Below are 103,045 nucleotides of genomic sequence, written 5' to 3'. Positions count from 1 at the left end.
GCAAATTGCGAGGACTTTGTCAGCAGTCTGGGGCGTCCCGTTTATCGGTGACGCCCTTTTTTTTGTGGTCTTTTTCGTAATCTTGGGAACTATTTAGCAAAATCTTCTTTGTTATAGCCCTGATAATAAAGCAGGGCGAGGTGGTCGGTGTGCTTGACCTGATATTCTGCTGTGTCCTGTACGATAGGTTTTGCGTGATAGCCAACGCCCATACCGACGGCTGAGAGCATGGCGAGGTCATTGGCGCCATCACCGACGGCACAAACGTCGTTCAATTTAATGTTCAGCTTCTGGATCAGATCTTCTGTCGCTTCCAGTTTGGCTTCTCTTCCTAAAATGGGTTCTGTTACTGTGCCGGTCAGTTTTCCGTTTCCAATGTTAAGGGTATTTGCCCGGTCTTCGTTGAACTGACAAAGATCCCGGATCTGGGCTGTGAAGAATGTGAAGCCACCTGAAACCAATGCCGTATAGGCACCGTGTTTACGCATGGTTTTGACCAGTATGTCTGCGCCCGGGTTTAATTTCATCAGACCGGATATTTCGGTGAGTTCGCTTTCGGGGATACCTTTCAAGAGCGCTACTCTTTCCCGGAGGGACTCTTCGAAGTTCAGTTCTCCGTGCATGGAACGTTCGGTGATTTTCGCTATCTGATCGCCGACACCATGGCGGAGAGCAAGCTCATCAATCATTTCCTGACCAATAATGGTCGATTCCATATCAGCGACAAGGAGCTTCTTGCGTCGATTAGCAGTTTCCTGAACAGCAAAATCAAAAGAACTGCCCAACAATTCCTGTGATATTAGTTCCTTGGCTTCTTTAACTGTGAGGCCCGAGAAAAAAATATCGCAAGCTTCCCCGTCTGAGAGCCAATCCTGTTCTTCCAAGGATGCGCCGTGTTCCGTCAGGCATGTCGAAATGGATTGAATAGTCGCATGATCAAGCAGAGAGCTATTCGGGCGGGCTACTAGGGTGGCAACAAAACGCATTGGGACGTGACCTCGGGTCTGAGTTGTGGGTTCTGATTTGTTTTTGTGGCTCTTCAGATCAGGTTATAGTAGGAACCTGATAGACCTTGTTAAAGCAGAGAAGTCAGACGTGATCAACGATAAGCCTAAAGTAATTGTCATAACGGGACCAACCGCCAGTGGGAAATCGGCGCTGGGTGTTGATGCTGCGCTCACGCTGGATGGCGAGATCATCAATGCGGACTCTATGCAAATATATAAAGAGCTGGATGTGATCACGGCGCGTCCGGATCAGGCGTCGTTAGAAAAAGTTCCCCACCATTTATACGGCACGATTTCTGGTTCACGCAGATGCTCTGTCGAACAGTGGCGAACCCTGGCTATACAGGAAATTAATCAAGTCCATGAACGCGGCAAGATGCCAATTCTTGTCGGTGGAACGGGGATGTATATTCGGGCATTGGAAAAAGGAATCGCAGAGGTCCCGGATATTCCCGATGCTATTCGCGAAAAAGGCCGAACCCGTTTGGCACAGATCGGCGGAGAGGCTTTTCGGGCAGAGTTGTCTCTTCTTGATCCTGAAATGGGGGAGAAACTCAATCCCGGTGACAGCCAGAGACTGGCTCGTGCCTGGGAAGTTGTCACTCATACCGGGAAATCGCTTTTGCATTGGCAAAGAGAAGCCGAGGGGCAAGTCCCGGATTATGATTTTATTCGCTTTGCTTTGGTGCCACCGCGCGAAGATCTCTACGATAACTGTAATAAACGATTTGAAATCATGGTGGATCAGGGGGGCTTGAAAGAGGTGGAAGACCTTCTTGCTTTATCTCTTGATCCCGCTCTGCCCATTATGAAGGCGTTGGGTGTGCCGGAACTTGCTGAATATATCCGGGGAGAAGCGAGTCTGGAGAGCGCAATTTCGCGTGCGCAGCAAAATACCCGTCGTTATGCAAAAAGGCAGATGACATGGATCAGAACACAATATAATGACGCTAAAATCGTAAATGAGAAATATTCGGAAAGATTACAGGGTAATTTTTTTAATTTTATTCGCCAAAGCGGCTTGACCCCTTCCTGCTAAGAGGCTAGTTTTCGCGCTCGCAACCAAAAAGAAAGGCTAGAGAATCTTGGCCTTTTGCTCCTTTTCTTGTTACAGGCATTGGAGTTAGGATTGCACATCATTGAAAAGCCAGTTGTTTGAGAGGAATGAAACCAATGGCGACCGAACAGTTTACCGGCGCGGAAATAGTGATCAAAGCCCTGAAAGATCAGGGTGTGGACACCGTGTTTGGCTATCCTGGCGGTGCAGTGCTACCGATTTATGATGCGATCTTCAAACAGAACGACATTAAACATGTTCTGGTTCGTCAAGAAGGTGGTGCGGTGCACGCAGCGGAAGGATATGCGCGATCTACTGGTAAAGTCGGCGTCGTCCTTGTCACATCTGGTCCTGGTGCTACGAATGCTGTCACTGGTCTGACCGATGCTCTTTTGGATTCAATTCCCTTGATCTGTCTGACAGGTCAGGTTCCAACGCATCTGATTGGTAACGATGCGTTCCAGGAAGCTGATACAACGGGTATTACGCGCCCTTGTACAAAACATAATTATCTGGTGCGCGATATCGAAACCTTGTCTCGCACGATGCACGAAGCTTTTTATGTGGCGCAAAATGGGCGTCCTGGTCCTGTTGTTATTGATCTGCCAAAAGATGTTCAGCAAGGTAAAATCGATAGCTATCTTGCGCCGGAAGATGTGAAACACAGAAGTTACCGCCCACAGATTAATGGTGAAGTTGATCATATTAACGAAGCCATGGAACTTATCGCAAATGCAAAGCGACCAATTTTTTATGTTGGCGGCGGTGTCATTAATTCCGGATCTTCTGCTTCAACAGTTTTGACCGAATTGGTTCGCTTGACGGGCGCGCCCTGTACAACCACGTTGATGGGGCTTGGGGCTTATCCAGGGACAGATAAGCAGTTTGTTGGCATGCTCGGTATGCATGGTACCTACGAAGCCAATCTCGCTATGTACAACTGTGATGTCATGATCAATGTTGGGGCGCGGTTTGATGACCGTATTACCGGTGTCATCGATGAATTCTCTCCGGATTCAAAGAAAATCCATATTGATATTGATGCCAGCTCTATAAACAAGAATGTCATGGTTGATATTCCGATTGTTGGGGATGCGGGACGTGTCGTTGAAGAGATGCTTCGAATCTGGAAAGAAAAGAAATATTCTCTGGACAAAAAATCCTTGAAAGCCTGGTGGGGCCGTATTGATGAGTGGAGAGCAAAGGACTGCCTGGGTTACACACAGGACGGCCCAATTATTAAGCCTCAACACGCCATTAAACGTCTTTATGAGCTAACGAAAGATCGTAAGCCTTACATCACGACTGAAGTTGGTCAGCACCAGATGTGGGCGGCGCAGTACTTCCATTTTGACGAGCCCAAGAAATGGATGACTTCTGGTGGTCTTGGAACTATGGGGTATGGCCTTCCTGCGGCGGTCGGGGCTCAGCTTGCGCATCGTGAAGATTTGGTCATTGATATTTCCGGCGAAGCTTCTTTCATGATGAATATGCAGGAATTGGGAACAATTGCTCAGTATCGCTTGCCTGTGAAAATCTTTGTCGTGAATAACCAGTGGATGGGTATGGTGCGCCAGTGGCAGCAACTGCTACATGGTAACCGTCACTCTGAAAGCTATTCAGATGCTTTACCTGATTTGGTGAAATTGGCCGAATCTTTCGGGCTGAAGGGGATGCGCTGTGAAAAGGCGGAAGATCTGGATCGAATGATTCAGGAAATGATTGATTGCCCCGAACCGGTTATCTTTGACTGTCAGGTCGCAAAAGAAGAAAACTGCTATCCGATGATTCCATCAGGCGCCGCACATTACGAAATGTTGCTTGGCCCTGAAGATACAGCGGCGAAGCCAATTTCCGAAGAGGGAATGGTTCTCGTCTGATATCGGATTGATTTGTTGTTCGCGTTGCTTTGCTGAAAGGGGCGTGAAATGAATTGTGACAAAAACTATTAGTAGGATATGCGTCCCATGGCGCCGATGGATACAAATATTGAAAGCCGTACGATAGCGGTTCTTGTTGATAACGAACCTGGTGTTCTTGCCAGGGTTATTGGTCTGTTTTCAGGCCGTGGATACAACATTGAAAGCTTGACCGTGACCGAAGTTGATGTGGCACACGGTCTTTCCAGAATAACAGTCGTGACATCTGGTACGGCCCAGATTTTGGAGCAAATAAAGGCCCAGTTAGGGCGTCTTGTTCCAGTTCATCGCGTCCGTGATTTGACAAAGGAAGGGACTTCTGTTGAAAGAGAACTTGCTTTGATTAAAGTCGCTGGCGCAGGTGAAAAACGTGTTGAGGCTTTACGGATAGCGGATATTTTCCGTGCCCGTGTTGTTGATTCCAGTCATGATCACTTTGTTTTTGAAATGACAGGCAAAAGTGACAAGCTGGATGTCTTTGTTGATCTAATGCAACCCTTAGGGCTGATTGACGTCAGTCGGACAGGTGTTGTAGCCATCTCCCGCGGGGCAAAGGCGCTCTAGGCGATACAACCCACGAGATTTTCTGTTTGATATAGCTATGAATAGCTACAGTAAGGAAGGAATAAGCTATGCGTGTCTATTATGACCGTGATGCGGATGTAAATCTGATTAAAGGTAAAAAGGTTGTAATCGTTGGTTACGGTAGCCAGGGTCATGCCCATGCTAACAACCTGAAAGACAGCGGCGTTAAGGATGTGCGTGTAGCACTTCGTCCTAACTCAGGCTCCGTTGCAAAGGCAGAAGCTGCTGGTTTCGAGGTTATGGCACCAGCTGATGCAGCTGCTTGGGCAGATGTTGTTATGATCCTGACCCCTGATGAAAATCAGGCAGCTCTTTACAACGCTGATCTTGCTGCAAACCTCAAAGAAGGTGCAGCTATCGTTTTTGCGCACGGTCTGAACGTTCACTTCAAACTGATCGAACCACGTGCTGATCTTGACGTGTTCATGATTGCACCAAAAGGCCCTGGTCACACTGTACGTAGTGAATATCTAAAAGGTGGCGGTGTTCCATGTTTGATTGCGGTTCATCAGAACGCTTCTGGTAACGCACAGGAAATTGCCCTGTCTTATGCTTCTGCTATTGGTGGTGGTCGTTCCGGTGTTATTGAAACAACCTTCCGTGAAGAGTGTGAAACTGACCTCTTTGGTGAGCAGGTTGTTCTGTGTGGTGGTCTATGTGATCTGATTAAAGCTGGTTTCGAGACCTTGACCGAAGCTGGTTATGCACCAGAAATGGCTTACTTCGAGTGCTTGCACGAAGTGAAGCTGATTGTTGATCTGATGTACGAAGGTGGTATGGCAAACATGCGTTACTCCATCTCTAACACAGCAGAATTTGGTGATTATGTAACTGGTCCTCGCATTATTACTGATGAGACAAAAGCTGAAATGAAGCGTGTTCTTGCTGACATTCAGTCTGGTCGTTTTGTACAGAAATTTGTTCTGGACTATCAAGCTGGCCAGCCAGAGCTTAAAGCAACTCGTGGTCTGAATGCAGAGCACCCAATCGAAGAAGTTGGCGAGCGTCTCCGCGCTATGATGCCATGGATTGGCGCGAATAAGCTTGTTGACAAAGAAAAGAACTAATTTTCTTTGATCTCTTAAAAAGGCGGGTTTATCCCGCCTTTTTTGTGTTTTTTTGGGGGTTGTTAACCATCTTTAAATCTCTTTCTTTGCACGATATATCAGTGGGGGAATAGATATAAATACAGGGTGATAACTAGGAAAACGCGAAAGAGTAAACAAACTGCGATTTTCGACCTTTCACAAAGCGTGAAAAGTGTTATTGTACCCGACCATCGGGACATTCTGTTTCGGGGGGAATTTTGTGACTTTCTCCAAACATTACGGGGTTGTGTCTTGCAAGATCTGTTTTGCAAGAGTATCCCTCGCATTATTGTGTATGACGTTTGAAATTTAGGGATAACTAATTCATGGTCTCTTTGTTTGGCATGTTTTCTACCGATATGGCCATTGACCTCGGTACCGCCAACACCTTGGTATATGTGAAGGGTCGGGGCATTGTCCTCAATGAACCTTCGGTGGTTGCAATCGGTGAAAAGAAAGGCAAGAAGCAAGTTCTTGCTGTTGGTGATGAAGCCAAGTTAATGCTTGGTCGTACACCGGGTAACATCCAGGCTATCAGACCATTGCGTGATGGTGTTATTGCTGACTTTGATGTCGCAGAGGAAATGATCAAGCACTTTATTCACAAGGTACACGGTCGCCGTTCATTTGCGCGCCCAAGAATTGTGGTTTGTGTTCCCTTTGGCTCTACGGCTGTTGAGCGTCGTGCTATTCAGGAATCAGCTGAATCAGCAGGGGCACGCGAAGTTCACCTTGTCGAAGAGCCAATGGCTGCTGCGATCGGCGCCGGGCTTCCTGTGACAGAGCCAACCGGTTCTATGGTTGTTGATATTGGTGGCGGTACAACAGAAGTTGCTGTTCTGTCACTTGGTGGTATTGTCTATTCCAGATCTGTTCGCGTTGGTGGTGACAAGATGGATGAAGCAATTATTGCTTATATCCGTCGGAATCATAATCTTCTTGTTGGTGAAGCATCTGCTGAACGTATCAAAAAGGAAATTGGATCAGCCTGTCCGCCAGAAGATGGCGAAGGCATGACAATGGAAATCAAAGGCCGCGACCTTATGAACGGTGTTCCTAAGGAATTGATTATCTCAGAGCGTCAGATTGCCGAAGCTCTAGCAGAGCCTGTAGGCGGTATTGTCGAAGCTGTAAAAGTTGCTCTTGAGCATACTGCGCCAGAACTTGCAGCTGATATCGTTGATAAGGGCATTGTCCTGACGGGTGGCGGCGGATTGCTGCGTAATCTCGATTATGTTTTACGTGCATCAACTGGTTTGCCTGTGTCAATCGCCGATGACCCTCTTAGCTGTGTTGCTATGGGGACAGGGCGTTGTCTGGAAGATTGGAAAACACTTCAGCACGTTCTCATTCAGATGTATTAACCTCAAATTTGAAGTTATTTTTTATCTTCATCAATTTAAAAGTTATTTTTTAACTTTTTGGTGTATAGTATATAGAATATTTTCAAAGGTTTGTGGCAATTATCTCATGTTAAATGTAACAGGAGCAGAGCTTGAATAAGAGAATTGGAGCCATCAGTCATGTGACAACGCCTGTTCAGGCGTGGCTTCACGGTTCTGCTTATGCGGTTTTGATCGTTGTTGCTATCGCATTGATTGTTCTGGCAAAAACAGGAAATGTTGGTGTTGAGCGCGTGCGTACAGCCGTTGTTGACGGCGTATCGCCGTTGATGGAGATCGCCAATCGTCCGGTTGTAATGATCAGTGATACGATTGAAACAGCTCAAAATTACGTTGCCCTGAAATCGGAAAATGAAGAGTTACGGCGTCAGAATGAAAATCTGCGTCGTTGGCAAATTACGGCTGCCAAGCTGCAAGGTGAAAATGCTTCCCTGCGTGGAATGTTAAATCTTGCACCGACACGTGCACCGAATATCACAACAGCAATGGTCGTTGCGGACCAGGGCGGATCTTTTGTGCGTTCTGTTGTTGTCAATGCGGGTAGCTTGGACGGAATAACCAAAGGTCAAGCCGCGATGACCGGTTTGGGACTGGCAGGCCGCGTGGCTGAAGTTGGCCGTCATTCTTCTCGTGTCATTCTTCTTACTGATTTGAGTAGTCGTATTCCTGTTTTTATTGGCTCGTCTCGGTCCAGAGCAATCTTGGCCGGAGATAATTCTCCTTCTCCTTCTTTACTTTATCTGGATGAAGGCGCCGATGTTAAAGTAGGGGATGCGATCTATACCTCGGGGCAGGGTGGCGGTTTTGTTGCCGGGTTACCCATCGGGGTCGTGCACTCTTTAACGGATGTTGCTATCAAAGTCCGCCCCTATGCGGATTGGGGAAATCTGGAGTTCTTACGTTTGGAAGACTACGGTTTGAAGCAAAATCTGGATATCCTTTATTCGGATAGTGGGGCCGAGAGACAAAAGTGAACCCGACTTTTTGGCAACGTATTGATGGATTAGCTCGTTCTGCCTGTCCCTTTACGATTACGCTTCTGCTAACGATACTATTTCTTGTTCCTCTACGTATTCCAAATCTAGCTGAGGTTATTCCCTCAATACTATTGATTTCTGTTTTTTATTGGACACTGTATCGCCCAGACTTGATGCCAATATGGGCCGTGTTTGGTTTGGCGTTTATTCATGATCTTTTATCCGGTATTTTGTTGGGTGTTGGTCCTTTAATTCTTCTACTGTTTTGCCTAGCCTTAAATAGTCAGCGCAAGTTTCTGGTTGGTGCATCCTTTCCGGCGCTTTGGATTAATTTTTTTATTCTTTCCAGTTTGGCTTTTTTGTTTAAATGGGTCTTAATATACGTGTTGGAACCGGGTATTCCTGATTATAGGCCAGTGATTTTTCAAAACCTGACAACTGTTGCTGTATACCCTGCTTTTTCATGGATTTTTGCCTTGATTCAGCGAACGTTACTCAAGGATTAGGATTTATTTTATGCCGATGGTTCACGAAGACCAGGACCGTCATAAAGGTTTTACACGCAGAATACTGATGCTTTCTTGTGGAAAGGCTGCATTGTTATCTGCGCTTGTTGGCCGCATGTATTATCTACAGGTTATTGAGGCCGAGAAGTATAAAACCCTGGCTGAGGACAACCGTGTTAATTTGCGGTTACTTCCCCCCAGACGCGGCAACATTCTGGATCGTTTTGGCGTAGAAGTCGCAAATAATCAGCAGAATTTCCGTGTCGTTGTGGTGAAAGAACAAACACCGGATCTTATGGCAACGCTTGATGCGTTGGCTAAGCTGATTAAGCTTTCCGAACATGACTACAAACGTATTTTACGGGATGTGAAGCGTAAACGAGGTTTTGTCCCCGTTACTGTAAAAGATAATTTAAGCTGGGATCAGGTTAGCAGTATCGAAGTGAATGCAGCTGATTTGCCTGGGGCGAGCATCGAAGTTGGTGAAACCCGTTTCTATCCGTACGGGGCTAATATGTCCCACATCCTGGGTTATGTAGCGGCTGTTTCAGAGAAAGAGTTGACGGGGGATCCGTTGCTTGAGCTTCCCGGTTTTAGGATCGGCAAAAGTGGTATCGAGAAATATCATGATAACGATATGCGCGGGCAGGCTGGAACCAGTGAATTTGAAGTCAACGCATATGGTCGTGTTATCAGAGAGCTCTCTAGGAATGAAGGTGGAAGCGGTCGGGAAATGATCCTGACGGTTGATGCCGGCCTGCAAACATTTGTGCAGCAAAGGCTGATGAGTGAGCTATCTGCTGCCAGTGTCGTCATAGATATCCAAAACGGGGATGTTCTCGCGATGGGGTCTGTTCCTGGGTATGATCCAAGTGCCTTTAATCTGGGGCTTAGTAGCAAGCAGTGGAATGGATTGATTAATAATCCCTATACGCCGCTTACGAATAAGGCAATTGCCGGGACTTATGCGCCGGGATCAACCTTTAAGATGGTTGTTGCTTTGGCCGCAATGAAAGAAGGTATTGGTGCGCTGAGTCACACGGCCTATTGTCCGGGGTTTATGAAGCTTGGTAATGCACGTTTTCATTGCTGGAAACGCGGGGGACACGGTACCGTTAATTTAATCGAAGGGCTACAGCATTCTTGCGATATCTATTTCTATGATGTCGCTCGGCGCATCGGGGTTGATAAAATTGCTGAAATGGCAAACAAGTTTGGCCTTGGCGAGAAGGTTGGTATTGATTTACCCGGTGAACGTTCTGGTGTTATTCCTACAAAAGCATGGAAAGAAGCTAATATCGGGGAACCTTGGCAAGGGGGAGAGACACTTGTCACGTCCATTGGACAGGGGTTTGTTCTCGCTACGCCACTTCAGTTGGGTGTTATGACGGCCAGAATAGCTTCTGGGGGAAAAAAGGTAATACCGCGCCTTGCTCGCGGATATAGGGAGGGTGCGAAAACTGTTGCCTACCCTGTCCCAGAGTTTGAGGATTTGGGAATTCCCTCAGAACACATGAAGATGATTTATCAGGGGATGGATGCTGTTTCGAACAATCCCCGTGGTACGGCATATAAATACCGTATCAAGGAAGAAGGTTGGGAGTTGGCTGGTAAGACTGGAACAGCACAGGTCCGCAGAATTACACTTGCGGAAAGACAAGCTGGAATTTTCAAGAATGAAGATTTGCCATGGCGCCGCAGGGATCATGGTTTGTTTGTGGCCTATGCCCCTGTCGATAATCCTCGTTATGCCTGTGCTGTTATTGTCGAGCATGGTGGCGGGTCTAAAAGTGCGGCCCCGATAGCGCGCGATATATTACTGGAAACGCAAAGAAGAGATCCTGCACGAACGCCTGCGCTACCACTGGAGCAGAGTGCAGAAATAACCAATTTGGCTGGAGAGTCGTAATTATGGGTCAACAGCCTCATTATCTTGGACGACACAATCCTGAAATTACCCTGGGGCAGAAGCTCTGGCAGCTTAACTGGGGCATGATTGTTCTTATTTGCATGATCGCATCAATCGGTTTGGGGATGCTTTATTCGGCTGCGAATGCAAACCTTGATCCTTGGGCCTCAAGACAGGCAATTCGTTTTGCTGTTGGCTTTGTGATGATGATTGTTGTCGCTCTTATTGACATCAGATTTTGGTTCCGTGTCAGCTATCTTTTCTATTTTGGTGCTTTAATACTTTTGGTCGGTGTTGAAGTTATGGGAAGTGTTGGTATGGGGGCGCAAAGATGGATTGACCTGAAATTTATTCAGCTCCAACCATCAGAGTTGATGAAGATTGCGATTGTCTTTGCGCTGGCTCGTTATTTTCATGGAGTTTCCCAAGAGGATATTGGGCGCATTACCTTCTTGATCATCCCTTTGATCATGGTTTTTGCCCCTTCGGTTCTTGTTTTGAGGCAACCAGACTTGGGTACCACTGGTATGCTTGTAATGGCGTCCGGGGCAGTGTTCTTTTGTGCGGGTGTTCGTCTTTGGAAGTTTGCAGTGGTCTTGGTCTCGGGTCTTGCCGCAATCCCCATAGGGTGGCAGTTTTTACACACCTATCAAAAAAATCGGGTTCTGATCTTTTTAAATCCCGAACAAGATCCTTTAGGCACGGGATACCATATTCATCAATCCAAGATCGCCTTTGGGTCCGGCGGTGTATTTGGTAAGGGATTTTTGCAGGGGTCACAGAGCCATTTGAACTTTTTACCAGAAAAGCAAACCGACTTTATTTTTACCATGCTTGCTGAAGAGTTTGGTATGGTTGGTGGGCTTGTTCTGTTGGGACTGTATATTCTATTGATGGTATATGGTCTGGCTATTTCTTTGCGTTCGAGAAATCAGTTTGGCCGATTATTGGCCATTGGGCTTACCTTTAATTTGTTTCTCTATGTTTTTATCAATATCGCGATGATTATGGGGCTGGTACCTGTCGTCGGCGTTCCTTTACCGTTAATATCATATGGGGGGACGGTGATGTTGACGGTGATGGTCGGTCTTGGGCTTGTCATGTCAGTGTGGCTTCATAGAGACATCAAGATTTCTCGTCATGGTGTGCATGATGAATAGCTCAATGCCTCTAGATCTAGCCCTCTTTGGGACTGGTGCCTAATTTATCTTTTCTATAGGCACCAGTATCCGTAACCATTATCGAAGCTGCGATCACGCCACATTCCCTTCATGTCGGCAATTAAACCATCTGGTTTGATTATTTGCTGAATGTTGGTGTTTGTTAGCTCTTTATAACCACTATGGGGAACAGCGCCAATCACGCAGTCATAAGGTTTATCGGTTTCAAGAGATGGTAGAAGGTCAATGTCGAAAAATTCTTTTGCTTCCAAAGGGTCTGCCATTGAATCGTGTACATCAATATGGTGACCTAATTCTTTCAAATCATCGATAATATCGGTGATTTTGGTATTTCTCAGGTCCGGTACATCTTCTTTAAATGTTAGTCCGAGAACAAGGGTGCGAGGGGCGTGATTGTTTGGATTTCTGGCGAGTATTGTGTTGTGAATGGCATTACTCACAGCTTTACTCATCGCTTCATTTGTTGAACGCCCTGATAAAATGACTTTGGGGTCGTGCCCTGATGCTGTCGCACAATGTGCAAGGTAGTAAGGATCAACACCAATACAATGTCCCCCGACAAGGCCGGGTTGAAAGTTTAGAAAATTCCATTTTGTTCCAGCCGCTTCTAAAACATCATAAACCGAGATGCCTAACTTTTGGAAAATAACGGCGATTTCATTGACGAACGCAATGTTAATGTCTCTTTGCGCGTTCTCAATTACTTTCGCTGCCTCGGCTGTTTTAATATTTTTTGCTAAAAATATTTTATCGCCATTCATTGTACCATATATGTTTTTAAGTATCTGGGCGACTTCGGGTGTCTGGCCTGCAACAATTTTTGTGATGTTATCAACGGTATGTTCTTTATCACCAGGATTTATGCGTTCGGGAGAGTAACCAAGAAAGAAATCTTGCCCACATTTCAGGCCTGCACCTTGTGCGAGTATCGGGCCGCAAATATCTTCGGTCACGCCGGGATATACGGTACTTTCATAAACAACAATATCCCCCTTTTTTAAGAAAGTACTTACGGTTTCGGATGCTTTTCTGACCGGGGTAAGATCAGGCTCATTATTGTTATCAACAGGCGTTGGAACAGTGACGATGTGGACATTATGACCACCGAGTTCAGCGGTGTCACTTGTCAGGCGAAGTGTTGAGTTTCGTAAGTCGGATGTTTCTATTTCGCCAGTTCGGTCAAAACCTTGGGCGAGTTCGTCTATACGGTTTTGGTTTATATCAAAGCCAGTAACTTTATAATGTTTGGCCAGATGAATTGCGAGGGGCAGGCCAACATAACCAAGGCCAATAATACTGATCGTTGGATTTTCTGTCATAGTACCAGCTGAATTAAGTCAAATATAATTTGTGTCTGTTGTAAGTGATTGCGGATATCTAGGCAATATCAATTCATTCAGTCGGACTTTCGCTGGGGCAAACTTAAGTCAAACAGGCCTCAAAGTGAATGTTTGACCATTTGTTTACCATTTCGATGTTACACAGAAAGGGTGCGAAATTGTCATGAAATCAAAAGGTTGTCTTAATGGCAGAATATAAAGGTATCGAACGGCGCCTCGTTTTCCGTCTGCTTGATTATTGGGAAAAGAAGAAAAACGGTCGGAAGATGCCGGCTTTGGATGATATTAAAGCATCTGAGTTGGGTGACGACTGGGATTGGTGCTTTTTGATTTTGCTGGGTGATGAGGGTGAAAACGCAACCTTTCATCATGTGGGCTCTTTAATTTGGCCTACAGATCGTTCGCCCTTGGTCGGGAAGGAAGTTAGTTCTTGCGCCGAAGAAAGCTTAATCAAGCAGGCAACCCGCTTCATGCCGAGAGTCCTGGAGCTTGGGGTTCCTGTCAGTATTGGTGGCGAGTGCCTGGATGGCGGAGATAAGCTTTTGTATCGAAGCACGTTAATGCCCTTATCCTCCGACGATGAATTTGTCGATGCACTCTTTGGCGGTGCAAATTGCCGAAAAGTGACGAATAAATAAGGATTAACGCCACGATGTCTCAGGCTGTTTCTTTCGAAGTCGATACATATCAGAATAATCGTTGGGTTTTAGAGTGTGTCCTGGATGACAAGGATATGGCTCTATCCACAGCGAAAAGGCTGTATGATTCCAAGCGCTTTTCAGCTGTGAGGGTAGTTCAGGAAACCTATGATGAAAATAGTAACTCTAGTCGTGAGCGGGTGATTTATGAAACCACTGTTGCCGATAGAGATAATCGGGCAGCCAAAGCGCGACAACCTGCTACAAAAGTCAATCGGTCAGAGCGTCAGCCACTAAAAAAACGTCCCCGCCAAAAAACAGAACCAAAGAACGCTAAGAAAAGTGGTCCAAGTTTATGGGTCTTACTTCTTCTCCTTACCATAATTTTGGCTGGTGGGGCTGGTCTTCTGGTCTTTATTAAAAGTTTATAATTCAAAGAGTAAAAGCAGAAAAAATGTTGGTATTGCCTTCGTTTTTTTTCTTTTTGTGTAAGCCCTCTCTTGTTAACTCGAGAGGGCTTTTTGTTGGATGTCTGATTGGTTAAAACATTAAAACTGTTTATTTCCAGTAGATAGTGAAGTCTTCAGGATCTGGCCGCTTGCGTTCTTTTACGTCCCTTTCAACACTGCCTACATAGAGAAACCCGATAATATCCATGTTCTCTTCAAGGCCTAAGCCAGATTTGACATTGGGGTCATAAGCAGCATTTCCAGTTAGCCAGATAGCACCGTAATTTCGTTCGTGTGCGGCGAGCATGATATTTTGAGCCGCTGCCCCGGCCGAGAGAACGCGTTCATTTTTGGGAACACCGGGTTTCTCGTCAGTCATAACAGAGCAGACAACAATAACCAGAGGCGCCAGTTTGGGGCGGCTTCCTTCTTTTTCCAGCTGTTCTGCTGTTGCTTCGGGATTTCTTTTTTTGAGGGATTCTACAAAAAGATCTGACAGTTTATTTCTTGCATCTCCTTCAATAACGATAAAGCGCCATGGTCGTAACCATCCATGATCAGGCGCAGTGACAGCGGCACGTAGCATATAGTTGATGTCTTCTTTGCTTGGGGCTGGGTCAACCATCCATTGGGTGACGATGGATTTTCGGGATAAAAGAAATGACAAGGTATTCTCCTAATAAGCTATATTGCTCTCATAAATGATAATCTTTGTATTTACACCCTATTTTTAATTTTCTTTACCAGAGGGTGTCAGGGGAAATTTATGTAAATTACGATATTAATCTATTTGCAATCAATTCTCATTTACACTATGTATGAGTCGTGGATGAAAATCATTCTCAACGGCGAGAGAAAAAATGTACGTTTGCATATGTAATGGATTTACAGAAAAAGATGTAAAAAACGTGGTCGGTATGGGCGCGTCGTCTGTTGCGGGCGTATATAAAGCGATGGACTGTGCTCCACAGTGCGGCAAGTGTGGATGCGATATCAAAGACATGCTTGATGAAGAAAAATCCCTTAGTGCACAGTTTGCAAAGATGAAACATCTCGCAGCTGAATAGGCCGTTTATATTATCCCCGTTTGTGTTTGACATATAAGCATCATTCATCGCGAGAGAAAATAGCCCAGGATTAATCGCCGTCTCAATCTCATGGGTAATCAAACATCTATATTTTTCTGAAGATCCATGATGAGCTCAGGCTCATTATTAAATGATTCCAATTACCAGATATGCTATTTAACAATTTGGAACAGCCTTTTTAACGTTGCTGTTTCCTCTTGTGCCTAATCATGTTAGGGACAAGAGGAATGTTCTATAAATAATAGTTGTTTTGTGGTGAGGAATTATGAAAAACGCACAGGTGAAAGCTACGCAATTAAGGGATTATGTCGCGCCAGCTTTCTTGGTAGATCATGTTGATTTGACGTTTTTCCTAAAGTCCGAAGCAACGAAAGTTCACTCAAAATTAAAAATCAGACAAAACTCAAATGACAAACAGCCCCTTGTTCTCGATGGGGATGAATTACGTTTGGACTCTGTTGCCGTTGATGGCAGGGAACTGAGTTCGGATGAATATCAGCTTGGGGAATTCTCTCTGATAATACCTGATTTCCCGGCAGAGGGGGAGTTGGAAGTCGTCACCTATATTGACCCGGTTAAGAATACAAAACTCGAAGGGCTTTATTTGTCCGGTGGAAATTTTTGTACGCAGTGCGAAGCCGAGGGATTTCGTCGGATCACCTATTATCCAGACCGACCCGATGTCATGGCAACATACACTGTTACGGTGCACGCAGATCAAACAAGTTATCCTATCCTGCTATCGAATGGTAATCTGATTGACCAAGGTGTGTCGAACGATGGAAGCCATTGGGCCCGTTGGGATGACCCTTTCCCAAAGCCGAGTTATCTATTTGCTTTGGTGGCCGGAGATCTGGCCTGTTACGAAGATGGTTTTAAAACACGTTCTGGCCAGGATGTTACGCTTAAGATTTTTGTTGAGCATGGGAATGAAGATAAGTGTGCCTATGCTATGGATTCTCTTATTCGCTCGATGAAATGGGATGAAGAGCGCTTCGGCTTGGAATATGACCTCGATATATTCAATATTGTGGCAGTGAGTGATTTTAACATGGGGGCGATGGAGAATAAGAGCCTCAATATCTTTAACTCCAAATGTATTCTCGCCAGTCCTGACACGGCAACGGATATGGAATTTGAGCGTATTGAAGCGATTGTCGCACATGAGTATTTTCATAACTGGACAGGGAACCGGGTTACCTGTCGTGACTGGTTTCAGTTGAGCTTGAAAGAAGGCTTAACGGTTTATCGAGATCAGGAGTTTACCGCGGATATGCGGTCTGCACCTGTTAAACGTATTCAGGATGTTCGAACATTACGTGCCCGACAATTCCCGGAGGATGCTGGCCCGCTTTCGCATCCGATCCGACCTGAATCCTATATCGAGATAAATAATTTCTATACCTCTACCGTTTACGAGAAAGGTGGTGAAGTTATCCGTATGATGGCTGAGCTGCTAGGAAGAGATGGCTTCCGAAAAGGGTTGGATCTTTATTTTAACCGCCATGATAATCAGGCTGTAACCTGTGATGATTTTGTTGCCGCAATGGAAGATGCCAATGGCGCTGATCTTAACCATTTTCGTCTATGGTATAGTCAGGCCGGAACCCCTGAAGTCGAGGCCAATTGGTCATATGATGAAAAAGAACAAAGCCTTACATTGACATTGGATCAGATCACTGCGCCAACACCTGGACAGAAATTAAAGCAACCTTTGCTGATACCATTTACCGTCGGGCTGCTGGGACAGAATGGCGAAGAGTTACCCTTGAAACTTCAGGGGGAGAATGTGGAGAATGCGTCAACACAGCGAACACTTCGTTTTGATCGGGAACATCAAACATTCAAGTTTGTCGACCTGAATCAACACCCTGTACCTTCTTTAAATAGAAATTTTTCGGCGCCAATAAAATTGTCAACGAAATATTCTACAGAAGATCTTCGCTTCTTGATGGGGCATGATAAAGATGCCTTCAGTCGATGGGATGCCGCGCAAACCTATGCTTCCAGATTGATGCTTAAGATGGTGAAATCGGTTCAAGACGGTGATGTTGTTGAATTTGATCATCAATATGCAGATGCTTTGGCATTAAATATCGCCGATAAGTCGCTTGACCCGGCGTTTCTGGCGCAGATTCTCGCATTGCCATCTATTGATTATGTTACTGAACAAATGGAAGTTGCTGACTTTGCTGCTGTTGAAAAGGTGCGGTCGGTTTTCAAGGTCGGTATTGCGAAGGCCTTGTTCGAACAATTCAAAGAACTGTATTTGGCGGGTAAAGAGACCGTCGCCTATAGTCCGGATTCTGCGTCTGCTGGGCGTCGGGCGCTTTGCAATGCTGCGCTTGGATATTTGTCAGTTATTGAAAATGATCCCGAGTGTTTGAGGCTGGTTGTCGAGCAGTTTGAGACAGCAGATAATATGACTGATCGTATGGCCGCATTATCATTGCTGGCTGACATTCCGGGTGAGGAAAGAGAAAAGGCACTTGTTGCGTTTGAAAAACGCTATGCTGATAACGCTTTGGTTATGGACAAATGGTTTGCCGTGCAGGCAACATCGTCAATCCCTAACGCCTTGGACGAAGTGAAAAAACTACTGTCTCACTCGGCCTTTTCTTATAAAAATCCAAATAAAGTCAGGGCTCTTATCGGGGCATTTTCTGGTGCAAATCCGGCACGATTCCATGCGGAAGATGGTGAGGGTTACCGTTTCCTGGCGGATAGTATTATTCATCTGAACGGTATAAATCCGCAGGTTGCTTCAAAGATTTTGGCTCCTTTGGGCAGCTGGCGTCGGATGAATGTAACACATCAAAAAATGATGAAGGCTGAATTACAGCGCATTCTGGATACTGAAAATCTCTCTAATGATGTTTACGAGATTGCGTCTAAATCCCTTTCGTAAATTAGGCAAATCTCTTTCATAGATTAGATAATGTTGTGAAGCGTAAAAAATGCCTGTTTTAGCGGGCATTTTTTATTTAATCAGCAGCTTGCGGCAGTCGCCCAAACGTTCTTGCCAGCCGAGTGTTACCAGTTCAGGTGTATCTTTTTCTTCGGTCGGATAGCCAATACAACAATAGGCTACAAGCGCCCATTCATCGGGTACTTCCAGCGTTTGTTTTACGGCATCAGGATCAATGATTGAAACCCACCCCAGACCGATGCCTTTTGCGCGGGCCGCAAGCCAAAGTGTATGAACGGACAATACGGCAGAGTATCGTAACATTTCGGGCATGGATTGATGGCCGAGCCCATGACCCTGTTCGGTTTCTTCGTGTGCAAAAACGGCTAGTTGAACCGGGGCGCGATCCATGCCTGACAACTTAAGTTTGGCGTATAACTTCGCTTTTTCACCGTCATAGCCTTCAAGTGCTTTTGCGTTGGTACGCTCAAAGTTTTCTTTGATCTCTTTTTTGTTTGCTTCACTTTCAACCAATACATAGCGCCATGGTTGGCTGTTACCCACTGAGGGGGCCAAACAGGCAAGATCCAGTAGTTCGTCCAATGTACCGTTGGGGAGGGGATCCGTTTTAAACTGGCGAACATCCCGTCGCCATTCCAAAAGCTCGGTCAATTTATCGCAGAAATTATCGTTGAAATCGGGTTTTTTCATTATACTTGAGGCCAATCATCACTTGGTTGTCTATTCTTGAATTTGCATGGAATAAAACGAACTGTCGATGATTTTATTCATGCTGGCTCTTTTTGATATTTGCCTTGCAACAATGGTATGTCCAAGAGAAAAGGTTACGAGAGTGTTTCAAGAAAATGTGTGTGGTATCTGTTAAGATGAAGAGTTCAGAGTGATGTCAGAAAAAAATACTGCGTTGGCTCATTCGTTAATTTTGGGCGGCGCGCGCTCAGGAAAAAGCAGCTATGCCGAACAGCTAACCGAACGGCAGGGTGGAGAGTGCTTTTATATTGCGACAGCCAGAGTTTGGGATGATGAGATGGCTGATCGGATTGATGAACATAAAGAACGTCGTGGGGAGCGATGGACGACCTTTGAAGAACCGTTGGATTTAGTGCAATGCCTGCAACGAATTCAACGACCTGATGCAAGCATTCTTGTGGATTGTTTGACCCTTTGGGTGACAAATCTGATGATGGAAGGACGCGATCCTGACGTAGAAGGTGCACAACTGGTCGCGTCTTTGACCGAGCTGTCATGTCCTGTTGTGTTAGTGTCTAACGAAGTAGGTTTAGGAATTGTTCCCATGGACAAGATGTCCAGAGATTTCAGGGATTATGCAGGGCGTTTACATCAACGTCTTGCAGCAGTCGTTCCTTCCGTAACATTTATGGTGTCAGGATTGCCAATGCAGGTTAAACCATCTGCAACAGGACTGACTAAATTTTAAAAGCAGGATTTTAACGTATGTCTCAAGCAGCAAAAATTCCAGCCACTGTGATTACAGGTTTTCTCGGCGCTGGAAAAACTTCGACAATTCAGCATCTTTTGAAGACGGCTGGCGGTAAAAGAATTGCGCTTATTATTAATGAATTTGGTGATCTCGGTGTTGATAGCGACATTGTCAAAGGTTGTGGCATCGAGGGATGCAATGACGATGATGTTCTGGAACTCGCCAATGGCTGTATTTGTTGTACCGTTGCCGATGATTTTATTCCGACAATCGAAAAGCTGTTAAATCGGGAAACACCCCCGGATCATATTATTATTGAAACATCTGGCCTGGCCCTGCCTAAGCCACTGGTAAAAGCTTTTAACTGGCCGGAAATCCGTACCCGCGTAACCGTTGACGGTGTTATTACTCTGGTTGATGGCAGAGCGGTGGCCGATGGTTTGTTTGCGACGAACCCGGAAGCGATTGCACAGCAACGTGAAGCAGATGAAAATCTTGATCACGAAAGTCCGTTGGAGGAGCTTTTTGAAGAACAGCTCGCTTGTGCAGACATGGTTGTTGTGAACAAGCTTGATCTACTTAACGAAGGGGATATGGATACCGTTCTGGCCGCAATTCGCAAGGAAATCCGTCCGGAAGTAAAGATCGTGAAGATTTCTCATGGCGAAATTAATGCGGCAGTTCTGCTTGGGCTGGAAGCTGCTGCCGAGGATGATCTGGAGTCCCGTCCTTCGCATCATGATGACGGGCATGAACACGATCACGATGATTTCGAAAGCTTTGCTGTGGAGTTGGGCGAGATCGCAAATCCGGAAGCCTTTATTGATAAATTGCTACCGATTGTGGCCGAGCACGATATTCTTAGAGTCAAAGGTTTTGCTGCGGTTGCTGATAAAGATATGCGCCTTGTGATCCAGGGTGTCGGTAGTCGTTTCCAACACTATTTTGATCAGGAATGGTCAGAAGGTATAGAGCGTCGTTCCCGTCTTGTGATTATTGGTGATCACGATATGGATGAAGCAGCCATTCGTGCTGCAATTGCAGCCTAAAACCATATAACACCGGGGGAGGACATAATATGTCAGGCCCCGGTGTTGTACCTCGAGCCAGATAAGTATAAGTCCGGAACTTAGAGATAAGTCGGGATAACAAGAACGCAAACCAAGAGAAATACTCTATGCACCTGTTACAAGCCCAACCCGGGGCAATCGCTGATGGATCCGAAGCAATCGACCTGGGGCAAACACCGGGGGATATTGTTATTGTATCTGCGGCAGATACAGAACTGGCAAGCTTGGTTCAGGCCAGACAGGTAATTGGAGATACATACCCGTCTCTGCGGTTGGCAAACTTGATGCAGTTATCCCACAATATGTCAGTCGATCTCTATGTTGATGACATTATTGCCAATGCCAAGGTGGTTGTCGCGCGGATACTTGGGGGAGCAGGTTACTGGCCTTATGGGGTAGAGCAACTTCGGGCTATTTGTAAGCAAAAGAAAATTCCATTGGTTTTGCTTCCCGGTGATGATCAGCCGGATGCTGAACTTGCGGCCCATTCCACGGTTGCGCAGGATGTATATCATCGTGTTTGGCAATATCTTATTCACGGCGGCCCGGACAATTCCCGAAATCTGCTGTGTTATCTTGCAGGTATTATTGGCCATGACTTTGAATGGGTTGAGCCCAAGCCTTTATTACGATCCGGCATCTATTGGCCCGGACGTGACAATCCTGAACTGGATGATTTGCGTCATGACTGGATAGCGGGTGCGCCGGTAGCTGCGATTGTTTTTTATCGCGCGCTATTGCAGGCTGCCAATCTGGCGCCGGTTGATGCGCTGATCAAATCGCTGCAGGACAAGGGTATTAATCCTTTACCTCTTTATTGTGCGTCGCTGAAAGAACCAATTTCTGCCGGTATCGTGAGTACGCTGTTAAAAGATGCAGATACCGGAATTATTCTGAATGCAACGGGCTTTGCAATTTCAACGCCCGGTGCGGACAGAAAAGAAACACCTTTTGATGTTGTTGATGCACCCATTTTGCAGGTTATTTTTTCTGGTGGGAATGAGGCTGGATGGCGAGAGGGGCTTAGTGGACTTTCTGCGCGCGATATCGCAATGAATGTTGCCTTGCCAGAGGTTGATGGGCGCATCCTTTCTCGTGCTGTCTCATTTAAGTCAGAAGCTCGTTATGACGAAGCAACTCAAAGCTCTGTTGTCAGTTATCAGGAAGTACCCGACCGCGTTGATTTTGTTTCTGATTTGGCAGCAGGATGGTTGCGGCTCAGAAACAAAGACGCAGCGGAGCGCAAGGTTGCGGTGGTTATGGCGAACTACCCCAATAGGGACGGGCGCATGGGGAATGGGGTCGGACTCGATACACCTGCGGGTACAATACAGCTCTTACGGGCAATGGTAGATGCTGGCTATAGCGTCTCCGATATTCCTGTGGACGGGAATGCTTTGGTTGAGCGCATGGCCGAGGGGCCAACCAATGCTGCCGTTGACGGACGCGTTATCAGGTCCAGAATTTCTTTGGATGCCTATCGACAGTTCTGGGGTGCGTTGCCTGCTGGTGTGAAAGCAGCTGTAGAGGAGAGATGGGGCGCTTTTGAAAACGATCCTTTCTATATGGCAGATTCTGATGCCTTTGCAGTTTCTGCGTTTCATTGTGGCAAAATCATTATCGGCCTTCAGCCCGCACGTGGATATAATATCAATCCCGTAGAAACCTACCACGATCCTGATTTGGTGCCGCCGCATGGATATCTGGCCTTTTATGCATGGTTGCGACAGGTAGAGAAGGTCGATGCGATCATTCATATGGGTAAACACGGGAATATGGAATGGCTGCCCGGTAAGTCGCTGGCACTTTCAGAAGAATGCTTTCCTGAAGCTGTTTTTGGACCAACACCGCATCTCTATCCCTTTATTGTGAATGACCCCGGTGAAGGCACGCAAGCCAAACGTCGTGCCCAGGCGGTGATTATTGACCATCTAACACCGCCGCTAACACGCGCTGAATCCTACGGACCCTTGGCAGATCTGGAGCAACTTTGTGATGAATACTACGAAGCTGCCGGGGTTGACCCTCGGCGGTTGAAAGTTTTGAGAGACGAAATTCTCAAGATCACGCAACGAATTGGTCTGGACAAGGACTGTGGTATTGAGCAAACGGATGATGAAGACGCTGCCCTTTCAAAACTGGATAACTATCTTTGTGAATTGAAAGAAATGCAGATCCGCGATGGCTTGCATATCTTTGGTCTGGCCCCGGAAGGACGTCTTTTGGATGATCTTCTTATTGCTCTGACGCGCTTGCCGCGTGGGGAAGGGAAGGGGGGCGATGCCTCTTTAATTCGGTCACTGGCGAAAGATTTGAACTTCCCAATCGAATTTGATCCACTGGATTGCCGTTTTGGGGATACGTGGTCTGGGCCAAAACCAGAGATTCTAATCGCAGAAGGCAGTTGGCGCACCAATGGGGATACTGTTGAGCGCTTGGAAATATTGGCCCAAAAGCTGGTATCCGGCGAGGTGCAGGCACCAGATGAATGGGAAAATACACGCCCGGTTCTTGCCGAGATAAATACTAGAATGGGACCGATTGTAACCTCTTGTGGTGCCGAAGAGATTAAAGGAACCCTCAGGGGATTAAACGGGCAGTTCGTTGAACCCGGCCCTTCTGGCGCACCGACGAGGGGGCGCCCTGATGTTCTGCCTACAGGGCGTAATTTCTATTCTGTTGATTCCCGTGTTGTCCCGACGCCTGCGGCCTGGCACTTGGGGTGGAAATCGGCAAACCTGATGATTGAACGTTATCGTCAGGAAAATGGATCCTGGCCCAAGCGCATGGCGCTTTCGGCTTGGGGAACATCAAATATGCGCACGGGCGGGGATGATATCGCACAAGGTCTGGCACTTATGGGGGTTCAACCTAAGTGGGAGCCGACTTCAAGGCGTGTCGTGGGTTTCGAGATTCTGCCTTTGTCTGTTCTTGACCGTCCGCGTGTCGATGTGACGTTACGTGTATCGGGGTTTTTCCGTGATGCTTTCCCTGCGCAAATTGATTTGTTCGATTCAGCCTGTCGCGCGGTGGCGGCCTTGGATGACGAACCAGAAAAAATGAATCCTTTGGCTGCGAGAGTCTTGGTAGAATCTGCTGATCTCATCGCAAAAGGGTTGGATGAAAAGACGGCGATCAAACGTGCTGGGTATCGTGTTTTTGGCTCCAAACCGGGGGCTTATGGTGCTGGCTTACAAGCCTTGATTGATGAGCGTGGCTGGGAAACCGAAGCAGATCTCGCCAAAGCTTATATAGGTTGGGGCGGTTATGCCTATGGCAGCGGCGGTGTCGGCGAAGCTGAACACGGCCTGTTCGAGAGCCGCTTGAGAGATGTGGAAGCGGTTGTTCATAACCAGGACAACAGAGAGCATGATTTGCTGGATTCTGATGATTATTACCAGTTTGAAGGTGGCATAACCGCGGCTATTCGTCATCTTTCCGGCGCGCAGCCAACCGTTTATCACAATGATCATTCTCGCCCGGAAAGTCCGCAGATCAGAACGCTTCAGGAAGAAATCGGACGTGTAGTCAGGGCGCGTGTTGTTAACCCAAAGTGGATTGATGGGGTCAGGCGTCATGGATACAAGGGCGCTTTTGAAATGGCGGCAACAGTGGATTATCTTTTTGCCTTTGCAGCGACCGCGAAAGTAGTTGAAGATCATCACTTTGATGCTGTTTTTGATGCCTATCTGGATGATGCCGAGGTTCGTGAATTTCTGGAACAGAATAACCCGGCTGCTTTGCGGGAAATGGCAGAACGGATGATCGAAGCCCAGGACAGGAATCTTTGGAAGGCACGTTCTAATTCTGCGCGGGCGCTTTTGGACGAAATCGTAGCCAGTTGACTAAACTGAGCTAAATAAATTAGCTGCTTGTATAATGAGAGAAGATATTGGGGAGAAGATTAAATGAGTGATACAGAGAACCAACAAAGCGCAGAAGATTTTGAACGCGCGAATGAAAAATCAAAAAAACGCAAAGCTGCCCGCGATAAGATGCTGTCGAACAAGGTCAATGAAAAAGGCTTGATTATTGTTCATACGGGGAAGGGCAAAGGAAAATCCACGGCTGCTTTTGGCTTGGCGACACGTGCTGTTGGTAACGGTATGAAAATTGGCGTTGTCCAGTTTGTAAAAGGGAAGTGGGAAACAGGCGAAAAGTACGTTCTGGAAAAATTCCCAGATCAGGTTGAGATGTATGCGCTTGGCGAGGGTTTTACCTGGGATACGCAAGACAGAGAGCGTGATATTGCTGCGGCTGAAAAAGCATGGGCAAAATCCAAAGAGATGATTGATGCCTGTCGCGGTGACAATCCGAAGTACGATATGGTTGTTTTGGACGAGTTGAATATTACTCTTCGTTATGATCACCTGAAACTGGAAGAGGTTATTGATTTCCTTGAAAACAAACCGGAAGACCTGCACGTTGTCATTACAGGGCGAAATGCCAAGGAAGAGATGATCGAAATTGCCGATCTGGTCACTGAAATGACCTTGGTTAAACATCCCTTTAGAGATCAAAATATCAAAGCTCAGCGCGGGATTGAGTTCTAATAAACTAAATCGAAACCTGTGTATCGTGAGAAAGAGGCCCTCGTTTGTGGCCTCTTTTTATATGGGTGCTTGTCCTGTGATGATTGTATAGGCCGAAACGATAATCCAGATGACAACCGTGATCATTAACTGGGGGTCGGAAAGAAGCGCTTCAGTAGGAGATTCCCCGGCATTTGTCATTTCCACAATGTACCAGTATCTGTATATCCCGAACAAGACGATGGGGATTGTAATGGCCAGTTCAGGGCGCGTTGTGACAACAAAAAGGCTATAGAAAACCAAAGCACCAGTTGCGGCCATTTCAGCAAAGCGGTTGACCAGCGATATTGAATAAGCACCCAGGACTTCCCGACCTGATATGCCACGGTCTTGTAACTCTTGTCGTCTTTTTACCGCAGCGAGGAAGAGAGCCAGGCAAAGTGTGGTAACAAACATCCATGCCGAAACTGGCACATGCAAAACTGTTGCACCTGCAAAAACACGAAGCACAAAACCAATTGCAATGGTGAAAATATCCAGAACAGGTTGGTGTTTGAGGTAAAAGCTATATCCAATGTTCAGAATGATATAGCCGAAGAGAACAAGCGTTGCCGCTGGCAAGAAGAAATAGCCAGCGATTAAAATGATATAGAGACAGACAAGTAAAATTAAAGCCTGTGGTATGGAGATCGCGCCAGATGCCAAGGGGCGCGTTTGCGATTTCTTAGGATGTTTTCGATCATTATCTATATCTTTAATATCATTAAGGACATAGACAGCAGATGATGCGATACAGAATAAAAAGGTTATGGTGAGCGTCTTGGTTATGGCATCAGGATCAGAAAATAATCCCGTAAATAATAGTGGTGCCAAGACAAAGCCATTTTTAATCCAGTGCTTTGGACGCATTAACTTAGCAATGCTTAATCCGATAAAGGGGTGACTTTTGCTTTGTTCTTGGGTCTTATTATTCATATCTATTTTTAACCGAAGTCCTTCATGAACCTTTTAGTGAGTTACAGTCTCTTTGCTATTGTTGCGACGATCGCGAATATAGCTTCTCAAGATTTATTTTTGAGAGCTTATTCCGGCCCTTTTGCTCTTGTCTTGTCTATAGGTGTTGGGACAGCTGTTGGTCTTGTTACTAAGTATTTGCTAGATAAAAGGTATATATTTCGTTACCGAACCAGTGGTATGGGGCACGAAAGCAAAGTTTTTATGCTTTATACGATGATGGGGGTTTTAACGACGGCTGTGTTTTGGGCGTTTGAATTTGGATTTCATTTTATCTTTGACGATAAAATGATGCGCTATCTCGGCGGTATAATTGGCCTTGGTATTGGATACTGGATTAAATACCAACTGGATAAGAAGTATGTATTCATCTCGAAGGAAGTAAAATGCTGATCAGTGGATGGGGTCAATACCCACGCGTTGAGGCAGACGTTTTAAGCCCTTCTACAGGGGACGGGATACAGCGCAGTCTAAGAGAGAATGACGCGAAACCCTGTATTGCTCGTGGGTTTGGACGAAGTTATGGCGACAGTTCTCTTTCTTCGACTATTGTTTCAACAAGATATCTAAATCATTTTCATTCTTTTGACGACGCGACGGGCGTCCTTAGTTGTGATGCGGGCGTTAGCCTGGATGAAATTCTTGGTGTTTTTGTACCCAAGGGGTGGTTTCCCATAGTCACACCCGGAACAAGGTTTGTGACTGTTGGTGGTGCAATTGCCAGTGATGTACATGGCAAGAACCATCATAATGTTGGTACTTTTTGCGATCATGTTTTGTCGTTTCGGATTTTGATTGCCAATGGCGATATTCTTAATTGTTCGCCGTCCGAAAACCGAGACTTGTTCTTGGCTAGTTGTGGGGGAATGGGTTTAACAGGTTTTATTCTCGACGCGACGTTCAAGTTACAAAAGATAGAGAGTAGCTTTATCGAAGAGACCACTTATAAAGCTGATAATCTAGAAGAATGTCTGGCGCTTTTCGATGAACACAACGCCGCGACATATTCAGTCGCCTGGATCGATTGTTTAAAACGCGGAAAAGAACTGGGACGATCTTTATTAATGCTGGGCAAACACAGTTCAGCAGGTGGGTATGTCGATTTGAAAAAAACAACGCCTTCCATTCCTTTTAATATGCCGATCTTTTGTCTGAACAGGTTCTCTGTGGGGGCTTTTAACCGTCTTTATTACGGGCGGGTGCGTGAAAAAATACAGAAACGTCGGGTTCACTATGGACCCTACTTTTATCCGTTGGATGGTATAGAAAACTGGACACGACTTTATGGTGCAAAGGGCTTTGTTCAATACCAGTTCGTGATCCCAAAGGACGCTGGCCTGGAGGGGATGACCAGTGTTCTGGATAAGATAGCTCAATCCGGGGCCGGGTCCTTTCTTTCTGTTCTGAAAGTCTTTGGCAAAGGGAATGATAGCTTTCTGTCCTTTCCTTTTGAAGGCTATACGCTGGCATTGGATTTTAAAGTCAGCAAACGGACATTTGAATTGTTGGATCAACTGGATGCAATCGTTCATGACTATGGGGGGAGAATCTATCTGACCAAAGATGCCCGTATGAGTGATCAGGTTTTCAAAAGGGGATATCCTGAGTGGGAAGAGTTTCAAGCTGTTAGAGAAAAGTATGGCGCAATTGGAACTTTTGCTTCTTTTCAGTCCAAGCGTTTGGGGCTGGATGTTTAAATACCAGTATATTGAGCATTAGGATATTGAGGCGTATATGAAAAAAGTAATGATAATTGGTGCGACATCAGCAATTGCCGAGGCAACAGCCAGGATTTTTGCCAAACGAGGTGATGCGCTTTTTTTATTCGCCCGGGATCAGGAAAGGCTTGCTGTTATCGCTAATGATCTCAAGATTCGTGGGGCGCGGGATGTTTACACGGGTCTATATGATGCACTAGAGCAGCAAGACATGGCGAATTTTGAAGGCGCGCTCAAGCAACTTGATGGAATAGATATTCTTTTGGTTGCCCATGGTGTTCTTCCAGATCAAAAGGTCTGTGAAGCTTCTGTTGACGATACGCTAAGGGCTTTTGATATCAACGGGACCAGTGTTCTTGCTATCCTGACATATTTTGCCAATATTTTTGAGGCGCAAAAAAAGGGTTCAATTGCTGTCATTTCTTCTGTCGCCGGGGATCGAGGGCGGCAATCCAATTATGTTTATGGTGCTGCAAAAGGGGCTGTTTCCATCTTTCTTCAGGGATTGCGGCACCGTCTTGTCAAATCTGGTGTGCAGGTTCTAACTGTTAAACCCGGGTTTGTTGATACACCTATGACAGCGGCTTTTGACAAAGGGGCGTTATGGGCGCAACCGGAACAGATTGCCAAGCTTGTGGTTAAGGCTTTGGATCAAAAGAAATCTGTTGTTTATACACCCGGGTTTTGGGGTGTCATTATGTTGATCATACGCTCTATTCCGGACTGGATATTTCATAAAACCCGCCTGTAGATTTTCTTAGGGTTTCGATTTATAGGCTTTAGGTTTTTACAGGAACGTCCTAAGCTCCGTTACTTTCTTTGTTGCAACTTTTAATTGTTGCTATTCATTCGGAGACATCGATGTTTTTTGTTCCCGGCAAACATAAAGATCATGGTTTGCCTTATAATCCTTTTAAGGCTTGTGTCCTGCCACGCCCGATCGCATGGCTTTCAACGCAGTCAATTTCGGGCGTCTGTAATCTCGCGCCTTTCAGCTTCTTCAATGCTTTTGCAGATGAGCCGCCAATTATTGGTGTGGGCATAGCCCCGGATAGCCGGGAAGAAGGTATAAAGGATACGCTTCGGAATATTGTCGAAACGAAAGAATTTGTTTTCAACCTTGTTTCGTGGGAACAGCGTACCGCAATGAATGAAAGCTCTAAACCTGCTTCTGCTGATGTTGATGAGTTTGAAGAGGCGGGACTTGAAAAACTTCCTTCACAGATAGTCAAACCACCCCGCGTAAAGGGTGCCCCGGTTCACTTTGAATGCAAGCTTTTCAAAACTGTCGACTTGCCGAAAGATGAGAGTGGAAAACACTATACGCTGGTTCTCGGCGAAGTGGTCGGAATGCACATCGACGAAGCCTATCTTACGGACGGTATGGTGGACGCGACAAAGATGAAGCCCTTGGCGCGTCTTGGGTATCAGGATTATTCAGTTGTAAACGAGGTCGTTCAATTGGTGCGGCCTTCTGCCTAAATCGGCGCCTGAAAATGAGGGTGATGCAAATGCGCGGCATAAAAAGTGTGCCCGCTTCATAACGAGAAAACAGGATCGGGGTGATGGCGTTTTTATTAGAGCAAGTTCAGCTAGATGCTTTTGATCTGTTGTACGTTTTGTTCTGTGGATCAATTGCCGGGCTTTGCCGTGGTTTTGCCGGATTTGGCCTTTCTGCGCTTGTGGTAACATCATTAACCCTGGTGCTTTTACCTGTTGAGGTCGTGCCGATTGCCCTGTTGCTTGAGATGATTTCCAGCTTGGTCATGGCCCGAATGACATGGACAGCGATACATTGGGGATTGTTGCGATGGCTTTGTGTTGGTGCAGCTATTGGTGTGCCGGCAGGTGTTTTTTTGTTGAAAGTAATGCCCGCAGATCCCCTGCGTATTGCTATTTCGTTGGGCGTCTTGATTGCGAGTATTCTGTTGTTTCTCGGGGCGCGATTTAGAGTTAAAGAAAGCAGCTCTAAAAACCTTTCCGTCGGTCTTGTTTCAGGTATAGCGAATGGTGCTGCGTCTTTGGGCGGATTGCCCGTTGCGATCTATATGATGGCTGCTGCGCTACCCGCCGAGGCGGTTCGGGCAACGCTGAATTTGTATTTTTTAATTCTGGATGCCTACGGCACAGGTACTTTGTTTTTCGCAGGGCTTCTGGATCAGGTCACAATTGCAAGGGCACTTCTACTTGTCGTTCCTGTCACTTTGGGAATTTATCTCGGCAATTATATTTTCCAGCGTAGCTCAGCAAATCATTATCGCTATGTGGTTCTGATCCTCCTGATGGTGTTATCCATCTCGGGCTTAGTCAAATCTTTCATCTGACTTGTTTAGAAAAAAGGAATTGAAAGAACCTAAAACTGGAAGAGCATTATTCCCAAGCAGGCAACCAAAGGACAGATCATCCAAAAGCCTGCCCCGAGATAGAGTTTCAGAGCAAGCTTTATGTCTTTCGCAGAAAGGTCACTAAGGCCACCGTCACCCATCCAGGGGTCATCGACAACATACCCCGGGTATTTTCGGGGGCCAGCAAGGGCGAAACCAAGCGCACCTGCAACAGCTGCTTCTTGCCAGCCAGCATTGGGAGAACGATGTTGACCTGCGTCCCGGAGCATTACCTTGAAGGCTCTGACCGCTGATGCTTTCGGAACCAAGAGGCCCGCAAGCACATATAACAATCCGGCCAGACGTGCGGGAACCAGATTAACAAGATCATCCAGACGCGCAGCGAATTTGCCAAAGGCTTCGTAGCGTTCGTTCTTGTGCCCGATCATACTGTCCAAAGTATTGATTGCCTTATAAGCACAAAGTCCGGGCAACCCAAAAAGAGCAAACCAGAAAACAGGGGCGACAACACCGTCAGAAAAATTTTCTGCCATGCTTTCGATTGCCGCCCGACAGATACCTGCTTCATCAAGACTTTCCGGATCTCGTCCAACCAGATGGCCGATGGCCTTTCTGCCTTCCCCTAAGCTTTGTGCAAGTGCGGTTGATACATTGTGAACCGCTGTCCCTAAACCCCGATAAGCAATAAGGCTGGAAGCGAGGATGGATTCGATGATCCAGCCATGAGATACTTGCCCCAGCGTTCGGGAGAGTATAAGACCGACAGCAACGGCCAGAACAATGATTCCGATAGAGAGTAAGGCCCCGAGAAGAATTCCGGTCATCCGGCTGTTCTTGGGATTATTCATTCGGTGTTCACTGATTTCTATGGCCTTCCCGATAATGACAACGGGGTGAGGAACATAGCGATATAGCCACGCAGGGTCACCGATTATGATATCTATGAAAATAGCAATAATCAGGATCAGGATTGGCAAAAAAAGTGGTTCTTGGACCAAATACGACATCAACATGACGCGAGAATGTTAGCAGTCTTGTTACAGGTCAAGTAGTCGTAGGCCATAATTTGATAAAAGTGTATCGCAGCAACGCCCCCCTGTTGCTAAAAAATGATGGATGAGGTGAGTATAATGATCGAAAACGGTCCTAAGATTGGTGTAATGGTTTGTGGACATGGCAGCCGTGATGAAGGCGCCGTCCGTGAATTTGAATCCGTTGCCCGGGGTATTCGTGAACGCTTGCCTCAGTACGAAGTTGATAGCGGTTTTCTGGAATTCGCAACGCCAATTATTCGTACGGGTCTGGATAACTTGCGTGAGTCTGGGCACGATCTGGTCTTGGCAATTCCCGGAATGCTTTTTGCTGCCGGTCATGCAAAAAATGATATTCCATCCGTGTTGCGTACATACGAAGCACAAAACCCGGGGATGAAAATTGAATACGGGCGCGAGCTTGGTATTGATACCAAGTTGATCAAGGCGGCGGCTGACCGGATTCAGGAAGCTGTTGATAGCGCCAATAAAGAAAACGGTGACGTGCCGATTAATGAAACCATGTTGATGGTTGTTGGCCGTGGAGCTTCTGATCCTGATGCGAATTCTAATGTCAGCAAGGTGATGCGCCTTCTGTGGGAAGGTTTTGGCTTTGGCTGGGGGGAAGTGTGCTATTCCGGCGTAACATTCCCGCTTGTTGAACCTGGCCTCGAGCATGCTGCTAAGCTCGGTTATAAGCGGGTTATTGTCTTCCCTTATTTCCTCTTCACCGGGATTCTTGTAAAGCGTATCTACAGCTACACTGATCTTGTTGCTGAGCGCCACCCAGAGATTGATTTCGTCAAGGCCCCCTATCTTTCTGACCATCCTCAGGTTCTGGATGCTTTTGCTGACCGTGTTCAGGAAATTCTGGACGGAACAAATGTGATGAACTGTAAGCTCTGTAAATACAGAGAACAGGTTCTGGGCTTTGAGGCCGAAATTGGCCTGCCGCAGGAAAGCCATCACCATCATGTAGAAGGGATCGGTACAGGTCCTGCAGAAGATCACGATCATGGCCATTCTCATGATCACTCACACGGGCATTCGCACGGTCACAGCCATGATCACAGTCACGGGCATAGCCATGGCCATTCGCATGGTCACGGACATGATCACGATCATCATCACCATCCATACCCGCATGCTGACCACCCGCTGGGGCCAGTGACCATGAAAAAAGAAGATGGTATTGCATAACATCCGGGGATAGGGCCAAGGTGATGACAGTCGAATATGATTACATTCGGGATCCGCAAGAGATCTATCGCGAGTCTTTTGCGCAGATCGAAGCTGCTGCCGACTTAAGTGCTCTTCCGGCTGATGTCGCGGATGTCGCTATACGAGTGATTCATGCTTGCGGCATGCCCGAGGTGGTCGAAGATCTCGCCTGGACTGATGATGTTGCTTTTAAAGGGCGGGCTGCACTAATCGCCGGGGCACCCATCATCGTTGACTGTCGAATGGCACGTGATGGTATTATTAAAAACCGTTTGCCAGCGAACAATGAAATCCTCTGCCCCTTGATTGACGAGCGTGTACCTGGCATTGCCAAGGAAATTGGTAATACCCGCTCCGCTGCGGCCGTAGAACTTTGGCGAGATCATCTCGAAGGCTCTGTTGTGGTGATAGGGAATGCACCAACGGCACTATTCCGTCTGCTTGAGATCCTACACGAAGGAGCCCCAAAACCAGCAGCCATCCTTGGGTTCCCAGTTGGTTTTGTTGGTGCAGCGGAATCAAAGGAAGCCTTGATTGCTGCTAAGATCGGCGTACCCTATATGACACTGAGAGGGCGGCGCGGGGGCAGTGCGATTGCTTCGGCGGCTCTAAACGCGGTGGCAAAGGATAATCGATGAGCGAGCAGGGCGCATGGCTGACCATTCTGGGCATTGGTGAAGAAGGGCTGGATAGTCTGACTCCCGTTGCCCGACGTTTGTTGGATCAGGCAAAGGTACTTGTGGGCGGAGAGCGTCATCTGGCAATGCTGGGAAACGACCAACGCGAGCAGATGGCCTGGACGTCACCTTTTTCATCGATGGTCGAAAAGGTCCTTGATCGCAGAGGTGAGGATATTTGTATTCTGGCGTCGGGTGACCCGATGTGCTTCGGTGTTGGGGCCACATTTTCCAAGCGTATTCCTGTTTCAGAAATGCTTGTTGTTCCCGGTATCTCATCCTATTCACTGGCCTGTTCCAGACTTGGCTGGGTGATGATGGATGTGGACATGTTAACGTTGCACGGGCGCCCTTTGAGCCTGTTACATCCCCATGTTCAGCCTGGGGCAAAGTTGCTTATGCTCAGTGAAAACGGAACAACGCCGGCCGAAGTCGCTTCGTTGCTGACAGATCGCGGTTTTGGCGATAGCAAGATTACTGTTTTGGAACATATGGGCGGAGAGAAAGAGCAAGTACTGGATGGCGTTGCCCACTGTTGGTCTTATCCAGCCTGTGCAGATCTTAACACGATTGCTGTTGAGTGTATTGCAACACACCGTGCCGAAATCTTGCCGACAGTTCCCGGGTTACCCGACGATGCCTTCGTGCATGACGGGCAGCTGACCAAAAAGATTGTGCGTTCAGCAACCCTGTCGGCTTTGATGCCGATGGCGGGGCAGGTTCTTTGGGATCTCGGCGCTGGTTGTGGTTCTATCTCTATTGAGTGGATGCGTGCGGCCCGGGGAACAAAGGCGGTTGCTGTCGAGCGCGATCAAGAACGTCTGTCAAGCATAGCTGCGAATGCTCAAGCTTTGGGAACGCCCTTTTTATCCATCAAAGAAGGCGAACTGCTTTCTGTCCTTGGCGAGTTGATGAAACAAGAGCAGCGCCCCGACGCCATTTTTGTGGGTGGAGGGGCCACGTCCGACGGGTTGTTTGATCTCTGTTGGCAAGCTTTAAAGCCTGGAGGTCGCTTTGTTGCAAACGTTGTGACGCTGGAAGGCGAAATGAAGCTCTTCGAATGGCATAAAAAAGTAGGGGGAGAGCTCAATCGTATTGCGGTTAGTCAGGCATCCCCCATTGGACCTTATCATGGCTGGCGGGCGGCGATGCCTGTAACCCAGTATGCAGTGACGAAAAAATATGACGGGTAAACTATATGGCGTCGGCATTGGCCCCGGCGATCCTGAACTTTTAACTTTGAAAGCCCTTCGCCTGATCCAGAAGACCAAGGTATTGGCTTATCCTGCACCGGATGTCGGGGATAGTCTGGCGCGGACAATCGTGGCGGAACATTTACCGGGCGGGCAAACGGAATACCCGATCCGCATACCAATGGTGACGGAACGTTTCCCGGCACAGGATGTCTATGATCAGGCTGCCAAAGATATTACCGAGTTTCTGGAAGCCGGGCAGGATGTTGTTGTGCTTTGCGAAGGTGATCCCTTTTTCTATGGCTCCTTTATGTATCTCTTTGGGCGCATGATGGAACGTTTCGAGGTCGAGGTCGTACCGGGTGTTTCGTCCCTTATGGCCTGTTCAGCAATGGTTGGCGCTCCTTTGGCTGCGCGGAATGACGTGATGACAATCATCCCCGGCCCGGTTGATGCCGATATTATGAAACAACGCCTGCGCAATGTGCAGGCAGCGGCGATCATCAAGGTTGGTCGCCATTTTGAAAAAATTCGCAGCATTCTTGAAGAACTGGATTTGGTTGATTGTGCCCGCTATGTGGAACGCGCAACAATGGAAAACCAGAAAGTAATGCCTTTAAGCGAAGTGGGGGATGCCAAGGCACCTTACTTCTCAATGATTTTGGTCCACAAACGTGGTGAGGCCTGGACACTGTAATGACGCAAAAATTTGATCACTCCCCTGCCTTTGTTGCCCTGACAGCAGAAGGCGCCAAACTTGCCGCTCAACTTCGTGATGCCTTTGGCGCTGGTGAAGTTCATGGCCGTACAGGCCGGGTTGAAGATGCAGATGTTGCCTTTGATGAAACTATTTCGCATCTTCAATCGCTTTTCCGCGAAGGGCGCGCCATTGTCGGTATCTGTGCCGCCGGTGTTTTGATTCGTGGTCTATCACCTCTCTTGGCTGATAAGCGCGCTGAACCACCTGTGATTGCTGTTGCTGAAAATGGCTCTGCGGTGGTTCCCTTACTTGGCGGTCATCACGGGGCAAACGATCTTGCCAAGGATCTTTCTGCCAAGTTGGATGTTTCTGCTTCTATTACCACAGCTTCTGATAATCGTTTCGGCATTGCCCTGGATAATCCGCCAATTGGCTGGAAACTTGGTAATCCGGGTGATTACAAAGCCTTTATCGCAGCTGTTCTTGCCGGGGCGAGTGTAAAGCTCAATGGGGACGCTGAATGGGTAAAAGCGGGGAGCCTTCCAATCTCTGACGACGGTGAGCTTGTTATCACGGTAACCGAGAAGGACCTCGCGGGTTCTGAGAAAGAGCTTATCCTGCACCCGGCAACACTCTCGCTTGGTGTTGGCTGTGAACGCAATGCAGAATCAGAAGAGCTTTCAAAACTTATCCATGAAACACTTAAGGCAGACGGGCTTTCCCCTAAAGCTGTTGCTGGTGTTTTTTCCATTGATGTGAAAGCTGATGAAACTGCTGTTCAGGCGCTAGCCGCTGAACTGGATGTTCCCGCACGCTTCTTCCCGGCTGAAGAACTAGAGAAGCAGACGCCGCGACTGGAAACACCATCCGACATTGTCTTTGCCGAGGTTGGCTGCCATGGGGTGTCCGAAGGATCTGCGCTGGCTGCTGTTGGCGATGAAGGCAAGCTTCTCGTTGCCAAGAACAAGTCCAAGCGCGCGACTTGCGCCATTGGGCAGGCAAAAGGAATTATTGATACCTCAACTCTTGGTCAGGCACGCGGCAAACTCTTTGTTGTTGGTTTGGGACCGGGGGATCAAAGCTGGCGTGCACCGGAAGTGGATCGTGTGGTGCGCGGTGTTACGGACTTGGTCGGGTATCATCTCTATCTTGATTTGCTGGGCCCCTTGGCCGAAGGCAAGGACCGTCACGGGTATGAGCTTGGCGAGGAAGAAATGCGGGTGCGCATTGCCCTGAATCTTGCTGCCGAAGGCCGTTCTGTCGCGTTGGTATGTTCTGGTGATCCCGGTATCTACGCGATGGCTGCCTTGACTTTTGAGCTGCTGGATCGTGGGGATCGTGCGGACTGGAACCGAGTTGATATTCAGGTGACGCCGGGTATTTCTGCATTGCAGGGGGCTTCTGCGCGTATCGGTGCGCCATTGGGACACGACTTCTGCACAATCTCTCTTTCTGATCTTTTGACCCCTTGGGAAGCCATTGAAAAACGCCTGAATGCCGCGGCACAGGGCGATTTTGTCATTGCCTTCTACAATCCTGTATCCAGACGTCGTACCAAACAGCTTGCGACAGCGGTTGAAATTCTTCTCAAGCATCGCCCGGCAGACACGCCTGTGATGCTGGGCCGCAATCTTGGTCGGGAAGGCGAGAGCATGACTGTTCTCCGCCTTGATGAACTGACACCGGATCAGGTGGATATGTTGACAGTTGTCCTTGTCGGGTCATCTACCTCGCGCAAGATTGAAAAATCTGATGGCTCATGCTGGGTATACACACCACGTGGCTATGAGAAGAAAGCCCATCTCTATGAAAACTTTGACGAGACGGGTGAAGTCAAAACGATCACAGAAGGATCAGCAGCATGACGGTTTATTTCATTGGCGCTGGTCCGGGTGCGCCGGATCTTATTACCATTCGGGGCCGTGATCTCATTGCCAAATGTCCTGTGTGTCTCTATGCCGGGTCGCTGGTTCCCGAAGGGGTGATCGCCTTTGCGCCAGAAGGCGCGTTGATCAAAGACACGGCCCCGATGAACCTTGATGAGATCATTGAGGATATCAACACAGCCCATAAAGACGGCAAGGATGTTGCCCGGGTGCATTCCGGTGATCCCTGCCTTTATGGCTCTGTTGCCGAGCAAATGCGCCGCCTTGATCAGTTGGGTATTGATTACGAAGTTGTGCCGGGCGTTTCAGCCTATGCGGCGGCTTCTGCGGTAATCCAGAAAGAGCTGACCCTACCGGAAGTCAGTCAGTCGATTATCCTGACCCGAACAGCGATGAAATCTTCGGCCATGCCCAATAACGAAGATCTGGATACCTTTGGCAAGTCCGGTGCGACCCTTGCGATCCATCTGTCCGTACGTAACCTGAAACACGTTCAGGAAACCCTGATCCCGCACTACGGCGAAGATTGCCCCGTGGTGATTGCCTATCGCGTGACCTGGCCGGATGAGTTGATTATTCGCTGTACCCTCAAAGACGTGCGCGAAAAAGCCCGTGAAGCCAAGATCACCCGCACAGCCCTGATCCTTGTCGGACACGTGCTGGCGGATGATAAAGACTTCATAGACAGCAAACTCTACGACCCGGACTTTGTGCACGTCCTGCGCCTTGGCAAGGACAAGAAAAAAGCAGCAGTTGTTGAACGCGAAGCCAATGTGCCGGGTGGGCTGGACTGACGAATTTTCAATTTCATTCGTCTGATAAATTAAAAGAGAGACTTTCGAGGCTCTCTTTTTTTGTCTTTCATTTTAGGAGGTTAGATTTTTTTTGAACTCTATTCAGGGTAGGAACGGCCTATTTCTCAACCGCAGTAGATCATTGCTGCTAAACAAACGTTGAGGCGATAGAGATGAAAAAATTTGTTCTAACAACAAGCCTTCTGGCTCTTACAGCAACGGCTCTGGATTCAACCGGGTTTGCAAACTCTCCACGAAGTAACTCGGATTATGTGAAAGATGTAACGTTGTCTATGGACGGCATTAATTTGAACATGATCGAACTTAAAAATATGTCCGGCTCAAAGCTGCTGAGCAAGGTCAATGTTCAACCTGTTAACTCGGTAATGAACATTCCCCTGAAGGGCTTTGTTCAGTGTAGCAAAAGCAAGAAGATCGATTTTGATAAGGGCAGAATGTATTTTGGTACAGCACAGCGACAGGGAAATAAAATTGTTCCAGTGAATGCGCTTTATGAAGATAGCTATCATCCGACTTTCAAAGTGTGGACGGGTGTTTTTGGTGGCTGGATAGCAGAGGCAGGAAATGCTGAGGCCTTTAAAGTACCGCTTGCCAATATCAAGAACGGTCATCCATCTGTGCGTGTCGATCCGGTTGAAGAGTTTAATAAAAAACTGGAAGAGCACGTAAATGGTGGTGGGGATGAACTTGATTTCCTCAAACAAGATCAGTTTTTTAGTGTCATGCGTCCGGTTTCACTTGCGGGATATTGTAATAAAGATGCCGATAGCAGGGGTGGTTATGTGACGGCATCAGTGCCAATTGGTATCAAGTTCAAAGGCGATCCGACTTTGGTGAAGTCTTCGCCTGCACAGGTGTCAAAAAATGATCTTGCTGCCCCCTTTGCTCTAACAGAAGCGAAGGTTGCTCCCCATGTAAAAAATTATCATGGTCAATGTCCTGCTGACCTTGGGTTTCGATTGACCTTTAAAGCACAAGGTAAAGGTACTGTTAAGTACCGTTTGGTGAGTGAGCTCGGGGCGAAAGGTCCGGTTAATAGTGTTCATTTTAATAATGATGGTCATAAAATCATAGACTTTACGCGCCATATCGGGGAGCCATCTGGCGGAAAAGTTAACAAACTTGCGATTAACAACTCCAAGCAGGATGGTGACTTGAATGGTTTTAAAAACGCACCCGGTGGCAAAAACTATGGTTCCTGGAAAGTTGAGGTTGTTGAGCCAGTAAGCAGTACATCAAAAGAGAGTTTTTACAGCTGGAAATGTAAGCCGCAATCGAAATTCAATTCGCCAACGACTTTGAAACAGGCGCCGCCCAAAGTTAAAATTGACAAAATCAAAGCGATCCCGGTCGAACCGGAACCAGATCCCAAACCGGTTATGAAGTTAAAGGTCAATACACCGCCTAACTAATGGCATAAGTTGACTGATATATTGCAGAGAGAGGCTTTTGCTTCTCTCTGTTTTTTTGTATGAAATACAAAGCCAGAAAAGGCTTCTTTCAGCTGCATCATCCCGCTTTCGTGCATTCCCAGATCGTTCGGTAACCTTGTGGTGAGTTCTGGGCAACAAATTCGGCAGAGGCCTTGCAGCTTTCGTAGGTTGCGTAGGTTTCTGATCCCCCAATAGTCATTTCCTGTTGCCCGTTTATCAACGATACGAGGAAAAATGTAATTTTAAACATGGGAACTATCCTTCCTATGTTTAATTACATTCAATCTTTATGCCAAAGTGATGGCAACTTTGGGGGCGTATTTTGATAATAAAGGTAGTTAATTGATCTCAACGGAGAGTTCATACCGTGATTTAATTGCAATCCATTCAGGGTCAGCGGCCATTTGCAGTATTGTTTCATTCAAAAATTGATGGACGTCAGGCAGATAGCCGTTAATGAGCAGATGTCGTTGAAATCGACTGTGCTTATGAGGACTGAAATATATATCTTGCTCAAGTTTTTCAGCCCTAACAAGATAACGGGCTGAACTTTCTTCCATAATTGCTATATCAATTCGTTTTCCAATAAGCATTTTTATAAGGTTGCGTTCGCGCGGTGCGTTTGTTCGTGTTAAGCGGCCTTTCTCAATTTCTCGATCTATATCTGAATATTGATGACCTAATACACCACCTAAAATTAGTGTTTCCAAATCTTTCATCTTTTTAATATCGATAGAATCACTTTTGCGCGAAAAATAGATATTGGCATCTGATAATAAGGAGGGGGTCCAGAGATAACGTGACCTGGATCCCATGCCAAACCATTCGGGAGAGACCCACGGAACAATCATATCCCTATTTGCCTTTAACAGGATGTCTAGGCGCTTCCTTGGAAGAACGCTTAACTTAAATTGAAACCTGTTATCGCCATATTTGTTTAGATAGCGCACGAGGTCATAGCTAAGTCCTTCTCCGTCCCTAATGATAAAGGGCGGAGTATTGTGATAACTATAAATATTGTACTCGGCAGCGGCAGTCGTTTTAAAAGGTAAAATAAAACTGAGCACATAAAAAATTAAGAAAACATACCGACAAAGAGCCGCGCGCGATACCCCATCAAGGGTTTGATGCATAGCAATCACCTGTGTATGTGATCAAATATTATATAACTATATCACATAGTTTTGGCGTGGCATAATTTTTCTATCTTAGGGTGTGCTGAGGGCGTCTTTAGAACTGCTTTCCGGGAACGTGATACATTGGATAGAGTGATAAACTAAAAGCTATGTTTGCTTTCTGTCAGATGATTGTGGAGCTCTTGCCAGATCGCTTTGACGCTGGGTAGTTCTGACGACATGATTTCTTTAACCTTATCAAGGCTTTCTTCAGAGAAATCTGCATTTCTGAGTTTATCAATATGAACCTTGATAAATTCACCGTTCTGGGCACAGGAAAACAATTCTGGACTTACGGCAATATGTCCGTCTTCGGCCATCAGTATCAAAGGGCCATTGACCTGTATTTCGTCTCCGTTTTGAAGAACAGCTTTAATTGTCATTTTGGTACTCAGGATTGACGAGTATTCGAGATAGGCGGGAATTCTATAAACTGGGTTATGAATATTTTATAAACATTTACTCATATTCAGCTTGAAAGAATAAAAACCATAAAGTGTAAATACTAAAAAGCAAGGCTTTGACTTTAGTGGATTGATTGTTTGCATAATTGTTGATGGAACCAGGTCCTAAATATCTTCCCAAAGCTTTGTTTGACCGGCTAGATAGATTGCATCGATTATTCGTTGGTTTTTGTATGAGTTTTCTAGGGAAAATATTTTTTTTATATCAGAGGGATCACCACTTAAAGCGGCCTGTGAGAAGGCTTCGATCTGCAACTTGTATTGATTTACACCGGGAAAACGGAATTTTTCGTTATGGGTGTGATTTGCGTTGTATAGCGTCACTGTATCTGCGTCATAAAGACCAGCGTTGAAGGGGGCAGATACTTGAATCCATCCCTTGTCCCCATGAAATGTGATTTCCTGCCTGTGGGCAAGCTGTGTTGCCACATACATCGTCATTTCAAAAGTGCCAAAGTCTGCGCAGCAGGAAGCATAAATGTCTGTAGCAAAATCCTTGTCGTACTTGACTCTTGAAGAAAGGGTGACAGGTTCCATTCCTGTTGCAAACCTTGTTGCAACGATTGGATAAACGCCAATATCGGGCAATGCGCCACCCCCGAGTTCGGGGATGTTTCGCATGTTACTGTCATCCTTGTTAAAGTAGGTAAAGGTCGCCTGTATATGTGAAAGAGAGCCGATTGAACCATCTTGGATTAGATCACGAACTTTATGCCATTGAGGATGGTAAATGATCATAAAAGCTTCTGAAACCAGAACACCGTTTTTATCGCGGGCCTGAATGATGTCTTCTATTTGAGATGCCTTTAATGAAATTGGCTTTTCACAGAGAACATGTTTCCCGGCATTCGCTGCTTTGATCGACCATTCTACATGATGTGAAGTCGGAAGGGGGATGTAGATCGCGTCTACAAGATCGCTTGCCAAGAGTTCTTCATATGATCCAAACGCATGGGGAATAGCAAAGCGTTCCGCAAGGGTACCTGCCTTTGATTTATCTCGGCTGGCGATGGCGGTGATCACAGTATTGTCAGCATTTAAAATTGCCGGAATAACGTGTTCTACAGCAATTTTGGCAGTTGAAAGAATTCCCCAGCGAAGCATAGTAAGTCTCTGATTTAGTTGTGATCTACCATAAGGATGACGTTTTCTGGAAAACAAGCAAGTATAAATGAAATAGGGTTAATTGAGCTTTTGGTCAAACCAATCTTGTTTTGCTAGATATAAGGGGGTAAAAGCTCAAAAAACAACTCTTAAAAAAAACTCCCAATATAGCTTTTTCTAAAGGGATCACTTCAATATGCGCTGGTGGAATAACCCTCACTCAGTTCGAGCCCCGCTTATCCTGACGATCGGTTTCGTATTGATGGTAGGTTTTTTGATTACAAATTTCCTCAGCTATCAAATTTCAAGAAACAGCTTACGTGAAGCTCTGATTAATAATGAACTCCCTCTGACGAGTAACAATATATATTCAGAAATCCAGCAGGATTTGTTACAGCCTGTCTTTGTGGCCTCTCTTATGGCGAATGATATCTTTGTTAAAGATTGGTTGATTGAGGGAGAGAAAGACGTTGATAAAATTGCCCGATATCTGGATGAAATCAGAACGAAATACGATCTTTTTACAAGTTTCTTGGTTTCTGAGAAAACTCGTAATTATTATCATTTCAAGGGGTTAACGCAGTCAGTCTCTGAAGATGATCAGAATGATACTTGGTTTTTTCGAATAAAAGATGGGGTGTCAGAATACGAACTAAATGTTGATTTGAACGAAGCTCAGAATAATACGACAACCATTTTTATTAATCATAAAATTTTTGATTATGATAATAATTTTCTTGCAGCCGTTGGCGTAGGGCTCAAGCTGGATACTGTGGCTGAAGTCGTGGGGTATTACGAAAAAGTTTATGGCCGGCATGTATATTTTGTCGATGATGCGGGGAAGATCCTGGTCAGATCTGAAGGGGCAACAATCGAAGAAGATAATATATATTTTGCTGATGGGATATCTGTCGTTGCCAAGGATATCATGGCGGCTGATAGCGGGTTCTTTGAGTATGAAAACGCTGGAGAAGCTATGTTGTTAAATACGCGCTTCATTCCACAGTTGGGATGGCATGTTATTGTGGAACAGGAAGAGGCTCTGGCTTTAAGCGCTATAAAGGATGGCCTTTTGACCAATTCACTGATTGGTGTAGCGGTTATTACGCTGACTCTGATTATTGTTTTCTATGCAACTAATGCTTTCCACTCTCGTCTGGAAATGATGCTGATTGAGGCCAAGATGGCCAGACGGCAACAAGAAGTGCAATCAAGTGAACTCGCAACGTTGGCTGAACAAGAAGCTGTTTTGAATGAGCAGCTTAAATATGAGGTCGGAATTAAAAATAAGTTCTTTTCCATTATTGCTCACGATTTAAGAAGTCCTTTTACGTCGCTTTTGGGTATGACCCAGATGATGTCTCAGATGGCGGATAAGGTGAGTAAAGAGAAGCTGGTTGACTATGCGCGTGATGTCAATGAGACGGGTAATCGGGTCTTTGATCTTCTGCAAAATCTGTTGGACTGGTCCCGCCTTCAAATGATGGAAAACACTCTGGAAAAGCAAGCCGTAGATCTTAGACAAGTTACACAGGAAAGTCTGGAAGTTCTCAATCCTATTGCAGAGGAAAAAGGGATCGCCCTTATAAATGAAGTAGAGAACATCGAGGTTTTTTGTGATCGCAATATGGTTTTGACTGTGTTGCGGAACTTGCTCGCCAATGCTCTGAAGTTCTCAGTGAAAGGGGATAGTATTTCTGTTTCTGCACAAAAAGTTGCCGATATGATTGAGGTTAAGGTCTCTGATCGTGGTGTTGGTATGTCTGAAGAGCAAGTGATGAGGATCTTTGCTTTGGATGAAAAGACATCGACAATTGGTACCGGCGGAGAACACGGGACTGGATTAGGTTTGCCTTTATGTAAGGACCTGCTCAATCGTAACAAAGGACAGATATGGGTAGAGAGTAGCTTGGGCAATGGATCAGATTTTTATTTCTCTTTACCGGCAGTACGTGGTCGAGATTAATAGAAAACGGAATTTGTATTGAGTGATCTTAACTCAAGTTATTCTTCCGGCTCGTAAAACTCTGTATCCAAATCATCAAGTTTTTCGGAAAAATATTTTCGCGCATCTGCGATGCCTTGATTGTATTGTGATGGACCAATTTTCTGTAACAGGAAATCGACGATCTCTGCAGCGCGAAATTCACTGATATCTTCGTCAAATTCCGAGTAGTGGAAGTTGATCAGGGCCTGGATAATGTCGGCTCTTCGTTCTTTTTCAAGTTTGATGCGCATGATCTCAATACTTTCTTTTTTTTGAACGGATTTAAAGCTGAGTTCAAGAGAGAGTGCCGAGCCATTCCAGGCAATCTTCTATTGTCGTTTTTACCTGTACAGGGGGTAAGGAGGGCCGCGCGATCATCAAGACAGGAATGTTGAGCTTTCGGGCCGCGATAATCTTTGCACTGGTTGCGGAACCACCAGAGTTTTTGCTGACAATCAAATCAATTTTGTTTTCTTTTATAAGCTGGGTTTCGTCGTGAATTGAAAAGGGGCCACGTTGCAAAATGATTTTCAGGTTAAATGCTTTTGTCTCTGTCGCAGGCGGTTCGATCATTCTTGCCACGAAGGTATGCTTTTTTAGTACGGTAAAACCGTTGAGCTCTTTTTGACCTGTTGTTAAAAATACAGTCAAAGAATTCTCCAGAGATCGCAAATAATCCTGTGCGGACTGCATATCAGGAACATCAATCCATCTGTCGCTCTCTTCTTTTTCCCAGGCCGGGCGTTGCAAAATAAGGTGAGGGATTTTAACTTTTTGACATGCTGCCCAGGCATGCTCGGTGATGGTCGCGGCAAAGGGGTGGGTCGCATCTATAACGATGTCGATGGTGTTTGTCTTTAGGTATTCTATAAGACCTTCTATGCCGCCGAAACCACCAAGCCTTTCGTTGCCGGATACTTTCTGACGGTCTGTGGTGACGCCAGCGCGTGATGTCGTCACATGATAGGCGGGATTTAGAGCGAGGCGATCTGCAAGTTGGTTGGCTTCGGTCGTGCCGCCCAGAATTAAAATGTGTCTCTGAGCCTTGTTATGGCTTGGTTGCTTTGTCGTTTTTCGGGTGAGTGTTGAGGTCATGTCGCAAATCCGGTTTTGGCCACAATGGTTCCGGGGCGATCAATGATAATGATCTCTACTTCTGTTTGATTCCTGGTACTATTTTTTTCAGAGCTTCCGCGCAGAATCTTCAGGGCTTCGGTTTGGGCAAGTTGAGCAATTTTTTCCGCCAGCGGAATTCCTTCGCCAAGGCAGCGAACAAGGATTTGGTTGGCGGTATTGGCGGTTTGTGCTTCTTGAATGATATCTTCGGGGGCGCCTATTTCACGTAATCTATCGGCGAGCCACGACATATCGACCTGACTGCGTCCGGAATGAAGATCCATATGTCCCATGGCAAGTTTCGTCAGCTTGCCAAAACCACCGCCAATGGTCAGTTTGGGGACAGGGTGATCGCGCAGGTACTTGAGCATCCCGCCGGCAAAATCGCCCATATCAAGCATATCTGTATCTTCAAGACCGTAGAGGTCCATAACAGCTTTTTCCGATGTTGAACCTGTACAGCCGGCAACGTGGGGGCGATTGGTGGCTATGGCAACGTCAATGCCGCGGTGTATGGAATGAATCCAGGATGAGCAGGAAAAGGGAATAACCACGCCAGTGGTCCCCAGAATGGACAGGCCGCCAAGAATGCCCAATCGCGGATTCCATGTTTTTTGAGCCAACTCCTGGCCGTCGGGAATAGATATTTCAATTTCCACATCACCGGGCAGATTATGTTTTTGGGCAATTTCTGTGATGACTTCGATCATCATTTTTCTGGGAACCGGATTGATCGCAGGTTCTCCCGCCGGAATGGGCAGGCCCGGCTTGGTCACCATGCCAACCCCTTCGCCAGCGTGAAAGACTATGCCGCTTCCAGGCACGCCATGTCGAACCCGAGAGATTATCGTGGCACGATGGGTGACATCCGGGTCGTCGCCCGCATCCTTTATAATTGCTGCCATGGCAGAGCAATCGTCTTTTTCTTCTCTGCTAAGGGCAAAAGCAGGTTGCTCTCCTTTGGGGAGAGTTATAGTAACAGGATCAGGAAATTGATTCGTCAAAAGAGCTGTATAGGCCGCTTTGGTTGCCGCAGTGGCACAGGCACCGGTGGTCCAGCCTCTTTTCAATTTTCCTTCGGGTTTTCGTGCCATGACAGTATAATACTAAATCGTTATTCTATAGATCGTTCGGCTTTGCTTCTGAAAGAGAAACAGAAAGTAACATCAGTTAACAAAGTATCTTAATAGTTTGGGTTATCTTCCCAAAGAGAGATATCTTCTAACTGAAGCTACACGAGAAGGACAGTGTGATAAATGGATAAACTGCCTCTAGACCTTCCAAATTTTGAACCCGGCTGGGTTTGGCTTGTTGGTGGCGGACCGGGTGATGCTGGCCTTTTGACACTTTATGGTTTGCATGCGCTGCGATCAGCTGATGTTCTGGTCTATGATGCGCTGGTTGGCGAAGATGTCCTGAAAATGGCCCGTGAAGACTGTGTTCTTGAATACGCAGGTAAGCGGGGTGGAAAGCCCTCTTCAAAACAGGCTGATATTTCTCAACGCCTTATTCAGTTGGCAAAAGAGGGAAAAAGAGTTCTTCGCCTGAAAGGCGGTGACCCTTTTGTATTCGGTAGAGGCGGCGAGGAAGCTTTGGCACTGGTGGAAGCCAATGTGCCTTTCCGAGTGGTTCCGGGTATTTCCAGTGGTATTGGTGGTCTGGCGTATGCCGGGATTCCTGTCACCCACCGGGATTGCAATTCGGCGGTGACCTTTCTGACCGGGCATAATGCCAGTGGTATTGTGCCGGATAACATTAACTGGGAAGGGCTTGCACAGGGTTCGCCCGTTATTGTGATCTATATGGCGATTAAACATCTGGGGGATATTGCGCAAAAATTAATGACCCATGGCCGTTCTGCGGATGAGCCTGTTGGCATTGTTAGCCGTGCATCAACACCCTCGCAGGAAGTACTGGAAACAAGTCTGGGATGCTGTGTGGATGATGTTGCCAAAAGTGGTATTGAGCCGCCTGCGCTTGTGGTGATTGGCGAGGTTGTGCGCTTGCGTTCCGGGCTTGACTGGATGGGGGCGATGAACGGTCGCGTTCTGACATCTGACCCGCTTAATTTATCAAAAAATGTTGATAAGGTTGCGAACGCTTGATTTCCCAAGATTGTGCCCAAAGTATCAAACAGCAGGACGCTTCTGTAAAAGCAGAGCCCCCTAAAGGACTGATTATTGCGGCACCTTCTTCGGGCAGTGGCAAGACCACGCTGACTTTGGCGCTGTTGCGTTATTTCAAAAACAACAACCTTCGTGTTAGCCCGGCCAAGGTTGGCCCGGATTATATTGACCCGGCCTATCACGCTGCCGCTGCCGGGCGTCCTTGTTTTAACCTAGACCCTTGGGCGATGAGAGATGAAAGTCTGTCCTCGATCATTACCCATAGCGGACAAGATGTTGATGTGATCCTGACCGAAGGCGTGATGGGGCTTTTTGATGGCGCGGCCGGTGGTGCCGGGTCAACCGCTGAACTGGCAAAAAAAACCGGGTGGCCGGTTATCCTCGTTATTGACGTTAAGGGGATGTCAGCTTCGGCGGCGGCTATTTTACATGGCTTTGCCTCTTTTGATCCAAAAGTGACCATTGGCGGTGTTATCTTCAACAGGGTTGGATCTCCGCGACATGCAGAGTTACTCAAAGAAGCCTGTACTCCCCTTGGGATCCCGGTTCTCGGATACCTGAAAAGGCAGGATGATCTGGTTTTGCCCAACAGGCATCTTGGTTTGGTGCAGGCAATTGAACATAGCGAACTTGATGTTTATCTCGACAAGGTGGCAGAGCAGGTTGGACGTGATGTTCATTGTGAAGATCTTTTGAAACAGGCGCGATTGTCTGTTCTTTCGCACAATGACATGCACAGTTTTGTGCCGCCGATAGGGCAAAGAATTGCGATTGCCCAAGATGTTGCATTTTCTTTTGTATATCCCGCGCTCTTAGAAGGCTGGAAGAACGCTGGGGCAGAGCTGAGTTTTTTTTCTCCCCTTGCAGATGAAAAACCCTGTGCCCAGGCTGATGCGATTTATTTGCCCGGCGGATACCCCGAACTGCACGTGGGGAAGTTGGGGCGTAATCTGGCCTTTTTAGGTGGCCTGCGTCAGGCTGCGCAGAATAACAAAACGATTTATGGAGAGTGTGGCGGATACATGGTTTTGGGAAAGGGTCTCGTTGATACCCGTGGGAACCATCATGAGCTTTCTGGATTACTACCCGTTGAGACGTCTTTTGCTGTTCGACAACGATCTTTGGGATACCGCGATGTTACAACACTCAATCACAGTTTCCTCGGTCGAAAAGGGTCAACTTTTAAAGCGCATGAATTCCACTACTCAACCGTTGTCGGGGATGAGAGTGACAACCCATTGTTTGATGTCAGGGATGCCGCGGGCCAGGAAAAAGGACAGGTGGGGTGTGTACGTGGATCTGTGATGGGATCTTATATCCATCTTATTGATCAATACTAAGTGAGAGCGCTTTAAGTTCTGATTAGAAAATAAAAACTGTGTTATTATGTTTCTGTTATTATATTTCTGGGGGGTGTGCTTAATCAAGGCCACAGGCTAGAGAGGAATGTTCTAAGTGCAAGTAAACAGAGAACGTATCCATAGTTCTGCTCAGTGTTTGCCTCCACCCCAAACCTACCCAATGATCAGAGGAACAGTTGGTCGATACCTTGCTCGTCCTTGGTTCGATGCTTTGGCTCTTCGGTTAATCGTTAAATATTTATTCCCTTTGACCCGCGTTTTACAGACGGCGATTACAAGTGAAGGGGATGCCAGCAGACTGATCAGTGATCTTGGCCTGAAACGGGTATCGCCCGATAGTTGTGACAAGGCCTTGACCGAAGTTTGTATCCGTCATCACGTTGCAATGTCAGCTTTTGAGAGATGGAAAATCGTCATGTTTGGCGATGGTCTGAGTATTGCCGGGCGTGTTTTTGCTGAAAGGCGTCGACAGGAAACACAACAAAGGTTGTTGGAAGCTTCTCTACTTTTTAAGGAAATTCGCAAAGAAGTTTCACCTGTTCGATGGCAACTGCCAACCCCAAAGGAGTTCTTTGGAATTTTTGGCGATTATCTGGATGATGTAGAAAGTTTCTATCATCCCCCCAAAAAGCTGCCAGCAGTTCGCTCGTCACACTCAATTCACGGTGTATATGGCCGTGAATATTGGTTGCATTATGATTCTGAATTTGGTGCTGAAAACTGGGTACGGTGTTATGAACCACTTACAGGGTTGAATCCGTCAGCTCCGACAATAATTTTCCTTCAAGGTCTGGGAGTTGAACAGGACTGTTTTCAGGATAGGGAAGATCCCGTTTGTGCGCTGACTGAATCTGGTTTTCGCGTTTTGCGTATACAACAACCCGGTCATGGTTTTCGAAAGACACCGGGTTTTTATGCCGGGGAACAGGTCTTCAGCGAAGGCCCCATGGGGCTGATCAGGCTCTACAGGCAGTGGATCTCAGATATTTCCGTGTTGATGAACTGGGTGCGCCAACAACGGGGTGGTCCTGTTGTTTTAGGTGGGGTGAGTTTAGGGGCATTAACAGCTCAACTTTATGCGTCTGTTGCCTGGAATTGGCGTAATGATTTGAAACCGGACTCGCTTCTTTTAATTGGTACGAGTGGAAATGTATTGGACGTATTGCTAAAAGGATGTTTGACCCAAGCTCTTGGGATCCCTCAAAAACTTTATGAATTGGGTTGGCGCGAGGCTGATTATCTTAAGTGTCTGCCCTTTGTACAGCCAACGGGGCATTCTGTTGTTCCACCGGAAAAGGTTATTTTTATGCTAGGGCAGGCAGACAAGCTAACGCCCTATAAAGGCGGGCTTGATCTTGCAAACCGTTGGCGGGTTCCCCCGGAAAATAGGTTTCTCAGAAGTGGCAAGGGACATTTTTCACTGTTAATTGATCTTGTTCGCGATCCGATTGTTTTAAGACGATTGTGTGAGGTGACGTCGTAGCTAACGGATTAATCAACTCAATGATTGTTGTTATAACGCATGCAATTATGGCACAGGTGATCTGTGAGGCCGGGCATTAACAAGATCATCGTTATCTGTTATGTTGCCCGAAATTTTTAGAAAAGTTGAATGTTTGAAGTACTGTCGAAATCCTGCTTAAGGTGAGAACAGTCGATAGGTACTGATCAATTCAGACTTGATTACCCTTGGGGATGGCCTTACATAGCCATCAGACAGGCTTTGGCGGTTGGCGTCATCGCAAGTTATACGAGATAAGCGAACTCATGAATTCTCTTGGTATAGATAAAGAACCTAAAGATACACGCGTTGTTGTTGCCATGTCCGGTGGTGTCGATAGCTCTGTTGTCGCGTGTATGCTGAAAGAAGAAGGTTATGACGTTATTGGCGTTACCCTTCAACTCTATGACCATGGAATTGCTTTGGAGAAAAGCGGTGCTTGCTGTGCCGGGCAGGATATTTATGATGCCCGTACAGTGGCGGATCGTTATGGGTTCCCGCACTATATTCTGGATTATGAATCACGCTTTAAACAGGACGTGATGGAAGATTTCGCTGATAGCTATATGCGCGGTGAAACCCCGATTCCCTGTGTGCGTTGTAACCAGAAAGTCAAATTCAAAGACATGCTGGCGATGGCCAAGGACCTTGGCGCAGATGTGATGGCAACAGGCCATTATGTACAGCGCATTGATGGTCCAAATGGTCCGGAACTGCACCGGGCTTTTGACGATACAAAAGACCAGACCTATTTCCTGTTCACAACAACCGAAGATCAACTTGATTTCCTCCGGTTCCCCCTCGGCGGTTTGCCAAAAACGGAAACCCGCAAGATTGCTGAACGAATGGGGCTATCCGTTGCCGATAAGCCGGATAGTCAGGATATCTGCTTTGTGCCGGACGGGTCCTATGCTCGTGTGGTCGAACGTCTGCGTCCTGGTGCCTTGGACAAGGGTGATATTGTGCACCTTGATGGCACAGTTCTGGGTCAGCATGACGGTATTATTAACTATACGGTTGGGCAGCGTCGTGGCATCGGCGTTGGTGGAACCAGTGATCCTATCTATGTTATTCGCCTCGATGCAGAGAAAAAGCAGGTTATTGTCGGCCCGAAAGAAGCGCTTTCCCGTGATGTTGTTCTTGTGAATGAGCTAAACTGGTTGGCAGAGCCTTTGAATGATCGTGGTCGCGAAGTCACTGTTAAGCTTCGGTCTGCATCGAAACCAACCCCGGCCACAGTGTACCCCGAAGGGCAGGGATTGGGCATGGGTGGTGCCCGTGTCGTCTTGCATGATCCGCTGTATGGTATTTCACCGGGGCAGGCCGCTGTTTTTTATGATGGCGACCGTGTGTTGGGCGGCGGCTGGATTGTCTCTACGGAAAAGCAAGCCTTGAATGAAGAAGCACAGGGTGCCGCTTAGATTGTTGAGCCAATAGGCTCATTTCTTTCTGGAAATCCAATTTTGTTCCTGTTACGTTCTGTGGAGTGTTTCTTTCTTCATTTCACAGAAATAGCAGCGCATGGTCTCTCAGATAAGCAATTCCCAAGCCCGAAGACTGTTTATGGAGCGACAGGGTTTATGCGATAACCCTGCTTCGAAACAGAGTAAATCCGCATTGCTGGACTTGATAGAACGCATGGGTTTTGTGCAGATCGACAGTATCAATACTGTCGAGCGCGCGCATCACATGATCCTCTTTTCCCGAAACCAGACCTATCAGAAAAAGCATTTTGACCAGCTTTTGGAAAAAGACCGTTCGCTGTTTGAAAACTGGACGCATGATGCATCGGTTATCCCGACGCTCTTTTACCCCTATTGGAAATACCGTTTTGGACGCACAGAAGCTTATTTGCTGGAACGGTGGCGCAAGTGGCGTCGGGAAGGCTTTGAAGAAAGTTTTCGGGCCGTTCTGGACCATATTCGTGTGAATGGCCCCACCCGTTCCCGGGATATGACAAAACCTGATAAAGGGCCAAATACGGGGGATACAAAAAAGAAAAATCAGGGCTGGTGGGATTGGCATCCTTCCAAGACTGCGTTGGAATTTTTGTGGCGTACCGGGGCTTTGTCTGTTGATCGGCGCGACGGCTTTCAGAAGGTTTATGACGTAACGGACAGAATTATTCCATCAGAAGTCCTTTCCCAAGATATCGACCATGAGAGCTTTATCGACTGGTCGTGCCGGTCCGCGATGGAGAAACTCGGTTTTGCGACGCCGGGGGAACTCGCTGCTTTTTGGGATGGCATTAAACCTGCCGAAGCCAAGATCTGGTGCGAAGACAGACTAGACAAGGAGCTTGCCGAGGTTGAAGTGTTATCTGCTGATGGCAGCAAGCCCCGTAAAGTCTATGCTTTTGAGGGCATTACAAGTCAGTTGGATAGCTTGCCGACTGCCCCGAAGCGTGTCCGGGTGCTTAGCCCTTTTGATCCCTTGATCCGGGATAGAAAGCGGACCGAACGTCTCTTTGATTTTTACTACCGTATTGAGGTCTTTGTCCCAGAAGCAAAGCGACAGTATGGATACTATGTCTTCCCTTTGCTTGAAGGGGAAAATCTTATTGGCCGGATTGATATGAAACGACAGGGAACAGAGCTGTTTGTCAAAGGTTTGTGGTTTGAGCCCAAAGTGCGGGCCAGCAAAGGACGCTTGAGTGCCCTAACATCCGAACTGGATCGGATCAGGCGTTTTGTTGGCTGTGAAAGTCTGACCTTTGCAGATGATTATCTGAAGTCAGGTTAACTCTATCATCTTACTTCTAGCTTAGAGGAAAAAGGCCTTAATAAATCCACTCGGCAAGCTTCGGGTTTATTTCAATGGCGTCGTTAAAAAGCCAGACCATACGGTCACAAAACCACATCTTTCCGATGATCATGGCAAAACCAAAAAACATGGTTGGCCAGAACAGGTTCAGGTAGGCCGTGATAATGCCGCCAAAAAATCCAAACCCGGCCAGGATGCCCAAGGCGCGTGTTTGGGATCTGTGCATATCAAGAAGTTCATCCAGCCCGTCGAAGGGAATTTCCTTGAGCCAGATGCGTTCACCAAAGGTGACCTGCGAAGCCCAGAAGTCAGTGTGACGGGGTTTGGGGAAAATGCGAGGGTTGAGATACATCCAGAAGGCAAAGAGGCATAAAAGAAAACCCGCGACAGTCCAGCCCCATGCTGCGTGAGACCATATTGCCGGAAATATGAGCCATCCTGTGGTTACACGGGTCCAGCCAGACCAAGGATTGGAATGGTGTTCCCAGGTATTTTGCGACATTTTGAAGATGTTTCGCATGATATCACTTTGCTACGATTTTTCTTTCGCCCAAGAAGGTGTGTGGAAGAGGTTAGTAATCTGGAAAGACTGATACAAGCTAATATTACAGCTCTTTACATTCGTTGTCTGTGGGACTTTGTATAGATTGTAGGTTAGGGCAGAGGGGTGAATTTTCAAAAAAAATAAAAAGCGCATCACTCCGCTATTGACAGTTTTGTGTCATGGCATTATCACCCCTCTTACAGCGCGGATGGTTGACGAATCAGTTAATCAAAACGGCACTGTCAAAGCCTTATGGCGGAGTAGCTCAGCTGGTTAGAGCAGCGGAATCATAATCCGCGTGTCGGGGGTTCAAGTCCCTCCTCCGCTACCAATTCAAAAAAGCCCTGGTAAACACCAGGGCTTTTTTGTTTTTACTCAAATTTTAAAAACTTAAAACTGGTTAAACCAGTTTTTGTGACGCATTATCTGTCTTCTTTCAAAATGTACCTTTGGTTTCAGATTGCATCGGAATCATAATCCGCGTGTCGGGGGCAAGTCCCTCCTCCGATACCGTTGATTCCTTGAAATCATCCCCTAAAAAAACCTCTGGTACTTGGATTGTGGCATTGTCCATTAGGTGTGACATCCAGTAGATGTGGGCAGAGGCGGCATCTTCTTTCTTGTTCAGCGTTTACGCGGTTTCCACAAACTGCTGGATTTCGGGGTTCTCATGTTGAGCAAGCCAATCTTGTAAAACGCTGCGGTGAAGAGCTTCCAATGTGGGACTTACACGGGCTGTCTCTTTAACAAGATGGGGTAAACCACACATCGAATGGATCCGGCCAATATGGCCAATGAACCATCGACGCAGGCCCCTTTCAGTTACTTCCCCGTGAAACTGCATCGCCAGATGCGGACCATACGAGAAAGCCTGAACCTTGTAAGAGGGGGTTGATGCCAATAGCGTTGCTCCTTCAGGAAGCTTGAAAGTATCGCCATGACAATGAAAAACTTCGCGGTTTTGGGTCGCATAGTGATTGATAGGTGAATGTCGACCAGCTTGTGTCAGTGTCAGTGGGGACCAACCGAATTCAAACGAATCTCCTACATAGACCGTTGACCCAAGAGCCTGAGCTAGCAACTGCGCACCAAAGCAGATTCCAAGCACAGGTTTGCCAGCCTCTACGCGCTCTGCGACGGCTTTCAGCTCTTCTTGTATGAAGGGGAAGTTTTCTGTTTCATAAACACCGCAAGGGGCACCGAGTACCACTAAAATATCTGGTTCCAGTGCATCTATTGGATCTTTGTCATACCAAGCATCATGGTAAGCGACTTTATAACCTGCATTGCGGAACTCTATATCGAAGCCATCAAGGTCCTCATAAGATACATGTCTAATTACGAGTACAGATTTCATACCATTATCTCCTTTTATGGTATGATATAATACCTTTTATTGGAAGTGGCAACCTTTAGTATTTTATCGGGGGAGGAGACCGCCGAGGAATGAGGTGGTACCAGAGACATGTAGTCCCATAGCCTGTCGTGCGCCAACGGCGTCGCCCTTTGCAATTCTTGCGACAATATCGGCATGTTGCTGGTTGGAATTCAAAAGCGCTTCCTTGCTGGGGGGGAGGAGATTCAGGAGTTCATCTAGTTCTGATTGTGTGTCGATGCACATTTGAACAAGTTCGGAATTTCCGGTTAATTCCCCCAAAAGAATGTGGAACTGGATGTCACTGGCGCGAAAAGCGGTGAAGTCACCAACGAGTTCGGTCATCTCTCCTACCTTTTCACGAAGAGCACGAATGCCAGTGTCATCAATGCGTGTGCAAACGAGCTCGCAGACGCCTGTTTCTATAATAAAACGCTTATCCAGAAAGTGTTTAACCTGTACTTCATCCCACTCTGGCGAATCCAGAGAAGTTTCTAATGACCACTGGGGTGGTTTTTCTGCAACGAATGTTCCCCCGCCGCGTCCGCGTTTCACTGTTAGAAAACCGCCCTCTACAAGTACCTGAATAGCGGATCTGACCGTGGTACGGCTTATGCCCATCATTTCTGAAAGCTCTCGTTCAGGAGGGAGTTGTTCACCAGGGGACACCAGACCGAGTTTTATCGACTTTCCAAGTCGCCCTACAGTTTCTTCAAAGAGATTTGCTGCCCCGGGCGTTCGTTTGACGAGTATGGTCTGTGCGAAAGATTCCTTTCGGCTGGCTTCCTCAGGTTTGTGTTTATTCATCTATGAACTCCTGACGCACATTTCAGCTTGACGGGTTATTTAAGGTATGTTTTTATACCTTTTAGTAGACCATATAACATTCGTAAACCTTATAATATTTCGCGAGGAGGGCAAATGCAACTCGAGGAACTGGAAGGTCTGGTTAAGGCCAATGAAATAGAAACTGTGATCGTTGCAACACCTGATATGCAAGGCCGCCTTGTCGCGAAACGTATGACCGCTCGGCATTTTATCGAGGCAGGGAAGAACGGTGTCGGAACTTGTTCAGTTGTTCTGACCTGGGGGCACGACCATTCGCTGGATGAAGGGTATGAACTCTCTAGTTGGGAGAACGGATATCCGAATATGCTGGTGCGCCCGGATATGTCGACCCTTACACTTTACCCGTGGTTTGAAAAAACAGCATTTGTCATGGGGGATGTTATTGATGCAGATGGTACAGAGGTCAATGTTGGACCACGAACATTGCTCAAGAGTATGAATGAACGTCTTCATGGATTGGGCCTAAAGGCAAATTTCGTTTCTGAACTGGAGTTTTACATTCTGAAAGAAACGCCGGACAGCGTCTTTGAAAAAGGGTTCGTAAACCTTAAGGGAAAACATCAGACATTACATCCAGAGACATTAATGCGTACGTCGGAAGACGAGCATTACCTTGGCCCCTTGAGGACTCACCTTGAAGCCGCGGGTGTTGCTGTCGAGATGTTCAAGGCAGAATATTCAGCCAGTCAGGTTGAAGTCATATTAAAATACGCAGAGGCTATCAAGGCAGCAGATGACCATATGCTTCTTAAATATGCTGCAAAAGAAATCGCACTGCAACAGGGGCTTGTTGCGTCGTTTATGGCCAAACTTGATCACACGCTTGGGGGCAGTTCCTGTCATATACATATGTCACTGGAAGATGAGGCCGGGAAATCGGCATTTTCATCGGGTTCGGACGGTAGTGAATCGTCTGATATCATGCGACATTTTTTAGCTGGGATGACACATTTTGTACGTGATGTGTTCCTGTTTTTTGCGCCGAACACAAATTCATACAAAAGGTTGCGTCCAGGAACCTTTGCACCAGATACCGTCACTTGGGGGGAAGATAATCGAACGGTCGCTTTTCGTTTGGTTGGCAGCGGCAATGCCAGACGGATCGAAAACCGTATCCCGGGTGCCGATGTTAATCCCTACCTCGCTTATTCAGCAATGCTCGCGGCGGGCATCAAGGGGATTGAAGACAGGCTGGAGCCACTTGGGGATCCTGTTGTTGGTAATGCTTACGAAGGGGCGGATGCTCCCCGCTTACCACAAACACTGGACGAGGCGGTGGAAGCATTCACGAACTCGTCTTTTGTCAGGAAAATGTTTGGAGAAACATTTCAGCAACACTATGCCAATTATGGGCGCCAGACTGTTCTGGCGGCACGTACAGCTGTGACAGATTACGAACGGCGTATGCTGTTACTTGATATCTAGCCAATAACAACAAGGAGAAATATCGTGTCAAATGTGACAGAACAATCCCATTTGCCCAAAGACCCCAAACAGTGGGTTAAAGATTTGGAAGCCATATGGAAAGCACATGATGGGGACGCGGCTTCAAAGGGATATACAGATGATGCTGTACTTCATTGGGGGGCGAATCAGGTGCAGTCTGGTGACGCTTTACGGGAAAGACCAGGGAAGTGGTTTTCGTTCGCGACTGATTTACAGATAGACAAAAAGTACATTGCTCATACGAACGATTGCATTGTTACAACCTGGGACAGCAAATACACCGACCCCGATACCGGGAAAACTGTTTTCGAACGTGGGATAGAGTATTTCTATTTTCGCGAAGGTCTGGTCTGTGAACAACACGCCTGGCAATCCAGCTGGAATGCAGGTGATGACGTCGATGAAACGCAGTTTAGCACTGCTTGAACAACGGAATTTATAAGATGACGAATGACACAAGTTTCCTTCCGTCGAATATTGAGCTGCGTGATCTGGCCGAGGAGGTTGGTGGCATCCTGCAAAGCTTGTTTCATGCAGTTCGCCCGATGCCCGGCGGGGTGGATCTACTCCCTCTTGTGCCATCCGTTGGAGAAGGTGCCGGGGCTTTGCCAAAGCTTTGGCACCTTATTCTTGAAAATGCCACAAGGCTGGATTCTCCACTGATGTCAGGGCACATGGATACGGCGCCTCATCCTTATGCAGTTTTGACACAAACGATTGTTTCGGCTCTTAATCAGAACATGTTGTTCCGAGAGCTTTCGCCCTTCGCAAGTAATATTGAAGAAAGCCTGATCGAATTGTTCCTTGATCGACTTAATCTGGGGAGCGATTGGGGGGGGACATGGGCAAGTGGCGGATCTATCGCCAATCTAACAGCTCTCTTTTGCGCTGTTGGAGGTTATGATGGGGGTGTTGAACGAACCAATGTACATATGCTGTTACCTGAGTCCGGACATGCCTCGCTAAAGAAAGCGGCTGCAATTTTAGGAATTCCAAAAAGCCAGATATCTTTGATCAAATGCAATGATGCCGGGGCAATTGATATTGATGCCCTTGATCAATCGCTAAGTGGTAAAGCCGGTTCTGCACACTGTGTTGTTACGAGTGTGTTGGGGACAACTATCCACGGGTCTGTGGATGATATTTCTGGGATTTCCAGCCTTTGTCAGAAGTACGGTGCATGGCATCATGTTGATGCCATTTATGGTGGGGCGCTGATGTTTTCTAAATCACATCGGAAACTTTTGGCTGGTCTTAGCGGGGCCAATTCGGTTGTTGTCGGTCCACAAAAATGGATGTATGTCCCACGGGTTTCTGCCGCCGTACTTATTTCCGGAAAAGATGATTTCGACAGGAAGCTGGGTGTGAGCATGCCCTATTCGATTTCAGGTGAGACCCACAGAGGTTTCTGGGGGCTTCAAGGTAGCAGGCCGGCTGATGCCGTGGTTTTGTGGACTTTGTTACAAGCGCTGGGAACAGATGTCATTGGCCAACAGATTGATGCATCCATCGCTCTGACGCAGAATTTTTACAAGTGCTTGCTGGATTGTAAGACAGTAGCTCCGGCGCATGTTCCTGACCTTAATCTTCAGGTCATTCGTCCGGGTGGCAAGCTGGATGCAATTGAGATTCAGAAAAACCTGACGCGAGAGGGTGGTCTTTGGACAAGCGTTTCGCAATGGCGTGACCAGATGTATCTTCGAACTGTACTTTTATCCCCCAAATTGAATGAGAAACATGTTTCAGATTTTGCAGTCTCTCTTGAAGAGGCGGCATCATGAATACTGATTTTAAGCTTATTTCTCCTGTCGATGGTTCTGAGTTCAAGTGCATTGCATATTTGACCGATGAAGATGCGGCAGAAACGATAATAAAAGCGCAATCGGTACAAGGGGCATGGCAGGCAACACCGTTACGGGACAGGGTAATCATCTGTGAACGGTTTATTGATGAACTGCTTCGTAAGTCGGATGAAATTGCATCAGAACTTACTTGGCAAATGGGGCGGCCGGTTTCTTTCTCAGGAAAAGAATTGCTGGGGCTAGAGGAACGCGCTCGTTATATGGTGTCTAAGGCGCAAAAGGGATTGCATCCTCTTGAGATCGAGAGTGAGAATTCAACCCGTTATATTGATCGGGTTCCACACGGCGTGTGTCTGGTTATAGCTCCCTGGAACTATCCATTCCTTACCGCGATAAATACAATTGTACCGGCACTTTTGGCGGGGAATACTGTAATTTTAAAACCTGCGGGTCAAACCGCGCTTTGTGGTGAGCGCATTCACCAGGCCTTGCGGGCGGCCGGATTGCCAGAAGGCGTTTTTCAGTCGGTTTTGGCTACTCATCATCAAGTGGCTCAATGGATCACGCAAATGTCGGTCAATTTTATTGCGTTCACTGGGTCAGTAAGGGGGGGCAAGGCTATTGAAACGACAGCGGCAGGAAAATTTTTGCCAGTCACACTGGAGCTGGGGGGGAAAGATCCGGCGTATGTAAGAGCAGATGCCGATCTGGACCATACCGTTGCTTCTTTGGTTGATGGTGCATTCTTTAATAGTGGCCAAAGTTGTTGTTCAATTGAACGGATCTATGTTGCGCGAAGTCTGTTTGATAAATTTGTCACCAGATTTAAGGATGAGACACGCAAAACACAAATTCTGGGGAACCCGTTCAAGAGTGAAACTACACTGGGACCTGTTGTTTCAGCGTCGGCAGCAGATGGTATTCGCAAGCAAATTGCAGAAGCGATTTCTGCAGGCGCAGAAATTGTTACAGGGATAAATGAACCAGATAACTCTTCGCTCTACCTACCAGCAACGACATTGATAACTGTGAATCACCATATGCCGGTGATGACAGAGGAAACTTTTGGCCCTGTTGTCGGCATTATGCCAGTGGATAGCGACGAAGAAGCCGTGCGTGCTATGAATGACAGCCAGTTTGGCCTGTCTGCTTCAATTTGGTCAACGGACAAAACGGTATCAGCTGAGCTGGCTCGGGCTGTGCAAGCCGGAACGGTGTTTGTTAACCGTTGTGATTATCTGGATCCTGCATTGGCCTGGGTTGGTGTAAAGAATTCTGGTCGGGGCTGTTCTTTGTCCGAGCTGGGGTTTCATCAAGTGACACGCCCAAAATCCTACTCAATTAATTAGGGCCGGTCCTTTGTCCCCCCCCCTTGAGGACCCCCTCAGGGATGGGAAACCTTGGGGAGGGCGTATTTGCGCCATCCCCTTTTTTTTTGCCTCCTTGAAAGAACCATTTTGTGAAAGCAATAAAACTGCAGTTTTTCCTGTCACGAATAATTTAACAAACTTAAAACTGGTCAAACCAATTTTTGTAACGCATTATCTGTCTTCTTTCAAAATGGACTCTTGGGGGGCGAATTAACTCTTTGGGTTCGAAAATACAGGCGGGATAGAGAAATGGCGTTGGGGATTGGTTTTATTGGTTTGGGCATTATGGGGAACCGTATGCTGACTAATATGTCTGTGCATGGTGAATTTAATTTGGCTGCTGCCTGGGACCCCAGTGATGTTGCGCGGTCCGATGCTCGGATAAACTATCCGGCTTTGGAAGTCGTTGGAACTGTCGAAGAAGTCATCAAGCACCCGCATGTTGATGTGGTATATATTGCCAGCCCTCCAGCGTCCCACCGTGAGTATGCCTTGGCTGCTGCGGCGGCAGAAAAAGCAGTCTTTTGTGAGAAACCATTGGGAATCGACGTTGAGCAATCACAGGAAATGGTTGCGGCCTTTAAGGAAAAAGCTGTTTTAAATGCCGTTAATTATCCGCTTGCCAATTCTCAGGCCGCTGACCTGATGAAAGTTGAGATTGATGCTGGTAAGCTGGGCAAGATCAACTCTGTCGATATTCGTCTTCATTTTGCCCCTTGGCCTCGGGACTGGCAACAGGATGCGACCTGGTTGTCACAGCGCGCAGAAGGCGGTTTTGTGCGCGAAGTGGGATCACATTTCATTTACCTGACCGAACGTCTTTTGGGTACTGCCGAGCTTTTGAATACCTGCGCGATTTATCCGGAAGATGATGTTTCCTGCGAGACAAATGTACAGGCCCAGCTTGCTTGCGATAATATCCCTGTTTCTTTTCACGCTAGCGCGGGCGGTGTTGGTCCCGATGTTGTTGAGTTTACGGTTTGGGGAGAGAAAAAGTCCTATCGCCTGACCATGTGGGATCAGCTCTATTCAACGACAGGTGACACCTGGGTGCGGGAACTGTCCGAGATCGAAGATGCGCGGCAACATGGTTACATGCGCGGGCTGGATAATCTTATCGCTTGGTACGAGGGCAAAGACTGTTCAATTGCAAGTTTTGCCGATGCCTTGTCTGTGCAGGAAAAGGTTGAAGCAATTCTGTCCGGTGACTTCTAAGCAAGAAAAGTCACTTGGCTTAACGCTTTCTAATACCTTGTTTGATCGTTCGTCGTGTAAGTTTTGACACTTCTCTCTTCACGCCTTGGGTAAAAATTAACCTAAGTTTCAGACAGAGCGAAGCTGGCAAATGTTTTCGTTAAGGCGTGACGAGGGGTATGGATGAAATCAGACGTTGGTCTGTCTTCGATAATGCGTCCCTGATCAATCAATATGAGCTTATCCGCCAATCGCCAGAGTGTTCGAAGATCATGGGAAATGATCATCAAGCCGAAATTATAAAGCTGCTGCAGGTTGCTCAATAGCGATATAATGTTTTTTTGTGTCACAAGATCCAGTGCGGAAAAAGGTTCATCCAAAATCAGAAATTCGGGTTGGGCAGCGATAGCCCGTGCCAGGGCGATGCGTTGACATTGACCGCCGGACAAGGCGTGAGGCCGCTTTTGCATAAGAGAAGGGGTGAGACCAACCTTATGTAGCAGGTCTTGCGCTTTTTCATACCGTAGTGTTTTTGTCGTTCCTTTTTGTGTTTCCATGGCTTCTTCGACAGAGCGAACAGCGGATAAAAACGGACTAAGCGCCATATGGGGATCTTGCCACATATATTGGATCTTGTGCCCGGTTTTACCGAACCTGGGCTGAAATATCGTGCCATCTATTTTCAGGCAGGGCTGGTTAACTTGATGGATGCCAACCATTGCCTTGGCCAGGGTGGATTTTCCGCAACCGGATCGGCCCAATAATCCTGTTACCTGACCACGTTCCAGTGTGAACGAGATATCGTGCAAGATTTTATCGCTGCCAAGTGACAGGGACAGATTATCGACCTGAAAACTCATTTAGGCGACCCCCATGGCATCAATAATTTCCCGGGTGGTTTCAGCGCGGTCGCGATAGGTGAGCTCGTCCCTTGTACAACGATCAACGATCTTGCCATTTTGCATGACCAAAAGATCAGGACAGACACGTTTGACAATTCTGATGTCATGACTGATGAACAGGCAGGCGGATTGGGTTTCTTCCAGCATGATTTCCATTGCATCAAGAACGTCCCGTTCCGTTAAAACATCCAACCCCGTTGTGGGTTCGTCAGCGATCAAAAATCGTGGTTTCAATAAAAGAGCCATCGCCATTAAAACACGCTGTTTCATGCCACCACTGAGGTGGTGCGGATACTGTTCCAGACATCGTATCGGCAATTGCATACGGTCAAAGGCGTATTCAATAACATCTGACGTCGCGGCTTGATCCTGATCGATAACCGTTGATATCTCCATCATCTGTTGCTTGATGGTCAGGGCAGGATGAAGTGCGCTTCCCGGGCTTTGAAAAATACAGAAAATGCCTTGGCCCCGGACGCGACGTTTTTCTGTCCCGGAAAGAGTATAGATATCCTGTCCTTGTAGAATAGCTCGCCCTTGTTTCCTGAAAAGTGGTGGACGCAGTATGTCCATGATAGCGTGACTTGTAACTGACTTTCCACAGCCAGACCGTCCGATAAGACCAAGGTGTTGTCCTTGTGCCAGAGAAAAACTGACATCATCAATAATCGGCTTGCGATCTGTTCCCTGTTGACAGATTGTTAAATGCTCCAGCTTGAAAAGAGGTGTCTTTACCATCGGAAAGGGCTCCTGTTATCAAGCTTGTGCCTTATTCCTTCACCGAGCAGGTTAAATCCCATCACGGCGAGACTTATTAACAGGCCGGGGGCAAGCAGCAGACCCGGACGCTCAGTGAAAAAGGGGCGTGCTTCGTTTAACATCGCCCCCCATTCAGCTTCGGGCGGTTGTGCTCCAATTCCCAAAAAACTGAGAGATGAAAGCACGAGCAGGATCGATGCCATTTCCAAACTCATCACAACAAACAAAGGAGGTAATATTTGAGGGAGAATATGTCTTGTGACCAGCTTAACCGGACCTATGCCACATTGACGCGATGCCAGTACAAAATCTTTCGATAGAGCATCTGTTGTCAGGGTGTGAACCAGACGGGCAAGGCTGGGCCACCAGGCCAGCGCGACGCCGATGATGGCTGAGTTAAGCGATGCCCCCAAAAATCCGATAATGACCAATGAAAAAATGATCATGGGAAAGGCGAGGAAAATATCGGTTATTCTCATGAGCAGGTGGTTCACCCAGCCGCCGAACATCGCGGATATAAGCCCGATTGGTAAAGCGATAAGAAGGATACTTACGGCGGTCATTACTGCGGCCCCAAGGGAAAGCAGTGTCCCGGACATCAAACGCGAGAGCACGTCGCGACCGAGATGATCAGTGCCTAAGGGATAGGTCCAGCTCATCCCCTCGAGCCGACGGACAAGATCCATTTTGTTGGGATCATGCGGGGCCAGATTTTCCCCGAAGAAGGCGACCAGTAGCAAACATCCAATCAGGATAATACCCGTATTTAAGCCAAGAGGGGTGGCACGCAATGACAAGAGTTTCATTCGATAGCCCCCTGAGGACTGCTCTGTTCCCTGAAATGTGGGGTCAGCCAATAGTTCAGGAGATCGGCAATGAAATTACTGGTAAAAAAAATCAAGCCCATGAAAAGCAAATAAGCCTGTAAAACAGCAAAATCGCGTTCGAAGACAGCCTGTAGAGCCATTTGCCCAAGCCCGGGCAAGTTGAAAATATTTTCAACAATAACGGATCCGCCCAGCAATGCGCCAAAGGTTACAGCCCAGTTGGTCACCAAAGGTGGCAGGATAGATTTCATAATGTGACGGTGCAGGATAAGGGCAGGATTAAGACCCTTGGCGATTGCCAAACGGATATAATCTTCGCTCATAACAGCTAAAATTCTATCTCTCATCAAGCGTCCCATTGTTGCTGCACTGCCGAGAGAAAGTGTTAAAATAGGCAAGATCAAGTCATACCATGCCCCTGATCCCAAAAGGGAAATCCATTCAAGGCTCAGGGCGAAAATAAATAACAGGAGGAGAGCGAGCCAAAAGGAGGGAATGGAAACCATAAATATGGAAAAGAGCTGAACGAAACTTCCCAGAACTTTTGACCGGGTTAACGCGGCAGTAATCCCGAACAAGGCCGAGAGTAAAATCGACAGCGCGAGGGATAAAGCTGCCAGTGTGAGGGTCAGGGGAAGGTGTGTTTTAAACTCTTCGATTACGGAGCGCCCGGAAGCAATAGACTGTCCCATATCCAGATGAAGAAGCCGTATTAACCAGTCGAGATAACGTTTGAAAATCGGCTGATCCAAGCCGTATTCCTGACGCAGGGCAGCCACTTGATCCGGCGTGAAAATAACGCCAAGACGTCGCAATTCCATCTCGACAGGATCGCCGGGGGTCAAGGCGACCATGAAGAAACCCAACATGGACATACCAAGCAGAGTTGGAATTGCCGTGGCCATACGTTTTAGAATGAAGCTTCTCAAGTGGCGTACTCCTCTCGCTCAAGATTTTTGCGTAATCTCAAGCTGTGATCCGCAGGCCAACACATCAGCCTGCGGAACTCACAAGCCAAACTATTTGACTGTTACGCGACCATAATCAATCCAGTCAGCGTGCTCAAACATGGGAATTTCCATGCCGGGACGTGACAGGTTGAAATTAGGCACCATGAGAATTGGAATAGCGGCCAGCTCATCTTGGACAATCGATCTGTGTGCTTGGCGAACATAGTCGATGATTTCTTCACGACTTTGCGCCGCCCGGGCTTTTTCCAACAAAGCATCTACTGTTTTTCCTGGGGCGGTATATTGATACCCCCAAGGTGTTTTTGAATGGAACAGGTTGTAGAGCAGATAGGTTGGGTCTGTATTGTTGTTGGACGCAAATTCCATATAGAGGTCAGCTTCACCAGTTGCGAGATAGGTATCGTCATACACGCCGGAATCATCCACCTGTACCAGATCAATATCGATGCCGATGGAACGGAACATCTGTTCCAGCAATTCTGGCATCGGGCGAACGGAAGAGACATTTGGATAGGCCGCAACCAGTCTGAGTTTAAGTGGGCGGCCATCTTTTGCGCGCATACCATTTTCACCCAAGACCCAGCCAGCTTCATCCAGAAGAGCACCTGCTTTGTCGGGATCGTACGCAAAGCCGTCAACGTGATCATCTCCCAGATCAAACATCCAGTTTGGCAATATGCCCTTGGCAACTTCACCGCGACCATCGAACAGGATCTCTGCCAATTGCGGACGGTTAATCGCATAGGCAATTGCTTCTCTGACCCGCTTGTCCTGCATCGTGTCAAAAGGGGCTTTGCCGTGCATGTTTGCGAGCAGGGCAACGTAACGGATAGGTCGAGATTGATGAACAACAATTGAACCGTCTTTAGGCAGGGCCAACATCATCTGCGGGGTAACTTCGGCAATGACATCGACCTCATTGTTTTTTAGGGCGAGAAGACGCACCTGATCATCAGCGATAAAGCGATAGGAAATTTTCTCAATTGCTGGCTTTTCACCCCAGTAATCATCATTTCGTTTTAACGTGATGGATTGCTTCGGTTGGTAATCTTCCAACAGGTATGGGCCTGTGCCAATGGGATTTTTACTGCGATCCCCGGTAGTTGAGAAGAGCGAGGCGCCGCGGTGGGTCATATTTTCGATGACCAGTGCGGAACCGATTTCAGATTTGAATGTAAAGCTATAGGGGCCTGTCTGCTCAAAGCTTGTCTGGTCAATCTGAAGGAAATCGGATTTTCCCTGATCATAGAGCTTTAACGCCGCAATTGCGGCTTCGGCATTAAAGTCTGATCCATCGTGGAACTTGATGCCTTCACGGACATTGATTGAATAAACCCCGTTTTTGTAATCCCAGTCTTTAAAAAGAACACCCTGAGGTTTGAAGTTTGCGTCCGGCTTGACCGCAGTCTCTACAATTTGTGCAGAGGGGCGGCGGGTTGTGAAAGAGAACTTTTTGGCATCAACGCTGTAACGGTCTTTTTTGACGGCGATACGAAGATGTGTTGATTCTTCTGCGATTGCTGAAGGTGAGAGTGGCAATAAGCAACAGGCAATTGCGATACTCCCTGCACGTAACGTGTGGGTAAATGCTGACATGATCTTGTCCTTGAATTTTGAGAAATAGTGCGGTGTTAACTCAAAATAGAAGGAGGATCCCGGGGGCGGTAGGATGTCAGAAGAGGAGAACAACGATGACAAATATCATCTTGAGGCAACAGACGTACCTTAAGTTCCTGTGATGGAACGGGTAAATCCGTCGTGTGGTATGCTGTTGCTTTTATTGCACTAATTGCAAAGCTACAGACTGAATTTTGCTGTTGTTTTGGGTCCGGTTTGATTGGTTGACCGTTTTCATCAACCACAATGGTTTTCATGCCTTGTGCGGTACAGATGACAATTTCAATACCATCTGAACCGTTGGCGGTCATGAGACCAGGCGGCACAAAAAGCTGCAGCAGCGCGAAGTATAGCGCAAACAACCCTCTTTTTGCCGAAATCAATCTCACAACTTTAAACCCTTGATCCTGTAATTGTCGCTAAGCTATGCCAGCAGTTTTAAGAATGCAACGTGCTATATTGTCCAAGTGTATTTCTTCGGCATTCATGAGCTGCATAATATAATTTATCTCCAAGCCTGGTATTGGCAATGAGATAGATCAGGTCAAAGTTAGGTTGAAGACCGATAATCCTGTTGCCTGCTTTAGAGTGAATGGGTATTGAGTGTTGAAACTCGGGTTTTGCTGTCATAGATCAGCTCGGGGTTACTGCAGAATTGCTGTCTTTTGAGTTCAGGGAAGACGGATTGGCAACTTATTGGGATTAGATGAATGTCTGATTATACTTTTTACGTTGGTCATTTAAGATTTATTGCCAATCGGACCGGACGGGTGAATGAAGAGGTCTCCAGAATGATGGATATTCTGGAGGATATCGCGAACCAAATTGAGACAAAGTCGGCTTTTAAACTAAAGGCACAGGATCTGCGGTTGGGCTCTCGCGCTTTGGCCGGTGTTGCCGGGTTTCTTCAAAAGCAAATCTTGCCGGAAGTTGTCGCCGCACAAAATGAGGCCGGTGAAAAGCAGGTGCGATGGGTCATTGATACCTCGATGGCTTTTACATCAAAGATTCTGATGCATGCTGAAATCACCAGTGACAAAGACGACCTTGAACTGGATCTTCCAAAAGCTCCTTGATAAATTTGGCGCACAAATTCACTCAACTAGAGTTTTTTTAAGGGGATTATCCTGTTGGTGATTTTGCCGTGTGTTTTCTTTGTGAAGCAGACGCTATTGGGCATTCATAGGCTTGTCTTATTCATTGCATTTTGTGTTAATCTGCCTGATACGAGCTAAGAAAGTGATAGGCGAACAGATTTATGAGTCGAATTGTTTCAGGCAAGTTAAAGAGTATTTTGTCTGGTATATTCCTTTGTGTTTTTTTGTTCCCTTCTTTTGCTAATACGCAAGATCTGATTATTGATCATTGGGTTTGGGCTGGCCAAACACTGGATGATAAAAATCACCAAGAACAAAAGTTCCTAGAGAACTGTCAAATATTCAAGATAACTTGTCGTGCGGGGGAAGTCAGAGTTCTTGTGCGATCCTGGGGGCATCAAACAAGCCATAAGTCGATCCCCCATCAAAGCCCTCGATATTTTCAGGATACCGAGAAACTGATTTTGACATATCGTATGGAAAATCGAATTAATGTCAGAGAAATATCAGCTTTTATCAACCGCGATATTAATATTTGGAAGCGGGCAGGCCGGCACATTATTGGGATAGAAATAGATTATGACAGCCCCAGTTCCAAACTCGACGTTTACCGAGCTTGGTTAATTGACCTAAAAAAGAAAATTCCCGCGGATATATCAGTTCGAATAACAGGGTTACCAACCTGGTTTGAAGATAACCGAAGCGATGCCAAGAAGTTGGCGGCGGTTGTGTCGGAAGTTTCCTTGATGTTTTATCGACAAAAACAGACGCCGATTACAGATCATCTTCTTGATGCCATAAAAAAAGTAAATAACATCAGATATGGATTTCTCTGTAACGATGATAGATGGCATCGTCTTTTAAAGGAGCAAAAAAAGTATGGGACGTTTCGCATGGCAATATTCATTACTGCTGAGTGTCATGTTAATCGCGAGCCTGCTCCCTCGTGATCTTGAAGCGGGGGGCGGTCCCCCTTGCCAGCAGCCCATAGCATCGCGGTATTGTTCATCAACCCAGCTTGATATGCTTGTTCCCCAGGAAGGTCGTGCAAAGGTCTTTTTGGAACAGTTAATTCGTGCTTATCAACCCGAACTACTTGATTACTTTGATCCATTTGAAGTGGCCCCTGTGATAATTGATCAGGTGAAAGATTTCCATCAAACTTATGAGATCGGTGATTTAGTAGAACAAGAGCTAGGCACTTTTGTTCGAAATGAGCACGAGGAAATTTTTCGAAAGGGAGAGTACCTTACCCAGACTCATTGTTATGGCAGCGGGGATTTTTCAAATCTTAATAGCTATTATGATGGTTTGAAAATGAGCAACCTTGAACCAGATAAAGTTCGCTATCTGGCCATGCTACGTCTTGCTCTTGTACAAAACTGCCTTTTTAATCTAGATGACTATATGAAATCATCCGTGATGGTTAAGGAACTCATGGATAAAGAACAAAGTGCCTACAAGAACTGGTTCCAGTATATCGAAGCTGCAGCTTTGTATCACGATGGTTTTTTTCCTGAGGCTGCCGATCGTTTTTCTGTGATTGCATTGGCCGAAGAAACACAGGGCAGGAAGAAGGGCTGGTTGATTGAAACTGCGCGTTATATGGAAATATTAGCGTTGTTTCACAATGGTAGAGAAGGACAGGAAGAGGTTTTCTTGCCAGCTATTTTCAATAGTTTTACCGAAGCCTTCTTGATGGATTATCCCCAATCAGAATATCGACGTCACGTGATGGATATGGAGACTGGAATTTGGCTGCATTACGGAGATCGTGATCGTTATTACACTGAGCTTTTAAGAAGCGTTTCGTTAGACGAGTTGGTGACAAGCGATATTGATTCTGTGGATCAGCTTGATCGTTTAGCGATAAATGCCTTGCTGGCCAATATTGGTGATATTGCCACCCGCCCCCTTAAACATCGTGACGGGATTACTCTGTTGGCGGCTATTTTGTCTAAGCCCGAAGACGTGGAAAGCCTCTGTTTGCAAACGACAGATGTTGTTTCGGCAAAGTATGAAGAAGTTTCTCGATATAGTGTAATGGTTTGTGAATATTTGCTCGAGGGAGAGAAACCTGCGGGGGATAAATATAAAGGCACGCCGTTGTATAGCCACGCTTTGGCGTTTGAAGCTATGGTTAATCTGGAGCAAGGAGAGTTTAACAAGACGTCTATGCTCGTTAGCAGTCTTCTTGCTGAGAACGTCACCTCGCTTGAGGATATTTTTGCTTTGCGAACCAAACAGCTTGAAGCGCGGCTAAAGAATAATGCGGCGCTCGCTTTTATTTTAGAAGATAGCATCACTGATGCTTCTACTGAAAACGGGCATTTTTCTGAACTCAGAATTTTAGATACTGTTCTTTATGAACAGGTATCTCGATATTTTTTAAGTACTAATGATTTTATTTCTGCTTTTTCGGGAACAGATAGTCCCTTGTTAAAGTTTGCGCTGATCCGTCCACATCTGGATGAAGCAATGATTCAGGAAGACTGGCGCGGGGCAGTATTGCTGTCCCAAGAACTGAACTGGCAAAAGGTTTTACAGGCAAGTGCATTGCAGAAATCAAGCAAATTACGTGAAGAGATAGAGCTCTATGTCGAACTTCAAAACAGCTTAACATCACTTGCTTCTGGGAAAGCCACAGAAGAGATCCGCGCCAAGGCACTGTCAGATGTCGCGTATTTTCTTTATGAAAATCATATCGCGCCGCGTTGTAGTTATGCCCGTACCAGATTGGTAGAGAGTTATCTGGATGGTTGTAAACGGCATTATATACATTTAACCGCAGAAGATGTCTGGGCTGAAAATACAGCGGAAGATCAACCACGAGCGCCAATTGAGATGTTTGAAGAGGCTCTGGAGCTTTATGGAAATAATGAGGGAACAACCGCTGCACGAGCCCGGCTGCTGCGGATTATGCTGTTCTGTGCCAAGGGCGCAAATAACGTCAGTTATTGTTTGCGTTGGAAAGATATCCCCAAGAAGCAATTTCATAGCTGGTTTGAGACACTGGCTCTGAAGTATCCAAAATCAGAGCAAGTTAAATACTGGTATTACGATTTGCCGTTTTACACAGGTGTTTATATCAACAGAGACGGACAGGAACTGGATCAGGAATATTGGTACGAAGAAGATGCCTATCTTGGGTATCTGGATGGTGGCCCTTACGGCTTGAGCATCCATTGACCTAGGCTATTAATTCAGATCATTAATCCTGAATAGGCATCTTCTTTGTAACGATTGTTACTAACGATGGTTACCCCTAAAGCAGAGGTTTCTGTTTCATGCTATCGGGAATTTCAACGTCAAGTCGCGAGAGGACAGTCGGGGCTATTGCAAGTTGATCCAGTACCTGATCTTTTGCTGGAACTTCTGCTGCGCCAAAGTAGTAAAAGGGAACATTGCGCATGATTTCCTCGTTACCACCGTGATGACCATCTGCATTCATGCCATGGTCGGCCGTAACGAAAACATCGTATCCGGCCTCTCGCCAGATTGGTATCGTCCGAGCCAGTGCATTGTCTATGTGCCAGGTCTGAATACGATATTGTGCAGAGTCCGCAGTGTATTTGTGACCAAGGCTGTCAACTGATGAACTGTGCAACAGAACATAATCCGGTGTGTGGCGACGGATGAGGCGTGTCGCCTGTGCGCAGAGATCAATTTCCGCAGGGGCACAGATGTTTGCCGCTGAATAACCTTCCATGGAATAAAAGCGTCCGTACTGGATGGCCTTTGTTTCATCTTCGACTTCCACATGCTCAACAGGATCATAAGGCCCGTTATAGAGGGTGTGGAAGTAGGAATGGGCGACAGCTGCGGTGCTATGTCCGGCCTGGTGTAGTTGATCAAAGATATTTGGAACGTTTGAGCGTCTCAGCGCTTCGTTGCCACTGACACCATGATCAAGAGGTGACAAGCCGGTGTGGATGGTTTCATACATTGCGGCTGAAATGGTTGGTAACGCTGTGCGCATTTTCCAGCGATGGGCACGGCCCAATTCAACCATTCCTTCCAGATAGCCACATTGAGAGAGCGCGGTGTCATAACCAACACCGTCCATGATGACGAGAATTACTTTATTTGACATATTTTCTTACTCTGTTTGATATCTCGCCATTATGCCTTAGCGCAAAAGCGGTCAACAACGCGCTGAAGGATCGGTGCGTAGTATTCATAGGGCGGTGTTTTGACTGAGGGGTCTTTACCTTCGTCATCCCAATAACGAACCTGAATAATTTCCTTCAGATGTGGGTTTTTTTCCAGCTCTTTCATCTCTGCGTCGCTCATTGGCCCGCCCTGAAGGTTCAGGGTATGGATGGAGGCATCTGACAGGCGTGAAAAATAAGCTTCGTCTTTTGCACAGAGGTATCTTTTTGCGGCGACATGTTGACGAACACATTCCGTGATCACCGGGGGAAAGAACTTTTCCAAGACAGCGGCACCGGCTTCGTCGTGATGATTGTTAATGCCTTTTTCGAGGGCATCATCAGGAAATTCGTTGGTATAGTGTCCAATGTCATGAAGTAACGCAGCAGCTATCAGGGCATCGTCTGCCCCTGCTTTTTCCGCCAGCTGTGCACCCTGAAGCATATGTTCGGACATTGTTACATCTTCGCCAAGGTAGGAGTCAGCGCCACGACGATGGAAGATATCACCGATGAAATCGACAATGTTTTCTTTGCTCAGTGTTTGGAATTTATCTGCACTCATTGGGCTGCCTCCTGCATTTTTGCTTTGACTTTGATGGATGCAAGGGTTGATAGCAGGCCATCTTTATCCGCATAGCATCCCTGAAGCCATCGTGTTCCTGCGCCTGAGAAGCCTTTTCGCGCATGCATCACACGGGTGTTGTCTACGATGAAAAGGTCTCCAGGTTTCATCATAAAGCTGACTTCCATTTCAGGGCGCTCAATGATTTCTGCATACTTGCGATAGGCAGTGTAGAACGCATCCATTTGGTCAAAGGGAATATCCGTAAATGGAGCAGAAGAACGGTTGTTGAAGCGAATGGAAAGCATTTCCCCGTCCGGGCCAAGCTCAATCGTCGGGCGTTTTGATTGCAGCTTTACATCATCACTTCCCGCGTATTCAAAGCGCACGGGAAAGCTGGCGAGAAGCTCAAAGCTTTCTGGTGATTCCCGGCGCAGAACTTCGGCAGCCTTGAAGCCATCAACAACAATGGAGTCTCCACCATCTGCAGAATTTTCCATACAAGAGAGAAGTTGAAGCGTCGGGACCGGATCGCGATAAGGATTGTCTGTATGCGCCTGTAATCCCAATCCTGTATAGGCGAGGTTCACCGGATTGACTTCTGATCTGACTTCAAAGAAACGTCCGTAGTTGGTTTCTCTTACATAGCCAAAAAGCTCTGCGACATCGCAAAGGGAGCCACTCTCGAGAGGCAGATCGGTCATAATGGCAAAACCATAGGCTTCTACATCTTCCAGCCAGTTGCCAAACTCAGATCCTTTTTGCCGGGCTGTCGCATAATCAACAGTTGGAATCCCGGCTGTATTAGAGAGGCTGGAATCCCATGTTTTTACGCGCGCACTGACCCATCCCTTATCTGTGGAATGAGTTTTGTCGTAGGCATGTTCCATTAACCAGTGACTAGGGAAGACAACGGTTTTATTCTCGGGTTGAAACGTTATTTCAAGAGAACCTTCAGCATCTATTTCCGCATTTGAAATATAGGTGTTTGCTGGCAGATCCAGAATGGTGATCAGCCTTTGACCGTTTCCTTCTGATCGCGTTGCGGCATCCAGTGCATTATCCCTGAGCCAAAGGGCATGAAAACGGGCAGAGGTGCCGTCCTGCCAGCTTACTTGCAATACCTTGCCATCATTTAGAATGGCTGCAGTGTCCAGTTTCATTTTATCTCTCCAAGACAGAATTTTTATAATTGACTGGATTAGTCCAGTTATAAGAAATAAAAACAATCAATATAATATATGGCTATGACCTAACTATTTTTATGGCTATGGAGTAACCTATTGGCATCATTACCTCCTTTGGACTGGTTACGAACTTTTGAAACGTCGGCCCGTCATGAAAACTTCACAGAAGCGGGGTTGGAACTCGGTCTGACTCAGGCTGCGGTAAGCCAACAGATCAGAAAGCTTGAAGCCCATCTTGGTGTAACCCTGTTTCATCGTCTGGCACGTGGCGTTGAATTAACGGCAGAGGGGGATGCCTATCTGCCATCCGTTCGATCCTCGCTTCATGCGCTGGCAAGATCGACAGAAGATCTGTTCGGCAAGAAGGGGGCGAAAGTTATAACGATCGCGTGTCCTGCATCCATTGCGTCTTTGTGGCTGGTGCCTCGGTTATCCTGGATCAGAGAAGCGCGTCCCAATGTTACCCTTTCCATTGCATCTATTCATCGCCCTGCGGATTATGAAGCAATAAATGCGGATATTGAGATCAGGTTTGGCACAGGAAACTGGGAAGGAAAGATTGCAACACACCTTTTCTCTGAGGTGTTGTCCCCGATCTGTGCGCCGCACCTGTTGCAAGGTATTGATAAGAATATGTGGCAAAATTTGCCATGTATTCGTTTGGCCGGACGCCGGAGTGGCTGGTCAGAATGGGCGATCGAAGCAAAGATCTCTCCCCCTCGGAAAACGGCCATTCGTTTTGATAGTTTTATTACGGCATTGGACGCAGCAAAGGCAGGTGTCGGTGTGTTGCTGGCCTCACTCCCCTTAAGTGAGGGAGCTTTGTCCCGTGGCGATGTGGTTCGTCTGTCGCCCATAGAACTCGCGATGCCCAGTGGAAACTGGCTTGTCAGAAAGGAAGCAGGGCAGATGCGGGCGGATATTGAAGAAGTCTGTCGCCTGATTTCACATGCGGTTCCCCTGAACTCTAAGTTATTCGGATAAAGCTGCTCATGCCGGTCTTTTGGTGTTCGATAATGTGGCAGTGAAGAAGCCAGTCACCCGGATTGTCAGCGACAAAGGCGACATCCATTCGTTCATCAGGCAAGACAAGGGCGGTATCGGTGACAAAGGGATCAATCTGTCGTTTATTGGAATTAAGCAGAGTGAAGGAAAGTCCATGCAGGTGAATCGGATGTGTATGGGGCGTTCTGTTTCTAAAGCTGAAGACGTAGCTCTTGCCCAGCTTTAGTTCGGCGAGTGGTGCCATTGGATCTGGGGAAACACCCAGCCATGCCTTGCGATTGATAGCCCAGAAGGAAAAACCGATTGTACCGCAAAATCCGTTTTTCGGGGCTGATTCTGCAGTTGCCGTAAATTCAAAAGGAATGTGCTCGGCATTTTTGAGGTCGGGAACGGGTACAGGGTTACGTGGCAGAGGTCTGAGATCGCGTATGTCACGTTTCAAGGATGCCCCCTGTGAGCGTAACGTCGCAACCGTCCAAGCTTTTGAGGACGATGCGTTGATAAGCTTGACCTCTTTACCTTCTTCGTCTGGCATTCTAAGCGCGATATCAATGCGCTGACCTGGACCAACCGCTTGATGATTCAGCGGAAAGTGTTTTGGTACGGGGTAACCATCAAGGGCTATGACAGTTGCGTCGGCCCCCTCTGTTTTAAGTTTGAAAATCCGGGTGACATCACTGACCACGGCGCGCAGGCGGATGATACCGCCGCTGGGGACGTCATAAACAGGGTTTTCTTCCCAGTTTGTGGTCTTTACGGTTCCGAAGGTACCTGCGCGTGCACTTTTTCTGGCCTTGTAGAGGTTAATGAACTGACCATCTGATCCCAAGCGCCAGTCCCGCAAGTTTAGGGTAACATCGGCGTCGAAATCAGGAGCTTCCTTTTCATCAACAATCAATACGCCTGTAAGCCCGTAACTCATCTGTTCCAGTGTATTACAATGGGGGTGATACCAATAGGTGCCAGCATCGGGGGGCGTGAAGATATAATCGAAGGTCTCGTTTTCATAGATATAGGGCTGGGTTACAAAAGGAACGCCATCCATCGCATTGGATAAACGCAAGCCATGCCAGTGAATTGTTGTCGGCTCAGGTAACTTGTTTTCCAAACGTACATGAAAAAGTTCGCCCTGTTTCGCCCGAAGGATGGGGGCGGGACCGGATGCATTGTACGAAAATACATTTTTGGTTGGATTATGCCCAAGAATGTTTTGATCGATTATTCTTGGTTTGAGAACGAGGTCCGGTGTTGCACTTGCCTGTGATGCTAGTAATCCAAATGTTCCTCCACCAAGAACTGCGGAGCCTGTGGCCAACCCGGTTTTTAAAAAATGTCTTCTGTTCAGCATGATATTCTAGAATCTTTGAAAAGAATAATTTGTGAATAGGAATTATTATCAATTAAGCTGTAGTCCTATAGCAACAGTAAGTCAAAGAGCCGGAATGTCGCATACATAACGACTAGGGTCTTTTGGGATTACCAAACACCGCTTGATCTGTGTATCGAGGTTAAGTGACTGAGTTTGAAATTGATTGTTGATTAAATTCAAGCATCGACGTGGTAAATAGTATTATATTTTTCATATCCGTATTCGAAAATGAGGAAATTCGTATCCAGACAGTTACTAAACTGTGATTTCTGAATCGTTTCTTGGCTGAGAGGCGAATTCAAAAGACCTTTCGTTTCAGGAAATATACATGAGTGATTTTGATTTAGTAGAATACCAGACACGTCTGTCACTTGCGCAAAAGGCAATGTGTGAAAACAACCTTGATGCGCTGGTTTTCTCTACCGAAGCAGAGGTCAGATACTTTTCCGGGTTTCGAACACTTTTTTGGCAGAGTCCAACACGTCCCTGGTTTCTTATTCTCCCTCAAAAGGGGGAGCCAATAGCTGTTATTCCGGCAATTGGTGCAGATTTGATGCAGAAGACCTGGGTGAAGGATATTCGAACATGGCCATCACCGCATCCAACCGATGACGGTATTGGTCTTCTGACGAAAGCCTTGAAAAACTATTCGCGTATTGGCTGGCCAATGGGGCCAGAGACGAGTTTGCGCATGCCTGTTCGTGATTTTGATGAATTGCGTTTATCCTGTGGAGCAGACTTTGTCGATTGCACCGACCTTCTCAAAGCCCTGAGAATGGTGAAATCAGAGGCCAAACTGAAAATCATCAAGAACATCTGTAACATTGGCAGTTCTGCCTTTGTCAGAGCGGGGGAGCTCTTCTCTCCAGGACAGGCGCTGGATGATGTTTTCCGTCAGTTCAAAATAGCTCTTCTGCAAGAAGGTGCCGAGGACGTGCCCTATCTTGTTGGTGCAGCCGGGCAAGGAGGTTATGGTGATGTGATCTCTCCACCGACAGAAACGCCTTTGCGTGAAGGTGATGTCTTGATGTTGGATACGGGGGCAACCTTGAAGGGATACTTCTGCGATTTTGACCGTAACTTTGCAATTTCCCATGCAGATGATGCGGCGAAACGCGGTTATGAGAAGCTGTGGCAGGCAACAGAAGTCGGGATGAACCATGCTCGTTCCGGTACACGTTGTTCCGATCTTTTCAATGCTATGCACGAAGCTATAGGGGGCGGTTCCTCGGATGTCGGGCGCTATGGCCATGGACTTGGAATGCAATTGACAGAATGGCCATCTATCTATGCCCATGACCATACGGTCCTGAAATCCGGAATGGTGATGACATTGGAACCAAGCCTTGAAATTTCGGCAGGGAAAATAATGGTCCATGAAGAAAATATCCTCATTACAGAAGATGCACCCGTATTGTTAACCAAACGGGCTGCTCCTGAGTTGCCAATTATCCAATAACGATAATGGTTTGTTCTTCCCGGTTTTGGACAGAGCTCTTTGGAAGAAGAGTTACAGGATTAAAAAATGAAGCTGGATTTTTCACTCGATAAAGAAAACCAAACCAAAGCTTGCCTTGGTCTGATCGTTTTACAGGCCGATGAAACGTTGGAAGATGAATTCAGACGGGTTATTCGGGATTTCAATGTCTCTCTCTTGCATTTGCGCATCCCCAGTCATCCCGCTGTAACCAAAGAAACTTTAGCGCAAATGGCCGAAGATTTACCAACCGCTGCAGGATTACTTCCCAAAAGCACAAGGTTTGATGCAATGGCCTATGCTTGTACATCAGGGGCAACCGTTATCGGCCCATCAGAAGTTGCTGCAAAAATACACACGCAACACCCGGGTGTCCCTGTAACTGATCCTATCACGGCAGTGATGGCTGCTTGCCGGGCTTTAGAGATAAAAAGATTGGGTTTTTTGACCCCCTATGTTCCAGAGGTCTCGAACGCGATGCGAAGTCTGTTGGAAGACAATGACCTTGAGATTGCAAGTTTTGGGTCTTTTGAACAGGATCAGGAAAAGATTGTTTCCAGAATCGCCGAAGTCTCGACGCTGGAGGCGATTGTTAAGGTTGGGGAAAAATCTGAATGCGAAGGGGTTTTTGTTTCCTGCTCAAATTTGCGAACACTGGGGGTATTGCAAGAAGCCGAGCAAATTCTTGGCAAGCCAGTGATTTCGAGTAATCTAGCGCTGATTTGGCATATGTTGAGATTGGCCGGGGTTGAGGGGCGGGGCACGGCCCCCGGTAAACTATTTACGCAGGCTCTTCCCATATCTTCGTGATGAACTTGTCTGGTTCAGGCGCTGTCTTTTGAGTCCATCACAATTGTTACAGGGCCGTCATTAAGTAACCGGACATCCATATGTGCACCAAAAACGCCTTTTTCGACTGTGAGCCCTTCGCTCTTTAAGGCATTGCAGAAAAACTCGTAAAGCCGTTCTCCTTCCACAGGGGCGGCTGCACCTGAGAAACCGGGGCGGTTTCCCTTTTTCCAGTTGGCTGCAAGGGTAAATTGACTGACAGCCAATACAGAACCACCTATATCAAGAACAGAGCGGTTCATTTTCCCATCATCGTCGGTAAAAATGCGCATTTTGCTGATTTTTCTGGCGAAATAGGCGGCTTCATCATCGTGGTCACCATGTTCTGCGCAAAAGAGAACGAGCAGTCCCTGTTTGATTGCCCCGGTGATGGTGTCATCGACAGTGACAGAAGCTTCACTTACGCGCTGTAGAACTGCTCTCATTAACTTACTCTTTCCGTAATGCTGAAACTTTATTTCTAGCTTCTATTCTTTAACCAATTCAAAGCTGTGCGTAACCTCTGCAGCCTTTCCAAGCATAATCGAAGCAGAGCAATATTTGTCCGCTGAAAGTTCAACGGCGCGTTCGACTTTTTTCTCGTTCAGACCCTCGCCTTTAACCCGAAAATGCATATGAATTTTGGTGAAAACTTTTGGGTCTTTATCCGCTCGTTCTGCTTCGACATCCACATCGACATCTTCGACGTTCTCCCGTCCACGCTTAAGGATGTAAACAACATCATAGGCTGAACAGCCCCCCATTCCCATTAAAAGCATTTCCATGGGACGGGGACCCAGGTTTCTTCCGCCACCTTCAACGGCACCATCCATAACAACAGCATGCCCCGAGCCACTCTCAGCCATAAAGGCAACGTTCTCGATCCATTTTACGCGTGTTTTCATATTTCAGGTTCCTTTGGTGTTTTGGAAAAGAAGGAAGGTATCTTCTTTTTCACTACAGGTACAAGAGAGCCTTTTGGGAAGAGGAAGAAATATATTATTGGAATGGATGGAATTTGAAAAAGTTCGCAGAACCTGCGTGTGAAGACAGAGATAACAGATATAGATACTTACCCGAAATACAGGGAATTCAAGATTTTTAATTTGATTTTATCATGGTCAATATCAAAGGGAAGAAACAACACGGTATAGGATTGTTGTTGAAGCTCTCGCTTTTCTGCAGTTTCCCATTTCATCTGTTTGGTTACCAGGTGTGGTTTTCTGGTGTTATACACATGGGTCAAACGGGATTTGGCATCTGCGACAGCATTTTCCGGTAGTGTTTCTTCTATGGGGGATCGGCTTGCTTTTATACCAAGGTTTTCTCGGCAATGATCACCCGTTATCGATACAAAAAAGTTGGCTTCTTTCAATGCATCAAAAAGCATTATATTCGGTAGAGCCTCGCGTACAGTACCAGGGTTGAAATCAGACCAGCGCGGTAATTCTTTATCTGCTTTTAGGTCCAGCCAATAGCGATAGAGATTGGTTTGAGCGACAGACTTCAAATTCTGTTCGGTCACTTCCATAACTTTAACTATATCAAACGTTTTTGCCATGGTTACAGTACTGCTGAATACACTTTGAATAAGACGCGATTGCGGCAAGGTCACCGTATTTAACATGTTTCATTCGAACATGGGTTAATATCCGACAAAAATGTGGTAATTATCTGTCAAATGACAGCTTTTACATTTTTGAAAGCTTGTTGGGACTGTAACTGCCGAGGTACAAAATGAAACAGGCGCAGACGATATTTGATATTCATACAAAAGGGCAAGGCCTTTATGAATTCACGCGTGAAGTTACTTTTTGGGCAGGGCAACAAGCCATTGTTCGTGGGTTGCTAACATTGTTTATCCGGCACACTTCTGCTTCATTAACGATTCAAGAGAATGCTGATCCGGATGTACAATATGATTTAAATAATTTTTTTCGCCGAGTCGTTGAAGAAAATCCTTCTCTTTACCGCCATACCTGTGAAGGGCCGGATGATATGCCAGCGCACATCCGCTCTGCATTAACCGATGTACAGTTAAGTATTCCGATGGTTCATGGTTCGCTGGCACTTGGAACCTGGCAAGGGATTTATCTATTTGAACATCGTGCCATGGCACATGACCGTCAGGTTGTTGCTCATCTGTTAGGGGAATAGACGAGCCCTGATTACCACTGCTGACAGTTATTTGTTCTTTGGACGAAAAGCTTTACAATAATTGCTGTTTGTTTCCAAAAATGGTCCGTCGATAAGGTCAATGCAATAGGGAATGGCAGGGAAGACAGCATCCAGACAGTCTTTGATTGCCGATGGTTTGCCGGGCAAGTTGACCATCAGGCTCTTTCCTCGAATACCTGCGGTCTGTCTGGATAGAATAGCCGTTGGCACAAATTTCAGACTTACCTGTCGCATCAATTCGCCAAAACCGGGCATGAGTTTTTCGCTAACGGCTTCCGTAGCTTCGGGGGTGACATCTCTGGTGGCTGGCCCGGTGCCGCCTGTTGTGACAATAAGGCAGCAATTTTCTGTATCGGCAAGTTCTATTAACGTCTGTTCTATAAGTTCCTGATCATCGGCAATAACCCGTGTCACAGGTTCCCAGGGTGATATTAGAATTTGCGATAATTCTTTGTGAATTGCGGGGCCACCGAGATCTTCATATTCACCGCGGCTGGCGCGATCAGACACTGTAACAATTCCAATTTTTGCAAAAGTTGATTGATCTGTGGTCATAAAAATTCCTGCATCTGGTAACCTGTTTGAATACTTGATTTTCCCTCTTACGTTTGGCCCAGTCGTTTAGCATCGGCGAGGGAACATCAGCTTTGTCATTTTATATAATGAATTAAAGATGTGACGTACTTGATGAAGATCAAGGTGCTCTAAGCAAAGGCTTTGCACTATCCCAACATAATTCTAGATTTCATTTCAGAGCTTCTTTTGATGCATGACAAAAATGCACCGACTAGGGTGCCGCCTTTCACGCCAATGTTGTTTGCCGGATTTTTTATGCGCCCGATCCCGGCAGTCACTTTCAAACCAGTCGTCAAACATGTTTTGGCGAGAATGAAAAAGCTGTATCCGGAAATTTTTTCCCGGCTGGCGATCCTGGACAACATTAGTTTCCTCATTGGCCCGACCGATTTGCATTACCGCTTCTATTTGTCTGTTAGAGAAGGCGAAGTGCAGATTGACGTTGGAGATAATAATACGCAGGGTCACGAGTGTCAGGCCGCTATTTCTGGCCCGATGCTGGATTTGATCAAGCTTTTGGAAGGTCGGGTCGATGGTGATGCTCTTTTCTTTTCCAGAACATTGAACGTCGAGGGGGATACCGAGGCTGTTTTGACACTGCGGAATGCGGTCGATAGTGCGGATGTGTCTCTTGGTGATGTGTTGGCTGGCGGAGTTCCTTTTATAAAGCCGGGGTTTGACAAACTGCTTTCAAAGGCAGGCTCTCTTTTAGGATGTTTTGAGAAGGATTTTGGCACTGTCCAGCGTTCTATTTTACTTCCGCTTACGCGGCAGATGGATGAAGTGGGTAAAGAGTTGGACAGGTCAGAAGATCGTTTAGGGAAAGTGGATAAGGAGTTTGTCAGGATAAAAGCATCCTTGAAAAAAACACTGCAGTCATCGGAAAGGGTGCGTTAATGGAACTTGTTTGTCCGGCTGGAACACCAGCTTCGTTACGGGCTGCTTTGGATGCCGGGGCCGATGTGGTTTATGTGGGGTTCAGGGATGAAACCAATGCACGTAATTTCCCCGGCTTGAATTTTAGCCCGGAAGAGTTGACGGAAAGTCTGAAAAAAGCCCATGACATGGGGCGGCAGGTTTATGTTGCGATCAATACCTATCCACAGGCGGGTAATCTGGAACCCTGGTATAAAGCCGTTGATACCGCAGCCAAGATTGGGGTTGATGCGGTTATTTTAGCCGATATTGGCTTACTCGACTATGCCAAGCGTCAGCATCCTGAATTAAGGCGACATCTGTCGGTACAGGCTTCTGCATCCAATCCTGAGGCAATCAATTTTTATCGCTCTGCATTTGATGTGCAACGTGTTGTCTTGCCACGAGTTCTAACTGTTCGTGAGATTGCGGAACTGATTGGGGAAATTGATGTCGAGACAGAGGTTTTCGCCTTTGGTGGCATGTGCGTGATGGCAGAGGGGCGATGCTCCCTTTCTTCCTATGCAACGGGAAAGTCCCCGAACATGAACGGGGTGTGTTCACCTGCCAGCCATGTTGAATATGAACAGCGTCGGGGGAAACTTGTTTCCCGGCTTGGGGAATTTACGATCAATTCCTTTCCCAATGAAGAAGCGGCGGGCTACCCAACGTTATGCAAAGGTCGCTTTGTCGGGCATACGGGCAATCCCTCGTATCTTTTTGAAGAACCGACATCGCTGAATGTCATGATGATGTTGCCGGAACTCATTCAGGCTGGTGTGAAAGCACTGAAAATAGAAGGGCGTCAGAGGGGGAAGGCGTACGTTCATCAGGTGGTGTCTGGTTATCGAAAGGCAATTGACGCCGCAATGAAAGGAGATCCGGTTCCGTTTGTGGATATGGGAAATATCACCGAAGGAACGCGCTCAACGGCAGGTGCCTATGAAAAGAACTGGAGATAACATTTCATGAGTTCACAGGAAATGAATTCAAGCGCAAAACTTACACTTGGTCCCGTTCTTTATAACTGGCCAGCTGAACAGAGACGGGATTTTTACTTTCAGATCGCTGACGAAGCCCCCGTTGATGTTGTCTATATTGGCGAAGTCACCTGTTCTAAAAGAGCGCCGTTCTTGACGCCTTTTATTCCAGAAATTTGTGACCGTCTGGAACAGGCCGGTAAAGAAGTGGTTATTTCAACCCTATCCCTTGTGATGTCGAAAAGAGAGAGAAAGGAACAGCATGAACTCGTCCAGGATAGCCCTTGGCTATTGGAAGCAAACGACCTTTCTGCCATTGGATTGCTCAAGGGGCGGGGGCATATCGTTGGCCCTTTTGTAAACGTCTATAATGAAGATACGCTGAACTATTTTTATCATGATGGTGCACAGCGAGTTGTTTTGCCATGTGAGTTGTCGGGCAAAGCTATCGCGCGACTTTTGGCATCCAACCAAAACAGAGAGATTGAAATACAGGCTTTCGGGCGTGTTCCGCTGGCCTTGTCTGCACGTTGTTATCACGCCAGATCTCATGGCTTAAGCAAGGACGGATGTTTGTATGTATGTGAACAAGATCCCAACGGCATGAATGTTGAGACTTTGGATGGAGAGCCGTTCCTTGCTGTCAATGGAACACAGACAATGTCGTATACCATCACAAACCTGGTAGATGAGCTGAATAATCTTAAACAATTAGGGGCAACACATTTCCGATTGTGGCCGCAGAACTTGGATATGGTGAAGGTAAGTAAAGTTTTCAGAGAACGGTTGGATGGTCAACTAGAAGACGCCGCCGCCCAGGAGATGTTGTCAGAATTTGTGGACTTTGCGCCTTTTTCTAACGGTTTTTATCACGGGGTAGAGGGCAATCGATTGGTTGAGTAGAGAAGTGATCTAACGGATTTTAAGTGTAGAAACTATCGTGTATGCTCTTTTTTCTCTGGGGAAGATTATTTCGCCATTTTAGCTTCGCAGGTTATAGGCTTGAAACGATACACGGAAGAAGAGCGTCAGGTATGGGAAGAAAAAAACCGAGCTCTTTACGAGTATTGGTTATCAATCCATCCGGATAAGACAACGCTGCCTGGACGGCAACATCTCGATCCAATGGATATTCCCGCTCTGTTACCAAATATATGGTTGGTCGATGTTGTCCAAGATCCATTGAGATTTCGCTTTAGGTTGTTTGGAACAGCTCACTATGCGGCAATGGATCGTGATTGTACGGGGATGTGGATAGACGAAGCTTTTCCTGACTTTACCCGTTCCGGGTTTGATCAAGACTATATCAATATTGTTGAGACAAAATTGCCAAGCTATCGTAAAGGTTCTGCCTCGTATCATATTCCAAATTACAAGACGATCGAACGAATAATGTTACCGCTTGCCGAGAATGGTACTGATGTGGATATGATCCTTGCACTAACTGTTTATTTTTAAATTCATTTGAGTGTCTGCAAATTATAATTTTATCAAGGTAACTCTTACTTGATATTTTGAAGACAGTATTTATTGGGAAAAAAATAATGCCGATGGTCCAGGAGCTTTATTCAAAAAAACTAATGACCGCATCTGAAGCAGTTAAAAAAATCAAAGATAAAAGTAATCTGATGATTTCTATGGGGGTTTCTATGCCTCCTGCTTTGATGCGGTCTGTTGCTGATCGTGCTGTTAGTGGGGATCTCAGTAGCCTAAATGCCTATTATATGCATGCCAGTTCTCACGCTAGTCAAACAATTCTTAGCCCTGAAGTGATGTCAGTTATCAAACCGCATTCACTTTTTATGAGTAGTCATGATCGGCAGATTGAAAAGCTTGGATTGGAGAAGGGGAAACGCTGGCTCGAATATATCCCGAGTACCTTTCATCAGGTTGGCCGCCTCATGAGTGAGACGTTGGGTGCGGATAGCTTTATTGCGACCGTTTCCCCCATGGATCGGCATGGCTATTTCAGCCTTGGGACAAATAGTGATTATGGAACCACAGTCGCGCGTAATTGCGGGAAGCTGATCGTTGAAGTTAATAAAGAAATGCCACGGGTTTTTGGCGAAGCATTGATTCATATCTCAGAAGTGGATGCCATCGTTGAAAATCACATACCTCTTCAGGAAGTATTGCCGTCAGCCCCACAGCAAGTGGACGAGATTATTGCCAAACAGATTGTCGAGATGATTCCCGATGGGGCAACCATTCAAATGGGTGTTGGGGGTGTTCCGAATGCTGTGGCTGGATATCTGGCGAGGCATAACGATTTGGGATTGCACAGTGAGTTGTTGTCCCCGGGGATTATGGACCTGATTAAAAGCGGCGTTATTAATGGTCAGCGTAAAACGTTACACAGATTAAAACACCTCTTTACTTTGGCGCTGGGGAACAAAGAACTCTATGACTTTATGGATGACAACCCCTCGCTTGCGGGATATCCGGCTTCGTATATTAACGATCCGACCGTTATTGCCCAGAATGAAAATATGATTTCGGTTAATTCAGCGTTACAGGTTGATTTAACGGGGCAAATTAATGCCGAGTACTTGAAAGGGCGAGAGTTTAGTGGCCCGGGTGGGCAGCTTGATTTTGTTCGCGGGGCCTATGCTTCTCGTGGCGGTAAGTCTTTTGTCGCGCTGCATTCAACGGCAAAAGCGGGCAGTGTTTCTCGGATTGTATCGCAGTTGGATGGTCCCGCGACTGATCCCCGCATGGATACACATCATGTTGTTACAGAGTTTGGTATGGTTGATCTGAAAGGCTTATCGCTGTCTCAAAGGGCAGAGTCTCTAATTGCTATTGCCCATCCGGATTTTCGGGGTGAATTGCGGGAAACGGCGAAAAAACGTGGATTGTTGGCCTGATGTCAGGGGGATTTGTATCGCGACAATCCGTGTGTGTTATAATTATATGACGGGCTTTGTTGCGGTGCACAATTGATCTGGTTATAGTGCGCTTTACATGTCTTTGGGCAAGAGCATTATCAAGCATTATTTCAGGCACTACAGAGATCGATAAAATGGCTAAACGTACAACTATTCCACAGATTATGCGCCTAAAGGGGCAGCGCCCTATTGTGAGCTTGACCGCTTACACAGCATCGCTGGCGAACCTGTTGGACGAGCATGTCGATTTTCTGTTGGTTGGGGATAGTATGGGGATGGTTATTTATGGCATGCCCAATACCCTGAGTGTAACCGTTGAGATGATGATTGCGCATGGTGCCGCGGTTGTTCGCGGTAGCAAGAAAGCCTGTGTGATTGTTGACATGCCTTTTGGGAGTTACCAAGCATCTCCGGCACAGGCTTTTGAAAATGCGGCACGGATTATGTCCGAGACCGGCTGTGCGGGTATTAAGCTTGAAGGCGGGCAGGAAATGGCTGAGACTATTGCCTTTCTAGTCGAGCGCGGGGTACCTGTATTGGCTCATGTGGGCTTGTTGCCGCAGCATGCCAACAGAGTCGGCGGCTTTCTGACGCAACGTGATGAAGAAAAGATTCTCGCTGACGCCCACGCTGTTGCGGATGCAGGTGCTTTTGCAACGGTAATCGAGTGTACTGAACCTGAAATTTCACGACGAATAAGTGAAGAGATTGCAATCCCGACAATTGGAATTGGCGCCGGATCGGATTGCGATGGCCAAATCCTCGTCACTGAAGACATGATCGGGCAGGGAACGGGGTATGTTCCTTCTTTTGTGAAACGCTATGCGCAGGTCCACGAAGACATTACAAAAGCGGTTCAGAACTATGCAAACGATGTTCGCAATCGCGATTTTCCCAGCAAGTAGTTCTTACGTTAAATAGTTTTTACGTTGGGCTGGTTCTCGATCGAGCGAGTTTATCGCTAATAGGATCATTCTAATTACTCTTTTGACAAGTATTTCAGCTTATCTGGGGTCTCGGTGTGGCCCCTTGCAATAAGTTCCTGCTTTTCCGGCTCTCATCTTTGTTGTGTTTATTTTAAATTGAAGTGTTTTCTTCAAAGGGCATCGGCTCTTTTGAAAAGTAAAATTATGCTGAACGGCTATGTCTAGACGCGCAACGTGATCGAATTTTCTTTTATGATCCTGATGGCTCTGACATAAGGGGGACAAGAATGAGGTGGTTGATTTTTGCTGCTTCTAACAATCAGATTAAAATGAGGATATTGTCGTGAGCGAAAGAAATACTGAAAGTGATGAACTACTTGACGGCTTGAGAGATGAACTGGTCGAGTTTGGTGCGGAAGATCTGATCGTTTTTGGTCTGCGCTATACAGATGATGATGAAATTGATCTTTCCATCTGGGACTCTCTGGGGGATCCGGAACTGGTTGCTGATCTTCTGGAAGATTATGTAAAAGCCTATCGCCGTGAGAACAAGGCAAAGAAATAAGTGAACTGATTGGCTTTGCTTTAATCAATCACTCTAAAAAGACAAGTGGTATTTATAAGATAAAGAACAAAAAAATGAGCGAAAACGAAACCAAAGATGAAGAGTTTTCATGGGACGCAACTGTTACTCTTCGTGGCAGTGAGGTTGTTATTCCGCTAAAAGCTTCTGTGATTAAGCAGGAGATCGAAGATCAGATTTCCATCAAGGGTTCTCATAGAAAGGCAATTTTGCGATCTACCATCAAAAAGTTTTCCGCTGGCCTGAAGAAAGGGGCAGAAAATCTGAAGGGTGAGGCTTTGCAGGAATTTCAGTGGAATGCTTTTATTCTATTGATTGATGATATTATTGCCAACCGACACATAGCGATGAGATCAGATGCAGCCTTGGTTGAACAAGCGATCGCTGATCCCAGATTGCAAGCGCCAAAATAAGTCCGTTTGATTGTTGGGCTTAGAGCTTCGTTATCTTTGCTGCGTAACAGGTGAAACAAGAGTGTTGTAGGATGGAAAAGAGATTAACGGCGTCCCACTGGGGCACATATTATCTTTCTGTTGATCAGGGCAAGATCACTGCTGTTGAACCTCATGAGATGGATCCGGATCCATCTGCCATCGGTCAATCTTTTGTCGATGGTATACAACACCCCTGTCGCGTGAAACGTCCAGCTGTTCGAAAGAGCTATTTGGAAAAAGGTCCGGGCGCGGCAACCGATAAGCGTGGTGCAGAACCCTTTGTCGAGGTTGAATGGGATACTGCCTTTGATCTGGTTGCCAAAGAATTGGACCGTGTGCGGACCGATTTTGGGAATCAGGCTATCTTCGCCGGATCTTATGGCTGGGCCAGTGCTGGGCGCTTTCATCACGCCCCGAGCCAAATTCATCGCTTTATGAATGCGATTGGTGGTTACACCAAATCTGTAAACACCTATAGCTATGCGGCGTCCGAAGTCATATTACCCCATGTAGTGGGGTCTATGGATTGGTTGTTGTCACAGCATACATCCTGGCCTGTATTGGAAAAGCATTGCCAGTTGATGGTGATGTTTGGCGGGGTCGCCCTTAAAAACGGACAGATTAACGCTGGTGGTGTCGGGCGGCATTCGGCAAAGGAAGGCTTGCTGGCTTGTAAAAAAGCGGGAACAAAGTTTGTTAACTTTGGCCCGATCCGAGAAGATGTTGATGATGCTCTGGACGCAGTTCACCATCAACTACGGCCTGGCAGTGATGTCGCGATCATGCTTGCCTTGGCCTATCACCTCTATACAAAAGGCCTTCATGATCAGGACTTTCTGGGTAAATACTGTGTTGGCTTTGACCAGTTTACTCCCTATTTGTTGGGAGAAACCGACGGACAGGCTAAGGATGCAGACTGGGCTGAGAAGATTTCAGGAGTAGAAGCATCAATCATCCGTGACCTTGCTGTGGAGATGGCAAGTAAACGTACAATGGTCACGGCCAGCTGGTCGCTTCAGCGTGCTGATTATGGCGAGCAAACCTATTGGATGACAATTGTTTTGGCCGCCATGCTGGGGCAGATTGGCTTGCCGGGCGGCGGCTTTGGGCTCGGTTATGCTGGTGTGAACGGCGTAGGGCATCAGTTCAGAAATTTCACCTGGGCGTCGCTTGATCAGGGCGTCAACAATGTACGTGATTTTATACCTGTGGCACGAATTAGCGATCTGCTGTTAAATCCTGGTGGGACCTTTGCCTATAATGGTCAGAACTATACCTATCCAGATACCAAGATAGTGTATTGGGCAGGGGGTAATCCGTTTCATCATCATCAGGACTTGAACAGGCTCTTGAAGGCTTGGCAAAAGCCAGACAGCATTATTGTCCACGAACAGACTTGGAATGCGTTGTCTCGTCATGCCGACATCGTTCTGCCTGCGACAATGGCAGCGGAACGTAATGATATCGTCTGTGCCAAACGCGATGATGATATATTTGCCTTAAAGCAGGTTGTTGAACCCATTGGTGAGGCGAAAAACGATTACGATATCTTTTGCGGGATCGCGCGTTCTATTGGGGCTTTGGATCGCTTTAGTGAAGGCCGTGATGAAATGGATTGGCTCAAGCTGTTTCACGCAAAAAATCGTCAACGCGCCGCCAGCTTCGGCATAGATATGCCCGATTTCGACAGCTTTTGGGAGGCCGGGGAATATTCCCTTCCTGCTGGAAAAGACTTAATCCTGCTGGAAGATTTTCGTAAGAATCCACAAGCGCATAAGTTGAGAACGCCATCAGGACGGATTGAAATTTATTCCAGGACCGTCGCGTCTTTCGAATTGGAAAGTTGCAAAGGGCATCCGATGTGGTTTGAACCTAAAGAGTGGCTGGGATCTGCGCGTACTCAAAAGTTTCCCTTGCACCTTATATCAAATCAGCCAGCCACGCGCCTTCATAGTCAGCTTGATCACGGTAAAACCAGTCAAAAAAGTAAGGTTGCCGGTCGAGAGGCAATGACTATGCATCCTGATGATGCGCAAAAGAGAAACCTCAAAGCGGGTGATGTGGTCCGGGTCTATAATGATCGCGGTGCGACCCTTGCAGGGGTAATTATCAGCTCAACTCTACAGCCCGGTGTCATTCAACTGCCTACTGGGGCATGGTATGATCCGATTGAACCCGGCGTTGTCGGGAGTCTTGATATCGCTGGCAACCCGAATGTTCTGACAAGAGATGAAGGGTCGTCAGAGCTGGGACAGGGGCCAACAGCGCATTCCACATTGGTTGAGGTTGAAAAGTATGAAGGCCCGGTTCCTGACGTTACAGTTTATAGCCCACCAGAAATGATCTTGCCGTAAACTGATTGAAGAAACAGTATTACAGTAACTATTATGGGCGGCGACTGTTACCCCATTTATAGTGCGCGTTTTTCAAGCTGGCAAAAACCCAGCTGTCATTTTTTCTAGGGGCATCGTTCTTACTAAAGGCTGCTGATGAAACAAGATGATAGGCGCCATTTTGATAAATGAACGTTGGCAATGATCTTTGCGCGACATTTGTTCCGCGACAGGGAATAGCGCCAACATTCGGCAATCTTTGTTTGGAAACTTGTTGCGAGCAACCACTGGAAAGGCGCACTGCGTGTTCCCATCCATTGTGATATCCGGCGTTAAACATTTTTGCAGAGCCTGATCTTAGATGGTGGCGCATTCCTTTGTTCATGCTTTTTAGTCCCAGCCAACCTGTGTATTGGCCAATGGGTTTTTTCAACGTCACGATAGCCCAGTCCCCCGCAATGCTGGCAAGGCTATCTGGTGATTTCGGGTTATAACTATCAGAGATTTCTATGCGGGCAACGTTAGACGATGCCATGTGTTGGTCGTGTTGGTACGCGGCACGATAGTGAAGCTCATTGTTATTCCACCATCGCTTCTCAGCTTTGTTATAAAGACAGTTTGCCTGGGTGAAGAGATGTTTTTTCCCGATCATGACGCCAGTACAGTGCCCTTTACCCCCGATGTTAAGGCGACCAATAGTACTCCACGGATAAACCTGAGCATCGACAGTACCTTTGTTAACCTGATTGTAGCCGGAAGAGGGCGTGCCTTCTTTGGTATAGAATGATGATGCTTGGGCTTGGGGTAAGCTGCACAAGACTGTCGTGGCAAATAACAGGCAGGAGATTCCGAATAGGAAAGACTTGGATTTAAGGGCAAGCAAAATTAGAACTCTTTAAAATAATTACAAAATCAGTGAAGCTGTGGTGATGACCTGTGCTGGAAACGAAAGTATCAAGGTCAATGGCAAAAGGGTGTGACCATTTTGGGATTCTTTTTTTAACCGATTCTTAATGATTTCAGCCCTCTATAGGTGTCTGAATTCTGCGTATAAGAATGGTGTCTAGGCTTGCGGATAGCTCGTTTTAGGTGAATTCAACCGTGAGAGTAGAGAAAAATACATACAATGGCTTGCTCTTAATCGTTTGAAACGGTATAGATATCTCTGAATTTATTTCTGCTGTGGGTTGCAGCACTCATTAAGGGGTGGACAATGAAAACAAAAAGTTTTCTGTTCGGGGCTGTTGCGGCTGTGATCGCTGCTGCACCGGCAAATGCTGGACCGCTGGATGCTATGTTCGGTGGTTTATTTGATACTGATACTGCTCAAGGACTTGAAGTAGAAGGCGTTCAGTTTAGCAATGCTTTGTACGACGGGTATCTTGCGCTTTCTGAAGAGCGTGATGATAACTGGGACTTGGTTGATGCCGAGCACTTTAATCACAAAGCGCGTACTGCGGCACGTCGATCTTCAGTTTTGCCAGATGCACCAGATGATCGTTGGTTGCGTGATGATCAGAAGCCTGAGTTCGCGGATGCGTTGTTGCGGATGCGTAAGGCGTTTGATCGCGGCGGTCGTGTTGTAGCGCCACAGTTGGCAGCTAAAGCACAAGTTAATTATGATTGCTGGATTGAAGCAACTGAAGCTGGCCGTTCTGTTCAGTATCAGCCATCTACTCGTGGTGCTGAATGTAAAGAAGCTTTTGATGCTGCAATGAACGGCCTTGATGCTCTTGCAACTTTCAAACTTACTGACTTCCAGCCATACATCTCTCCAGCTCCTGCTGCTGATGAGGCTCCGTTGGCGAGCTCATTCCTGGTCTATTTCAACTTTGATAGTACTGTTGCTACAGACGCCGGGCGCCAGTCTCTGGAAGAAGCTCTTGCCGCTGCACAGGCAAACGATGCATCAACTGTACGCATGGTAGCGCACGCTGACCGTTCTGGTGCTGTTGATTATAACCAGGCACTTTCTCAGCGTCGTCTTTCCGTCGTGATGGAAGCAATGGCGCGTGCGGGTGTTGATGTGGGACGTATCGTTCCGGATGCTGTTGGTGAGACACAGTCTCTGATCCCAACTGAAGATGGCGTTCGTGAGCCAGGTAACCGCGTTGTGGAAATTGATCTGGTTCAGTAATCTGATCTAATCAAATTAAAATTTGACCTGCGGGTCATCTAAAAGCCCTGCCGAATCGGCAGGGCTTTTTTTGTTAAATAATCCAGACATTTTTTGTTGGTAAGATTCTGGAAAGGATTCATTAGCGCTTTGTTAGTTCTAGTATCCTATAAATTTGTAAGTAAGTGTTATTACGTAGTGTTGTTAGCGGTTCAAAATGGTTAAAATAAAATTAAGAAAATAAACTCATATATATTAATGTAGTTTTTGAAAATGAATCACTTGAGTTGAAAAAGCTTCGTAGTAATATAACTCCAAAGTTTAATGGGCGTGGTACGTCTGACAAAAATATGTGCCGTACAAATTTGTACAACACAGGGGCACAAGATATCGGAACCTTAAGGGGGATTCCAAATGACTGATGATCTTAATCGTAACGGTGGTGATGCAATGGTTGATACAAATGATGTGAATGTCGTTGGTGAAACAGGGCGTGAAACGCTTGTCGGACAAGCTGCGGGGGCAGTTGAAGTTTCGGCGCCAGCCCAGGGCGAAACCGTTAACGTCACGCTCGTCAAAGGTCAGACTGCCAATCTGGCGTTTGATGCAACTGCCGCAACGCCTATTGTTGAGGGAAATGATTTTGTCCTGACATTCGATACGAACGGTGATGGGGAAGCCGACAGTCGAATTGTGTTCCAGAATTTGGTTGAAGAATCTCAAGGCGCTGATGCGCCTGTTCTTGTTATTGGTGGTGTTGAATTATCCGCAGGTCTTTTGATCGGTCAGGCACAGGCCCTTGCCGAAGGGGAAACGCTTGAAACAGCAGCCGGTGCAGGCGCTGGCCCTGCTGGTGGCGGCGGAAGCGTTTATAGTGATGATCTCGGTAATGCGATTGATCTCCTGAATGCACAAGGCGTTATTGATCCGACAGAACTTCAGTTTGGACTGCTCGAAGGGCAGGATGAGATTACCGATCCGGCGCAGGGAACTTTTACTGTCAGTTTTATCACTACTGATGTTGAGGGCCCCGAAGGTGGGATTTCAGGTACCTTTGCTGGTGGTTTTGAAGATGCTTTGCCAAATCAGCATCTAGATCAAGGCGATATTGGTTTTGATGATGATCCCTTTACTTCCGGTGAGCTATACGCCGCACCAATGCAGGTGCAGTTTAATTTTACGCCTGCGGATAACGAGACACTCGATTCTGTCGAGATTAATGCACTTCCTGCTGGTGTTGAGCTGTATATAGGTGGTTTTTCTCCTGCAAACCTCTACACAGGGGGCTTTCCTGTAACAATAACGCCAGAAGATTTTGATAGTGTCTTCATTCTTCCACCTAATGATAGTGATGAGGACATTCCTGTTTCTGGTCAGGCAAATATTTCTGATCCGGATTCAGGTGAAAGTGCGACGCTTCCATTTAGTGGTGAAGCGATTATTGATGCAGTTGCTGATGTGCCGCTTATCGGTATTGGTGACGATGTCATTTCCACAGATGACCTAAGCTCTTTTTCTGATCAAAATCAGTCTGGTGAAGGGAATGATAATCATGTTCTGCTGTCCCGTTCGGGCAATGATGCCATTTCTGAAGAAAGCACAATTTGTGTGCCGCTTAACGCTGCACTAAGGGACGTAGATGGCTCTGAAGTTCTTTCGCTCGAAATTTCAGGTGTTCCAGAAGACTTTACCCTGCTCGACGGGTATTTGCCATCAGGATGGGTTGCTGTCGCAGGTGAGGTTGTTGATGGGCTGGTAACCTATACGATCACTTACACAGCTGGTGATCCTTTGCCGACATCAATTAACGGCGTTATTGCCTTTAATACCAATGACTATACAACTGAAAATCCAGCTAACCCCGGCACTGGGCGTGATTCTAACGGAGAAATTAATACAGGTGAGCCAGTCAACTTAACTGTTACGGCAATTGCGACAGAACAGGAAACTGATGTCGGCACTGATGAATTGACTCTGGAGAACAATGTCGCCAGGGCAAGTGAAACATTTACCTTTGATATTACGGAAGATGTTCCTGACGTTAGTGATGTCTCACTTAACCACGATGAAACCGAAGGCGAGGATAGCGGATCGAATGATAAAGTAATTGATAGTGATGCAGCTACATTACTCTTTGCTACTCTTGATACGCTATCGTCTGCAACACTGGGAGCTCCAGTTGGCTGGGCTCAGGTAGATATTAACTATAATCTCAAAAGCGACGGCTCTGACGATGAAGTCGATGGGTCTGATGGTTCGACTGATACTGATGCTCCAAGTCAAAGTAGTAATACTTTTGATGATCTTGAGGACATTCGATTTGAGGCTGTAAGCGGTGCTATCCTTAAAACGGATGGGAATCCTCTTACTTCTGGTGGGGTTGCTATTGAACTTCAGCAAGACCCGGCTAACCCTGAAGTTGTATGGGGTGTTGCAGATGGTGTTGTGATTTTTGCAGCTTATATTGATGGTACTCTTCATAATGAGGGTAACTCAGGAACAGTTTCTTTTGTGCAGTATGGCCCAATTGATCATCCTGATGATGGTGATGGTTCTAATAATACTCATGATGAAGCGATTTCGTTTAAACTAGCGTATCAAGTGGTTGATGATGAAGGGGATGTATCAACTGCTAATGTAACTTTCACGGTTGAGGATGATGGTCCGAGTGTTGACGTCTCCGTCGCTTTTGATGAGGAAACTGAAGAACCTGCGACGCTTTCTCTTAATTCTCTAGATGAGTCCACGGGTGCTGATGCAGGTGATCCGAATGCAGCTTCTGACGACACAGGTAATACCGTATCAGATCCGGCAGGCAGTGATGCTATTGGTAGTATTACAAGTGGCGTTAATAATGGTGCGCTTGGTAATCTGTTTAATATCACCAAAGATGCTGGCACTGATGGTGAGAAATCAGTTGAGTACAAGTTTGAGTTGACGCTTGAGGGCACACCGGATTCTTCTGGTGGCATTGCGACGAACCTGAGTGTTACGCAGGGTACATCAAACACTGATTATGTTGATACTGCGATTTATCTCTTCCTTGAGGGTGGAGAAATTGTTGGCCGTTTTGATGCCACTACTGGTGCGAATGGTCTAGACGGTATTGCGTTCCGTATTTCCCTTGATGATGTTAATAGTCTGACAAACGCAGATCTTACTTTTGATCAGTATGTTGCGATTTCTCATCCTGACGGCACACCGGCTGATCATGATGAAGCGATCAATCTTCTGACATCTGATAGTGGTGCGTCCGTTGGCCTTAAGTTGACAACCACCGTTACAGATGGTGATGACGACACTGCGACAGATAGTGCGACAGTTGTTCTCTTCGACGATCAAAATAGCTCGATTTCCATTGAGGATGATGGCCCAAGCATAACGACCTTCAAAACTAAAGAAGGTGTTTCTGACAAGCTAACACTTGATGAGTCTGTTGGTTTTGATCCGGCTGATGGTAATGCTGATGACGAAAGTGCCGTCGGTGCTTCAGCTTACGCAATTGGGTACGCAAAAATTGCGGGCACAGACCTGATTGATATCGCTGTTGATGCTGGTACAGACGGTGAAAAATCCCGCGTCTTCTCATTAACACTGGATAGCAGTATTTCTGGTCTTTTTGCCACAGCTTCGGGTGATCCAGTTTACCTCAGTCAGGTAGGTAATGTGATCGCGGGTGTTGCTGATGGTGAAACAGTCTTTACGATTACGGTTGATCCAGCCACAGGTGGCATAACTGTCGAACAGTTCGGTGCGTTGAAGCATGGTGACACAGATGATCATGATGAAGCATCTAATCCTTTGGAAATTGCGGCTGGTGCTATCAAGCTAACTGTCACCTTAACTGATGGTGATGATGATACTGATAGTGAATCAGTTGAGTTGGGTAATCTGATCAAATTTGAGGACGATGGTCCTGTTGTTGATGTTGCTGTGAAGACAGTCGGTGAAGGTGAAGATGCTGAGCCAGTAACACTTTCCCTTAATGCGCTTGATGAATCTATTGGCACAGATACCGGTGATTCAAATGCGGCCTCTGACGACACAGGTAATACCGTGTCAGATCCGACAGGCAGCAATGCTATTGGTAGTATTACAAGTGGCGTTAATAACGGTGCGCTTGGTAATCTGTTCAATATCACCAAAGATGCTGGCACTGATGGTGAAAAATCAGTTGAGTACAAGTTTGAGTTGACGCTTGAGGGAACACCGGATTCTTCTGGTGGCATTGCGACGAACCTGAATGTTACTCAAGGTACATCGAACACTGATTATGTTAATACAGCGATTTATCTGTTCCTTGAGGGTGGAGAGATCGTTGGTCGTTTTGATGCAACATCGGCGGCTGGTCTTGACGGTATCGCGTTCCGTATTTCCCTTGATGATATTAATAGTCTGACAAACGCAGATCTTACCTTTGATCAGTATGTTGCGATTTCTCATCCTGACGGCACACCGGCTGATCATGATGAAGCGATCAATCTTCTGACATCTGATAGTGGTGCGTCCGTTGGCCTTAAGTTGACAACCACCGTTACAGATGGTGATGACGACACTGCGACAGATAGTGCGACAGTTGTTCTCTTCGATGATGAAAATAGCTCAATTTCCATTGAAGACGATGGTCCGGTTGTTGATGTTGCTGTTAAGACGGTTGGTCAGGGCGAAGACGCTGAAGCTGCGACACTTTCACTTGATACTTTGGATGAATCCACGGGTGCTGATGCAGGTGATCCGAATGCAGCTTCTGACGACACAGGTAATACCGTATCAGATCCGACAGGCAGCAATGCTATTGGTAGTATTACAAGTGGCGTTAATAATGGTTCACTTGGTAATTTGTTCAATATCACCAAAGATGCTGGCACTGATGGTGAAAAATCAGTTGAACACAAGTTTGAACTGACGCTTGGTGGTGTTACGACAGAGCTTGGTTCTGGTGTGTTGCCAACAGCGGTAAACGGTGTTGCCACGAACCTGAGTGTTACGCAGGGTACATCTGCTTTAGATTATGAAGGTACGGCGATTTATCTCTTCCTTGAGGGTGGAGAGATTGTTGGTCGTTTTGATGCGACCGCTGGTGCGAATGGTTTGGACGGTATCGCGTTCCGTATTTCTATTGATGATATTGATGATCTAGCGAATGCAGATCTGACCTTTAATCAGTATGTTGCGATTGATCACCCTGATGCTGGTGATGGGTCAGGGGGTACGCATGATGAAGCGATTAACCTACTTACTGCTGCGGATAGTGGTATTCAAGTTGGCCTTAAGCTGACAACCACCGTTACTGATGGTGACGATGATACTGCAACAGATAGTGCGACAGTTGTTCTGTTTGACGATGAAAATAGCTCGATTTCCATTGAAGATGATGGTCCAAGTGTTACGTCAACTGGTCCTCAAGAATTCGTGTTGAACGGCAGCTTCGAAGATGGTCATACACTTTCCGGGGCAACTTACGGGACATTCAACAATCTTAGTGATGGATCGTGGAGTAATGGCGGGGCAGGACAGCCCGGGTTTGAGATCCAGCATGGTAATATTGCTGGAACGGCTCAACATGGCGATGCGCTACTAGAGCTTGATGCGAACGAAAACTCTGTTGCTCAGCAAGATATTGCCGGCATGACAGCCGGTGAAGATTATGTCTTGACCTTCCATTACAAGCCACGTGTTAATAATGGCACAGACACCGATGATGTGATTGTTAAGTGGAACGGTGTTGTCGTCGAGGACCTTACTTCTACTGATGCACCAGGCGGTTGGAAGCAGTTCACAGTAACTGTTACGGCAGGGGCTGGAACGAACAACCTGGCATTCGAAGGTGATGGTAACAGCGAAAGCTTAGGTGGTTATATTGATAATATCAGCATCAATCAGGCGCTGATTGTTGATGAAACTGACTTGGGTGTTAACGACTCTCTTGATTTCAGTGGTCGCTTTACAGCTGATTTCGGGTCTGATGGACAAGGAGCTCCGACAACTTACGCTATCACGGCCATTGGTGGTATAGATAGCGGGTTGGTTGATACAATTTCTGGCAAGCCAGTTTTGTTATATGATGATGGTGCTGGTACTGTCGTCGGACGTGTCGGTGGTATAATTGGTGAAGATGTCTTTAAGGTTACTGTCGATGGAAATGGCGTTGTTACGCTAGATCAGATCCGTGCTGTACGTCACCCGGATGCGGATAATCATGATGATGTGGTCGGTATACCCGCAGGGAAAATCAATTTAACAGCGACCGTTACTGATGGTGATGGTGATACTGCGGATAGCACTATTGATCTTGGAACATCCCTTTATTTCAAAGACGATGGTCCTGTTAACACAATAGGAACAGTTTCCGGTACGGTTGAAGAAGACAATCTTGTTGACGGAAATGATGAGGATGGAGCGGGGAGCACTGTTGCTAACGGTTCTGTCGCCGGTTTGGTTGACTTTGGTTCCGATGGCGCGGCTTCAGGTGGCGGGTTCAGCTTGGCATCTGATCTGAGCAATCTGCCAACACTGACCTCAAATGGCCTGGCTGTTACCTATGCTGTTTCTGGGGATACGCTGACAGCGTCAACAACGGCTGGATCCGTTTTCACGTTAAAAGTTGAATCAGACGGCAGCTATACCTTCACGCTTCTTGACCAGCTTGATCATCATCCGGTCAATGCGGCGGATAATTCAGAGGGTTTCCTTGATCTTGATCTTTCTTCTGTAATTGTTGCCACAGACCGTGATGGCGATAGTGTAACTGTTGACGACGGTTTTGTGATCCGTGTACAGGACGATGTTCCAGTTGCATTGGATGATGTTCTGAATGTAACTGATGAGTCCGCAGGGAATGTTGTGACAGGCAATCTGTTGCAGGCTGGTGAAAGTGCTGGTGCTGACCAACCGGGGACAATCCGTGAAATTACCCATGATGGCGTAACTTACGAGCTTGCAGCTGATGGTCAATCTGTCAGCGGCGGTGGTAGCTTTGATCCTGCGACCGGTGTTCTGACAATCACGACTAAAGCTGGCGCGACCCTGACTGTGGACATGGCTGGTGATAATCTGGGTGATTACAGTTACGAAGGCCCTGCAACGCATCTGGGTGAAGATTTCGCGCTTGGTGGTGGCAGCTTTGATGGTGCAACCTATACGCAAACAAACCCAGCAACAGGTGTAACCGTTACCTTGACTGGTGCTGGAACCCAAGGCGGTAATCCTGTCGATGTAAAGATTGTTGCCTCTGAATTTAGCGGTCTTGGAATTGCCAATGTTCCACAAGGAAGTGGCGATTCAACGGCGATTGATGATGGCGGTGTAGCTGAGAGTATTACAATATCTTTCTCTGATGCTGGCGGTACGGTTTCCAGTGATTATGTTGCGATTAATCTTGGATCAATAGATGACGCTTCCACCGGGGAAGTTGTTGCCTGGAGTGCAGAAACAGCCTCAGGCACAGTAACGGGTACGACGTCACCTGGTGATACACTATTAGAGCTTGATCTTGATGGTATTACGTCTGTGACGCTGACTGCAGTTGGTGATAACTTTACTGTTGTTTCTGTTTCTACTGCACCTGATACACTAGACGAGACATTTGATTATGTTCTGGAAGATGCAGATGGTGATCAGGATGGGGCAACCCTTACTGTAACGGTTGCAGATGACAACCCGGTTGCTGATATTGAATTTAATCAGGACGCTGAGATCCGTCTGGACGAAACAGAGAATGATGATGATGACACTGCGGTTGATGGTCTTCTTGCCGATGTAACTATTCTGGGGTCCAATCTCTTTACAGACAGTTCGGTATTTGGGGCGGATGGCGCTGCCTCCGCTGGGGCGACTGAGTTCTCACTAAATATTGAAGGTCGTCAGCCTCTTAACAGTGGCTTGGTCGATGCTCAAACAGATGAATCGATTATTCTGACGCAAGAACCAGGTGGTGATATTGTTGGGTCATCTGCGTCTGGTGGCGAAGTTTTCCGTGTTTCGGTGAATCCTTCTACTGGTGATGTAACCGTTACACAAACCCGTGCGATTGAGCATGATAACAGCAATGATCCAGATGAGGCCTCCAGCCCTGAAATTATGAATTCAGGCATTCTTAACCTGGTCGCGACGGTTACAGATGCAGATGGAGATCAGTCGGTTGATACTCTGGATCTTGGATCTGTCATCAAGTTTGAGGATGATGGTCCTGTTCTGACGGCCGTAGCAGCTGCGGCAGACAGCCTACAGGTTGATGACACGACGTTGAATGTTAATGACACGACTGATTTCTCTGGTCTGTTTACAGCAGATGCGGGCGAAGATGGTTCTGCAGGTATTGCCTATGCATTGAGTGTTCCTGCGGTTGATCCAGTCACAGGTATTGTTGACAGTGGTATTGTTGATACAGCAACAGGTCAGAAGGTTGTTCTGACAGATAACAATGGAGTTATTGAAGGTCGTACGGAGACTGGTGGCGATCTGGTCTTTACGGTTAGTGTTAACAGTGACGGTGAAGTTACGCTTGATCAGGTTCGTGCGGTTGATCACGGAGCTGATGGTAATGATCATGACAGTGAGATCAGTCTTGCGTCCGGCTCTGTTATCCTGACGGGTACGCTGACGGATGGAGACGGTGATACGGACGATGCGATCGTTGATCTTTCCGGAGCGATTTCGTTCAAGGATGATGGTCCATCTGCAAATCTTTCTGTGAAAGATGCGGCTGAGATCCGTCTGGATGAGACAGAGAATGATGGTGATGATACAGCTGTTGATGGTCTGCTAGCAGATGTGACTGTTGCAGGTTCAGCGTTGTTCACCAACAGCTCTGCGTTTGGTTCTGACGGTGCGGCAGCAAGCAATGCGACGGTTTACAGCTTGACGCTTAATGGTGCGCAGCCAGTTACTAGTGGCTTGCTTGATGCGGTTACGAACGAGCCGATTACGCTTTCTCAATCGACACCAGGTGGTGTTATTACAGGTAGCTCCGCAACAGGTGGAACGGTCTTTACGGTTTCTATTGATCCGGTGACAGGTTCTGTGACTGTGCAGCAGTCCCGTGCGATTGAGCATGATGATTTTGATGATCATGATGAGGATGGTGTGTCTTCAGCTGTTATGACTTCCGGCCTTATCGAGGCAACGGTAACTGTTACGGATGGTGATGGCGATAGTCATAGTGATGATGCGGAGCTTGGTAACCTGATCAAGTTTGAGGACGATGGTCCTGCCTTTACGGTTTTGGAAGATAGCTCTCTTGATGAAAGTATTGATCCGGTTACATCTGTAAACTTTGTTGATCATGGTGATGGTCTGAAAGTTGATATTGTTAATGAAGGTCTAACGCAGGCTTCATATCAAAATACCTTTGGATATTACTTCTTTAATGCAGCTGGCGAACCGATGACCGGTACGATCGTTGCAGAAAGTGTTACATCCACGACACCAGTTGGTGATTTGGTTGGGTCGGTTACCTTTGATACGGCAACTGATGTTCCTGCAGGGGCGACCGGTATGGGCTTCTTCCTTATCCCGAATGGATTTGGACAAAACCCTGCTGCGCTAATTCAGGAAGGGCAGGATGTTACATTCGCTCAAGTTGGTGGCGAATGGGTTGCTTTTGTTAATGGTACTCAACTGCAAGGTTCTGGTGGTGCGGATGCATTGTTTGATAACCAGGCGTTGAACCCGAACAACAAAGAACACCTTACCGATTTGACAGATGTTGCTGGAAACCAGAACTGGGAAGATATCAACGTCGGTGGTGATAACGATTACGATGATGCAAATCTAACCGTAACAGTTAAAGAAGTTGCCACAGGTACTGTGTTGTTCAACGCGGGTTCTGACGGACTACAGTCTCTTGCTATTGAAGCCGTTGGTGCAAAACTTGATACAGCTGCAAACGATTACAGTGTGACAACAGCACTTGAATCTGGCGGGCAGGCAATTGTTGCTTCTGCAGCAACGTCCGCTGTGGTCGACGGTGAAACCATCTGGACCATTAACGGAACAATTGATGGTGGTGCGACACCTGTCTATAGCTTCACGTATAATCAGGATACAGGTAAGTATATCTTTGAGCAGTTTGCGCCTATTGATCACTTTGATGGTGCGAACCCAATTGATGTTCTTGATCTTGGCTTCAAATTTACCGTTACAGATAATGATGGTGATTCCGTAGCACATATCATCACTGTTCAGGTCAACGATGATACATTGTTGGCTGTAGATGACGCAGGCACCGTTACCGAAGGAACGACACTGCTAGTCACTTCTGCTAATGGTGTTCTTAGTAACGATGACTTTGGTGTTGATGGTCAGGCTTCTCCTGCAATTACAGGTGTTCGTACCGGTGACGAAAACGGTGCCGAACCAACAGGTTCTGTAGGTACGCCGATTGTTGGTAGCCATGGTACGCTGACCCTGTATGCAGATGGTAGCTACACTTATGTAGCGAACGGCAACCTGGACAATGAAAACCCGATTACCGATACCTTTAGCTACACAATCACAGATGGCGATGGTGATACGGACGTTGCCGAGTTGGTTATTACGATCAACGACGGCGGCGTTCCAGAAGTGACAGATCCATCTAGTGGTCCGTTGGCGCTGAGCGTTAGCGAGACTGGTTTGGGCGATAGCGCTGATACGTCTGAGGAAGACAGTGGTACCATTACCTTCCAGGCTGGTTCAGATAATATTCAGACTGTTGTGTTTGATGGTACCAATAATCCAAGTATTGCCGGAATTGGCGAGAGTGTAACCTGGTCTCTGAGTAGTGATGGTTTAACTTGGACAGGCTCTGACACAGAGGGTGTTGCGATTGTTCTGACGCTAAGCGGTGGAACCGCAGATGCTGGAAACACAGGTACCGCAACCGTAACAGCGACACTAAGTGATGAGCTTAAACATGCGCTTGGTGGTGGCACGATTGACATCAGTGGTGTGAACGTTGTTGCGACAGATACAGACGGTGATACGGCAACAGCGCCTGTTACAGTTGCTGTTGTTGATGATGTCCCAGTAGCAAATGACGATGTTGACAGTG

General features: G+C 46.8%; 89 protein-coding genes and 1 tRNA gene. 59 read left to right on the top strand and 31 right to left on the bottom strand.

The features are described 5' to 3' along the window. Positions 1 to 89: 89 nt before the first annotated feature. Positions 90 to 986 carry a phosphoserine phosphatase SerB gene (serB, locus tag WH95_RS15765; protein WP_046509039.1) on the bottom strand — a complete coding sequence of 299 codons (897 nt, stop codon included), beginning with the start codon at positions 984 to 986 and terminating at the stop codon, positions 90 to 92. A gap of 109 nt (positions 987 to 1,095) precedes the next feature. Between serB and miaA the strand changes: the two genes are divergently transcribed. The 9 genes from miaA (at position 1,096) to rodA (ending at position 11,611) form a co-directional block, all read left to right on the top strand. Next, positions 1,096 to 2,046, top strand: a complete 951-nt coding sequence (gene miaA, locus WH95_RS15760; protein WP_046509064.1) for a tRNA (adenosine(37)-N6)-dimethylallyltransferase MiaA — start codon at positions 1,096 to 1,098, stop codon at positions 2,044 to 2,046. A gap of 134 nt (positions 2,047 to 2,180) precedes the next feature. Next, positions 2,181 to 3,944, top strand: coding sequence for an acetolactate synthase 3 large subunit (locus WH95_RS15755; protein ID WP_046509037.1), 1,764 nt, complete (start codon positions 2,181 to 2,183; stop codon positions 3,942 to 3,944). A gap of 96 nt (positions 3,945 to 4,040) precedes the next feature. Then, a complete protein-coding gene (ilvN, locus tag WH95_RS15750; protein ID WP_218044028.1) occupies positions 4,041 to 4,547 on the top strand; it encodes an acetolactate synthase small subunit in 507 nt (168 codons plus the stop codon). A gap of 68 nt (positions 4,548 to 4,615) precedes the next feature. Then, on the top strand, positions 4,616 to 5,635 hold the full coding sequence (gene ilvC, locus WH95_RS15745; RefSeq protein WP_046509033.1) for a ketol-acid reductoisomerase: 1,020 nt from the start codon (positions 4,616 to 4,618) through the stop codon (positions 5,633 to 5,635). Between the two features lie 347 nt (positions 5,636 to 5,982). Continuing rightward, complete coding sequence (locus tag WH95_RS15740; RefSeq protein WP_046509031.1) at positions 5,983 to 7,020, top strand: rod shape-determining protein; 1,038 nt, start codon at positions 5,983 to 5,985, stop codon at positions 7,018 to 7,020. Between the two features lie 131 nt (positions 7,021 to 7,151). After that, positions 7,152 to 8,033: a rod shape-determining protein MreC gene (gene mreC / locus WH95_RS15735; protein ID WP_052742078.1), complete on the top strand. Its 882-nt coding sequence runs from the start codon at positions 7,152 to 7,154 to the stop codon at positions 8,031 to 8,033. Beyond that, positions 8,030 to 8,542: a rod shape-determining protein MreD gene (mreD, locus tag WH95_RS15730; protein WP_046509028.1), complete on the top strand. Its 513-nt coding sequence runs from the start codon at positions 8,030 to 8,032 to the stop codon at positions 8,540 to 8,542. Before mreC ends, mreD begins: the two co-directional genes overlap by 4 nt. A gap of 10 nt (positions 8,543 to 8,552) precedes the next feature. Further along, entirely contained in the window at positions 8,553 to 10,451 is a 1,899-nt protein-coding gene (gene mrdA, locus WH95_RS15725) for a penicillin-binding protein 2 (protein WP_046509027.1), read from the top strand. Positions 10,452 to 10,453: 2 nt separating this feature from the next. Beyond that, positions 10,454 to 11,611, top strand: coding sequence for a rod shape-determining protein RodA (gene rodA / locus WH95_RS15720; RefSeq protein WP_046509025.1), 1,158 nt, complete (start codon positions 10,454 to 10,456; stop codon positions 11,609 to 11,611). A 53-nt stretch (positions 11,612 to 11,664) separates the two neighbouring features. On the opposite strand, the gene WH95_RS15715 is transcribed toward rodA, so the two are convergent. Next, the gene (locus WH95_RS15715) at positions 11,665 to 12,951 is read right to left on the bottom strand and encodes a nucleotide sugar dehydrogenase (protein WP_046509023.1); all 1,287 of its coding nucleotides are present in this window, start codon (positions 12,949 to 12,951) and stop codon (positions 11,665 to 11,667) included. 206 nt (positions 12,952 to 13,157) lie between these two features. On the opposite strand from WH95_RS15715, the gene WH95_RS15710 reads away from it, so the two are divergent. Further along, complete coding sequence (locus tag WH95_RS15710) at positions 13,158 to 13,610, top strand: PAS domain-containing protein (RefSeq protein WP_046509020.1); 453 nt, start codon at positions 13,158 to 13,160, stop codon at positions 13,608 to 13,610. A gap of 14 nt (positions 13,611 to 13,624) precedes the next feature. Further along, positions 13,625 to 14,041 (top strand): hypothetical protein, encoded by a 417-nt coding sequence (locus WH95_RS15705; protein WP_046509019.1) that lies wholly within the window; start codon positions 13,625 to 13,627, stop codon positions 14,039 to 14,041. 127 nt (positions 14,042 to 14,168) lie between these two features. Here WH95_RS15705 and WH95_RS15700 read toward each other — a convergent pair whose 3' ends face one another. Beyond that, a complete protein-coding gene (locus WH95_RS15700) occupies positions 14,169 to 14,726 on the bottom strand; it encodes a nitroreductase family protein (RefSeq protein ID WP_052742077.1) in 558 nt (185 codons plus the stop codon). 193 nt (positions 14,727 to 14,919) lie between these two features. On the opposite strand from WH95_RS15700, the gene WH95_RS15695 reads away from it, so the two are divergent. Both WH95_RS15695 and pepN read left to right on the top strand, forming a co-directional pair. Next, the gene (locus tag WH95_RS15695; protein WP_046509017.1) at positions 14,920 to 15,126 is read left to right on the top strand and encodes a (2Fe-2S)-binding protein; all 207 of its coding nucleotides are present in this window, start codon (positions 14,920 to 14,922) and stop codon (positions 15,124 to 15,126) included. A 286-nt stretch (positions 15,127 to 15,412) separates the two neighbouring features. After that, positions 15,413 to 18,055 carry an aminopeptidase N gene (gene pepN, locus WH95_RS15690; RefSeq protein WP_046509014.1) on the top strand — a complete coding sequence of 881 codons (2,643 nt, stop codon included), beginning with the start codon at positions 15,413 to 15,415 and terminating at the stop codon, positions 18,053 to 18,055. 72 nt (positions 18,056 to 18,127) lie between these two features. Here the strand turns inward: pepN and bluB are convergent, their stop codons facing one another. After that, positions 18,128 to 18,766 (bottom strand): 5,6-dimethylbenzimidazole synthase, encoded by a 639-nt coding sequence (gene bluB / locus WH95_RS15685; RefSeq protein WP_046509012.1) that lies wholly within the window; start codon positions 18,764 to 18,766, stop codon positions 18,128 to 18,130. Between the two features lie 193 nt (positions 18,767 to 18,959). Between bluB and cobU the strand changes: the two genes are divergently transcribed. The 4 genes from cobU to cobO all read left to right on the top strand — a co-directional run bounded on the left by cobU (position 18,960) and on the right by cobO (position 25,140). Continuing rightward, entirely contained in the window at positions 18,960 to 19,514 is a 555-nt protein-coding gene (cobU, locus tag WH95_RS15680; RefSeq protein WP_046509010.1) for a bifunctional adenosylcobinamide kinase/adenosylcobinamide-phosphate guanylyltransferase, read from the top strand. Between the two features lie 17 nt (positions 19,515 to 19,531). Further along, positions 19,532 to 20,566: a cobalamin biosynthesis protein CobW gene (cobW, locus tag WH95_RS15675; RefSeq protein WP_046509007.1), complete on the top strand. Its 1,035-nt coding sequence runs from the start codon at positions 19,532 to 19,534 to the stop codon at positions 20,564 to 20,566. A gap of 128 nt (positions 20,567 to 20,694) precedes the next feature. Then, positions 20,695 to 24,432 (top strand): cobaltochelatase subunit CobN, encoded by a 3,738-nt coding sequence (gene cobN, locus WH95_RS15670; RefSeq protein WP_046509004.1) that lies wholly within the window; start codon positions 20,695 to 20,697, stop codon positions 24,430 to 24,432. Positions 24,433 to 24,495: 63 nt separating this feature from the next. Then, positions 24,496 to 25,140 (top strand): cob(I)yrinic acid a,c-diamide adenosyltransferase, encoded by a 645-nt coding sequence (gene cobO / locus WH95_RS15665; RefSeq protein WP_046509002.1) that lies wholly within the window; start codon positions 24,496 to 24,498, stop codon positions 25,138 to 25,140. 57 nt (positions 25,141 to 25,197) lie between these two features. On the opposite strand, the gene WH95_RS15660 is transcribed toward cobO, so the two are convergent. Next, on the bottom strand, positions 25,198 to 26,094 hold the full coding sequence (locus WH95_RS15660) for a decaprenyl-phosphate phosphoribosyltransferase (protein ID WP_046509001.1): 897 nt from the start codon (positions 26,092 to 26,094) through the stop codon (positions 25,198 to 25,200). Positions 26,095 to 26,118: 24 nt separating this feature from the next. Between WH95_RS15660 and WH95_RS15655 the strand changes: the two genes are divergently transcribed. The 5 genes from WH95_RS15655 to WH95_RS15635 all read left to right on the top strand — a co-directional run bounded on the left by WH95_RS15655 (position 26,119) and on the right by WH95_RS15635 (position 30,175). Continuing rightward, entirely contained in the window at positions 26,119 to 26,526 is a 408-nt protein-coding gene (locus tag WH95_RS15655) for a GtrA family protein (RefSeq protein ID WP_046508998.1), read from the top strand. Then, the gene (locus WH95_RS15650) at positions 26,520 to 27,830 is read left to right on the top strand and encodes an FAD-binding oxidoreductase (protein ID WP_046508996.1); all 1,311 of its coding nucleotides are present in this window, start codon (positions 26,520 to 26,522) and stop codon (positions 27,828 to 27,830) included. The genes WH95_RS15655 and WH95_RS15650 overlap by 7 nt, the downstream gene beginning before the upstream one ends. 37 nt (positions 27,831 to 27,867) lie before the next feature. Next, a complete protein-coding gene (locus WH95_RS15645) occupies positions 27,868 to 28,602 on the top strand; it encodes an SDR family oxidoreductase (protein WP_046508994.1) in 735 nt (244 codons plus the stop codon). 110 nt (positions 28,603 to 28,712) lie between these two features. Then, the gene (locus WH95_RS15640) at positions 28,713 to 29,333 is read left to right on the top strand and encodes a flavin reductase family protein (protein ID WP_046508992.1); all 621 of its coding nucleotides are present in this window, start codon (positions 28,713 to 28,715) and stop codon (positions 29,331 to 29,333) included. 83 nt (positions 29,334 to 29,416) lie between these two features. Then, positions 29,417 to 30,175, top strand: a complete 759-nt coding sequence (locus tag WH95_RS15635; protein WP_046508990.1) for a sulfite exporter TauE/SafE family protein — start codon at positions 29,417 to 29,419, stop codon at positions 30,173 to 30,175. Between the two features lie 29 nt (positions 30,176 to 30,204). On the opposite strand, the gene cbiB is transcribed toward WH95_RS15635, so the two are convergent. Continuing rightward, complete coding sequence (cbiB, locus tag WH95_RS15630; RefSeq protein WP_046509058.1) at positions 30,205 to 31,203, bottom strand: adenosylcobinamide-phosphate synthase CbiB; 999 nt, start codon at positions 31,201 to 31,203, stop codon at positions 30,205 to 30,207. 123 nt (positions 31,204 to 31,326) lie between these two features. On the opposite strand from cbiB, the gene WH95_RS15625 reads away from it, so the two are divergent. The 7 genes from WH95_RS15625 (at position 31,327) to WH95_RS15595 (ending at position 39,131) form a co-directional block, all read left to right on the top strand. Then, positions 31,327 to 32,427 (top strand): sirohydrochlorin chelatase, encoded by a 1,101-nt coding sequence (locus WH95_RS15625; RefSeq protein ID WP_046508988.1) that lies wholly within the window; start codon positions 31,327 to 31,329, stop codon positions 32,425 to 32,427. Between the two features lie 23 nt (positions 32,428 to 32,450). Then, a complete protein-coding gene (locus WH95_RS15620; protein WP_046508986.1) occupies positions 32,451 to 33,086 on the top strand; it encodes a precorrin-8X methylmutase in 636 nt (211 codons plus the stop codon). After that, on the top strand, positions 33,083 to 34,318 hold the full coding sequence (locus WH95_RS15615) for a bifunctional cobalt-precorrin-7 (C(5))-methyltransferase/cobalt-precorrin-6B (C(15))-methyltransferase (RefSeq protein WP_046508984.1): 1,236 nt from the start codon (positions 33,083 to 33,085) through the stop codon (positions 34,316 to 34,318). Before WH95_RS15620 ends, WH95_RS15615 begins: the two co-directional genes overlap by 4 nt. Then, a complete protein-coding gene (locus WH95_RS15610) occupies positions 34,308 to 35,015 on the top strand; it encodes a precorrin-2 C(20)-methyltransferase (RefSeq protein ID WP_046508982.1) in 708 nt (235 codons plus the stop codon). Before WH95_RS15615 ends, WH95_RS15610 begins: the two co-directional genes overlap by 11 nt. Then, positions 35,015 to 36,883, top strand: a complete 1,869-nt coding sequence (gene cobJ / locus WH95_RS15605) for a precorrin-3B C(17)-methyltransferase (RefSeq protein ID WP_046508980.1) — start codon at positions 35,015 to 35,017, stop codon at positions 36,881 to 36,883. Before WH95_RS15610 ends, cobJ begins: the two co-directional genes overlap by 1 nt. Beyond that, positions 36,880 to 37,698, top strand: coding sequence for a precorrin-4 C(11)-methyltransferase (gene cobM / locus WH95_RS15600; RefSeq protein WP_046508977.1), 819 nt, complete (start codon positions 36,880 to 36,882; stop codon positions 37,696 to 37,698). Before cobJ ends, cobM begins: the two co-directional genes overlap by 4 nt. A 173-nt stretch (positions 37,699 to 37,871) precedes the next feature. Further along, positions 37,872 to 39,131, top strand: coding sequence for a hypothetical protein (locus WH95_RS15595; protein WP_046508975.1), 1,260 nt, complete (start codon positions 37,872 to 37,874; stop codon positions 39,129 to 39,131). A gap of 97 nt (positions 39,132 to 39,228) precedes the next feature. Here the strand turns inward: WH95_RS15595 and WH95_RS21305 are convergent, their stop codons facing one another. The 4 genes from WH95_RS21305 to WH95_RS15580 all read right to left on the bottom strand — a co-directional run bounded on the left by WH95_RS21305 (position 39,229) and on the right by WH95_RS15580 (position 41,895). Continuing rightward, positions 39,229 to 39,402, bottom strand: coding sequence for a hypothetical protein (locus tag WH95_RS21305; RefSeq protein ID WP_157845984.1), 174 nt, complete (start codon positions 39,400 to 39,402; stop codon positions 39,229 to 39,231). 88 nt (positions 39,403 to 39,490) lie between these two features. Beyond that, entirely contained in the window at positions 39,491 to 40,285 is a 795-nt protein-coding gene (locus tag WH95_RS15590; RefSeq protein WP_046508972.1) for a substrate-binding periplasmic protein, read from the bottom strand. Positions 40,286 to 40,428: 143 nt separating this feature from the next. Further along, complete coding sequence (locus WH95_RS15585; RefSeq protein ID WP_046508969.1) at positions 40,429 to 40,710, bottom strand: hypothetical protein; 282 nt, start codon at positions 40,708 to 40,710, stop codon at positions 40,429 to 40,431. Between the two features lie 186 nt (positions 40,711 to 40,896). Further along, a complete protein-coding gene (locus WH95_RS15580; RefSeq protein WP_046508967.1) occupies positions 40,897 to 41,895 on the bottom strand; it encodes a Gfo/Idh/MocA family protein in 999 nt (332 codons plus the stop codon). A 196-nt stretch (positions 41,896 to 42,091) separates the two neighbouring features. Between WH95_RS15580 and WH95_RS20730 the strand changes: the two genes are divergently transcribed. Beyond that, a complete protein-coding gene (locus tag WH95_RS20730; protein WP_052742076.1) occupies positions 42,092 to 43,861 on the top strand; it encodes an ATP-binding protein in 1,770 nt (589 codons plus the stop codon). A gap of 38 nt (positions 43,862 to 43,899) precedes the next feature. Here the strand turns inward: WH95_RS20730 and WH95_RS15570 are convergent, their stop codons facing one another. The 3 genes from WH95_RS15570 to WH95_RS15560 are packed head-to-tail and all read right to left on the bottom strand — an operon-like array spanning position 43,900 to position 46,092. Next, the gene (locus WH95_RS15570; RefSeq protein ID WP_046508965.1) at positions 43,900 to 44,133 is read right to left on the bottom strand and encodes a DUF2164 domain-containing protein; all 234 of its coding nucleotides are present in this window, start codon (positions 44,131 to 44,133) and stop codon (positions 43,900 to 43,902) included. A 43-nt stretch (positions 44,134 to 44,176) separates the two neighbouring features. Next, positions 44,177 to 44,977 carry a cobalt-precorrin-6A reductase gene (locus WH95_RS15565; protein WP_052742075.1) on the bottom strand — a complete coding sequence of 267 codons (801 nt, stop codon included), beginning with the start codon at positions 44,975 to 44,977 and terminating at the stop codon, positions 44,177 to 44,179. Then, a complete protein-coding gene (locus tag WH95_RS15560) occupies positions 44,974 to 46,092 on the bottom strand; it encodes a cobalt-precorrin-5B (C(1))-methyltransferase (RefSeq protein WP_046508962.1) in 1,119 nt (372 codons plus the stop codon). The genes WH95_RS15565 and WH95_RS15560 overlap by 4 nt, the downstream gene beginning before the upstream one ends. 162 nt (positions 46,093 to 46,254) lie before the next feature. On the opposite strand from WH95_RS15560, the gene cobA reads away from it, so the two are divergent. The 5 genes from cobA (at position 46,255) to WH95_RS15535 (ending at position 52,728) form a co-directional block, all read left to right on the top strand. Then, entirely contained in the window at positions 46,255 to 47,103 is an 849-nt protein-coding gene (gene cobA / locus WH95_RS15555; RefSeq protein WP_046508959.1) for a uroporphyrinogen-III C-methyltransferase, read from the top strand. Further along, positions 47,100 to 48,464 (top strand): cobyrinate a,c-diamide synthase, encoded by a 1,365-nt coding sequence (locus WH95_RS15550; RefSeq protein WP_342667137.1) that lies wholly within the window; start codon positions 47,100 to 47,102, stop codon positions 48,462 to 48,464. Before cobA ends, WH95_RS15550 begins: the two co-directional genes overlap by 4 nt. A gap of 115 nt (positions 48,465 to 48,579) precedes the next feature. Next, on the top strand, positions 48,580 to 49,968 hold the full coding sequence (locus tag WH95_RS15545; protein WP_046508957.1) for an alpha/beta hydrolase: 1,389 nt from the start codon (positions 48,580 to 48,582) through the stop codon (positions 49,966 to 49,968). 284 nt (positions 49,969 to 50,252) lie between these two features. Continuing rightward, complete coding sequence (mnmA, locus tag WH95_RS15540) at positions 50,253 to 51,407, top strand: tRNA 2-thiouridine(34) synthase MnmA (protein WP_046509049.1); 1,155 nt, start codon at positions 50,253 to 50,255, stop codon at positions 51,405 to 51,407. Positions 51,408 to 51,549: 142 nt separating this feature from the next. Then, a complete protein-coding gene (locus WH95_RS15535) occupies positions 51,550 to 52,728 on the top strand; it encodes a winged helix-turn-helix domain-containing protein (protein ID WP_218044513.1) in 1,179 nt (392 codons plus the stop codon). Positions 52,729 to 52,765: 37 nt separating this feature from the next. On the opposite strand, the gene WH95_RS15530 is transcribed toward WH95_RS15535, so the two are convergent. Continuing rightward, positions 52,766 to 53,269: a DUF6653 family protein gene (locus tag WH95_RS15530; protein WP_046508950.1), complete on the bottom strand. Its 504-nt coding sequence runs from the start codon at positions 53,267 to 53,269 to the stop codon at positions 52,766 to 52,768. 278 nt (positions 53,270 to 53,547) lie between these two features. On the opposite strand from WH95_RS15530, the gene WH95_RS15525 reads away from it, so the two are divergent. After that, a tRNA-Met gene (locus WH95_RS15525) sits at positions 53,548 to 53,624 on the top strand. 300 nt (positions 53,625 to 53,924) lie between these two features. On the opposite strand, the gene WH95_RS15520 is transcribed toward WH95_RS15525, so the two are convergent. Both WH95_RS15520 and WH95_RS15515 read right to left on the bottom strand, forming a co-directional pair. Then, complete coding sequence (locus WH95_RS15520; RefSeq protein WP_046508948.1) at positions 53,925 to 54,650, bottom strand: glutamine amidotransferase; 726 nt, start codon at positions 54,648 to 54,650, stop codon at positions 53,925 to 53,927. A 63-nt stretch (positions 54,651 to 54,713) separates the two neighbouring features. Then, positions 54,714 to 55,475: a FadR/GntR family transcriptional regulator gene (locus tag WH95_RS15515; RefSeq protein ID WP_046508945.1), complete on the bottom strand. Its 762-nt coding sequence runs from the start codon at positions 55,473 to 55,475 to the stop codon at positions 54,714 to 54,716. A gap of 114 nt (positions 55,476 to 55,589) precedes the next feature. Here WH95_RS15515 and WH95_RS15510 point away from each other — a divergent pair, with 114 nt between their 5' ends. The 5 genes from WH95_RS15510 to WH95_RS15485 all read left to right on the top strand — a co-directional run bounded on the left by WH95_RS15510 (position 55,590) and on the right by WH95_RS15485 (position 61,350). Next, positions 55,590 to 56,942 (top strand): glutamine synthetase family protein, encoded by a 1,353-nt coding sequence (locus WH95_RS15510; protein ID WP_046508944.1) that lies wholly within the window; start codon positions 55,590 to 55,592, stop codon positions 56,940 to 56,942. A 24-nt stretch (positions 56,943 to 56,966) separates the two neighbouring features. Further along, positions 56,967 to 57,389, top strand: coding sequence for a nuclear transport factor 2 family protein (locus tag WH95_RS15505; protein ID WP_046508941.1), 423 nt, complete (start codon positions 56,967 to 56,969; stop codon positions 57,387 to 57,389). Between the two features lie 17 nt (positions 57,390 to 57,406). Further along, entirely contained in the window at positions 57,407 to 58,744 is a 1,338-nt protein-coding gene (locus tag WH95_RS15500) for a pyridoxal phosphate-dependent decarboxylase family protein (RefSeq protein ID WP_046508939.1), read from the top strand. Further along, on the top strand, positions 58,741 to 60,114 hold the full coding sequence (locus WH95_RS15495) for an aldehyde dehydrogenase family protein (protein ID WP_046508936.1): 1,374 nt from the start codon (positions 58,741 to 58,743) through the stop codon (positions 60,112 to 60,114). The genes WH95_RS15500 and WH95_RS15495 overlap by 4 nt, the downstream gene beginning before the upstream one ends. 270 nt (positions 60,115 to 60,384) lie before the next feature. Beyond that, complete coding sequence (locus WH95_RS15485; protein WP_046508933.1) at positions 60,385 to 61,350, top strand: Gfo/Idh/MocA family protein; 966 nt, start codon at positions 60,385 to 60,387, stop codon at positions 61,348 to 61,350. 101 nt (positions 61,351 to 61,451) lie between these two features. On the opposite strand, the gene WH95_RS15480 is transcribed toward WH95_RS15485, so the two are convergent. The 6 genes from WH95_RS15480 to WH95_RS20725 all read right to left on the bottom strand — a co-directional run bounded on the left by WH95_RS15480 (position 61,452) and on the right by WH95_RS20725 (position 66,794). Continuing rightward, positions 61,452 to 62,189, bottom strand: coding sequence for an ABC transporter ATP-binding protein (locus WH95_RS15480; protein ID WP_046508931.1), 738 nt, complete (start codon positions 62,187 to 62,189; stop codon positions 61,452 to 61,454). Beyond that, entirely contained in the window at positions 62,190 to 62,969 is a 780-nt protein-coding gene (locus WH95_RS15475) for an ABC transporter ATP-binding protein (protein ID WP_046508929.1), read from the bottom strand. Next, on the bottom strand, positions 62,963 to 63,796 hold the full coding sequence (locus WH95_RS15470) for an ABC transporter permease (RefSeq protein ID WP_046508928.1): 834 nt from the start codon (positions 63,794 to 63,796) through the stop codon (positions 62,963 to 62,965). The genes WH95_RS15475 and WH95_RS15470 overlap by 7 nt, the downstream gene beginning before the upstream one ends. Next, complete coding sequence (locus tag WH95_RS15465) at positions 63,793 to 64,746, bottom strand: ABC transporter permease (RefSeq protein WP_046508926.1); 954 nt, start codon at positions 64,744 to 64,746, stop codon at positions 63,793 to 63,795. The genes WH95_RS15470 and WH95_RS15465 overlap by 4 nt, the downstream gene beginning before the upstream one ends. 90 nt (positions 64,747 to 64,836) lie before the next feature. Beyond that, a complete protein-coding gene (locus WH95_RS15460) occupies positions 64,837 to 66,384 on the bottom strand; it encodes an ABC transporter substrate-binding protein (protein WP_082114189.1) in 1,548 nt (515 codons plus the stop codon). 35 nt (positions 66,385 to 66,419) lie between these two features. Continuing rightward, on the bottom strand, positions 66,420 to 66,794 hold the full coding sequence (locus WH95_RS20725) for a hypothetical protein (protein ID WP_052742074.1): 375 nt from the start codon (positions 66,792 to 66,794) through the stop codon (positions 66,420 to 66,422). Positions 66,795 to 67,115: 321 nt separating this feature from the next. Here WH95_RS20725 and WH95_RS15450 point away from each other — a divergent pair, with 321 nt between their 5' ends. The 3 genes from WH95_RS15450 (at position 67,116) to WH95_RS15440 (ending at position 70,691) form a co-directional block, all read left to right on the top strand. After that, positions 67,116 to 67,481: a hypothetical protein gene (locus tag WH95_RS15450; protein WP_046508924.1), complete on the top strand. Its 366-nt coding sequence runs from the start codon at positions 67,116 to 67,118 to the stop codon at positions 67,479 to 67,481. 182 nt (positions 67,482 to 67,663) lie between these two features. Beyond that, positions 67,664 to 68,452: a DUF3142 domain-containing protein gene (locus WH95_RS15445; protein ID WP_046508922.1), complete on the top strand. Its 789-nt coding sequence runs from the start codon at positions 67,664 to 67,666 to the stop codon at positions 68,450 to 68,452. Then, on the top strand, positions 68,382 to 70,691 hold the full coding sequence (locus WH95_RS15440; protein ID WP_157845983.1) for a hypothetical protein: 2,310 nt from the start codon (positions 68,382 to 68,384) through the stop codon (positions 70,689 to 70,691). The genes WH95_RS15445 and WH95_RS15440 overlap by 71 nt, the downstream gene beginning before the upstream one ends. A gap of 76 nt (positions 70,692 to 70,767) precedes the next feature. Here WH95_RS15440 and WH95_RS15435 read toward each other — a convergent pair whose 3' ends face one another. Genes WH95_RS15435 through tmpA form a run of 3 tightly spaced genes read right to left on the bottom strand, consistent with a single transcriptional unit; the run spans position 70,768 to position 73,381 of the window. Then, positions 70,768 to 71,595, bottom strand: a complete 828-nt coding sequence (locus WH95_RS15435) for an alkaline phosphatase family protein (RefSeq protein WP_046508918.1) — start codon at positions 71,593 to 71,595, stop codon at positions 70,768 to 70,770. 29 nt (positions 71,596 to 71,624) lie between these two features. Then, complete coding sequence (gene tmpB, locus WH95_RS15430) at positions 71,625 to 72,218, bottom strand: (R)-1-hydroxy-2-trimethylaminoethylphosphonate oxygenase (RefSeq protein ID WP_046508917.1); 594 nt, start codon at positions 72,216 to 72,218, stop codon at positions 71,625 to 71,627. Continuing rightward, positions 72,215 to 73,381, bottom strand: coding sequence for a 2-trimethylaminoethylphosphonate dioxygenase (gene tmpA / locus WH95_RS15425; protein WP_046508916.1), 1,167 nt, complete (start codon positions 73,379 to 73,381; stop codon positions 72,215 to 72,217). Before tmpA ends, tmpB begins: the two co-directional genes overlap by 4 nt. Before the next feature lie 120 nt (positions 73,382 to 73,501). Between tmpA and WH95_RS15420 the strand changes: the two genes are divergently transcribed. Further along, positions 73,502 to 74,389, top strand: coding sequence for a LysR family transcriptional regulator (locus WH95_RS15420; RefSeq protein ID WP_046508915.1), 888 nt, complete (start codon positions 73,502 to 73,504; stop codon positions 74,387 to 74,389). Here the strand turns inward: WH95_RS15420 and WH95_RS15415 are convergent. Then, a complete protein-coding gene (locus tag WH95_RS15415) occupies positions 74,373 to 75,758 on the bottom strand; it encodes a multicopper oxidase family protein (protein WP_046508914.1) in 1,386 nt (461 codons plus the stop codon). The genes WH95_RS15420 and WH95_RS15415 overlap by 17 nt on opposite strands. A 349-nt stretch (positions 75,759 to 76,107) precedes the next feature. On the opposite strand from WH95_RS15415, the gene WH95_RS15410 reads away from it, so the two are divergent. Both WH95_RS15410 and WH95_RS15405 read left to right on the top strand, forming a co-directional pair. Continuing rightward, on the top strand, positions 76,108 to 77,238 hold the full coding sequence (locus WH95_RS15410; RefSeq protein WP_046508912.1) for a M24 family metallopeptidase: 1,131 nt from the start codon (positions 76,108 to 76,110) through the stop codon (positions 77,236 to 77,238). A gap of 66 nt (positions 77,239 to 77,304) precedes the next feature. Then, positions 77,305 to 78,066: a maleate cis-trans isomerase family protein gene (locus WH95_RS15405; protein WP_046508909.1), complete on the top strand. Its 762-nt coding sequence runs from the start codon at positions 77,305 to 77,307 to the stop codon at positions 78,064 to 78,066. A 14-nt stretch (positions 78,067 to 78,080) separates the two neighbouring features. Here WH95_RS15405 and dtd read toward each other — a convergent pair whose 3' ends face one another. The 3 genes from dtd to WH95_RS15390 all read right to left on the bottom strand — a co-directional run bounded on the left by dtd (position 78,081) and on the right by WH95_RS15390 (position 79,711). Next, the gene (dtd, locus tag WH95_RS15400) at positions 78,081 to 78,530 is read right to left on the bottom strand and encodes a D-aminoacyl-tRNA deacylase (protein WP_046508908.1); all 450 of its coding nucleotides are present in this window, start codon (positions 78,528 to 78,530) and stop codon (positions 78,081 to 78,083) included. Between the two features lie 42 nt (positions 78,531 to 78,572). Continuing rightward, complete coding sequence (locus tag WH95_RS15395) at positions 78,573 to 78,989, bottom strand: OsmC family protein (RefSeq protein ID WP_046508906.1); 417 nt, start codon at positions 78,987 to 78,989, stop codon at positions 78,573 to 78,575. Positions 78,990 to 79,156: 167 nt separating this feature from the next. Next, positions 79,157 to 79,711: a PAS domain-containing protein gene (locus WH95_RS15390; protein WP_082114188.1), complete on the bottom strand. Its 555-nt coding sequence runs from the start codon at positions 79,709 to 79,711 to the stop codon at positions 79,157 to 79,159. Positions 79,712 to 79,821: 110 nt separating this feature from the next. Between WH95_RS15390 and WH95_RS15385 the strand changes: the two genes are divergently transcribed. Beyond that, positions 79,822 to 80,241 (top strand): secondary thiamine-phosphate synthase enzyme YjbQ, encoded by a 420-nt coding sequence (locus WH95_RS15385; protein WP_046508902.1) that lies wholly within the window; start codon positions 79,822 to 79,824, stop codon positions 80,239 to 80,241. A gap of 27 nt (positions 80,242 to 80,268) precedes the next feature. Here the strand turns inward: WH95_RS15385 and mog are convergent, their stop codons facing one another. Beyond that, positions 80,269 to 80,817, bottom strand: a complete 549-nt coding sequence (mog, locus tag WH95_RS15380) for a molybdopterin adenylyltransferase (protein WP_046508900.1) — start codon at positions 80,815 to 80,817, stop codon at positions 80,269 to 80,271. A 210-nt stretch (positions 80,818 to 81,027) separates the two neighbouring features. On the opposite strand from mog, the gene ubiT reads away from it, so the two are divergent. From ubiT to WH95_RS15335, 9 genes are all read left to right on the top strand, one after another. Next, entirely contained in the window at positions 81,028 to 81,735 is a 708-nt protein-coding gene (gene ubiT, locus WH95_RS20720) for a ubiquinone anaerobic biosynthesis accessory factor UbiT (protein WP_052742073.1), read from the top strand. Beyond that, positions 81,735 to 82,715 carry a ubiquinone anaerobic biosynthesis protein UbiU gene (gene ubiU, locus WH95_RS15370; protein WP_046508898.1) on the top strand — a complete coding sequence of 327 codons (981 nt, stop codon included), beginning with the start codon at positions 81,735 to 81,737 and terminating at the stop codon, positions 82,713 to 82,715. The genes ubiT and ubiU overlap by 1 nt, the downstream gene beginning before the upstream one ends. Before the next feature lie 6 nt (positions 82,716 to 82,721). After that, positions 82,722 to 83,636, top strand: coding sequence for a ubiquinone anaerobic biosynthesis protein UbiV (ubiV, locus tag WH95_RS15365; RefSeq protein ID WP_245622985.1), 915 nt, complete (start codon positions 82,722 to 82,724; stop codon positions 83,634 to 83,636). Positions 83,637 to 83,735: 99 nt separating this feature from the next. Further along, positions 83,736 to 84,191 carry a PAS domain-containing protein gene (locus WH95_RS15360; RefSeq protein WP_046508896.1) on the top strand — a complete coding sequence of 152 codons (456 nt, stop codon included), beginning with the start codon at positions 83,736 to 83,738 and terminating at the stop codon, positions 84,189 to 84,191. An 86-nt stretch (positions 84,192 to 84,277) separates the two neighbouring features. Then, positions 84,278 to 85,600: an acetyl-CoA hydrolase/transferase family protein gene (locus WH95_RS15355; protein ID WP_046508894.1), complete on the top strand. Its 1,323-nt coding sequence runs from the start codon at positions 84,278 to 84,280 to the stop codon at positions 85,598 to 85,600. Positions 85,601 to 85,755: 155 nt separating this feature from the next. Beyond that, complete coding sequence (gene panB / locus WH95_RS15350; protein WP_046508890.1) at positions 85,756 to 86,526, top strand: 3-methyl-2-oxobutanoate hydroxymethyltransferase; 771 nt, start codon at positions 85,756 to 85,758, stop codon at positions 86,524 to 86,526. 364 nt (positions 86,527 to 86,890) lie between these two features. Further along, positions 86,891 to 87,112 (top strand): hypothetical protein, encoded by a 222-nt coding sequence (locus WH95_RS15345; protein ID WP_046508888.1) that lies wholly within the window; start codon positions 86,891 to 86,893, stop codon positions 87,110 to 87,112. A 74-nt stretch (positions 87,113 to 87,186) separates the two neighbouring features. After that, the gene (locus WH95_RS15340; RefSeq protein WP_046508885.1) at positions 87,187 to 87,543 is read left to right on the top strand and encodes a hypothetical protein; all 357 of its coding nucleotides are present in this window, start codon (positions 87,187 to 87,189) and stop codon (positions 87,541 to 87,543) included. 71 nt (positions 87,544 to 87,614) lie between these two features. Beyond that, positions 87,615 to 89,918 carry a molybdopterin guanine dinucleotide-containing S/N-oxide reductase gene (locus WH95_RS15335; RefSeq protein ID WP_046508884.1) on the top strand — a complete coding sequence of 768 codons (2,304 nt, stop codon included), beginning with the start codon at positions 87,615 to 87,617 and terminating at the stop codon, positions 89,916 to 89,918. A gap of 31 nt (positions 89,919 to 89,949) precedes the next feature. Here the strand turns inward: WH95_RS15335 and WH95_RS15330 are convergent, their stop codons facing one another. Then, positions 89,950 to 90,780, bottom strand: coding sequence for a trypsin-like serine peptidase (locus WH95_RS15330; protein WP_046508882.1), 831 nt, complete (start codon positions 90,778 to 90,780; stop codon positions 89,950 to 89,952). Positions 90,781 to 91,110: 330 nt separating this feature from the next. On the opposite strand from WH95_RS15330, the gene WH95_RS15325 reads away from it, so the two are divergent. Both WH95_RS15325 and WH95_RS15320 read left to right on the top strand, forming a co-directional pair. Next, a complete protein-coding gene (locus tag WH95_RS15325; protein ID WP_046508880.1) occupies positions 91,111 to 92,034 on the top strand; it encodes an OmpA family protein in 924 nt (307 codons plus the stop codon). Between the two features lie 393 nt (positions 92,035 to 92,427). Further along, positions 92,428 to 103,045: DUF5801 repeats-in-toxin domain-containing protein (locus WH95_RS15320; protein ID WP_046508878.1), on the top strand; the 10,618-nt coding region annotated here is incomplete at its 3' end.

The sequence above is a fragment of the Kiloniella litopenaei genome (assembly GCF_000982415.1).
Lineage (GTDB): Bacteria > Pseudomonadota > Alphaproteobacteria > Kiloniellales > Kiloniellaceae > Kiloniella > Kiloniella litopenaei.
This window is presented reverse-complemented; position numbering and strand designations above follow the sequence as displayed.

Coding starts and splice junctions, on each gene's coding strand:
- serB (WP_046509039.1), bottom strand. CDS start 986: ATGCGTTTTGTTGCCACCCTAGTAGCCCGCCCGAATAGCTCTCTGCTT.
- WH95_RS15755 (WP_046509037.1), top strand. CDS start 2,181: ATGGCGACCGAACAGTTTACCGGCGCGGAAATAGTGATCAAAGCCCTG.
- ilvN (WP_218044028.1), top strand. CDS start 4,041: ATGGATACAAATATTGAAAGCCGTACGATAGCGGTTCTTGTTGATAAC.
- ilvC (WP_046509033.1), top strand. CDS start 4,616: ATGCGTGTCTATTATGACCGTGATGCGGATGTAAATCTGATTAAAGGT.
- WH95_RS15740 (WP_046509031.1), top strand. CDS start 5,983: ATGGTCTCTTTGTTTGGCATGTTTTCTACCGATATGGCCATTGACCTC.
- mrdA (WP_046509027.1), top strand. CDS start 8,553: ATGCCGATGGTTCACGAAGACCAGGACCGTCATAAAGGTTTTACACGC.
- rodA (WP_046509025.1), top strand. CDS start 10,454: ATGGGTCAACAGCCTCATTATCTTGGACGACACAATCCTGAAATTACC.
- WH95_RS15715 (WP_046509023.1), bottom strand. CDS start 12,951: ATGACAGAAAATCCAACGATCAGTATTATTGGCCTTGGTTATGTTGGC.
- WH95_RS15710 (WP_046509020.1), top strand. CDS start 13,158: ATGGCAGAATATAAAGGTATCGAACGGCGCCTCGTTTTCCGTCTGCTT.
- WH95_RS15705 (WP_046509019.1), top strand. CDS start 13,625: ATGTCTCAGGCTGTTTCTTTCGAAGTCGATACATATCAGAATAATCGT.
- WH95_RS15695 (WP_046509017.1), top strand. CDS start 14,920: ATGTACGTTTGCATATGTAATGGATTTACAGAAAAAGATGTAAAAAAC.
- pepN (WP_046509014.1), top strand. CDS start 15,413: ATGAAAAACGCACAGGTGAAAGCTACGCAATTAAGGGATTATGTCGCG.
- bluB (WP_046509012.1), bottom strand. CDS start 18,766: ATGAAAAAACCCGATTTCAACGATAATTTCTGCGATAAATTGACCGAG.
- cobU (WP_046509010.1), top strand. CDS start 18,960: ATGTCAGAAAAAAATACTGCGTTGGCTCATTCGTTAATTTTGGGCGGC.
- cobW (WP_046509007.1), top strand. CDS start 19,532: ATGTCTCAAGCAGCAAAAATTCCAGCCACTGTGATTACAGGTTTTCTC.
- cobN (WP_046509004.1), top strand. CDS start 20,695: ATGCACCTGTTACAAGCCCAACCCGGGGCAATCGCTGATGGATCCGAA.
- cobO (WP_046509002.1), top strand. CDS start 24,496: ATGAGTGATACAGAGAACCAACAAAGCGCAGAAGATTTTGAACGCGCG.
- WH95_RS15660 (WP_046509001.1), bottom strand. CDS start 26,094: ATGAATAATAAGACCCAAGAACAAAGCAAAAGTCACCCCTTTATCGGA.
- WH95_RS15655 (WP_046508998.1), top strand. CDS start 26,119: ATGAACCTTTTAGTGAGTTACAGTCTCTTTGCTATTGTTGCGACGATC.
- WH95_RS15650 (WP_046508996.1), top strand. CDS start 26,520: ATGCTGATCAGTGGATGGGGTCAATACCCACGCGTTGAGGCAGACGTT.
- WH95_RS15645 (WP_046508994.1), top strand. CDS start 27,868: ATGAAAAAAGTAATGATAATTGGTGCGACATCAGCAATTGCCGAGGCA.
- WH95_RS15640 (WP_046508992.1), top strand. CDS start 28,713: ATGTTTTTTGTTCCCGGCAAACATAAAGATCATGGTTTGCCTTATAAT.
- WH95_RS15635 (WP_046508990.1), top strand. CDS start 29,417: ATGGCGTTTTTATTAGAGCAAGTTCAGCTAGATGCTTTTGATCTGTTG.
- cbiB (WP_046509058.1), bottom strand. CDS start 31,203: ATGTCGTATTTGGTCCAAGAACCACTTTTTTTGCCAATCCTGATCCTG.
- WH95_RS15625 (WP_046508988.1), top strand. CDS start 31,327: ATGATCGAAAACGGTCCTAAGATTGGTGTAATGGTTTGTGGACATGGC.
- WH95_RS15620 (WP_046508986.1), top strand. CDS start 32,451: ATGACAGTCGAATATGATTACATTCGGGATCCGCAAGAGATCTATCGC.
- WH95_RS15615 (WP_046508984.1), top strand. CDS start 33,083: ATGAGCGAGCAGGGCGCATGGCTGACCATTCTGGGCATTGGTGAAGAA.
- WH95_RS15610 (WP_046508982.1), top strand. CDS start 34,308: ATGACGGGTAAACTATATGGCGTCGGCATTGGCCCCGGCGATCCTGAA.
- cobJ (WP_046508980.1), top strand. CDS start 35,015: ATGACGCAAAAATTTGATCACTCCCCTGCCTTTGTTGCCCTGACAGCA.
- cobM (WP_046508977.1), top strand. CDS start 36,880: ATGACGGTTTATTTCATTGGCGCTGGTCCGGGTGCGCCGGATCTTATT.
- WH95_RS15595 (WP_046508975.1), top strand. CDS start 37,872: ATGAAAAAATTTGTTCTAACAACAAGCCTTCTGGCTCTTACAGCAACG.
- WH95_RS21305 (WP_157845984.1), bottom strand. CDS start 39,402: ATGTTTAAAATTACATTTTTCCTCGTATCGTTGATAAACGGGCAACAG.
- WH95_RS15590 (WP_046508972.1), bottom strand. CDS start 40,285: ATGCATCAAACCCTTGATGGGGTATCGCGCGCGGCTCTTTGTCGGTAT.
- WH95_RS15585 (WP_046508969.1), bottom strand. CDS start 40,710: ATGACAATTAAAGCTGTTCTTCAAAACGGAGACGAAATACAGGTCAAT.
- WH95_RS15580 (WP_046508967.1), bottom strand. CDS start 41,895: ATGCTTCGCTGGGGAATTCTTTCAACTGCCAAAATTGCTGTAGAACAC.
- WH95_RS20730 (WP_052742076.1), top strand. CDS start 42,092: ATGCGCTGGTGGAATAACCCTCACTCAGTTCGAGCCCCGCTTATCCTG.
- WH95_RS15570 (WP_046508965.1), bottom strand. CDS start 44,133: ATGCGCATCAAACTTGAAAAAGAACGAAGAGCCGACATTATCCAGGCC.
- WH95_RS15565 (WP_052742075.1), bottom strand. CDS start 44,977: ATGACCTCAACACTCACCCGAAAAACGACAAAGCAACCAAGCCATAAC.
- WH95_RS15560 (WP_046508962.1), bottom strand. CDS start 46,092: ATGGCACGAAAACCCGAAGGAAAATTGAAAAGAGGCTGGACCACCGGT.
- cobA (WP_046508959.1), top strand. CDS start 46,255: ATGGATAAACTGCCTCTAGACCTTCCAAATTTTGAACCCGGCTGGGTT.
- mnmA (WP_046509049.1), top strand. CDS start 50,253: ATGAATTCTCTTGGTATAGATAAAGAACCTAAAGATACACGCGTTGTT.
- WH95_RS15535 (WP_218044513.1), top strand. CDS start 51,550: ATGGAGCGACAGGGTTTATGCGATAACCCTGCTTCGAAACAGAGTAAA.
- WH95_RS15530 (WP_046508950.1), bottom strand. CDS start 53,269: ATGCGAAACATCTTCAAAATGTCGCAAAATACCTGGGAACACCATTCC.
- WH95_RS15520 (WP_046508948.1), bottom strand. CDS start 54,650: ATGAAATCTGTACTCGTAATTAGACATGTATCTTATGAGGACCTTGAT.
- WH95_RS15515 (WP_046508945.1), bottom strand. CDS start 55,475: ATGAATAAACACAAACCTGAGGAAGCCAGCCGAAAGGAATCTTTCGCA.
- WH95_RS15510 (WP_046508944.1), top strand. CDS start 55,590: ATGCAACTCGAGGAACTGGAAGGTCTGGTTAAGGCCAATGAAATAGAA.
- WH95_RS15500 (WP_046508939.1), top strand. CDS start 57,407: ATGACGAATGACACAAGTTTCCTTCCGTCGAATATTGAGCTGCGTGAT.
- WH95_RS15495 (WP_046508936.1), top strand. CDS start 58,741: ATGAATACTGATTTTAAGCTTATTTCTCCTGTCGATGGTTCTGAGTTC.
- WH95_RS15485 (WP_046508933.1), top strand. CDS start 60,385: ATGGCGTTGGGGATTGGTTTTATTGGTTTGGGCATTATGGGGAACCGT.
- WH95_RS15480 (WP_046508931.1), bottom strand. CDS start 62,189: ATGAGTTTTCAGGTCGATAATCTGTCCCTGTCACTTGGCAGCGATAAA.
- WH95_RS15475 (WP_046508929.1), bottom strand. CDS start 62,969: ATGGTAAAGACACCTCTTTTCAAGCTGGAGCATTTAACAATCTGTCAA.
- WH95_RS15470 (WP_046508928.1), bottom strand. CDS start 63,796: ATGAAACTCTTGTCATTGCGTGCCACCCCTCTTGGCTTAAATACGGGT.
- WH95_RS15460 (WP_082114189.1), bottom strand. CDS start 66,384: ATGTCAGCATTTACCCACACGTTACGTGCAGGGAGTATCGCAATTGCC.
- WH95_RS15450 (WP_046508924.1), top strand. CDS start 67,116: ATGTCTGATTATACTTTTTACGTTGGTCATTTAAGATTTATTGCCAAT.
- WH95_RS15445 (WP_046508922.1), top strand. CDS start 67,664: ATGAGTCGAATTGTTTCAGGCAAGTTAAAGAGTATTTTGTCTGGTATA.
- WH95_RS15440 (WP_157845983.1), top strand. CDS start 68,382: ATGGGACGTTTCGCATGGCAATATTCATTACTGCTGAGTGTCATGTTA.
- WH95_RS15435 (WP_046508918.1), bottom strand. CDS start 71,595: ATGTCAAATAAAGTAATTCTCGTCATCATGGACGGTGTTGGTTATGAC.
- tmpB (WP_046508917.1), bottom strand. CDS start 72,218: ATGAGTGCAGATAAATTCCAAACACTGAGCAAAGAAAACATTGTCGAT.
- tmpA (WP_046508916.1), bottom strand. CDS start 73,381: ATGAAACTGGACACTGCAGCCATTCTAAATGATGGCAAGGTATTGCAA.
- WH95_RS15415 (WP_046508914.1), bottom strand. CDS start 75,758: ATGCTGAACAGAAGACATTTTTTAAAAACCGGGTTGGCCACAGGCTCC.
- WH95_RS15410 (WP_046508912.1), top strand. CDS start 76,108: ATGAGTGATTTTGATTTAGTAGAATACCAGACACGTCTGTCACTTGCG.
- WH95_RS15405 (WP_046508909.1), top strand. CDS start 77,305: ATGAAGCTGGATTTTTCACTCGATAAAGAAAACCAAACCAAAGCTTGC.
- dtd (WP_046508908.1), bottom strand. CDS start 78,530: ATGAGAGCAGTTCTACAGCGCGTAAGTGAAGCTTCTGTCACTGTCGAT.
- WH95_RS15395 (WP_046508906.1), bottom strand. CDS start 78,989: ATGAAAACACGCGTAAAATGGATCGAGAACGTTGCCTTTATGGCTGAG.
- WH95_RS15390 (WP_082114188.1), bottom strand. CDS start 79,711: ATGTTAAATACGGTGACCTTGCCGCAATCGCGTCTTATTCAAAGTGTA.
- WH95_RS15385 (WP_046508902.1), top strand. CDS start 79,822: ATGAAACAGGCGCAGACGATATTTGATATTCATACAAAAGGGCAAGGC.
- mog (WP_046508900.1), bottom strand. CDS start 80,817: ATGACCACAGATCAATCAACTTTTGCAAAAATTGGAATTGTTACAGTG.
- ubiT (WP_052742073.1), top strand. CDS start 81,028: ATGCATGACAAAAATGCACCGACTAGGGTGCCGCCTTTCACGCCAATG.
- ubiU (WP_046508898.1), top strand. CDS start 81,735: ATGGAACTTGTTTGTCCGGCTGGAACACCAGCTTCGTTACGGGCTGCT.
- ubiV (WP_245622985.1), top strand. CDS start 82,722: ATGAGTTCACAGGAAATGAATTCAAGCGCAAAACTTACACTTGGTCCC.
- WH95_RS15355 (WP_046508894.1), top strand. CDS start 84,278: ATGCCGATGGTCCAGGAGCTTTATTCAAAAAAACTAATGACCGCATCT.
- panB (WP_046508890.1), top strand. CDS start 85,756: ATGGCTAAACGTACAACTATTCCACAGATTATGCGCCTAAAGGGGCAG.
- WH95_RS15340 (WP_046508885.1), top strand. CDS start 87,187: ATGAGCGAAAACGAAACCAAAGATGAAGAGTTTTCATGGGACGCAACT.
- WH95_RS15335 (WP_046508884.1), top strand. CDS start 87,615: ATGGAAAAGAGATTAACGGCGTCCCACTGGGGCACATATTATCTTTCT.
- WH95_RS15325 (WP_046508880.1), top strand. CDS start 91,111: ATGAAAACAAAAAGTTTTCTGTTCGGGGCTGTTGCGGCTGTGATCGCT.